The sequence below is a fragment of the Clostridium zeae genome, from assembly GCF_017312485.1.
GTDB lineage: Bacteria > Bacillota > Clostridia > Clostridiales > Clostridiaceae > Clostridium_AR > Clostridium_AR zeae.
On the sequence record NZ_BMBA01000002.1, the window covers coordinates 1 to 115,343 of the forward strand.

The 115,343-nt window shown below is 30.3% G+C and carries 107 protein-coding genes, 1 rRNA gene, 1 riboswitch and 1 other annotated feature (1 of these 110 running past the window's edge); of the genes, 8 read left to right on the top strand and 100 right to left on the bottom strand.

All coding sequences use genetic code 11. The features are described 5' to 3' along the window. From J3477_RS09395 to J3477_RS09410, 4 genes are all read right to left on the bottom strand, one after another. Window positions 1-276, bottom strand: a 16S ribosomal RNA gene (locus J3477_RS09395); the annotation flags it as partial. A gap of 497 nt (window positions 277-773) precedes the next feature. Continuing rightward, on the bottom strand, window positions 774-2,060 hold the full coding sequence (locus J3477_RS09400) for a VTT domain-containing protein (protein WP_206869713.1): 1,287 nt from the start codon (window positions 2,058-2,060) through the stop codon (window positions 774-776). A gap of 475 nt (window positions 2,061-2,535) precedes the next feature. Beyond that, complete coding sequence (locus tag J3477_RS09405) at window positions 2,536-3,657, bottom strand: NAD(P)/FAD-dependent oxidoreductase (protein ID WP_206869715.1); 1,122 nt, start codon at window positions 3,655-3,657, stop codon at window positions 2,536-2,538. Between the two features lie 209 nt (window positions 3,658-3,866). After that, window positions 3,867-4,454: a DUF1349 domain-containing protein gene (locus tag J3477_RS09410; RefSeq protein WP_206869717.1), complete on the bottom strand. Its 588-nt coding sequence runs from the start codon at window positions 4,452-4,454 to the stop codon at window positions 3,867-3,869. Between the two features lie 191 nt (window positions 4,455-4,645). Between J3477_RS09410 and J3477_RS09415 the strand changes: the two genes are divergently transcribed. Further along, entirely contained in the window at window positions 4,646-4,855 is a 210-nt protein-coding gene (locus tag J3477_RS09415) for a hypothetical protein (protein WP_206869718.1), read from the top strand. A gap of 181 nt (window positions 4,856-5,036) precedes the next feature. Here J3477_RS09415 and J3477_RS09420 read toward each other — a convergent pair whose 3' ends face one another. From J3477_RS09420 to spoIVA, 4 genes are all read right to left on the bottom strand, one after another. Beyond that, a complete protein-coding gene (locus J3477_RS09420; RefSeq protein WP_206869719.1) occupies window positions 5,037-5,315 on the bottom strand; it encodes a hypothetical protein in 279 nt (92 codons plus the stop codon). A gap of 806 nt (window positions 5,316-6,121) precedes the next feature. Then, on the bottom strand, window positions 6,122-6,517 hold the full coding sequence (locus J3477_RS09425) for a bacteriohemerythrin (RefSeq protein WP_206869720.1): 396 nt from the start codon (window positions 6,515-6,517) through the stop codon (window positions 6,122-6,124). Window positions 6,518-6,645: 128 nt separating this feature from the next. Then, the gene (locus tag J3477_RS09430; RefSeq protein WP_206869721.1) at window positions 6,646-7,539 is read right to left on the bottom strand and encodes an MBL fold metallo-hydrolase; all 894 of its coding nucleotides are present in this window, start codon (window positions 7,537-7,539) and stop codon (window positions 6,646-6,648) included. 223 nt (window positions 7,540-7,762) lie between these two features. After that, window positions 7,763-9,241: a stage IV sporulation protein A gene (gene spoIVA, locus J3477_RS09435; RefSeq protein ID WP_206869722.1), complete on the bottom strand. Its 1,479-nt coding sequence runs from the start codon at window positions 9,239-9,241 to the stop codon at window positions 7,763-7,765. Window positions 9,242-9,634: 393 nt separating this feature from the next. Here spoIVA and J3477_RS09440 point away from each other — a divergent pair, with 393 nt between their 5' ends. Beyond that, window positions 9,635-10,084, top strand: a complete 450-nt coding sequence (locus J3477_RS09440) for a GNAT family N-acetyltransferase (RefSeq protein WP_206869723.1) — start codon at window positions 9,635-9,637, stop codon at window positions 10,082-10,084. Window positions 10,085-10,108: 24 nt separating this feature from the next. Here the strand turns inward: J3477_RS09440 and J3477_RS09445 are convergent, their stop codons facing one another. Next, complete coding sequence (locus J3477_RS09445; RefSeq protein WP_206869724.1) at window positions 10,109-10,456, bottom strand: inorganic pyrophosphatase; 348 nt, start codon at window positions 10,454-10,456, stop codon at window positions 10,109-10,111. A gap of 580 nt (window positions 10,457-11,036) precedes the next feature. Between J3477_RS09445 and J3477_RS09450 the strand changes: the two genes are divergently transcribed. Continuing rightward, a complete protein-coding gene (locus tag J3477_RS09450) occupies window positions 11,037-11,906 on the top strand; it encodes a GNAT family N-acetyltransferase (protein WP_206869725.1) in 870 nt (289 codons plus the stop codon). A gap of 139 nt (window positions 11,907-12,045) precedes the next feature. On the opposite strand, the gene J3477_RS09455 is transcribed toward J3477_RS09450, so the two are convergent. From J3477_RS09455 to J3477_RS09490, 8 genes are all read right to left on the bottom strand, one after another. Further along, window positions 12,046-12,327 (bottom strand): hypothetical protein, encoded by a 282-nt coding sequence (locus J3477_RS09455; protein WP_206869726.1) that lies wholly within the window; start codon window positions 12,325-12,327, stop codon window positions 12,046-12,048. A 125-nt stretch (window positions 12,328-12,452) separates the two neighbouring features. Continuing rightward, window positions 12,453-13,868 carry a cysteine--tRNA ligase gene (cysS, locus tag J3477_RS09460; protein WP_206869727.1) on the bottom strand — a complete coding sequence of 472 codons (1,416 nt, stop codon included), beginning with the start codon at window positions 13,866-13,868 and terminating at the stop codon, window positions 12,453-12,455. A gap of 589 nt (window positions 13,869-14,457) precedes the next feature. Then, window positions 14,458-15,192: an aminoglycoside phosphotransferase family protein gene (locus J3477_RS09465; RefSeq protein ID WP_206869728.1), complete on the bottom strand. Its 735-nt coding sequence runs from the start codon at window positions 15,190-15,192 to the stop codon at window positions 14,458-14,460. A 165-nt stretch (window positions 15,193-15,357) separates the two neighbouring features. Continuing rightward, complete coding sequence (locus tag J3477_RS09470) at window positions 15,358-15,606, bottom strand: hypothetical protein (protein WP_206869729.1); 249 nt, start codon at window positions 15,604-15,606, stop codon at window positions 15,358-15,360. 211 nt (window positions 15,607-15,817) lie between these two features. After that, on the bottom strand, window positions 15,818-18,193 hold the full coding sequence (locus J3477_RS09475; RefSeq protein WP_206869730.1) for a preprotein translocase subunit SecA: 2,376 nt from the start codon (window positions 18,191-18,193) through the stop codon (window positions 15,818-15,820). Window positions 18,194-18,455: 262 nt separating this feature from the next. After that, the gene (locus tag J3477_RS09480; protein WP_206869731.1) at window positions 18,456-19,298 is read right to left on the bottom strand and encodes an alpha/beta fold hydrolase; all 843 of its coding nucleotides are present in this window, start codon (window positions 19,296-19,298) and stop codon (window positions 18,456-18,458) included. 122 nt (window positions 19,299-19,420) lie between these two features. Then, on the bottom strand, window positions 19,421-19,843 hold the full coding sequence (locus J3477_RS09485; protein ID WP_206869732.1) for a MarR family winged helix-turn-helix transcriptional regulator: 423 nt from the start codon (window positions 19,841-19,843) through the stop codon (window positions 19,421-19,423). A gap of 116 nt (window positions 19,844-19,959) precedes the next feature. Next, on the bottom strand, window positions 19,960-20,658 hold the full coding sequence (locus J3477_RS09490; protein WP_228731257.1) for an SAM-dependent methyltransferase: 699 nt from the start codon (window positions 20,656-20,658) through the stop codon (window positions 19,960-19,962). A 575-nt stretch (window positions 20,659-21,233) separates the two neighbouring features. Here J3477_RS09490 and J3477_RS09495 point away from each other — a divergent pair. Continuing rightward, a complete protein-coding gene (locus J3477_RS09495; RefSeq protein ID WP_206869733.1) occupies window positions 21,234-26,699 on the top strand; it encodes an AAA family ATPase in 5,466 nt (1,821 codons plus the stop codon). Window positions 26,700-26,861: 162 nt separating this feature from the next. On the opposite strand, the gene J3477_RS09500 is transcribed toward J3477_RS09495, so the two are convergent. From J3477_RS09500 to J3477_RS09515, 4 genes are all read right to left on the bottom strand, one after another. Next, entirely contained in the window at window positions 26,862-27,653 is a 792-nt protein-coding gene (locus J3477_RS09500; protein WP_206870711.1) for an ABC transporter permease, read from the bottom strand. A 1-nt stretch (window position 27,654) separates the two neighbouring features. Next, on the bottom strand, window positions 27,655-28,473 hold the full coding sequence (locus J3477_RS09505; protein ID WP_206869734.1) for an ABC transporter permease: 819 nt from the start codon (window positions 28,471-28,473) through the stop codon (window positions 27,655-27,657). Continuing rightward, window positions 28,473-29,480, bottom strand: coding sequence for an ABC transporter ATP-binding protein (locus J3477_RS09510; RefSeq protein ID WP_206869735.1), 1,008 nt, complete (start codon window positions 29,478-29,480; stop codon window positions 28,473-28,475). The genes J3477_RS09505 and J3477_RS09510 overlap by 1 nt, the downstream gene beginning before the upstream one ends. 595 nt (window positions 29,481-30,075) lie before the next feature. Continuing rightward, on the bottom strand, window positions 30,076-30,711 hold the full coding sequence (locus J3477_RS09515; protein ID WP_206869736.1) for a flavodoxin family protein: 636 nt from the start codon (window positions 30,709-30,711) through the stop codon (window positions 30,076-30,078). Between the two features lie 584 nt (window positions 30,712-31,295). On the opposite strand from J3477_RS09515, the gene J3477_RS09520 reads away from it, so the two are divergent. Next, window positions 31,296-31,655 carry a winged helix-turn-helix transcriptional regulator gene (locus J3477_RS09520; protein ID WP_206869737.1) on the top strand — a complete coding sequence of 120 codons (360 nt, stop codon included), beginning with the start codon at window positions 31,296-31,298 and terminating at the stop codon, window positions 31,653-31,655. A 136-nt stretch (window positions 31,656-31,791) separates the two neighbouring features. Here J3477_RS09520 and J3477_RS09525 read toward each other — a convergent pair whose 3' ends face one another. From J3477_RS09525 to J3477_RS09600, 16 genes are all read right to left on the bottom strand, one after another. Further along, a complete protein-coding gene (locus tag J3477_RS09525; protein ID WP_206869738.1) occupies window positions 31,792-32,643 on the bottom strand; it encodes a pentapeptide repeat-containing protein in 852 nt (283 codons plus the stop codon). A gap of 461 nt (window positions 32,644-33,104) precedes the next feature. Next, complete coding sequence (locus J3477_RS09530; RefSeq protein ID WP_206869739.1) at window positions 33,105-33,749, bottom strand: YidC/Oxa1 family membrane protein insertase; 645 nt, start codon at window positions 33,747-33,749, stop codon at window positions 33,105-33,107. Window positions 33,750-34,240: 491 nt separating this feature from the next. Continuing rightward, window positions 34,241-34,954: a histidine phosphatase family protein gene (locus J3477_RS09535; RefSeq protein ID WP_206869740.1), complete on the bottom strand. Its 714-nt coding sequence runs from the start codon at window positions 34,952-34,954 to the stop codon at window positions 34,241-34,243. 122 nt (window positions 34,955-35,076) lie between these two features. Further along, on the bottom strand, window positions 35,077-35,334 hold the full coding sequence (locus tag J3477_RS09540) for a hypothetical protein (RefSeq protein WP_206869741.1): 258 nt from the start codon (window positions 35,332-35,334) through the stop codon (window positions 35,077-35,079). Window positions 35,335-35,411: 77 nt separating this feature from the next. Continuing rightward, window positions 35,412-36,461, bottom strand: coding sequence for an ROK family protein (locus J3477_RS09545; RefSeq protein ID WP_206869742.1), 1,050 nt, complete (start codon window positions 36,459-36,461; stop codon window positions 35,412-35,414). Window positions 36,462-36,493: 32 nt separating this feature from the next. Then, window positions 36,494-37,678 (bottom strand): MFS transporter, encoded by a 1,185-nt coding sequence (locus J3477_RS09550; protein WP_206869743.1) that lies wholly within the window; start codon window positions 37,676-37,678, stop codon window positions 36,494-36,496. Window positions 37,679-37,986: 308 nt separating this feature from the next. Beyond that, window positions 37,987-38,535: a hypothetical protein gene (locus tag J3477_RS09555; protein WP_206869744.1), complete on the bottom strand. Its 549-nt coding sequence runs from the start codon at window positions 38,533-38,535 to the stop codon at window positions 37,987-37,989. A 91-nt stretch (window positions 38,536-38,626) separates the two neighbouring features. Further along, window positions 38,627-39,094 carry a GNAT family N-acetyltransferase gene (locus tag J3477_RS09560; protein ID WP_206869745.1) on the bottom strand — a complete coding sequence of 156 codons (468 nt, stop codon included), beginning with the start codon at window positions 39,092-39,094 and terminating at the stop codon, window positions 38,627-38,629. Window positions 39,095-39,552: 458 nt separating this feature from the next. Then, complete coding sequence (locus J3477_RS09565; RefSeq protein ID WP_206869746.1) at window positions 39,553-40,203, bottom strand: cyclase family protein; 651 nt, start codon at window positions 40,201-40,203, stop codon at window positions 39,553-39,555. A 25-nt stretch (window positions 40,204-40,228) separates the two neighbouring features. After that, window positions 40,229-40,882: a carbon-nitrogen hydrolase family protein gene (locus tag J3477_RS09570; RefSeq protein WP_206869747.1), complete on the bottom strand. Its 654-nt coding sequence runs from the start codon at window positions 40,880-40,882 to the stop codon at window positions 40,229-40,231. Between the two features lie 168 nt (window positions 40,883-41,050). Next, window positions 41,051-41,959: a metallophosphoesterase family protein gene (locus J3477_RS09575; RefSeq protein WP_206869748.1), complete on the bottom strand. Its 909-nt coding sequence runs from the start codon at window positions 41,957-41,959 to the stop codon at window positions 41,051-41,053. A 61-nt stretch (window positions 41,960-42,020) separates the two neighbouring features. Then, window positions 42,021-42,527 carry a GNAT family N-acetyltransferase gene (locus tag J3477_RS09580; protein ID WP_228731258.1) on the bottom strand — a complete coding sequence of 169 codons (507 nt, stop codon included), beginning with the start codon at window positions 42,525-42,527 and terminating at the stop codon, window positions 42,021-42,023. A 78-nt stretch (window positions 42,528-42,605) separates the two neighbouring features. Next, window positions 42,606-43,211 carry a DJ-1/PfpI family protein gene (locus J3477_RS09585; RefSeq protein ID WP_206869749.1) on the bottom strand — a complete coding sequence of 202 codons (606 nt, stop codon included), beginning with the start codon at window positions 43,209-43,211 and terminating at the stop codon, window positions 42,606-42,608. 33 nt (window positions 43,212-43,244) lie between these two features. Next, on the bottom strand, window positions 43,245-43,622 hold the full coding sequence (locus J3477_RS09590) for a VOC family protein (protein WP_206869750.1): 378 nt from the start codon (window positions 43,620-43,622) through the stop codon (window positions 43,245-43,247). Window positions 43,623-43,754: 132 nt separating this feature from the next. Then, the gene (locus tag J3477_RS09595) at window positions 43,755-44,144 is read right to left on the bottom strand and encodes an ACT domain-containing protein (RefSeq protein ID WP_206869751.1); all 390 of its coding nucleotides are present in this window, start codon (window positions 44,142-44,144) and stop codon (window positions 43,755-43,757) included. 94 nt (window positions 44,145-44,238) lie between these two features. After that, a riboswitch (guanidine-I (ykkC/yxkD leader) is annotated at window positions 44,239-44,333 on the bottom strand. Between the two features lie 169 nt (window positions 44,334-44,502). After that, window positions 44,503-44,934, bottom strand: a complete 432-nt coding sequence (locus tag J3477_RS09600) for a GNAT family N-acetyltransferase (protein ID WP_206869752.1) — start codon at window positions 44,932-44,934, stop codon at window positions 44,503-44,505. Between the two features lie 310 nt (window positions 44,935-45,244). Here J3477_RS09600 and J3477_RS09605 point away from each other — a divergent pair, with 310 nt between their 5' ends. Further along, entirely contained in the window at window positions 45,245-45,454 is a 210-nt protein-coding gene (locus J3477_RS09605; protein WP_206869753.1) for a hypothetical protein, read from the top strand. Between the two features lie 167 nt (window positions 45,455-45,621). Here J3477_RS09605 and J3477_RS09610 read toward each other — a convergent pair whose 3' ends face one another. Then, window positions 45,622-45,936, bottom strand: coding sequence for a hypothetical protein (locus J3477_RS09610; protein ID WP_206869754.1), 315 nt, complete (start codon window positions 45,934-45,936; stop codon window positions 45,622-45,624). Window positions 45,937-46,151: 215 nt separating this feature from the next. Here J3477_RS09610 and J3477_RS09615 point away from each other — a divergent pair, with 215 nt between their 5' ends. Further along, on the top strand, window positions 46,152-46,766 hold the full coding sequence (locus J3477_RS09615; RefSeq protein WP_206869755.1) for an MntP/YtaF family protein: 615 nt from the start codon (window positions 46,152-46,154) through the stop codon (window positions 46,764-46,766). A gap of 105 nt (window positions 46,767-46,871) precedes the next feature. Here the strand turns inward: J3477_RS09615 and J3477_RS09620 are convergent, their stop codons facing one another. The 47 genes from J3477_RS09620 to J3477_RS09850 all read right to left on the bottom strand — a co-directional run bounded on the left by J3477_RS09620 (window position 46,872) and on the right by J3477_RS09850 (window position 100,998). After that, complete coding sequence (locus tag J3477_RS09620; RefSeq protein WP_206869756.1) at window positions 46,872-47,867, bottom strand: NAD(P)H-dependent glycerol-3-phosphate dehydrogenase; 996 nt, start codon at window positions 47,865-47,867, stop codon at window positions 46,872-46,874. Window positions 47,868-47,871: 4 nt separating this feature from the next. Beyond that, on the bottom strand, window positions 47,872-49,188 hold the full coding sequence (gene der, locus J3477_RS09625; protein ID WP_206869757.1) for a ribosome biogenesis GTPase Der: 1,317 nt from the start codon (window positions 49,186-49,188) through the stop codon (window positions 47,872-47,874). A gap of 2 nt (window positions 49,189-49,190) precedes the next feature. Further along, window positions 49,191-50,525 (bottom strand): DUF512 domain-containing protein, encoded by a 1,335-nt coding sequence (locus J3477_RS09630; RefSeq protein ID WP_206869758.1) that lies wholly within the window; start codon window positions 50,523-50,525, stop codon window positions 49,191-49,193. A gap of 611 nt (window positions 50,526-51,136) precedes the next feature. Beyond that, window positions 51,137-51,793: a phosphate signaling complex protein PhoU gene (gene phoU / locus J3477_RS09635; RefSeq protein ID WP_206869759.1), complete on the bottom strand. Its 657-nt coding sequence runs from the start codon at window positions 51,791-51,793 to the stop codon at window positions 51,137-51,139. A gap of 23 nt (window positions 51,794-51,816) precedes the next feature. After that, window positions 51,817-52,566 (bottom strand): phosphate ABC transporter ATP-binding protein PstB, encoded by a 750-nt coding sequence (gene pstB / locus J3477_RS09640; protein WP_183276825.1) that lies wholly within the window; start codon window positions 52,564-52,566, stop codon window positions 51,817-51,819. 11 nt (window positions 52,567-52,577) lie between these two features. Next, window positions 52,578-53,477, bottom strand: coding sequence for a phosphate ABC transporter permease PstA (gene pstA, locus J3477_RS09645; RefSeq protein ID WP_206869760.1), 900 nt, complete (start codon window positions 53,475-53,477; stop codon window positions 52,578-52,580). Beyond that, window positions 53,477-54,367: a phosphate ABC transporter permease subunit PstC gene (gene pstC, locus J3477_RS09650; RefSeq protein WP_206869761.1), complete on the bottom strand. Its 891-nt coding sequence runs from the start codon at window positions 54,365-54,367 to the stop codon at window positions 53,477-53,479. Before pstC ends, pstA begins: the two co-directional genes overlap by 1 nt. Before the next feature lie 265 nt (window positions 54,368-54,632). Beyond that, entirely contained in the window at window positions 54,633-55,541 is a 909-nt protein-coding gene (locus J3477_RS09655) for a phosphate ABC transporter substrate-binding protein (protein WP_206869762.1), read from the bottom strand. Between the two features lie 160 nt (window positions 55,542-55,701). Continuing rightward, window positions 55,702-57,702: a methyl-accepting chemotaxis protein gene (locus J3477_RS09660; protein WP_206869763.1), complete on the bottom strand. Its 2,001-nt coding sequence runs from the start codon at window positions 57,700-57,702 to the stop codon at window positions 55,702-55,704. A gap of 273 nt (window positions 57,703-57,975) precedes the next feature. Then, window positions 57,976-59,679: a two-component system histidine kinase PnpS gene (gene pnpS / locus J3477_RS09665; protein ID WP_206869764.1), complete on the bottom strand. Its 1,704-nt coding sequence runs from the start codon at window positions 59,677-59,679 to the stop codon at window positions 57,976-57,978. A 3-nt stretch (window positions 59,680-59,682) separates the two neighbouring features. Then, entirely contained in the window at window positions 59,683-60,381 is a 699-nt protein-coding gene (locus J3477_RS09670) for a winged helix-turn-helix domain-containing protein (RefSeq protein ID WP_200274263.1), read from the bottom strand. Between the two features lie 12 nt (window positions 60,382-60,393). Continuing rightward, a complete protein-coding gene (pgeF, locus tag J3477_RS09675; RefSeq protein ID WP_206869765.1) occupies window positions 60,394-61,119 on the bottom strand; it encodes a peptidoglycan editing factor PgeF in 726 nt (241 codons plus the stop codon). A gap of 610 nt (window positions 61,120-61,729) precedes the next feature. Then, window positions 61,730-62,203 carry a transcriptional regulator NrdR gene (gene nrdR / locus J3477_RS09680; RefSeq protein WP_206869766.1) on the bottom strand — a complete coding sequence of 158 codons (474 nt, stop codon included), beginning with the start codon at window positions 62,201-62,203 and terminating at the stop codon, window positions 61,730-61,732. A gap of 143 nt (window positions 62,204-62,346) precedes the next feature. After that, the gene (locus J3477_RS09685; protein ID WP_206869767.1) at window positions 62,347-62,607 is read right to left on the bottom strand and encodes a YlmC/YmxH family sporulation protein; all 261 of its coding nucleotides are present in this window, start codon (window positions 62,605-62,607) and stop codon (window positions 62,347-62,349) included. A 145-nt stretch (window positions 62,608-62,752) separates the two neighbouring features. Next, the gene (gene sigG, locus J3477_RS09690) at window positions 62,753-63,526 is read right to left on the bottom strand and encodes an RNA polymerase sporulation sigma factor SigG (RefSeq protein ID WP_206869768.1); all 774 of its coding nucleotides are present in this window, start codon (window positions 63,524-63,526) and stop codon (window positions 62,753-62,755) included. 127 nt (window positions 63,527-63,653) lie between these two features. Further along, window positions 63,654-64,361, bottom strand: coding sequence for an RNA polymerase sporulation sigma factor SigE (sigE, locus tag J3477_RS09695; protein WP_183276815.1), 708 nt, complete (start codon window positions 64,359-64,361; stop codon window positions 63,654-63,656). Window positions 64,362-64,376: 15 nt separating this feature from the next. Continuing rightward, window positions 64,377-65,183 (bottom strand): sigma-E processing peptidase SpoIIGA, encoded by an 807-nt coding sequence (locus tag J3477_RS09700; protein ID WP_206869769.1) that lies wholly within the window; start codon window positions 65,181-65,183, stop codon window positions 64,377-64,379. Between the two features lie 376 nt (window positions 65,184-65,559). After that, the gene (ftsZ, locus tag J3477_RS09705) at window positions 65,560-66,657 is read right to left on the bottom strand and encodes a cell division protein FtsZ (RefSeq protein WP_206869770.1); all 1,098 of its coding nucleotides are present in this window, start codon (window positions 66,655-66,657) and stop codon (window positions 65,560-65,562) included. Window positions 66,658-66,670: 13 nt separating this feature from the next. Continuing rightward, on the bottom strand, window positions 66,671-67,903 hold the full coding sequence (gene ftsA, locus J3477_RS09710; RefSeq protein ID WP_206869771.1) for a cell division protein FtsA: 1,233 nt from the start codon (window positions 67,901-67,903) through the stop codon (window positions 66,671-66,673). A 208-nt stretch (window positions 67,904-68,111) separates the two neighbouring features. Beyond that, window positions 68,112-69,329 carry a glycosyltransferase family 2 protein gene (locus J3477_RS09715; protein ID WP_371876602.1) on the bottom strand — a complete coding sequence of 406 codons (1,218 nt, stop codon included), beginning with the start codon at window positions 69,327-69,329 and terminating at the stop codon, window positions 68,112-68,114. 1,049 nt (window positions 69,330-70,378) lie between these two features. Next, window positions 70,379-71,431 carry a type IV pilus twitching motility protein PilT gene (locus J3477_RS09720; RefSeq protein WP_284691993.1) on the bottom strand — a complete coding sequence of 351 codons (1,053 nt, stop codon included), beginning with the start codon at window positions 71,429-71,431 and terminating at the stop codon, window positions 70,379-70,381. A gap of 170 nt (window positions 71,432-71,601) precedes the next feature. Beyond that, window positions 71,602-72,300 (bottom strand): RNA polymerase sporulation sigma factor SigK, encoded by a 699-nt coding sequence (gene sigK / locus J3477_RS09725; RefSeq protein ID WP_206869773.1) that lies wholly within the window; start codon window positions 72,298-72,300, stop codon window positions 71,602-71,604. 293 nt (window positions 72,301-72,593) lie between these two features. Next, the gene (locus tag J3477_RS09730; protein WP_206870714.1) at window positions 72,594-73,985 is read right to left on the bottom strand and encodes an MATE family efflux transporter; all 1,392 of its coding nucleotides are present in this window, start codon (window positions 73,983-73,985) and stop codon (window positions 72,594-72,596) included. Between the two features lie 137 nt (window positions 73,986-74,122). Then, complete coding sequence (locus J3477_RS09735) at window positions 74,123-76,204, bottom strand: helix-turn-helix domain-containing protein (RefSeq protein ID WP_206869774.1); 2,082 nt, start codon at window positions 76,202-76,204, stop codon at window positions 74,123-74,125. Between the two features lie 177 nt (window positions 76,205-76,381). Then, window positions 76,382-78,010 (bottom strand): penicillin-binding transpeptidase domain-containing protein, encoded by a 1,629-nt coding sequence (locus tag J3477_RS09740; protein ID WP_206869775.1) that lies wholly within the window; start codon window positions 78,008-78,010, stop codon window positions 76,382-76,384. A gap of 68 nt (window positions 78,011-78,078) precedes the next feature. After that, window positions 78,079-78,699 (bottom strand): uridine kinase, encoded by a 621-nt coding sequence (gene udk, locus J3477_RS09745; RefSeq protein WP_206869776.1) that lies wholly within the window; start codon window positions 78,697-78,699, stop codon window positions 78,079-78,081. Next, window positions 78,699-79,925 carry a peptidase U32 family protein gene (locus J3477_RS09750; protein ID WP_206869777.1) on the bottom strand — a complete coding sequence of 409 codons (1,227 nt, stop codon included), beginning with the start codon at window positions 79,923-79,925 and terminating at the stop codon, window positions 78,699-78,701. The genes udk and J3477_RS09750 overlap by 1 nt, the downstream gene beginning before the upstream one ends. Window positions 79,926-79,931: 6 nt before the next feature. Next, the gene (locus J3477_RS09755; RefSeq protein ID WP_206869778.1) at window positions 79,932-80,576 is read right to left on the bottom strand and encodes an O-methyltransferase; all 645 of its coding nucleotides are present in this window, start codon (window positions 80,574-80,576) and stop codon (window positions 79,932-79,934) included. Window positions 80,577-80,603: 27 nt separating this feature from the next. After that, complete coding sequence (gene mltG / locus J3477_RS09760) at window positions 80,604-81,620, bottom strand: endolytic transglycosylase MltG (protein WP_206869779.1); 1,017 nt, start codon at window positions 81,618-81,620, stop codon at window positions 80,604-80,606. Window positions 81,621-81,789: 169 nt separating this feature from the next. Further along, window positions 81,790-83,607, bottom strand: coding sequence for a translational GTPase TypA (gene typA / locus J3477_RS09765; RefSeq protein ID WP_206869780.1), 1,818 nt, complete (start codon window positions 83,605-83,607; stop codon window positions 81,790-81,792). A gap of 105 nt (window positions 83,608-83,712) precedes the next feature. Beyond that, window positions 83,713-84,063: a YlbF family regulator gene (locus J3477_RS09770; RefSeq protein WP_206869781.1), complete on the bottom strand. Its 351-nt coding sequence runs from the start codon at window positions 84,061-84,063 to the stop codon at window positions 83,713-83,715. 16 nt (window positions 84,064-84,079) lie between these two features. Further along, the gene (locus J3477_RS09775) at window positions 84,080-85,747 is read right to left on the bottom strand and encodes a ribonuclease J (RefSeq protein WP_206869782.1); all 1,668 of its coding nucleotides are present in this window, start codon (window positions 85,745-85,747) and stop codon (window positions 84,080-84,082) included. Window positions 85,748-85,790: 43 nt separating this feature from the next. Then, window positions 85,791-86,249, bottom strand: a complete 459-nt coding sequence (locus tag J3477_RS09780) for a Fur family transcriptional regulator (RefSeq protein ID WP_200274227.1) — start codon at window positions 86,247-86,249, stop codon at window positions 85,791-85,793. A 17-nt stretch (window positions 86,250-86,266) separates the two neighbouring features. Next, the gene (locus J3477_RS09785; RefSeq protein WP_206869783.1) at window positions 86,267-86,527 is read right to left on the bottom strand and encodes a DUF1292 domain-containing protein; all 261 of its coding nucleotides are present in this window, start codon (window positions 86,525-86,527) and stop codon (window positions 86,267-86,269) included. A gap of 51 nt (window positions 86,528-86,578) precedes the next feature. Next, window positions 86,579-86,995 carry a Holliday junction resolvase RuvX gene (ruvX, locus tag J3477_RS09790; protein ID WP_183276797.1) on the bottom strand — a complete coding sequence of 139 codons (417 nt, stop codon included), beginning with the start codon at window positions 86,993-86,995 and terminating at the stop codon, window positions 86,579-86,581. 319 nt (window positions 86,996-87,314) lie between these two features. Next, window positions 87,315-87,572, bottom strand: a complete 258-nt coding sequence (locus tag J3477_RS09795) for an IreB family regulatory phosphoprotein (RefSeq protein ID WP_183276796.1) — start codon at window positions 87,570-87,572, stop codon at window positions 87,315-87,317. 152 nt (window positions 87,573-87,724) lie between these two features. Beyond that, window positions 87,725-90,364 carry an alanine--tRNA ligase gene (alaS, locus tag J3477_RS09800; protein ID WP_206869784.1) on the bottom strand — a complete coding sequence of 880 codons (2,640 nt, stop codon included), beginning with the start codon at window positions 90,362-90,364 and terminating at the stop codon, window positions 87,725-87,727. Between the two features lie 49 nt (window positions 90,365-90,413). Beyond that, window positions 90,414-90,589: a binding site (T-box leader), on the bottom strand. 142 nt (window positions 90,590-90,731) lie between these two features. Continuing rightward, window positions 90,732-91,757 (bottom strand): AI-2E family transporter, encoded by a 1,026-nt coding sequence (locus tag J3477_RS09805; protein WP_206869785.1) that lies wholly within the window; start codon window positions 91,755-91,757, stop codon window positions 90,732-90,734. Next, window positions 91,744-92,241: a PRC-barrel domain-containing protein gene (locus J3477_RS09810; RefSeq protein ID WP_206869786.1), complete on the bottom strand. Its 498-nt coding sequence runs from the start codon at window positions 92,239-92,241 to the stop codon at window positions 91,744-91,746. Before J3477_RS09810 ends, J3477_RS09805 begins: the two co-directional genes overlap by 14 nt. Before the next feature lie 165 nt (window positions 92,242-92,406). Further along, window positions 92,407-93,012, bottom strand: coding sequence for a GNAT family N-acetyltransferase (locus J3477_RS09815; RefSeq protein ID WP_206869787.1), 606 nt, complete (start codon window positions 93,010-93,012; stop codon window positions 92,407-92,409). Between the two features lie 376 nt (window positions 93,013-93,388). Then, complete coding sequence (locus tag J3477_RS09820) at window positions 93,389-95,215, bottom strand: ABC transporter ATP-binding protein (protein WP_206869788.1); 1,827 nt, start codon at window positions 95,213-95,215, stop codon at window positions 93,389-93,391. Further along, on the bottom strand, window positions 95,208-96,938 hold the full coding sequence (locus tag J3477_RS09825) for an ABC transporter ATP-binding protein (protein ID WP_206869789.1): 1,731 nt from the start codon (window positions 96,936-96,938) through the stop codon (window positions 95,208-95,210). Before J3477_RS09825 ends, J3477_RS09820 begins: the two co-directional genes overlap by 8 nt. After that, window positions 96,938-97,390: a MarR family winged helix-turn-helix transcriptional regulator gene (locus J3477_RS09830; RefSeq protein ID WP_206869790.1), complete on the bottom strand. Its 453-nt coding sequence runs from the start codon at window positions 97,388-97,390 to the stop codon at window positions 96,938-96,940. Before J3477_RS09830 ends, J3477_RS09825 begins: the two co-directional genes overlap by 1 nt. 358 nt (window positions 97,391-97,748) lie before the next feature. Further along, window positions 97,749-98,033: a DUF3846 domain-containing protein gene (locus J3477_RS09835; RefSeq protein ID WP_206869791.1), complete on the bottom strand. Its 285-nt coding sequence runs from the start codon at window positions 98,031-98,033 to the stop codon at window positions 97,749-97,751. A 251-nt stretch (window positions 98,034-98,284) separates the two neighbouring features. Beyond that, complete coding sequence (locus J3477_RS09840) at window positions 98,285-99,004, bottom strand: SGNH/GDSL hydrolase family protein (RefSeq protein WP_206869792.1); 720 nt, start codon at window positions 99,002-99,004, stop codon at window positions 98,285-98,287. A 128-nt stretch (window positions 99,005-99,132) separates the two neighbouring features. Beyond that, complete coding sequence (locus J3477_RS09845) at window positions 99,133-99,450, bottom strand: Imm53 family immunity protein (RefSeq protein WP_206869793.1); 318 nt, start codon at window positions 99,448-99,450, stop codon at window positions 99,133-99,135. A 204-nt stretch (window positions 99,451-99,654) separates the two neighbouring features. Beyond that, complete coding sequence (locus tag J3477_RS09850; protein WP_206869794.1) at window positions 99,655-100,998, bottom strand: aminotransferase-like domain-containing protein; 1,344 nt, start codon at window positions 100,996-100,998, stop codon at window positions 99,655-99,657. A gap of 139 nt (window positions 100,999-101,137) precedes the next feature. On the opposite strand from J3477_RS09850, the gene J3477_RS09855 reads away from it, so the two are divergent. Continuing rightward, on the top strand, window positions 101,138-101,965 hold the full coding sequence (locus J3477_RS09855) for a DMT family transporter (protein WP_206869795.1): 828 nt from the start codon (window positions 101,138-101,140) through the stop codon (window positions 101,963-101,965). A 140-nt stretch (window positions 101,966-102,105) separates the two neighbouring features. On the opposite strand, the gene J3477_RS09860 is transcribed toward J3477_RS09855, so the two are convergent. The 15 genes from J3477_RS09860 to J3477_RS09935 all read right to left on the bottom strand — a co-directional run. Then, complete coding sequence (locus tag J3477_RS09860; RefSeq protein ID WP_206869796.1) at window positions 102,106-103,272, bottom strand: anti sigma factor C-terminal domain-containing protein; 1,167 nt, start codon at window positions 103,270-103,272, stop codon at window positions 102,106-102,108. Beyond that, entirely contained in the window at window positions 103,262-103,774 is a 513-nt protein-coding gene (locus tag J3477_RS09865) for an RNA polymerase sigma factor (protein WP_206869797.1), read from the bottom strand. Before J3477_RS09865 ends, J3477_RS09860 begins: the two co-directional genes overlap by 11 nt. A 422-nt stretch (window positions 103,775-104,196) precedes the next feature. After that, on the bottom strand, window positions 104,197-104,712 hold the full coding sequence (locus J3477_RS09870) for a GNAT family N-acetyltransferase (RefSeq protein WP_206869798.1): 516 nt from the start codon (window positions 104,710-104,712) through the stop codon (window positions 104,197-104,199). A gap of 183 nt (window positions 104,713-104,895) precedes the next feature. Beyond that, a complete protein-coding gene (locus J3477_RS09875) occupies window positions 104,896-105,804 on the bottom strand; it encodes a helix-turn-helix transcriptional regulator (RefSeq protein ID WP_206869799.1) in 909 nt (302 codons plus the stop codon). Window positions 105,805-106,295: 491 nt separating this feature from the next. After that, window positions 106,296-106,886, bottom strand: a complete 591-nt coding sequence (locus J3477_RS09885) for a GNAT family N-acetyltransferase (protein WP_206869800.1) — start codon at window positions 106,884-106,886, stop codon at window positions 106,296-106,298. Window positions 106,887-107,082: 196 nt separating this feature from the next. Further along, on the bottom strand, window positions 107,083-107,931 hold the full coding sequence (locus J3477_RS09890) for an MBL fold metallo-hydrolase (protein ID WP_206869801.1): 849 nt from the start codon (window positions 107,929-107,931) through the stop codon (window positions 107,083-107,085). A 71-nt stretch (window positions 107,932-108,002) separates the two neighbouring features. After that, on the bottom strand, window positions 108,003-108,308 hold the full coding sequence (locus J3477_RS09895; protein WP_206869802.1) for a GNAT family N-acetyltransferase: 306 nt from the start codon (window positions 108,306-108,308) through the stop codon (window positions 108,003-108,005). A gap of 6 nt (window positions 108,309-108,314) precedes the next feature. Then, on the bottom strand, window positions 108,315-109,097 hold the full coding sequence (locus J3477_RS09900) for a class I SAM-dependent methyltransferase (RefSeq protein ID WP_206869803.1): 783 nt from the start codon (window positions 109,095-109,097) through the stop codon (window positions 108,315-108,317). A 310-nt stretch (window positions 109,098-109,407) separates the two neighbouring features. Continuing rightward, window positions 109,408-110,232: a MerR family transcriptional regulator gene (locus J3477_RS09905; protein ID WP_206869804.1), complete on the bottom strand. Its 825-nt coding sequence runs from the start codon at window positions 110,230-110,232 to the stop codon at window positions 109,408-109,410. 430 nt (window positions 110,233-110,662) lie between these two features. Then, window positions 110,663-111,268, bottom strand: coding sequence for a C39 family peptidase (locus J3477_RS09910; protein ID WP_206869805.1), 606 nt, complete (start codon window positions 111,266-111,268; stop codon window positions 110,663-110,665). A 172-nt stretch (window positions 111,269-111,440) separates the two neighbouring features. Next, on the bottom strand, window positions 111,441-111,632 hold the full coding sequence (locus J3477_RS09915) for an MBL fold metallo-hydrolase (protein WP_206869806.1): 192 nt from the start codon (window positions 111,630-111,632) through the stop codon (window positions 111,441-111,443). Between the two features lie 30 nt (window positions 111,633-111,662). Continuing rightward, window positions 111,663-112,223, bottom strand: coding sequence for a hypothetical protein (locus tag J3477_RS09920; protein WP_206869807.1), 561 nt, complete (start codon window positions 112,221-112,223; stop codon window positions 111,663-111,665). A gap of 260 nt (window positions 112,224-112,483) precedes the next feature. Further along, window positions 112,484-114,412 carry an ABC transporter permease gene (locus J3477_RS09925; protein WP_206869808.1) on the bottom strand — a complete coding sequence of 643 codons (1,929 nt, stop codon included), beginning with the start codon at window positions 114,410-114,412 and terminating at the stop codon, window positions 112,484-112,486. Beyond that, complete coding sequence (locus J3477_RS09930; protein ID WP_206869809.1) at window positions 114,402-115,166, bottom strand: ABC transporter ATP-binding protein; 765 nt, start codon at window positions 115,164-115,166, stop codon at window positions 114,402-114,404. The genes J3477_RS09925 and J3477_RS09930 overlap by 11 nt, the downstream gene beginning before the upstream one ends. Before the next feature lie 74 nt (window positions 115,167-115,240). Further along, a protein-coding gene (locus tag J3477_RS09935; protein ID WP_206869810.1) for a sensor histidine kinase crosses the window boundary here: on the bottom strand, window positions 115,241-115,343 show its 3' end. 914 nt of this gene lie beyond the right edge of the window; 103 of the gene's 1,017 nt are visible here — the last part of the coding sequence; the start codon falls outside the window, past its right edge; its stop codon occupies window positions 115,241-115,243.

Below are 115,343 nucleotides of genomic sequence, written 5' to 3' on the forward strand. Positions count from 1 at the left end.
TCGCCTTGGTGAGCCATTACCTCACCAACTAGCTAATGCGCCGCGGGTCCATCTTATAGCGGATTGCTCCTTTGATTTTCATTTCATGCGAAACGAAAATATTATGCGGTATTAATCTTCCTTTCGGAAGGCTATCCCCCTCTATAAGGCAGGTTACCCACGTGTTACTCACCCGTCCGCCGCTGAGAAAGTTCCGAAGAACTTTCTCCGCTCGACTTGCATGTGTTAGGCACGCCGCCAGCGTTCGTCCTGAGCCAGGATCAAACTCTCAATTTAAAGTTTAATCATAGCTTACTTACTTAGTAAGTCTTTTTTTCAAAAGAATTGCTGGTTTAGTTTAAGTCTAGTTTTAGACTTTGTTTATCTTCTCTGTTTAATTTTCAAAGACCAAGTTTGTTTCGCTGTTTTTCTGACAGCTTTTATATCTTACCATCGTAAGATTTCTTTGTCAACACATTTTTAAAACTTTTTTAAATTCAATTTAAATTTCGTTTTAAAACTTTGTGTTATTTTGTCGAATTGTGTTACAGCGACATAGACTATGATATCACATCAATTGATGCTCAATAATATGTAATATGTCCTGAGAGCAATTTACTTATACATTTTTTTAATATATCTCCATATTCCTAAATATTTCACTAATTGATACACTTGGAAGTGTTTTCGCCTAAATATTGTTACTAAACAAACTATAAAGCACTATGAACGTAATATTCATAGTACTTTTATACTGTTACCTCTGATATTTCATATAAGGATGTTTTTCTTTATTAAATTTTAGGCAATATACGATAGCATTCTAATAATATAATATTCAAGGTAAGCCATAGTACGCCAAAAACATACCCAGCATAAATATCACTGGGATATTGGACTTGATAAAATAGAACACTTATTCCACTAAAGAGACAAATTACTATAGTTATAACTACAGCTGATATCCTAAGCCAATTAATCTTCGTATGGCGTAATATAAGGAAACATACAAATCCATATGCAACTATAGCCATCAAAGATTGCTCACTAGGGAAAGTATATTTAATATTTTCTGTGAATGATACCCCAAATGGTCCCATACGTTTAAAAGCAAGTCTTAATAAAGTTTGCAAAGCCTCTCCACCTAAAATAGTGAAAAATGCAAACCTAATTTCAAGAAACTTATCTATACCTTTTATCATGATAAATACAATAGTACAAACAATAACTAATATTAATGCAATTAAAGAAGTTAGATAATAAAACACGCTCATCAAGAATCGCCAATTTTCAGTAAAGATTATTTTCATAAGATAGCTTGCAATTGTATCAAATTGATTGAATTCATTAGATAAAAAATCTTCAATGACACCTATTAGAAGAGCAAAAAAAGCAATGAAGACAACAGCAACACCTAACATTGCAGCTTTGATCTTGCCAAAGGAATTGAATGTCTTCATAGCCTTTCTAAGTATTCTCACAGTAGCTTCGATAATCTGTTGCTTATGACTCTTATACAAATAAATAATTACTATAACTATAGATATAATCAACCCACCTATGATTAGATATTGAGTAATTAGTCTATGATACCTTTCCCACTTTGTCCCTAAAAGTTTACCTAATGAAATAAATGTCGTAGACCATAATATAGCTCCTATGTAAGAATTCAAAGCAAACTTCTTATATGAAATTTCCGTTATACCTGAAAAATATCCTGTAATATGTCTAACACCTGGTATGAAATATGATATGATTAACAATCTATTTCCATACTTATTAAACCATACTGAAGTTTTTTCCAATCCCCTCGGTCCAAGATGTATAAAATGACCATATCGTTTAAAGAAACGAACACCTAATCTATTTCCGATAAAATACGAAATTGTTACCCCAATAATTGCTCCAATTGATGCAATTGTAATACTAAAGAACCAATTTAATTTTTGCTGATTTACAAGAAATCCGCAATATGTCATAAGAAGTTCACCAGGTAGTGGAAACGCAATTAATTCTAACACTAATGCAACTAACAAAACTATATATCCATAATGATCAAGTAGTCCAGTTATATACTGCATTTCTCATTCCTCCATGATTTAACTTTTATAAATTCATTCTAAGTACTAGTTATAATTTTTGTAACACTAAATCTTATCTATGCATTTGTAGACAGATTGTCCATCTAGTATATTAATTATTTTATTATTAATCATAATACTTGCTAAAGCTGATACATTATTGACTATTTAATATTTATATTATATACCTTTTCCTGCAGGGCTATCCTATTTAAAATTTTTATACATTTATCTTTTTAGAATGTGCCTAATGAAAATCCAACAGACAGCCATTTTTTATTCTATGACCTAAAGCCTATTCAAGTTTATTAACTTTACTAACTTTTATTAGCATAAAAATTATATACTTTCTCAAATTTGTAGCAAAAAAAATAAGGCCATTGGCTAAATTGAAAAAAATAATTAGCTATTGGCTTTATTCTAGGAATAAATACTATTCATATTTTTAAATTTATTGACGTCATTCATGGAACATTTATCTGTTATTACTATATTCTTTGTAATTGTTCCATAATCGTATAACAGGTGTTGATAGCTTCATTAAATCAATACCATTTTCATTGTCGCATATTTTATCAATTATAGAATCGAGAATTCTATTATCTAAATTTTTAATATTTGCATCCATTTGCTCATTAGTTTGACTCTCCAAAAATCTTCTCAGAGTCAGGGAGTGATTGTAATTTTCGAACAATGGTTTAGTTAATTCTTCATAAACTCCTATATTACAAATATCGTAGGCTGCATATACACCAGTTAAAACAGCCACAAATTGTCCAAACCCAAGTCCAGGTGATATGGTACCAAAACAATTCCCAACAAAATATGTATTGTCTAGCTTGGCTTTATTACATATCCCCATCATGTATCTAGTAATTTCAAATTTATCTGTAATTTTAAAATTTTGCTTTAGATCCTTACTTACTAAGTTATAAGCTTTTTCCCACATTACTTCTATATCTAATTTTATGTTATCTGGATAATCTGGATAAGCAATAACTATATTTCCTTCTTTTTCAGAGAATGGGATAACCCAAATATATCCTTTAGGTATTACGTCATAGTTAAACCATACGTGTGGATTACTGGTCACAAAGTTTCCTTCAACTGTAGCACCTTTTATGGTTACTGTTAAATCACACTTATAATTTCCTATACCTGCTGCATATTGCCCATCACCTGTTGCCAATACCACATTATCAAAATGCTTACATAAATATGGATAATCATATGTGGAATTAAAATTAATCTTAGATTTTACTTGTCTAGCTAATTGACTCTCATATGAATCATTATGTCGTCCTCTTATATTCGTATATCCAATCTTTCCTTCAATGTTCCCTATTTCATTTTTAGAATGAATAGTCAGTTTTTTAACGCGGTCTATAGGATCCATATTGATATGGTAATTTTCCGAAATATGTTCAATTGTATCTTTAACAGGTCTATTTAAAATATTAAACATAGCCTCAGAATTTATGAATCTATCTCCTACCCTACTGCGACTTTCAAAAATCATTGGTGTAATTCCATGTTTTTCTAAGGTTATAGCACAAGAAAGTCCTGCCATTCCAGCTCCCATAATAGCAACTTTCATCTACAACACCTCCTCAATATATAGAAAATTTTTTAACTTTTCATTTACACCTATAAAAGAACAAGTACATATAACTAAACTAATATACTTAAGTTTTTATATAAGATTTTTTCCTCTATAGTGTTTACTTTATTAATATTCCTATACATTGACATTTCAAACAACTTTTTTTGCGATTTAAAAACTTTCAGGAGTATAATTTTCTGCTATTACTTATGCTCTCCCCACTTACATTCGGTAATCTCCATTTCAGTAAAGGTAGCTTTAAAAGAAGACTTCTCTGGACTGCAAGCATATATCCCAAACCTAATATTCTCTGAACCTTCAAAAAGGTGACATATTCTCATTTGTTTATAATTTATCCCATCATTGGAACATTCGATACAAAAATCACTTTCACGACGGCTTAATCTGTAGTACATAGATTTTATATCTGCTGCAATGTCAGTAGTAGCCCAATCTGAATAACCATGGTTAGTTACTACACTGCCAAGTCTTTGATAATGATCATTTTCATATTCTATAGACGCCTTTAACCAGTTGTCACTATCTTGATAAAGCACTATTCCACACTGATCAAATCGGTGCTTACTTTCAAATTCTGTCTTAACACTAAAAGAGAAAAATTTCTCATTGGTTTCCATAACTAAAACAGGTGCATTGTCATTTCTAAAACCATAGTAAGTCCTCTGCCATAAATCTGTACCTGGTTCAGTGATCATAACTATTTTGTCTTGCTCCACTGATTTTTCTTCTAATTCTCTTATCCAAAATAATTCTTTAACATCAAATTTCATTATTTTCTCCCACCCTTTTAGCCAAATATTTTAATATTAACTTAAGCTTTTAACACAACTTATTATACCATAAACTAGCAATTCAATTTTTGTATACTATCACTCCAGAGTTAATCTTACTTAATACATATATAAATTAAAGAAGGAAAACATAAAAAGAAGTAGTTAGAATTATTCTGGAGGTTATCATAATGAAAAAAAGTCATATAGACATGGAAAAACTTAATAGAATAGCTGAAGGTGAGCATTTTGAATTCAGGAATGTTGTCTCTGCCACCTTACCGAAAAATGAACATGCACAAGATGGAGCTATTTTTAATAGAGAAGTCGAAGAAGGAGTCTATAGAAACATTGTTGTTATAAATGAAGATGTAGATCATGTAAGATATAAAAAGGTTTGATCTATGTATGGTGAGTGGAACTTCTAATTCTGCTCACTTTTTATAATTATCCTAAGCAATATTTATTGTAAAATATATCTTAAATGTTTTAACGTATCATATAAGTAATCACAAATAATACCCCAATACTTATCACTCCGATAAACATGCCTATTTTAACCTTTATAATATGAAACCTACTCTATCCCATACTACTAACAGTAAATATTATAAATCCCGCTGCTAGAAGTAATAGTACTACAATAATTGTTGTAATAAGCAATAATATATACAATACTTTAATCTCACTTCTTTTCAAAACAATAGACAATATTATAGAAATTATAATATCTCCTACCCACAAAATGTAACCTAATGTATTATCTAAGATTTTCCAGTTAAAAACCCAGAAATATGTTATCAGTAGATTTAAAACTATAAACAGTAATCCTACCAATTTTATTTTCTTATTAGTTACCATAATCATTCAACTCCTCTTTTAATGCAAATGTACAATAATAAAGTTATGCATTCAATTTATCCTATATAACCTCATACGATAGCAGTTTAAAAAAGTTACGGAATATGTAGAATAACTTTCAAACCTTCCAAGTATAAAATCAATAAACCTTATGCATAATAAAACAAAAGTCTATGGCACTATATTCCTGCAATAAAAATTTACGTAATGTTAAAGCACCTTGTTGAGATTTCACCATAAACGTTAAGAGAGGACGCCGATTAAATATGATAAGCATAACTAAACTATTATATGATTCTACCAATTATTGGAATAGCTTAAGATATGTAGAAGGAGATTGATAATCACTTAATTTCATCACGCTACTTTAAAATTATCACCTTGATTTTCCATGACATTAATTGTATAATAATAGTGTTTTAAAAATTTTTTCACAAAACCGAGCTAGATTGAATTTATTCAATCTAGCTCACTCCATTTATAAAGCACTTTTTGTACTTTCATTTCAACAAATCCTTTCACTCTTTTATAACTTCTTTTTTTAGTAAAGATGTTTCTCTTTAATCCTTAGATTCTAAACTAAAATTTCTATGAATCTACGAATTTTTATTTAACTAAATTTCAAATAAAATAAGAATAACCAATTACCATATCTTATTATCAGGTAATTGGTTATTTATTTTAACTAGAATAGTTATGGATGTACCGCTTCATAATAAAATTTATATTTTCAAATTCTCCTCTCAGAACCTAGAGGAGTTTTGAAAATACTTTTTGGATTGAAGTGGTACATCTTTACATATGTACTATTTTGCGTTTACGTATTCTCTGTCTTTTTCCATTATGTGCTCTTTAATCCATATAACTATAAAATCTAATAAATCTTGAACATATTTATCTTGATTTGAATCAACATCATTTAGGTTAACATTGCTTACCTTTTGAATAAAGGAATCATGTTCAATCTTATGAGTAAATAATTTCTTGTAGCCTATGCTTGCAAGATATTCTTCTTCAGCAGAAAAGTGAAACTGAGCATAGTCTTTCAACTCTACTATTATCTCCATTATTCTATCGTACTTGTCCACATAAAAATCATTCTTTAAAAGCTCATAGCCTTTATTAGCTATTTCAAATAACTTCTTGTGCTCATTGTCTATTTTTTCCATACCAAGTTCAAATTCAGGTTTCCAATTAAACATTATATACGCTCCTCTTTTAATAATTATTATTACTAATTAGTATAACACTTCCAGCTGAAAATTGCTGTAACAAAAAGCACACTTACATTAAATATTTTATCAAATTTAGGCTAACTATGATAAATTTGTTAATATTTTGAGTATTTGATTACTCCATCCTCTATTTGCAAACTTATACTTCCAATTTCGCTTAAATATTCAACATAGGGCCTTAAAAGTCTTTCAATTAATCCATATCTAGCCATAGTATTTATTCTTAAATTGAAGTTTTTAGTAACAGCTGATCTAATATGATCCATGGTCATACCATCTTCTATCACTTCATATACCTTTAAGGCTATAGCTTTGTAGAATTCTATATTAGCTCCTATAAGTTCTGTAATATCGTGGTAGATACCTTTATGAGCCACAATGTATTTGCTACATTTTAAATCATAAAGCTTGTGCTTGCTTTTTAAATCTTCACTGACTATATAAGCATAAGGCAGTTTTGCTCCACTCATAGTTTCATAACTTACTAAAGCATCGCCTAAATAACAAACCTCATCTGGAGTTGTAATGCATATATGAGCAGCACTATGTCCTGGAGTATGAAAAATATCAAACTTAATTCCACAGACTTCGACAAAACTTTGACTATGAGAAATCATAACATCAGTTTCACAAACCATATGCCCAAACTGCTCTCTAATCTCAGTTAAGGATAGCATACTATAATATCCTTTTAAATTCACAATAGAGCTACAAAGCATAGCTTCATAAGTTGGCATTGCAATAATACAGCTATATTTATTCTTAAAATATGTATTATTTCCTATATGGTCTACATGGGCATGAGTACATATTATAGCACGTATTTTCAGATTATTTTCTTCAAGAAGTTTTTCAATTCCTTGTCTTTCTCCTTTTTCTAAACCTGAATCTAGCATAATTATTTCATTGCTATTTATTTTATAAAAAGGCAGATACGTTCTTCCAGTATCAATACAAAAAGTATCTCCTTTTACTTCTATTATTTTCATATATTATTCCTAGTATAAAGAGTGTGCTGCATTTTTTTGAGCCACTAAATATATGTTCCCTTCTTATAAATATACTCTTTTAAGTATTATACTATCTCTCAATATATTTTCAACTCTTACATGCAAAGATTATGAAACCAAAGTATATTTACCTGAAGCTACAAATAAAATAACCAATTACACTAACAAATAATGTAATTGGTTATATCGTTTAATTAATTTACTATAAAATTATGCAGATAAGTCCACCATTACCTTCATTTATTATCTTTTGAAGGGTCTTTTGGATCTTAACTTGTACGTCCTCTGGCATCTTGTAGAGCTTGTTCTGTAGTCCTTCTTTTACAAGAACTTCAAGGGATTTACCGAACATATTACTCTGCCATAGTTTTGTTGGATCACTTTCGAACTGTTCTAGAAGAGACTTAAATAACTCTTCTGTTTCTTTTTCAGTACCCATTATTGGTGATATCTCTGTTTCGATATCAGCCTTTATAAAATGCAAGCTTGGAGCGCTAGCTTTTAGCTTAACCACATACTTTCCACCTTGCTTTACGAACTCTGGATCTTCAAATTTCATTTCTGTTAGCTGAGGGGCTACAAGTCCATAACCTGTTTCTTTAACTTCCTTCAAAGCATCTGAAACCTTATCATACTCAACCTTTGCTTCATTAAGGTCTTTCATTAAAGTCATAAGTTCACTTTCTGATGATATATCGTTGCCACACAATTCACTAAGTATTTTATAGAAAATGCCATGCTTTGGATTTAGCTTTATTCTTGCTGTACCATCGCCTAGGTTCATCTCATCAATATCAGTAAGTCCCATGAAATCTTCATCTCTATATCCATCCAAGCAAGTCTTTATATCTCTAACTTTAAATATGTTTTTACACATATCCTTAACTATGTTTAAGAAATTCTCTTTTAACCAGTGAGATGGATCCAATTTTTCTATCCATTCTGGCATATCTATGTTTACTTCCTTCACTGGGAATTCCTTAAGTACTTTTTTGAATAAATGGGTTATGTCTTCTTCCTTCATGGATAATACATCCATAACCTGCACTGGAACACTGTACTTTGCTTCAAGTTGAAGTTTAAGTTCCTTTGTTTCAGGTGCATTTACTTTAGTTGTATTAAGTACAATTATGAAAGGCTTATCTATTGTTTTTAATTCTTGAATTACTCTTTCCTCAGCATCAACATAATCTTCTCTAGCTATTCCTGTTATACTGCCATCTGTTGTTATAACTAAGCCGATAGTTGAATGATCTGTTATTACCTTTCTTGTACCGATTTCAGCAGCATCTTCAAAAGGAATTTCATAATCAAACCATGGAGTGGTAACCATCTTTGCTTGCTCACCCTCCATATAGCCTAAGGCTCCTTTTACAATATAACCAACACAATCAACCATTCTTACCTTGAATTTCAAGCCTTCATCTAAAGAGATTTCTATAGCTTCATTAGGTATGAATTTAGGTTCAGTAGTATGAATACTTTTGCCTGATCCTGATTGTGGCAGCTCATCCTTAGCCCTTTCTTTTTTATATGAATTTTCTATCTTTGGTATTACCATAAGATCCATGAATCTTTTAATAAATGTAGACTTACCAGTTCTTACAGGCCCAACAACACCAACGTAAATGTCACCTTGGGTTCTTTCAGCTATATCCTTATATATATTAAAGCTGTCCAAGATATACCCTCCTATATATATTATTAACACTACATATATATTAAAATAATTCGGAAAATATACATGATTTTTTCTGATTTTAGAATATATATTAGTATTTTTGAGAGTGAGAAAACCACACACATCTCATATTTCAAATATATTCACAGGAGTATATAAATACATCTTTTTATAATTAAATAATTAAAAATATTTTTGGAGCATTTAATTTACAACTATTTAAAAGTCTTTCGCTCATACCTTTTAGTATTAATAAACTAATAAACGAAGTTAGATCCATGTAATTCAACTATGTTATAATTTATAGAGATCATAATAAATACTGATATTAATAATGAATTCACTTATAATATATTAAGTTAATTATTTCTTTTATGAATTGAGGGATAGAAAATGAAGATTATCAAGAAGAACCCTACAGACCACGACGCTATTATCTTAATGGATGAGTTATCAAAAACTTTAGAATCAATAACAGGTAACAGTGGAAAAAATTCTTTTGATCCAAGAGATGTCTGTGTCCCACGTTCCTTGTTTGTAATTGCATATGGCGAAGGCGAAGAACCATTAGGCTGCGGTGCTATACGCCCTATTGATGATAATATAGCTGAAGTCAAAAGAATGTTTGCTAAAGCTAAAACCAAAGGTATTGGAACAAAGATTCTTCTACATTTAGAATCGGAAGCATTAGAGTTAGGTTATTCAACCCTATGGCTTGAGACTAGAGTAATAAACAGAGCTGCAGTAGCTTTCTACAAAAAGAACGGTTATATTCAAATTCCAAACTATGGTAAATATAAAGATAATTCTAAAGCAATTTGTTTTGAGAAAAAATTACTTTAAATGGATTTAAGATTTACACTTCTCCTACTTGTACAAACAATAATACTCTGAAGTGAAAAATTGTTCTTGGAAATTCACCGCTTTCTTTATATCTTCTTCTTTCAAAATAATATTCTCAGGAACTACAATCCACTTATCCTCCACATCATCTAACCTATGTACTACAGCTATTACCTTTCCAGTAAAACTTTTTACTGGAATATCAATTCCTAAGATATAAGCATCCTGTTCTGCTCCATCGCCAGCAATGATTCCTTCTACATACCCATAGTTTACATTATAAAAAATCGTTTTATGTCTTGGATGATATGTGCCTAGTGGTCTATCAACTGTAACTGTAACCATTTTTCCTAAAATATCATAGCTACTCATAAAAACTTTCATCTCCTTTAATTTAGGTGCTGTTAAAACTCCATGTTGAAATTAAATGATTAATCATTCAATGCTTTAATGAGCTTACGCAAAGAATTAATATGATCCTGTAATATTCCACCAATGCATCGCTTCATAATAGATTTTATATTTTCAAATTATCTGCTTAGAACCCAGTAGAGTTTTGAAAATAGTTTAACTCAAAGAGTAAAAATTATATCGCCTTCCAGAATTTCTTCACATACGTTCAGAAGAGTCAGATGCGTAAAAAATACTACATCTAAAAGTATACACATTTACGCTTTCCATTTCGAATACAACCCATAATATCCATATTATAGTTTAAAACACTTTTCGGTCTTCTTCTAAACTAAAACTCTATAGCTTTATAGAACCTTCAGTATATCCATAGAATTTTTATAAACATTTTTAAATAACATTTACAATTTTATAGTCATTTTTGCTTTTTGTTTATATAATATTATATATAACCAAAATATTCTCATATTGTTCTATAAAACATTTATTTCAGACCTAACTGTTTTAAAATCGTAACTTATCAAATTTAAGGGGGCATATTATGATTAAGAACTATTTACAATTATCTGAAGAAGATCAAAAAGAAGCATATAAATTCTTAACTAATGATAAATCAATTTATACTAATTTAGCATATATGGACAAAGATTTAAAATCTGATTTATTTGGATTTGGTGAAGGAGTATTATTTTGCGTGGAAGATTGCAATATAACAGGAGCAATTAAAATAATTCTAAAGGAATGTCCAATTAAAGCTATAACTTACGCAATATATCTATCCATTTCACCAACTTGCTCTAAAACTACAAATATTATACTAAAAGAACTTATTGAAGCTTCAAAAAAATTAGTATTAAAACATAATGCTAAGGAGTTTTATCTAGCCACCCTTGATGATAAATTAATTAATTCACTCAATACTTTAAATTATTTCGAACAATACTCTGCGCTTAAGATGACTTTAGATTCTAGGGAAATAACAATTCCAACCTTAGCTTTAATTCCATTGTCTGAAGAAAATAAGAAACAATATCTTGATATAAATAACGACGCCTTTAGCGAAGCACCAAATGGATCCACTTTATATGCAAATGAAGTAGATGAATATATAAAAAAAGCTGATGATAACAATTGCTACTTTATCGTAAAACAAAATGGACATGAAATAGGCTTTTTGCTATTTGAAATTAAGGATGGAAAGGCTCTTTTTGATCTTGGATTAAGGAAAGCTTTTAGAGGAAAAGGCTATGGAAAGATGCTTCTTGAAACAGCTATAGATTTTTTAGATAAGAAGCAGGTTGAAGAAATAGGGCTTATCGTTATAACTAAAAATACTTTAGCTTACAATATGTATATTAAGAGAGGTTTTAAAAAGCAAAGAGTTCTTTCTAAATGGTTCCAGATTATCTGACAAGCTTTAGCCTACTTTTATAATTTCATAGAGTTCTCCCTTTTCTTCAATCAAATAATTAAATTCTATAAAAAAGAAGCTAAGAAAGTATACTCATAACCCTTCTTAACTTCTTTTTGTTTTTGTTTTTGTAAATCATCTAATTTTTATTAACAAATACATGTTTTGAAAAAATGTTCTTTCCAGCATAGTACAAAATAATTAGAACTAGAAGCGCAAAGAATCCTATATAGTAAAATAACACACCAGCAATTATCCATAAACCGCCATCAAATATAGCCCATTGTCTTTCTGTCCCTTCAGGATACTTATACTTTACTACATTATAGGTACCATTTTTTCCTAAGTATTTTCCCTTAATGATAGCCATAATTCCGTTTATGATTAAAAATATAATAAATAGCTTCTCGTCTGTCTTCATATATTAGTTCCTCTTCCAATGAAATTTTCATTAGTTTGGATTTTCACCCTTTCTTGCTTCAATAATCTCTGATAAATAATCTTGTAGCATTTTTCTTGTAATTTACACATAAAAGTACTAATTACTTACAACTTTGGTTTCCATGTAGTCCCTTCTTTTGAATCAAAGAGTTCTACATTTCTTTCTAAAAGTATCTTTCTTATTTCATCTGCTCTAGCCCAATTTTTTTCCATTCTCGCTCTATTTCTTTCAAGGATAAGTAATTCAATATATTCTTCATCCATATCAACATTACTATCTACTTCTTCTATTGTTGTAAGATTTAATGATAATACTTTATCAAAATCTTCTATCAAATACATTTTCTCTGCATTATTTAACTCATCACTTTTAATAACCTCTGATAAAACTGTGAGAGCATTAGCTGTATTTAAATCATCGCTTATGTGAGCCGCAAAACTTGTCTGATACTTTTCTATTTTTCTCTCTCCTATAGTCTCCTCGATCTTTTTATTTTTAATAATATTTTTAATCTTACTCTTAAGTTTTTTAAGCGATTTTTGAGAGTCTATTAGACTCTCAAAACTAAAAACTAGCTGTTTCCTATATCTTGACTGCAAATTAAAAAACCTATAATCTAATGGATCATAACCTTTTTCTATAAGTTTCGAAATAGTCAAAAAATCCCCAGAAGATTTTGACATTTTTCCGTTATCCATAACCAAAAACTCTCCGTGCATCCAGTAGTTTACCCATTTATGACCTGTTGCACATTCTGATTGAGCTATCTCGTTTGTATGATGTACTGGAATATGATCTATCCCACCGCAATGTATATCAATCCTCTCACCTAGGTACTTCATTGACATAGCCGAGCACTCAATATGCCAGCCCGGAAATCCAGTTCCCCATGGTGATTCCCATTGCATTATTTGATTAGAAAATTTCGAATTTGTAAACCACAATACGAAATCAAGAGGATTCTTTTTAAACGGATCTACTTCTACTCTACCTCCAGCCTCAAGTTCTTCCATACTAAGGTTTGCAAGTTTAGAATATTCAGGATACTTTTCTATCGAAAAATAAACATTCCCATTAGCTATATAAGTAAATCCTCTTTCTTCAAGCTTTTTGATAAAATTAATCATATCACCAATATGCTCAGTGGCTCTGCAAATAACTGTAGGTTTCGTAATGTTTAACAACTGGCAGTCTTTCAAAAATTCATCTTCATAAAACCTGGCTATTTCCCACACTGTCTTCTTTTCTCTGCTGGCACCTAAAGCCATTTTATCTTCTCCAGTATCAGAATCTGACTCTAAATGACCTACATCAGTAATATTCATTACATGCTTAACCTTCAATCCTATATACTCCATAGACTTTTTTAAAACATCCTCAAATATATAAGTTCTTAAGTTTCCTATATGAGCAAAATTGTATACTGTTGGACCGCAAGTATAAAGTTTTATCTTACCTTCTTCTATTGGAATTACCTCTTCTTTTTTTCTGCTGAAACTATTATAAATCTTTATATTCATATGTTTTTCCTCCTAATTTTTAAAAATAAGGTTATATATTAAAAAGCTACGTTAATTATAGAATCTTGCAAATTAATCAAATAACGCCTAACTAAATATACACTGTTCAAGTATTTACTAAATATACTCTATTACCACAGAAGTAGCTCTCTAGAAAGCAATAATACTTTAAAATACCTTTAAAAACAAAAAACTGCAGGCAAGAAACCTGCAGTTGATAATCCTAAAGTTTATATTCAAGGATATCTCAAGAAATCACAGACTAGTTGCTTTGTTTTTTACCAATATAAAGTTAGTTAGTAAACAGCAACAACAATTCATCTTGAAACTCCTCCTTAGAACCATATAATTTTATTATACCCAAAATCAACCAAAAATCATATACCTTTAATTTTAGCAGCAATAATTTTTATATCAATTTCTAATAGATGCCTAAAAATCTATACCATAATATGTTTTACTACATTATAAGTAGCATTTTTCCCAAAGTAATTTCCTTTAACTATAGCCATAAGTCCGTTTATTATTAAAAATATTATATAAAGCTACTCGTCTGTCTTCATATTTAGTGCCTCCTATAATGAAATTTTCATTCATTTGGACATTCTCCTTTTCTTGCTTCAATAATCACTGATAAATAATCCTTAATCGTTTCTCTTGCAACTTCCATTTCACTTAAATATAAATCTGCTAAAGCTTTTTTGAATTCTAAAAGCTGTTCTCTATTCTCAGTATCAGTTGGAACAGGTGTATACTCCACTAAAAACACTGTTCTTGCTATATCATATAGAAAATCGCCCTGACAAACATTCATAAAGTCTATAACGATAGCGCGGTCACCTGATATTAAAATATTATCTGGATGGAAGTCTCCATGGCAGAATTTATTTCCTTCCGGAAGCATGTCTAATATTCTCAAAGCTTTTTGCTGCTCTATTGTTTTTGATGAAGATATATTTAATATATTTTCTCTTAAGAAATCTTTGTAATTAGGTACATGGCTAATATTATTCTGTCCCATTTTCTTATGCAACCTTGCCATAATTATTGCACACTGCCTCACATCTCCTGTCTTTAAAACCCAATGTAGAAGTGATTCTCCCTCTGCTTTATCATATACAATGCCACACTGATCTTCAAAATCTATGATTTCATAAGCCTTTGGTTTTTCAAAATCCATGTCTTCTATAGCCTTTGCATTATAAAACTCCCTTTTTATAGCCTCTTTAGAATATCCTTTATGAAAAAGTTTAAGTACCCTATCATCTTCCCACTCATATACGATAGCAGTGTTTCCTACGCCAATTATTTTTTTAAGCTCCACTTTAAGCCTCCAAATCATAAAATTACTAACTTCTTTAATTATAATTTCATTTTATTAATTTTAATCATACGGATGTACCACTTAGTATTAAAATTTATATTTTTACATTCTCTCACCAGAAGCTGTGAGAGTTTTAAAAATAGATTTTGGTACGGACTGATACAACTATTTTTCAATACTATTTTCTTTTGTTTTTTCATATCCATTAACAACTAATACTGAAGCTATTAAAGCTAAAAAATATGAAGTACTGCCTCCTTCAGTTGTAACAAAATTTCCTGCTAGTATATATAGAACCAAGGATACTCCAAAAACTTTAAGTATGTATTGATTTTCTTTTTTCTTTAAAAATCTGTTTAAATTAAAATACTCTTCCTCGTCTTTTATAATCTTATTTTTATCATCCACATCCACTTTAATCTACTCCTCAATTTTACTTTCACATAAATTGTATTATGATTCAATTAATGGTAATTATATCATAGAAGAGTATAATGGTATAATATATAGCTTAAATATTAAAACTCCAATAATTTTAATTCTACACATTAAAACTATTGGAGTTTTCTCATAGGCTCTTTTCTGGCAATAAGTGATTCAATATGTGAAAATTGAGCTCTTCTATTTATATATCTTTACTTAAAAACTTATAATAAACCGATTCTATGTCAAACATCAGTGCAGAAAAATGCTTCTTTAAACTTTTGTTACCTAATAGTTTTCCTGCTTCCACCACTGCAACAATTGCTAACATTCCTATACCCAGAATACCATCAAGTGAGTTATCATTTACAAAATATGTCCAGGTGGAAAGCGGTGGTTTATTCCTCTCATTAATTTCTTCAAAGGTAATTTCTGAATTTTGAAGTTTTATATAATCAGCTTTTATTGCCTCTTCTATTTCCTGCTGACGAACTTCAAACTCTTCCACTAAAGTTAAATTAAATACTGTTAGTGGATTCTTTCCACCTAAAATGTTAAGATGAATTCCTTCTTTAATGTTAGCGATTTTATCAAGATATTCTGCCCAGCCTTTATCAATATTAAATAATCTCAGATTCCTTTTAAATTGTTCGATCTCAGCATCAGTATATTTTAGTTTTAGCTTATCCTGTAAACTTGAAAATTCTTTATGCAAAATTTCATCATCAAATTCACCATTAATTATTTCTATACGATTATTGTACATACATTGTCTTTGATCATTTAATATAAAGGAGAACTTATATAGTTCTCGTCTTAAATCTGAATTTTTTCCCTGAACAATTCTCTGTACTTGATTTATTTTATAGTTGAATATAGGATTTGATAGTGATTCATTCATTTGTTTTGGCATTCTTCTTTCAGGGATAATATTTTGTATTCCATACTTTACAATAAGATCATCCTCTAAACTCACAAAGAACCTTGTTATCCCTGGATCACCTTGTCTCCCTGATCTTCCTTTTAACTGTTTATCAATGCGTAGACTCTCGTGAAGATTGGTTCCAATAACGTATAGCCCACCTAACTCTTTTATTTTATCTCTTTCTTCCCCTTCAGGGCCACCAAGCAATATATCAATTCCACGGCCAGCCATATTTGTAGAAACAGTCACAGCTCCCAAAACCCCTGCTCTTTCAATGATTTTCGCCTCTAACTCATCATTTTTAGCATTTAGTACTTGGCAGTTAACTCCACTACTCAACAATTGAGCTGCTAATTCCGAAGATTCTTTAACACTGCTAGTTCCTATAAGGATAGGCTGACCTGTAGAATGTACTTTTTCTATTTCCTTAACCAAAGCCTTATGTTTTGCATCCTTATGAGTAAACACGTAGTTTGGCATATCTTTTCTGAAGGATTTACGATTAGGTGGTATTACTGCAATCTCCATGCCATAAACATCATACAGCTCATATTCTGCATCAACAGCAGTTCCTGTCATGCCAGCTACACCCTCATATAATTCAATAAAATGTTGAAGGGTTATTTGCGTTATAATTCTTCCCCTTGACTGCACATCTAGGTTTTCTTTAGTTTCTAATGCTCCTTGAAGTCCATCCGGCCAATGTCTATTCTTTGCTACACGGCCTGTAAATTCATCTACCATTTCAATCTTGCTGTCTCTTACAATGTAATCTATATCTTTCTCTAAAAGCACATCAGCATAAAGCGCACTATTTACTTTTCTTAATAAATCAAAGTTTTCTTCAGCATATAGGTTTCCACAGCCAAGTGTCTCCTCAATATGATCTATACCGCTATCTGTTAAATATACATTTATTGAATATTCGTCAGTGGTGTAATCATACGATGAATTTAGTGTTGCTACAGTTTCTCTAACTTTTCTTAGATTTAGCTCTTTTTCATCTGAGCTAGAAGCTATTACAAGAGGCACTCTTGCTTCATCTATTAATATAGAATCAGCTTCATCTATAATTGCAAAGTAAAAAGGTCTATGTATTAAATCTTTTTTACTGTAACAAATGGAATCCCTAAGATAATCAAACCCAGCTTCCTTTGCAGTAACATAAGTTATATCACAAGCATAGGCTTGCTTCTTTTCATTAACACCCATATTTTCTTGAATAAATCCAACAGTTACTCCTAAAGCTTCATATATTGGTTTCATCCAAAGAGCATCTCTCTTTGCTAAATAATCATTAAAGGTAAGTATATGTACACCTTTTTTGAAAACACTCTGGAGGTACGCTGGAAATACAGCTGTAAGGGTTTTTCCTTCACCAGTCTGCATTTCAATTAACTTTCTTTCACTAAGTGCTACTGCAGCTAATAACTGTACATCATAAACATCAAAGCCTAAAGTTCTTTTTACAGCCTCTTTCACTAACGCAAAGCCATCTATAAGAAGTTCACTTGCTAACCCTCCCTCAGATGCTAGTTCCTTTAATCTATTTGACTTAGTTAATATCTCTTCATCACTGAAAGATCTCAAATCAACTTTTTTAATCTCTTCTACTATATTTTTGTAGCTATTCATAATAGTTTTTTTTAGCATTTATATTACCACCCTTTGATTATATTCACATAAAATAATTGAATAAAATACCTTTCTAAAATATATCTTAATTAAATTCCCGCAGCTTTCACTTACTTAAGCAATTACAAAAGATTTCTAATGGGATAAATAAAATAATCATAATAATCTTATGTTACCATATTGCATAAATGTTATGATATGGTTTTACAATAAAAAATAGCCATTTCAAAACTTAAGTTACTTATGTTCCGAAATGGCTCCATATAATAAATCTAAAGAACTAAAAAATTTTAAGTCCTTCTAGAAATTTATCAAAACATCTATAAAATTCTTCTTTATTAGCTAAATGTACATTATGATCTGGATGTGACACTTCATAAGAAATACAATTAGGTATTAAGTTTTGCATCTTTATAAATTCCTCATCAGGAACAGCTTCATGACTACTTGATCTAATCAAGATCGTTGGGCACTTTATACTTGACAAAAGATTAAACCACTCCTTTTTATTTTTACCAATAAGAGCCATCGCTTTACGGCTAAACAGCATTCCATATCCGTCTACGGTTTCTATCAAGCTATTCATAAAATACTGATATTCAAAATCTGATCCAGTAGCTTTTTTAATAAAGTTCATTGCTTCATTCAAAGTAGCAAATGGCAATGGCCAGTCTTTTGTAAAAAAATCAACAAGCTCCTCCCCTTCAGTTATAACTTTGTTAGAAGTTTTTGATCCAGCTGCAGACATATCCATAATTGCAGCTGCACTTACATGCTTTGGATATAACGCAGCTAAGTTTCCTGCAACTGCTCCCCCCATAGAATGACCTACTATAATTACAGAATCAATCTCCAGAAAATTTAATAGCTCTATAATATCTTCGGCCATTTCTTCATAGGTGTATTCAGCTAAAGGTTTACTGCTTAGTCCATGTCCTCTTTGATCTGGTGCTATAATCCTATATTTATCGCCATATTCTCTTATAAAATCATGCCAAGTCTCTGCTCTTCCATATTTCCCGTGAAGACAAACAATAACTTGAGCCTCTATTCTTGTGTCTAGATAGAACATTTCAACATTTTTAAGCTTAGCAACACTTCTGAAGATTTTTACATTTCCCATATTTATTATTCCCTCCTAAATTCATTTAATTTATTGAAAATTATTAATGTTTATAATCTAAAGCGTCATAAAAATTAAATTTTACACAAGTAGTTTTATATCAAACTATATGCATAAAAAAATTAAAAATTATTTTTTATTTTCTTTAAAATTTTAAATAAATCCTCCTCTTCATCTTTTGATATATTTTTATACACTACTGTCATTAAGTCCTTTGATATTAAGTCAAACATAGGTTTTAGCTCTCTCCCCACGCTAGTTAAAGATACAAACACAACCCGATTATCTTCAGTGTCTCTTGTTTTCTCAACATATCCCTGCTTTATTAATTTATCTACAAGCGCAGTTACAGTTGATTTATCCTTATCTATTTTTTCTGCTAACTCCTTCATCGTTAGTTTTTCATTTTTTAACAGTGCAAAAATTATGTCTCCGTGAGACGTTCCAAGTCCTATGACTCCATACTTCTCCATCTCTTTAATAATAAATCCATTTGCACTTTCTCTTATTTTTGAAATTAATGATATTATATCTTTTGAATTCATATTTTTATTATAGTTTGATATCAAACTATTGTCAAATAATTACTTAACTTTTTATTAATTAAAAAAAGCTAGCACACAATGAATTATTAACTCTAAGTGCACCAGCTCCTAATACTCTATTTTTTAATTGCAGTCATTGCTATGAGCGTTAGGTAATTTTCTATATCAGCATCATGAAGATCAAAATCAGCAGTGGTCCTCCATAGCTCTTTTCCATCTTCTATAGTGTCTGCATAAGTAACATCAACTATGCCAGTCTTACTCCACAATTCCTTCCACCAGCTAGCACTATGGAAACAATACATATCTGGTTCCCAAAAATCTTTCATTTTCTCAGGCAGACCATTTGTGAATTCTCTTGTAAGTCCAGGACTCACAATTCCAAATTGACCACCTTTCTTTACTAGTTTTGAATAATAGTTAGGAAGATAAATTTCATCAGTTCCAAAATAGTGGTATGCATCAATACTAATAGCAGCATCGAAATACCCTTCTGCATAAGGTAAGGAATGAGCCTCTGCACGAATTGGAAATACTTTATCTTCTACTTTCATTTCCACAAAGCGATGATAATTATCCGTTGGGTTTATCCATAAATCATTTGCAAATACTGTTACCCCGAACTCTTTAGCAAGATATATTGAAGTTAATCCCATTCCACAGCCCATATCTAATACACGCATACCAGGTTTTAAATCCATCTTTTCACAAAGAATCTCTATTAACCACATTGCATTTGGTCCAAGCATTTTGTTTTCTTCAAAAAACTTCCCATAATTTTTATAATAGCTTTCAGTTTTTTCAAAATTTCTCATTTATTAATACTCTCCTTTGATATGTTATTCTTATAATCCTCTAACAAATAAAGGTGATAAAAGAATAACACGCAAGGCGATAATATTTAAAAGTATCTCAGGCGTGTTATTCAAAAACCACCCTTAATACACTGCTCTTTTTACTAAACATAAAGACACTTCCTTTCTTAAATGTAATAAAAACATTTTAACATATAAATCCATTATTGCACAACTATTACAATAGCTAATTCTTTTTTCACTGGTCCTTAGACAATTTAATTAATTACGTTCAGATATAGATGTACCACTTCATATTTTAAGGATTTTATATTTTTTCACTAATTATGGAAACCATTGAAGTATATGGTCATTAATGTTAATATATTGTATATATATGTAAATATATAGATTATTTTACTGTTACTCATTTAGATATTTAAAATCCAAACCATCATACAAATATGAATTATGTATGATTTAAACTTGTATTTTCAAATTTTCAAATAAGAAGCCGTGAGAACTTTAAAATAGTTTTCTGACTGAAATAATTCAGCTTTAACAATAATACATAAAATAGCAGGGAGAGATAACTTGTGATAAAGATTAAGGGATACGAAATTGATGGAAATTTAAAAGATACCTCACTTAAAAATCTGATCAAAAATAAAGTAATCAAGTTAGAAGATTTTTTTCATATTGCTGCCCTACTGATTAATTCTCTAGATGAAATTCATAGAAATAAAGTGTTTCATCGAAATATTACGCCTTATAATATTTTAATAGACGATTATGAAAATATAGATATTGTTGAATCTAATAATTCAATATATAAAAAATCTAAGAACCAAAATCAAAAAAATATTGAACACTTACCATACTATTTAGAATATATGGCTCCAGAAAATACAGAAAGATTAGATAAAGCAGTTGATTATAGAGCAAATTTTTATTCACTAGGAATTATTTTTTATGAGATGTTAACAGGCATTTTGCCATTTGATAATCCAGACAAATTTGAACTCATTTATTCACATATGGCAAAAGAAGCTATACCTCCAATTAAAATTAATAGTAGCATTCCTCAAGTTCTATCAGATATAGTTATGAAGCTCATGTCAAAAATGCCTGATGACAGATATCAAAGTTTGATAGGTCTAGAGTGGGATTTAAAAAGATGTGAAGAAAGCTATAAAGCAAAAGGGCAAATAGAATATTTTAAAATAGGCAGTAAAGATTTTTGTAATCGCTTTCTAGTCTCCTCTAAATTATATGGTAAGGATAAAGAGCTTAAACAGCTATTTAACTCACTGGAGAAAGTAAAAGACGGCTCTAAGGAGTTATTATTTATTAAAGGAAGTTCAGGAGTAGGTAAATCCACATTTATTAACCAGCTTTATAATACAGGCATAAAAAACTCTTATAGTTTTGTAACTGGCAAGTTTGAACAAGCTCAAAGAGAACTGCCTTATCTCGCTTTAATTCATGCCTTTGAAGATTTTATAAGTCAGCTTCTCATGAAATCTTCCTCAGAACTGGCATTATGGCGTGAAAGAATACTAAATGCCGTTGGTAACAATGGCCAAATACTTACTAGTATTCTACCTTCTTTAAAGTTAATAATCGGACAGCAACCAGATGTTCCTAAGCTAGGAGCGACGGAAGCTCAAAATAGATTTAGACTTGCTTTTCTAAACTTCATGATGGCAATTGCACAAAAAGAACATCCTCTAGTAATACTTATTGATGATTTACAATGGATTGACCCTGCTAGTTTAGGTTTTATAGAAATGCTAATGACCAGTACTTCTATTAAGTATTTACTAATAATAGCATGTATTGGTGATGATGACGATAAATTGCTTAAACCAATTAAGTTAATGAGTGATGAACTAGTAATAGATAATTCACTGGTTAATACTATAGAATTGAAACCTTTGAAAAATGATGAAGTTGAGTTACTAGTTAAGGATACCTTAGATACAACAGAAGATCTGTCTAAAATTAAAGAACTTTCAAATTTGGCCTATTCAAAAGCTCAAGGAAATCCCTTTTTAATAAATCAGTTTTTACAGGTTTTATATCAAAAAGGTTATATTTGGTTTAATTATGATTTAATGCAGTGGTGTTTTGACCTTGCAAAAATCAAAAGATTAGATATCACAGAAAATATAATAGAAATGCTGTTATTAAAGTTTGAAACCTTATCAGCTTCAACTAAAGATTTATTAATTAATGCTGCTTGCATAGGTAATCAATTTGATCTGCAAACGCTCTCTTTAGTTACTAATAGAACCTTGGACTCAGCTTTATATGATTTACAGTTTGCTATTGAAGAAGGATTAATAACTAACATAAAAGATACAAATTCTGATCCTTCAGAGGATAATCCTAGATTTGAATTTCTACATGAGCGTATTCAGCAAGATATTTATTGTTTATTGAATGATAAAATCAAGCATAAAATTCATTTACATATCGGCCAGCTATTGCTTGAGAAATACTCTAATGATTTGGAAAGTGACTATATATTTGAGCCATTAAGGCATCTTAATGTAGGAAAACATATTATAGATGATCTTCAAGAATATTTAAACCTCATAAGTCTAAATTTTGAGGCAGGTATGATTGCAAAAGAGGCCTCTGCATATACTGCGGCATTTGTCCATTTTAAAACTGGTATTGAAATGCTATGTAGTAACTCCTGGGAAGAAAACTATGAACTTACTCTGCAGCTTCATGTAGAAATCACTGAAATGTGCTATCTAAATAGTAATTATATTGAGCTGGAAAAGTACGCAGAAATTGTTTTGAATAACTCAAAGCTACTTTCAGATAAAGTGAGAATTTATAATATAAAAATACAAGCTTATCAAGCTCAACTTAAATATCAAGAGGCATTAGAAACCGGCCTATTCGTTCTTAAATTAATTGGTATAGAAATACCTACGAGGCCTGACCAGATTGACGTAGAAAAAGCTTTTAGCACCATAAAGAATCTTATGTCAGGAATAGAGCCAGAAGATCTACTTAATTTGCCGACTATGAGCGATCCGATAAAACTTTCAGCAATGGAGATTATGTTAAATACAACTCCTGCAACTTACAAGACTGCCCCCATGCTGACCCCTATCTTAAGCTGCAAGATGGTAGAACTTTCACTAAAATACGGTAATTCTCCGCTCTCCCCAGGGGCCTATACTTTTTATGGATTATCGCTTTGTACAAAACATAATGATATTGAATTAGGCTGTAGAATTGGTAATGTAAGCATTGAATTAGTAGGTAGATCAAATCTCAATCAATATAAAGCAATAGTGTTAGATATGAATAGCTACAGCATTAAACATTGGAAGGATCATCTTAGATTGACACTTAATCAGTTTATTGAAGGTTTTAATGTGGGAGTTGAAAATGGTAATTTTGAAAATGCTGCTTGTTGTTTAGCAGGACATGCCAAAAATTCCTTTTATCTAGGACGACCACTTGATATTCTTGAAAAAGAAATCTGCAGTAACATCAGAGTAATAGAAAAAATAAAGATATGTTCTTCGCTAAATTACGAAAAAATTTTCGGACAAATTGTTTTGAACCTTCAGGGAAAATCAAAAGATTCTATTCTTTTATCAGGAAAATTGTGTAACGAAAATGAAATGCTTTCTCTTGTAAATAATACTCGAGATATGGTTGCACTATTTTTTATTTTTCTAAATAAAACCATACTATGTTATTTTTTTGGAGAATATTCTCTAGCACTGAAGTATGCCAAAAAAGCTGAGGAAAACTTATCTGGTGTGGCTGGAATGTTCGATATTGCCGTTTTATATTATTTTGATTCACTATCAAGGCTTGCTTTATATTCTTCCGCTTCAGCTGATGATAAAATAGAATTTTTAACTAAAGTAGAACAAAATCAAGAAAGCCTTAGACATTGGTCTAAATATGCTCCAATGAATTTTTCGCATAAATTCCATTTAGTTGAAGCAGAGCTCTTAAGAGTTAAAGATAGACCATATGAAGCTATTGAACATTATCATAAGGCTATTTCAATGGCAAAGGAATATGAATATCTGAATGATGAGGCTTTGGCAAATGAACTAGCTGGTCAGTTTTGGCTCATTAAAGATAATCATAACTATGCAAGACTACATCTGAAAGAATCATACTCATGTTATAAACGCTGGGGGGCAGTAGCTAAGATTAAAAATCTAAATGCTAAATACCCTAGAATTTTTAATGATGATTTTGAACAAGAAAAATATGATGATAATTCAACGGTTACCATGTCTGAACTTATTGATTTCAATACAATTATGAAAGCTAGTCAAGCTATTTCTCAAGAAATTGTCTTAGATGAACTTATAAAAAAATTAATCAAAAGCATAGTGGAAAATATAGGTGCAGAAAAAGCTGTATTTATCATGAAAAAATCTAATGATTTTATAATTAAAGGTATCAAGGAAAGTTATGAAGAAAAAATAACTATTTTTCAAGATATGAAACTTTCAGAATACGAAAGCCTTCCATTAAGCATCATTAATTATGTTAGCAGAACAAGTGAAAGTATTATTTTAGAAAATTCTATTACATCTACAAGTTTCAGCATAGATAAATACATCATAGAACAAAAGCCTAAATCAATCTTATGTTTTCCTTTAATAAATCAGAAGGACTTAAAGGGACTAATTTATCTTGAAAATAACCTGATAACTGGTGCTTTCACTAGCAAAAGATTAAAAGCGCTAGAACTACTCTCCTCTCAAATAATAATCTCATTAGAAAATGCGAGATTATATAATGATTTAGAGTATTCCAATGAGATATTAGATAATAAAGTTAAAGAAAGAACATCTCAGCTAAAAAAAGAGCGAGACAACTTAAAAAAATACCTTGATATTGCTGAAGTTTTATTCTTCGTTCTAGATAAAAATGGTCGAATAGTATTAATTAATCGAAAAGGTTGTGAGATCCTAGGCTGCAGTGAAGAAGAAATAATCGGAAAGATATGGCATGAAACCTTCATTCATGAAAAAGATAGAGAGAAAATAAAAACTGATTTTGAAAAGACTATAAACGGGGAACTAGTTGAATATTCAAGCGGAGTTATATTAACTAACTCTGGAGAGGAAAGAATAGCTTATAGCCGTAATGCACTTTTAAGAGATGAAAACGGCATCATTGAAGGAACCTTGAGCTGCGTAGTAGATGTTACCGAATATACAATGCTCAGGGAACAATTTGAATATAATCAACTAAAGTTAGAGCTTTTTGCTAACTTATCTCATGAATTGAAAACTCCACTTAATCTTTCTTTTTGTGCGCTGCAAATGTTAAATCTATATAGAAACAATAATGTAAGCTTTGTGATCAATGAAAAACTAGATAAATATGCTAATATCATCAAGCAAAATAATTATAGACTTTTGAAATTGGTAAACAATATAGTTGATATAACTAGAATAACTTCAAATTCCTTTGATTTAAATTTACAGAAGTATAATATTGTTGATATTATACGTATTATAACTTACTCCGTTTCAGATTATGTAGAAAACAAAAACCGCATATTAGAATTTAATTCAGATATAAAGAATAAGGTAATAATTTGTGATCCATTTAGTATTGAAAGGATAATATTAAACCTACTTTCTAATGCTGTTAAGTTTACTGATGAAGGCGATAAAATCACTGTAAATATCTACGATAGAGAAGATAGTATAATTATTGAAGTGGAAGATACCGGAATTGGTATACCAAAAAATAAACAAGAGATGATCTTTGAACGCTTTAGACAGGTAGATAAATCCTTTAGCAGGAATAGCGAAGGAAGTGGCATTGGTTTAACCATTGTTAAATTACTAGTAGAGTTGCACCAAGGTGAGATTTCAGTAGAAAGCCACGTAGGAAAATCCACTAGATTCACCATTAAACTACCTGTTAATCTATCTATAAATAACTCTGAGATACAAGATCAAAATATCTATTCATATAATTATGATAACTATTCCAATAGCTTAATCGATAGATTGGATGTTGAATTTTCTGACGTTTATGGATTATAAGCTATAACTTTATAAAGGCAAAAGAACCATGATAAGGAGGATGTATACCTTCTAAATTCATGGTTCTTTATAAAGATGCACCACTTCAATCTAAAAACTATTTTAAAATGAAGTGGTGCATCTTTATATTTATTATTTTTACTTTGCTCCGATATAGGAGACCTAGCTTCCTGAGCTTTCGTAACTCTTAATTCCTCTAGTCCAAAGTCCATATGCTAATATCCAAGCCACAGCTGCACAAAGTATAGTACCTCCTACCCCATAAACAAAACTAACCTTTCCTAAGATATATTCCGCAGGAATGAAGGCAGTAAACGCAAACGGGATAATGAACTGAACAATAACACTTATTGCTTTTGGATAAATACTCATTGGATATTTTGCAAAAGTACTGATATTATAAACCATAAAAATAAGATTTATAGAATTTTTAATCCAAAATGCAAAGGATGCAAAAAATAACTTTATTGAAGTATAGATTACCGCTCCAGCAAAGACAAGTATTATGAAAATTAGAATATTGAATATAGATATAGAAATACTTATCTTAGGCACTGAAATAGCCAAAATCACTATTCCTACAATAATTTCTCCGAATGCATCAGGTTGAAACCTCTCAGATATCATTTGAAAAAATGGATTTATCGGTCTTACTAAATATCTATCAAAAGTACCTTGTATTACCATATCTCTTGCAAAAATCCAAATGTTATCCATAATTAAATGATCAATACCTCTTGGTAACTGTGCAAATCCGTAGATGAATAGCATATCATAATAACTCCATCCATTTAGGGTTGGTATATTATTAAATACTAGGTTAATGAAAGCTATCCCAGAGGCTTGGATTAGAAAAAATCCAAATAACCCTAATAAAAAATCCGCTTTATATTCCATTAGGCTTTTCAAATATTGAATAAAAAACTTTTTATAAAGCTTAACATATCTCATAATATTAACCTCCAAGTATGGTTAGTTTCTTCATCGATCTATTCCACATGAAAGTACTTAATAAAGCAAGCAGCACTATCCACACCACTTGAACTAATAAACTATTTAGGATTTCATAACCTTTTATTTTTCCCAGATATATCATTATTGGTGTATAATTCATCGATGAAAAAGGTACAAATTTTAGTACATTCTGAAACCAGTGTGGAAAAAATACTAAAGGTATCAGTGAGCCTGAGCAAAATTCAATAACAGCTCCTTGAATTTGTGAAATTCCCCAAAGATTCGTAAACGAAAATGCCAGTAGCCCAACACAATAGTTAAAAAAGAAAAGAACGAAATATGCTAATATGCAGCTAATTAAATATAATGCTAAAGTCATTATATCTGGAGGAAGCTCTCCAATAGTCACATATCTTACAATCAACAATATTATCCATAAAGGCACGGCTGCAAATATTAGAAATGCTGCTGTTCCTCCAAAGCATTGAAAAAGCACCCTTCCCTTGAAATTTATTGGTTTTATAAGGGACATAGCTATAGAACCATCCCTAACTTCCCCTCCTACAAAATAAGTCGCATTATTATCCAGTATTCCAGCTGTTATCCTACTCATAAATACATATAAGGCCATCTCAGCAGCCGTAAAACCATACATAACTCCTTGAGGGGAATTAGCAAAAATAGCTTTCCAAAGATAATATACTACAAAAGTGGCGATTATATTTCCTAGTATGAACATATATACATTTGCTTTGTAGGCTACAAATCTCTGAATGGAACATTTTAAGAAAGGCATATAAACTTTTGCTAGCCTTTTCATTAAACATTCACCTCATTTCTATATATCTTCTTAACTATTTCCTCTATGCTTGTTTCTTTTATTGATACATCTAATACCGGACACTCTTTCATAATCACATAGATTATATCTGACACAGGAATTTTATTCTTATTAAATGTGACTATTACTGACCCAATTCCCTCTTCTATTAACAAATCATCTTTTGAGAAATTTAATGACTTATTAATATCAAATCTTTCAAGAACTTCAGTACTTTTTACTTTTATCTCTACTTGACTCATGTATCCAAAGGTATTTTTTATTGCCTCGATGCTACCATCATAAATTTTCTTACCGTTATCTATAATAATTATCCTGTTGCAAAGTTCTTCAATATCATTTAAATCATGAGTAGTTAATATAACTGTCGTACCAAATTCTTTATTTATTTCCTTAATAGCTTTTCTTACTTTTTCCTTAACCATAACATCAAGTCCAATAGTTGGTTCATCTAGATATAATATTTGAGGATTATGAAGAAGTGATGCTGCAAGATCAGCTCTCATTCTTTGCCCTAAGGAAAGGCTTCTTACAGGGGTTGCCATGAATTCACCAAGTCCTAATACGTCGTCTAAAAACTTCATCCTATACTGAAAATCCTCATTTGAGACTTCATATATTTCTTTCAATACAGTGAAGGTTTCTCTTAATGCTAAGTCCCACCAAAGTTGAGTTCTTTGTCCAAAAACTACCCCTATCTTTTTTGCATTTTCCGTTCTGTTTTCATATGGTACTATACCATCTACAGTAACTTTTCCACTAGTCGGCGTCAGTATTCCAGTCATCATCTTTATTGTTGTAGACTTTCCTGCACCGTTAGCCCCTATATAACCTACTATCTCACCTTTATTTATTGTAAAGGTCATGTTGTCAACTGCCTTTTTCAAAGTATAATCTCTTGAAAATAGCCCTTTAAAGGCTCCCTTAAGCCCCTCTTGTTTCTTTACTGTTTTAAATTCTTTACAAACATTCTCTAATACAATCACGTATTTCCCTCCTAGCCCCAATATACAATGGTAATTCTGCTAGCCTTAATTTTCTTTAACAAATTATATTTAAGGCTTATATTTTTATTAATTAATACTATTTTAAAAACTTTCTTAGTTTGCCATAGCTACCTCATGAACAATTGCATCTATAATTTACAGTAACTCGATGCAACCGATTGCATGAATTGATATAAAAATATAATCTATCCCGTGCTACTCTATTACCACTTTTCATTGTAGTTTGCTTTTATTTAGTTGTCAATATATGTAACTGCTTTTTGTAACAACCTATAAATCTCATTATCTTATGAAAAAATTGCTGATGTGCCTTTTTATATCTATATATATGGATGTACCACTTAGTAATAAAATTTATTATTTTTAAATTCTCTCACCAGAAGCCGTGAGAGCTTTAAAAATAGATTTCGGATTGAAGTGTTTCATCTTTAGCAACTTTTTTTACAGTAAAAAAATAAGAACCCCCATTTATATGAGAATTCTTATCTCTACTATAGAATTTAGCAACATAAACTATCAGCCAAAAATTTAGCCTTTATAGCAATTATTATTTCAAAAATCCGTATCTTCCAGCTTATCTTATAAAGTTAGTATATATTTTATCTTCTCTCTTACTTTCTTGAACGTTACCTTCTCCAGCCTTAACAAGCTTTAATAACCATGACATATTTTTACCTAATACTCTCATGATTTGCATTCCCTCTTCATCTTGTAATACTTCTCCTGGTGCTGTGCCATTTGCTACATTCCAATAATTAGATGTAGGCATTAACATTTCAGAGTAATTTAAATAGTTATTTAGCTGATTGAATACTGGAACCCCTCCAGCTCTTCTTACAGCCACCACACTTGCTCCAACCTTATGTCTAAGCATTCCTTTATTTATAGATGTAACATAGAAGGCTCTATCTAAAAATGACTTCATAGTACCTGGTATAGCAGCATAATGGACTGGTGATCCTAAAATAATTCCATCTGCTTCCTTCATTTTTTGAATCCAATCATTAACTTCATCATTTTGCATTACACATCTTTCATTCATATTTCTGCTACATCCACCACAATCCATACATCCACGAATTGTTTTGTTACCAACATGAATGATTTCTACCTCTATATTTTCTTTCTCTAATTCTGCAGCCACTGCCTTTATTGCCTCATAAGTATTTCCATTCTTTTTTGGGCTTCCATTAAAAGCTACAACTTTCATATTTAATACCTCCACACACTTTACTTTAAAACCATGTGCTTATTATATGATTCAACAAATTAAGCTACAAGTACGCACTTTTTAGTTAGATGACTTACTTTTTAGTAAGATTTATCATAATCACAGCCTTCTAAGGAGAAATAAAATTTATATTCTTATCAGGCTCCATTTATTTTCATCGTTAGATTTGCTATTATTAGTTTACTTGATATATACTGTAATTCTAATTAGTATTAAATCCGATTAGATTCTATTTAGTATTATTGAAATTAGGCTATGTTTAAGAATATTGTTGAAATTAATTGGTTATACAGGAGACGCTATATGAGCGAGCTAATAGAATTAAATGATTTTTTCAGATGGAATGGCGTTAAGAAACTGTACTGTTCGAACGTAGTGAGTTTACAGTTTTAGCCATGGAATATGACAAAATTATATTAATTCTTTGCGTAAGCTCATTAAAGCGTCGGATGATTAACCAATTAATTTCAACATGGTGCTTTAACAGCACCTAAAATTAATATATTTTTAAAGAATTGCATTTATCAATAAATTGAATTAAAAGGTTGAAAGTAGGTAATTGAATGATTAGTTATAATGGCAAAAAATATGTTTGCTTATTAGATTTTGCTATGGATTTTATTAGAGGTAAATGGAAAGCTGTTTTGCTTTGTCATTTATACAATGAGCCTAAAAGATTTTTAGAGCTACAACGTATGACAAAAGGAATAAGTCAGAAGGTGTTGAACGAGAAACTAAAGGAATTGGAAGTTGAAGATTTAGTTGATAAGAAGGTTTATGCAGAAATTCCTCCAAAGGTTGAGTATTTCCTTACTGACAAAGGAAAGGATTTAACTAAAATTATTAAAGAGATAGAGGCTTGGTCTGTTAAATATTATCCTCATTTAGATGGAGACTGCAAGCAAACTGACACTACAGAATAAAGTTAATATAATATATTACTAAAATAAAAACATCGTAAAATCCTACTTTTTGAATTTTACGATGTTTTAAGCTACCTTAAAATTATAAAAACAATGTATTCCTAGATAAAAAGTTCATTGTTAATCTTTACTTTAATTATTTAGTCCAATGACTAGGACGTACCAGCCTAATTGGAAGTCTTGTATTGGCATCTCCCTTTGCTGCATTTATCTGCGCTTGGTTTAGAAATATTGTACCTTCAAGATTAGAACCACAAAAATCAGCATCTCTTAGATCTGCTCCTATTAAATCTGCACCACTTAAGTCAGTGCCTTTTAGATTTGCGGCAATCATACATGCTCCTCTTAAATCTGCTCCTACAAGCTCCAAATTTCTCATATCCGCACCGAAATAATCATATCTTCTAGCACTTGCTCTTTTCTTTTTATTGCCGAAATGCCCTTTATTTTTAGCATTATTACGCACCATCTCACTGGTATTTCTAAGAAGCATATTAACCTTATTTCTATGAGCTTCTACATCTAATTTTAGAAGCGCGTCACCATCTAAAAGAGTAATCTCCTCTGTTTTATTAATCAATAATCCTATTTCTTGTTTTGCTTGGCTTTCATTATGAATATTAAAAGCTTCAGTAAGATACCACAGCATTTCATGAAGCTGTCTCATTATTAGAAAAACTTCAAACATTTGTTTAGAATCTTTGGGCACTTGCCGCCAGTCTTTTCCCTCATATGTTACTTGAGCTATCTTTTGACCGGCACCAAAACATTCATATGCAGTACAACCTTTAAGTCCTCTATCTCTAAGTTTAGTATGGACAGAACAGGTAAAATCCTCTTTTAAATTTATGCAAGGCTTACCTGCGTCTTTGTTGGTGGGAAAACCATCTGAAGCTGAAAAATACAAAGCTATACAGCATAAGCCGAAACAATTCTTACAGTCAGCTTTCAGCTCCTTATTAAATTTATTTTGATCTATATATAACATATTAATTTACCTCATATCATAAAAGTGTAATCTATTTTTTTACTTTAATATTAGCACTTTTAAAGCACTGTGTTGAAATTAAGCGGTTAGTCATCCGATGCTTTAATGAGCCTTCGCAAAGAATTAATATGATTTTATCATATTCCATGGCTAAAAATGTAAACTCACTATGTTCGAACAGTACATTTTCTTAACGCCATTCCATCTGAAAAAATCATTTAATTCTAATAGCTCGTTCATATAGCATCTCCTGCATAACCACTTAATTTCAACAATATTATTAAATATATCCTTAACATTATATCATACAAGATATGTTTTTCTGTTAAACATTTTACAAAATAATGAACCTATCTCTAATGGCAAAACGAACACTAATATTTTTTAAAGTAACCAAAAACATCGTACTGCTCAGTTTGAATAGTACGATGTTAAATATCTTATATTAATAATCAAATTTTTTAAGCAACAAGCTCTCTTCTTCTTACATATATTCTGAAGATTATTTCTTCTATAGCAGAAAATAAACTTGTAGTTATTAGATATAATCCAAGAGCTATAGGTGCTTTAAAAGTTATTATTGCACTGATCACACTTGAAAGTAATACATTAGTTTTACTAATTCTAGCCTGAGTAGTTATTCTTAAAAACGGTACATATGGTAGTAAGTTTGGAATTAACACTGATATTACATAGGCAGTAGGTATAATAAAAAAATTATCTGCCATCTTTAAACTTGCTACCCAAGGCACAAGCATTGTCGCTGTACTCATTGGCATTTTTAATATAACATTATACAACGAAAAAAATATAGGGAGTTGAAGAAAGCTTGTAAGACATCCAAGCATACTTTTAGAATTTTCCTTGTAATATTTTTGAGTTTCACTTTCTAATTTCACTTTATTATTTTTATACTTTTCTTTTAATTCCTCTATTCCTTTTGAAAGTTTTTGCTGTTCCTGCATGCTAATCTTTTGTTTGAATGATAATGGCATTAACACCACTCTTACCGCTAAAGTAAGAAGAATTATAGCTATACCAAAATCCCCTGTTATATTAAAAAAATATCCAAGTATTGAATTTAATAAATTTGAAATGATGTTCATAATTTTCCTCCTAATTATTAAAGTATATTAAGATACATCACTTCATCTAAAAAAGCTCACAAAATCGCCAAATATCATATTTTTCATAGGAAAAATAGTTTTCTTTTATCATAAATCTAGAAAAATCTAGAGATTTTGAATATGTCCTCTTTATGTAATTATATTTAAATCTTTTAATGCAATTTCTTGCTTCTCTAATAGTATAAGCAATAAAACCTATAAAGAATATTAGAATAAGGAATACTTGTATACTGTTCAGTAATTCCGCTCTCATAAAGTTACCTCGTTAATAAGTTATGTATAAATTATACCACCTTATAAGTTATTATCAACCACTTTAGTAATTTCTTTATGTATTCTTTAGCTTAAGTTCTTATTATTTCCTTAGTAAGAGCCAAGTTATTGTATCATAATAATTTGCATTATTAGTACAAATAAAGCATTCTTTTTATATCTTTCAATATAAAAGAATGCTTATAATATATTTGTGATTAGCTAATCATACCTTTCATAGCTTTACCTTTTTCACAATAGCTAGTATCATTTACAGATTCAACAGTAAAGTTCCCATCTTTATATACTATTTTTGATATACTTGAATTCTCCATATACCTTAGATCAAAGCTTTTGTCCAAATAGTTTATAACTAATCTAATTATCCCTCCATGAGATACTACAAGTACATTTTCATCGCTATCACTAGAATTTTGTAGACAGATCTCTCTTAGAGCCTCCATAATTCTTTTTAAGGCTTCGTCATGATCTTCTGCTTCCTTTGTTTCGTCCAAAGCAGCAACGGAATTTACATATTCCTTTTGGAAATCATATTTTTCTACTGCTTCTTCAAAAGAACTTACATTAAGATAGTTAAGTATAGCCTTGAACTTAACACGTTCAAGTTCTCCTTCAAACTTTCCAAAATATACTTCTCTTAACCCTTCTACCTCTCTTAATTCTAGAGTGTCACTGGCTCTATTTTCCTTGATTACAATCTTTGCAGTCTTTGCAGCCCTACCTAAATCGCTGCTATAAACAGCCTTAAACTTAATATCACTTATCCCTAATCCAACATTTACAGCAACTTCAATTCCTTCCTTTGTAAGAACACCATCACACCAACCTTGTACTCTCTCGGCTTTGTTTAAAATAGTTTGTCCATGTCTCATTAGATATATAGTAATATTTCCTATTTTCTTATCGCTCATTTTTTCCTCCATATAAAAATCTCACCTAATATCAAAGAGATTTCAGATTATATATCATGTAATTATACTTCCTACATATAGCACTTACTTGTTTAGATTCAATTCTTAATGCTTTTTCGTATCTATTTTTCATTATTTATTAATTCAGTAAATTTACTCTTTCTTTTATTATATAGTATCATTAATGACCTTAGTACCTCATCATCACTATAGCTTTGCTTAACTTCAAGCTTAGCTTCAACTATAGAAATCTTTTTTATTAGCATTTCTAATATAAACTGAGTATCCTGCAATAATTGAAGAATAATTAGATTTTTTTCATGATCTTTGTCATCATCCTCATAATTTTCTTCATCATTTTCATAATTAAATTCAATCATTCTATATCTCCTATATATTACTTACTTTGTTATATTAAAAAAACAACTATTAACCCCACAAATACATTGAAAGGAAATTATAATCTTTTTGTTTTTACTAGCCTAATTCCTGAATTCATTTCTTCAACGGTAAGATGCAATATTCCAGAAATATAATCCTCTCTATAGTCTTCCGCATGTATGATTTTAGGTCTAACATTCTCGGGAATATACTTAGAACAATATTCATTTATTAAATCTAGATTGCGTGCTTCAAATGCATCTCCACCTATTACAACATACTCTGGATTCACTATAAAGCTTAAATTTCCTATTGCTATTGCTATTGCATTTGCATACTCATCTCTTGTGTGTTCTTTCGTAACTGTAGCTGCAAAAGTATCTCCATTGCCAAGTTGAAGAAAAGATATTTCTCCAGCATAATTTGAAAAACCTCTAATGAGCATACCATTTGCTATAATACCTGATCCAATTCCATTGTTCGTAAAACTAATATAAATCATATTCAAAAAATCAGCTGAAGAAAGTTTATCTGATTTAATATGATTATTTGCAAAACCAACAGCAATTGCATTAAGATCATTTTCCATAATTACAGAAAGATTATATTTTTTTTCAAGATAATCCTGAACATTAAAGTTATGCCATTCTTCTAATTTTGTCCCTGTATAAAGTCGTCCATTAGCCACTGCAGCAGGTACTCCAATACCAATGCATTTTATTGAATCATACTTATCTATTAAGAAATTCAAAACCTCTTCTACTGAATTAATTTGTTTAGTCTGATTGATCTCAACTCGTCCTTCTCCTAATATTTCTCCAGCTGAATTACCTACTGCATAATCTATGTTTTTGTTATCCACACATAAAGCAGCTGCAAGAGAATAATTAAGATTAAGGGTATATCTCTCCGCTCTTCTACCTCCGCTTGACTCATCATAACCTTGATTTTTAACTTCACCATCTTCTACAAGCTTACTTAGTATAACTCCAACAGTAGTAAGACTTATTCCGGTTTCTTGTACTAATTCTGCTTTAGTTGCAGATTCTAAGTTTTTCAAAGCATTTTTGATTATGTCACTATTTAATCTCTTTAAAACATTAGGTCTCCCAGAAAGTTCACTCATTTTCTTCTCCTAAATATTAAAAACTAATAACTTTAAAATACATTTCCTTTTTTAACATCCATTTTATCAAAATGGTTTGTCCTAATTAACATAATTAAAGCAGCTACAAAAGCTAAAGTTCCAAGCATATAAATCATATAACTGTTACCATATTGATATACTATTCCAAATGCATATCCAAATATAGCTCTTCCAATGGACATTGCAGCATTGAACAAAGTAATTGCAGTACCTATAACTGCTGAATTAACTGAATTTCTAATATAAGTCAAGTTTCCGACTGTAACCATGGCCACGCCTAAACAGTGAACAACGCTTACTGCCAAGAATGCATATTGATTATTAGAAAACGAATAAACTCCAAATCTTACTATCATTGATATAACAACCAATATGTAATACTTTTTAAAACCTATCTTATTAATAACCCTAATAGCAACCATTAAAAATAAAACTTCTGGCAGCACTGTTATAAATGTCATCCAGCTAATTAATGATTTTGTACCATGTAAAGTAGATACAAGATGATTTCCTGCGTAACTCATTGCAGAGTCTACAACTACTGTTGTAAGAATAGCAATGCACAAAATAAATATGTAATTCTTATTAGTCAGTAATTCTTTAAAGCTGCTCTTTTGTAATTTATCTTCTTCTATTTCTTTTTGACTCTTGTTTTTTGGAAAAGTAAAACTAATTGGAATAGCTATAGCTAATAAAAAAGCATAGCTAGCAAAAATAGGTCCATCTAATCCAAATTTATCTGCTAAGAAACCAACTACCATACTAGCTAACATATATCCTAATGACCCCATAGCCCTAATAGCTCCATAATTGCCACCGCTTTCATGACAATACTTAGTAGTTACAGTATCTGTCATAGGTATAGTCCCTAATCGCATTGTTTCTAAACCAATTGCGCAGAGTACTATCATTGGATATGTTGCTGCTTTATGATATAAAGCCACCATCACTAAAGCCCCTGCAAGTGATACCCTTAATAAAGCATTATATTTTTTAGTTTTATCACCTACTACACCCCAAATAGGAATGACAGTAAATCCAACTATTGAACTCAATGCTGCAATTAAACCAATTTGAGAGCCATTTAATCCCACACTTTTCTCTAAATATACATTTACATAGGGCATGAAGGTTCCAACAGCTCCTAAATATATAAAATAGAATGCCTTAAAACTTAAACTGAAACGATTTTTCATCGGTTTTCCCCACTCTCCAACTTATTACGCAAACTTTTAAAAGTTTATGTAACAAGATTAGCATACCGCTTTATATTAATCAATTACCGTTTCAAAACTTGTATGCTCTTTTCAATTTCTGAAAAACATTATTTATTAAATAATTTTTTTGCACCTATAATTTCTGATTATAAATAAAACACAGTAACCATTCCTAGTACGATGTTTCATAAAACTATTAAGTTTATTTTAACTTGTTACATGTTGTACTGAATATAATATTTTCATCTAAAAAGTTCATAAAGTATTTAAGAGCATAACTCTAAATACTATTGTGGGAACTTGCCATCAAGCAGCATATTTGTTATTGATAGAATTTGTTTTGTGTCTGGAGTTATGTCATACTTCTTTAAAAAAACAGAACTTTCTTCAGCTGTTCGTTCTTTTAGCATTCCGACACTAAATCCAGGCTCTAATTTTTGTTTACTCCAGTCAATATAAGGACCTTTAATATTAAAACATGATAATTTATCTCTAAAAGAGTATATAGGATCGTTATATCCAACAAGTACAATAGGAAGCTTACTTTGAGCTTTTTCACTAAGCCAATCTGAGTCAACTAAATATACTGAATCTTTATCAATCCAAATTGCTGTAGTTTTAGTAACTAATGTTTTCAGTTCCGTTTGACTCGTTACACGAAGCACCTCAGGATAATTATCAAGATCTTTTTGGGTAAGCTGTCCCTCTTCTTTCGGTGCTAGATAAATTGCTTTTACAGTAACTTTTTCTTTATAATAGCATCCAGTGAAAGAAGATGCAAAAACTACCACAATTATAATTAAAAAGGCTAACTTATTTTTCTTTATAAGCTTCACACATGTATCTCCTTTTCTTCTTTAAAATAGTTTACTACAAGTATTTAAACAGCAATTAAGAACTTTAAAACAAATAGTTAGTCATATTACTTTATTTACAGAGTAGCTTCTTTTCAAACAACACTATCTTAACTAATCCACTCATATATTCATCAACAATGCTATATCCAAGCTTTTTATAGAAATAATGATTTTTCACTTTATCTGCTGGCGTTTCTAATGTCCATACAGTTGCATTAGAAAATTCCTTTTCAACAAACCGTATAGCTTCTTGTCCTATTCCTTTGTTTTCATAACTAGGTATTACACAAAGACAACCAATATAACAAGTATTATCATTAATGTGCCGTACGCTTATATTACCTACGACTTTATCGTCACAAAAGATTTTGTATATTTTTATTTTTGTATTTAGTAGAGTATCAGTCATTCTTTCTTTTGATATATTGTATCCTGGGCATTCACCATATTTTCTATAGTCTGAATAGAAACTTAGATTTCTAACTTCAATCAATTCTTCGGCATCTTCAATATTAGCTTTTTCAAACTTTATTTTCATACAATGTTCTCCTTAACATTCTATCTCGAGTTTATTATGCTTATAATAGTTCTTCTTAATTTCCATAACTTCTTCTATTACACTGTTAAACTTCACTTTACTTGTTCACATTGAATGCTTACACCTTTTTACATCTATCAATTCTTTTATTATACCCAATATATATATTATTTCCAATAATGTGGTATGTTAACAATTATTAATACTTTTTATTGATATTCTATTTCCATGCTTTAAAAATATACTAACAATGATTTTACCAATTAATGTTAAATATTTTGCTTTTATAATATTAAAGGGAAGCCATTTTCAGGCCTCCCTTTATCATATCTCGCAAATTATAAATACGGATAAAAAACTTCATATTTAAATCTATAAAATTAAAGATTCATGAGATCATCGAAATATTAATTTTGAGTCTAAGGTTTGAAATTTTCCACCTTTATATCTTACTTATCTTACTTATTTTCTAAAATCGCAATTGCCCTAATTGGTGCTCCATCTGCATTTTCATACTTTAGAGGAAGTGCACATAGAGTAAACAAGTCATTGCCAACTTTCTTTAAATTATTCAAGTTCTCAATAACAACTATTTCAGTTTCAGCAAAGAGCTTTTTGTGCAAGGTTAAGTTTTCATCTGCAATAGGATCTATACCTATTACATCTAAGCCCACACCTTTCTTTTTACTTTGTATCAAATAGTCTGCAACCTCTTCTGTGATATAAGGGTACTCTCCAAAATAAGCATCTGTATCCCAGAGTTCCTCCCAACCTGTTCTAAACAAGATAAACTCAGCTTCATCAGCCTTTTCTTTTACACCTTCGATATATTTTATAGTGATTTTTTCACCTGTCTTTAAATCACTGCAATCTATAACTAATGCTTTCCCTACAAATTGTTCAACAGGAAATGAATCTAAAGTAGTCTTTTTATCAAATATATGTGCTGGTGCATCCATGTGAGTTCCTGTATGGGAGAACATAGTTAATAAGGTTTCTTTAAACCCATTTTTATCATATGTATTTACCATTTCTAACTTAGGTTCTTCTGTGCCCGGATACACTGGCATTTTTTCTGAAATTGTATGTGTTAAATCAATTACTTTCATAGCTTAATCTCACTTTTCATAGATTCTATAGCTCAAGTTCTAATATTCCTTCTAATTCAGAAATAGATACAACTGTGCCTTCATTTATATAAGTACTAAAACCGTTATTTTTATCTGACACTAAACTGCTAGCTAACACTGGAATTTTTCTCTCACTTACAAATTCCTTTAGCTCTATGATTCTTTTTTCATAGTTCTCGTTAGTGAAATGATAAATAAATAATACAAAATCTAAATCGCTTGTTTCTATAGATCTCCAATGGTTAAAATCCTTACAAATAAAAACCTTAAATCTCTTATTAAACATTTGAAAAGTTTCATGCTCTTTTCCAGCTTTTATACCTTGCATTTCTTCTGTTGAATCTGGAAAAACCTTAATTTGTTTTTTATCTTCAGGTAAAAACTCACAACAGTTATAAACTTCTTCATTTATTCTTACTAAAGAATTAGTTAACAAAATCTTTCCTTCAGGTATTTTCAAGTTTTTCTTTGCTACATCCCCTTCTATTACCCACTTATCTATATCCACATTATTTTCCAAAACCAATGAACCTGTAAAAACATACTCTGGTAAAATCAATAACTCTCCTTTACTTTTATCAATTAACTCTTGTATATGTGCAATATTATTTCTAATGTTACCTCTCTCAATCTTAGGCTGTAACAACGATATTTTCATAGTATCTCTCCTTTTGAATCTATGATTTTATTTGAAACTAATCCATTTATATCCTATAATTATAGTGTAATTACTTGTTAAATGATGTCAAACAGATTATATTATAATAATATTTTGTTCATTCTCTTATTATAATATATGAAAGGTGGAATTTATATTTCCATACAACTATATATTCAACGAAGATATCTTAGCTACAATAGCCCGTCCATTCCAATAGCCTTCAACTCCAAGCTCTTTTGGTGACACTGTCTGATAATGTCCTTCCATACCGTCTATTTTAATATGTCCATCTGGTGAAAGAGTTACAATAGTATATAGACCTTCTTTATAAAGCACTAAATCTTTAAGAAAAGGATACTTTTGGTGTATACTCTCTGCATAAGAAAAATGCTCATATTGTGGTCCAAACCAAATATAAGACATTGCGTTTACTCCAAAATAATATGTATCCCCAATCTTTCTTATTGAGTCTGCATGGTCATGCCCATTTAAACACATTAATACCTTTTTTCCAGTTTTATTTACATCATTAATTAACTGTTGCACTTCCTTACGATTATGCACTCCCCTTTTCATGAATTCATTTTCAAAACTATGATGAGAAAGTATAACAAAGTAAGTGCATTCTTCTTCAAGTTCTTTCTTAAGCCAATCGAACTCTTTTTTAGGTAATACAGGATAAACTCCAGTGGCAGAATCATAATTCTTTTTACTATATGGTACATACTCTTTGCCATACTGCATAAAGCAAGTATCTAAAGCAATAAATTTCACATCACTATATTTAAAAGAATAATAACTATCTTTCATCCCCAAAAATCTAAGCACTTCTTCTCTAGTACACGAATCCGAATCATGATTTCCTATTAGATTATAATAAGGCTTTCCAGTACTATTAAGTATGTCTAGCAATTTATGATTTTCTTTTGTTACTCTACAAAAATCTCCTAGATTGATGATAAAATCTATATCTTTTTCTTGTATATCATCAACAAAAGTCTTCAATCTTCTTTGTCCATCGTGAATATGATCATAATGCAAATCAGTAAAGACTGCAAATCTCACTTCTTTCATAAACTTCTCCTAGTACCTTTTTTAATATTTACGTGATATATTAATCAATAATTTTAACTTTTTATAATTTCTTATAATAAAAAGTAGTTTCATGCAACTGTCCATTTGTAGACTCTGCATAGTTAGGGATTTTTCCAACTTCTATATATTCAAATGATTTGTATAATAGATTTGAGGCATCTCCACTTCTTGTATCCAATGTTATAAGACTTATCCCTTCAGCTATAGCTCTTTTTTCTGAAATCTCCATCAGTTTTTTTCCTACTCCACATCTCCTTACTGATGAATGCACCATTAATTTAGCTATCTCTCCACGATGTCTTCCATTTTGCTTCTGACATAGATGTAACTGAATTGTTCCAACTATAGCTCCTTCTATTTCTGCTATCCAAATCATAACTCCTTTTGACAAAACACTTATCCAATATTCTTTCGCCACCTTTAATGATATTGGAGATAGAAATCCTACTGATGCACCATCTTCAACCACATCCATTAAAAGCAACGCAAGTTTTGACAAATCATACTCCGACATTTGTTTTATTTCTCTTATTTGAATATTTCTCATAATTAGATTCCTCTTCTTTTTATCTATAAATCATCAGATAATACTTATACTCTAAATTCATAATATAACCTATTCCAATTACTCATATAACTTAGAGAATGGATCATAGGTGCTGTCTTCGTTCCAAATATACTCTATTCTTTGACTAGTTTCCAAAGCCTTTTCTTTTCCTAAAAGATTTTCTATAAATCCTAAGGTCATATCCATACCAGCAGAAACTCCAGAAGAAGTATATATATTTTCGTCCTTCACCCATCTTGCTTCTTTTATCCACTGTACTTGTTCTCCTTGTTCAATTACCCAACTATATGCTTTTTTATTTGTAGTGGCTCTCTTGTTGTCTAGTATTCCTGCTTTTGAAAGTAAAGCTGAACCAGTACAAACGCTAAGCGTATATTTAGCACGGGTATGTAACTCTTTAATAAAACTAATAAAACTTTCATCATCAACATTTTCTCTTGTTCCATTACCACCTGGTACAATTAAAATTCTTTCTACGTCTTTTTCTTCTTTATATAAATTAGTTTCAACTCTTACTTTTTGAGAGCTTTCAACTAAACCTCCATCTGTTGATATGAAATTCAGCTTAAAAGTATCAGGCAATTTCCCAAGTATCTCAACAGGTCCAAATACATCCAGTGTTTCAAAATCATCAAATAATAGTACATCAACTATATAAATCATTGTCTTTCCTCCCTGTGCTTTTTAATATAATATTCATTGATTATCATTTAATACTGTAACAAAATTAACAATATTTCCATCAGGGTCTCTAAACCACATTGATCTTGCACCCCATGGATGAGTTGTAGGAAGTTTTATAAATTCAATATCCATTGCTTTTAAACGCTCATATTCAAAATCTACATCATTTACCTCAATACTTATTATAAAATTTCCACTACCTGCATTCTTCATAGAATTAGGTACCATATTTTCCATACCTGCATTTGAGAATATAGTGAATTTAATATTTTCAAAATTTAATTGCATGAAGCTAGAATCACCTTTACACTCTACGTCTACTATCTTACAATAAAAATTAGCCAATGCCTCAACATCCTTGGAAATAGTACAAATTTCTATCAGCTTCATATTTATCGCTCCTTAATTTGGAATCTCATTAATTATATTAAACTCATTATACATTTTTTAACACAAAAAAGAAAATCCATACTAAGCTCTATATGGATTTTAATTCTTGTTAGTTAAACAAGTTAAAGAATTCTATTTTATGATTTCGTATCTTTCTTCGATTAATGAATTCACTGCTTTATCTATATCCTTATTCTTAATTAATATATAATCTGTATCGTAGGTGGAAACAGCAAAAATACTAATCCCTTTGTTTGCTAATATTAAACTGATCGATGAGAGTATACCTATCAGAGAAAAGTCTAAAGGTCCTTCAATCTTCAAAACATTCCAATCCTTTTCACACTTTATACTTTCAGGAATATTGTCTTCATAACACACAATAGAAAGTTCATCTTTTGTATGTGTGATAGAAAAGAATTCCCCCTTTTGTGCCCAAGCAGGTATAAGCTCATTTTTATCTAGTCTACAAACTCCATACTTATCCTTTAATAATCTCATGGTCAATATTTTTTCTACCATCTTCTTTGCACCCTTTCTTAAAAGCCTCCTATGTTTAATACATTATCTAAATAGAGTCTAAAATAAAAAAGCCTATGGAAATATTATAAAAAATATCTCCCAGGCTTTTATCCTTCCGTGTACACAATATCTGTGCGTTTTCTCTTGGACCTGCCAGAAAAATACTGCGGAACCCTAGAAAACTAAACTACTATTTATACATTTCTTCATTTTAATATACAGATAAATGTTATCATATCTTAAAAGATTCTTCAACTTCATAATATATTTAATTAATCAGTATATAGATAGTTAAAATTTTTCTGTTCCTACTATCCTTCAAACAAAATTTGTTGTCCTCTATATAAATCTGCTGATCTTAATTATTGTTGTGGTTAATGCTTAAGTTTCTATAAACTAAATCATCTCTTTTTTCGAAACCAATTGAATGCCAAAACTTATTTCCCAAGTCATTTGAAGCAAAAGCAACAAGTGCAACTTTATTTATTTCTTCTTTTCTTAGGGCTTCAAGCACAGCTTGAACTAAAGCTCTTCCAACTCCCTTACCTCGATATTCACTACTTACTGCGGTATGATAGATATATCCTCTTCTTCCATCATGACCACATAATATTACTCCTACAACTTCATCTTCTACCTTTACAATAAAATTAGTTGTAGGATTTCTCTTAATAAACTTATTAATTCCTTGCAAGGAATCATCTACACTTCTCATCCCCATACCTGAAGTGTTGGTCCATAGTTTATATACTTTATCATAATCCTCAATAGTCATTAAGCTTATTTCCATGTTTTCACCCCAAAATTAATAATTTAAATAAACTCATAAAAAACAAAAACTCTCTTATATACATAATACATCATAAGCTTAATTATTTATAAGCATTTTTATCATTATTTAGTTTTATGATATAGCTAATTTTTCTATATATTTATATGTTCATTTATTTATATGGAACTGTATTAGTGATAGCCTCGCAAAATATAATACAATCAATCTCAAAATATTATATAAAATGGAATATAGTCATTTCAGATTGAGTTAGTACATCTTTAATAATAAAATACCAAATGAACATACTAAGCTTGGAGGTGTTTTTATGAAAAGAAAAAAATCAAGTGAACATGATAAAATACTTACTTCATCATCAACATCTGGTTCTTTTGGCTTATCAACCTCTTCGAACTTAACTGTTGAATCTTCAGACATTGAAGGTGATGGAAGCGATTCATTAATACCAGAGTTTCACAAAGATAAAAACTGGTCTTCAAAACTACTGTACCCTTTGATGATACTGAGAAATAAGTAAATATCCTAAAAAACAACTTAAGAAAAGACCATGCATGTAAAGGAGTCTCGTCCATAATTTATGCATGGTCTTTACTTTATAAAAACTAATATATCTTTCTAAAAGTTTATGCCCTCTGGCTTTGTTTTATTATAGTGTTCTTATATAAAATTCATTTATGTCTTAACCTATTTATTCTTTCTAGGTGCAGCCATTCCAGTCTCAAAAATAACATCAGTCAAACTAATAAAAAAACCTATTATAATTCCAAGTCCTATATCACCTAATTTAAAGAAATCTTTTAATAAAACAGATAAGACTATTATTATTAAAAAACTAATATTTCTTATTAATGCTTTTCTTCTCAACTTATTTACTATTTTTTTAATTGGTTTAAACACCTGCAATATACTTTGATCTAACGCACCAAATATTACACAAAATACAACTTGTGATATTATCATTGCAATAACACAATATAAAAAATCATAAAAAAATTCCATTCGCCTATTCCTTTCTAGCAATTTATTACAAAGTATTCATTTACTTGATTATATAATTAATTACCATATAGTTCAAGCTACTTCAATCCTCAATTTAGTCGACCTAGAATATATATTCACAATATGTATTTGTATCCCATATATTAAGGTGTAAGACAATTAACAAAACATTATTTTAAACCTTAATTTACTCATAGTTAAAAAGGAGAGAATCCATGATATTTTTTCTATCTGCCTTACTTTTTAGCCTATCTTCAAATCTGGATAACCTAGTTATTGGGATGGCTTATGGCATAAAAAAAATCAAGATATATTTTTTAAATAATCTTTTAATAGCTGGTATTACTGCTACTGGAACTTTTTTATCCATGTTCTTGGGGTTATTCATTTCAAAATTTCTATCTAACTCCATAGCAAATAAATTGGGAGCTATAATAATAATAATTTTAGGCGTGTACTTCGTTATTCAAAGTATAAGAAAATTTTCAAGTAATGTTACTTCAAAAGATTTAGCTTTAAAAGATATTAAAGCTATGGTAGAATATGCAGAAAAATCCGATACTGATAAATCTGGTGATATAGGTACCAGAGAATCTATTTTTGTTGCTCTTGGATTAACCTTTAATAATTTAGGTACAGGCATAGCAGCTAGTATAACAGGTATAAGTGTACCTTTAACAACGGTCTTAACATTTATACTAAGTATTGCTACTATAATATTGGGTCAAGCATTAGGTAGCAATATAATAGGAAAACTTTTTGGAAAGTACGCTCCACTTGTATCTGGTATATTACTTATAGTACTAGGGATAATTGAATTTATAAATTAATACTTTCAAAAAAATAAAAAGACTTGCCTCCATCTCCATATCATCCCTACAGATGTACCTATCTGTAGGTTGGGTTAAAAGCAAGTCTTTAATCATCGATATTAATTATTGATATTTTTCTGATTTCTTATCTCTTTCCATAAGTCCACTAACTGCTTCATTTGGGCTCAATCCGTCAAAAAGTATCCTATGAAGAATATCAGTAATTGGCATATCAACATCTAATTTTTCTTTTAATTCGTAGAAAGCTCTGCAGGCTTTAACCCCTTCAACAACCATTCCTACTTCTTTTTCTGCTTCAGCAAGGCTCTTACCTTGACCAATTAATATTCCAGCTCTTCTATTTCTAGAGTGCATACTTGTACAAGTTACTATAAGATCCCCCATACCTGTCAGTCCAAAGAAAGTTTCCATCTTTCCACCAAGTTTAAATCCTATTTTACTTATCTCCATCATACCCCTAGTCATAAGCGCCGCTTTAGCATTATCTCCGTAACCTATGCCATCACAAACTCCAGCAGCTAAAGCTATGATATTTTTTACTGCTCCACCTATTTCTACACCAACTAAATCATCATTAGTATATATTCTAAGATGTGGAGCCATAAATAAGTCCTGCACTTTTTCAGCAGATGACATATCTTTAGAACTTGCAACTAAAGTAGTTGGGTATTCTAAGGCAACTTCTTCTGCGTGAGAAGGTCCAGATAAAACTACTATTGGATTATTAAGCTCCTGCTCTATTACTTCTGATAATCTTAAATCAGAACCTTCTTCAATTCCTTTAGCTATACTTACAACCACTATATCTTCTGGAAGCCTTCCTTTTAGTGATTTACAAGCATTTCTTATAACATGGGAAGGTACTGCTAGCACTAAGCATTCTGTATCCTTAAGCGCCTCTTCTAAATCGTAATAGGCAGTGACATTTTCAGGAATGTGTAACTCCTTGATGTATCTATCATTTGTTCTTTTGTTGTTTATCTCATCAACAACCTCTTTATCTCTGTCCCAGATAGACACCGTTACACCCTTTTTGGCTAATAATATTGATAAAGCTGTGCCAAAGCTTCCTCCTCCTAAAAAAGTCACCTTATTCATACTTTTATTCCTTCCTTTCTCTATACTCTATTTCTAATCCTGTTCCCTTAAAATCAAAGCTTTCTCTTAGCTGATTTTCAAGATATCTTCCGTAAGAAAAATGTAAAGCATTGCTGTCATTTACAAAGAATATAAATTTAGGTGGTTTGTTTGCAACTTGAGTTGCATAGTATATCTTAAGTCTTTTAAGTCCAACTACTGGTGGTTCTTTCATAAGTACAGCTCTATTTATAACCTCATTAAGTATACCTGTTGATATTCTCTTTGAGTAGTTATCATAACAGCCCTTAGCCATCTCTAGTACCTTATGCACCCTTTGACCAGTTAATGCTGATATAAATAAGAAAGGTGAGTAGGATAAGAATTTTAAGTTTGATTGAAGATCTTTTAGATAAGTATTCATTGTCTTATCATCTTTTTCAATCAAATCCCACTTATTTACTATAACCATTATAGCTTTATTCATTTCATGAGCAAAACCTATAATTTTTTCATCTTGATCAGTAACACCTTCTTGAGCATCAAGCATAAGTATAACAACATCTGCTCTTTCAATTGAAGCGTAAGTTCTTATTACACTGTACTTTTCAATTTCTTCCTTAACCTTGCTTTTTCTTCTAAGACCAGCAGTATCAATAAGTATAAACTTACCTTCATCTGTTTCAAGATAGCTATCTATAGAGTCTCTAGTAGTTCCAGGAACATCACTAACAATAACTCTATCTTCTCCTAGAAGTTTATTTATAAGTGATGACTTACCTACGTTTGGTTTACCAACCATAGCTATTCTTACAAATTCATCTTCTTCATCATCTGTTCCAAGCTCTTTAAAGTGTTCTACCACTCTGTCAAGCATATCTCCAAGTGCAAGACCTTGAGTTGCTGATATTGTTATAGGATCACCTATACCTAAATTATAGAACTCATAAGCATTAGCTTCATCTTTTAAATTATCGATCTTGTTTACAACAAGTACAACAGGTTTTTTACTCTTTCTAAGCATTTGAGAAACTTCTTTATCTGCTGCAGTAAGTCCTTCCTTACCGTCAACTATAAACACTATAACATCTGCAGTTTCAATAGCTATTTGTGCCTGTCTTCTCATTTGTTTTACTATTATATCTTCACTTTCAGGTTCAATACCACCTGTATCTATCATAGTAAACTTGTAAGTTAACCACTCAGCCTCTGCATAAACTCTATCTCTAGTAACTCCAGGTGTATCCTGAACTATAGATATTCTTTTTCCTGCTAATTTATTAAACAATGTAGATTTCCCTACATTTGGACGTCCAACTATAGCAACTATTGGTTTTCCCATGTTTATTCCTCCTCACAATATGTGTTTATAATTTGTATCAAGTCTTCTCCAGTGTAATCACATACAATGACTTTCACATCTAGCTGCTCTTCAACATCTTTTATCTTTAGATCATCAAGCATTATCTTATCCTGAGAATCGCCTAATTCATAACCTTTTCTGAACATATTATCTGCCATTATAAGGTATGGTGCTTCAAGGCTTTCTTTTAGCTGATTTATAATATCTTTACCAGTTAAAAGTCCATTTACTGTAATAGTTTCTCCAAAGAAATGATTTATAACTTTATAAACATCAATTTTTATATTATTGTTTTTATTCATAATGCTATCTGCTACTTTTTTTACTTCATCATAGGCAGAAACACCTGTAGCAATAGCGAAATGGCCATTTATATTGTCTTTTAGTTCTGATATATCTCTATCGATGGTATTTCTAAGCATTCTTATAACACCTACGCCATCTTCTATCTGATGATATCCATCGTAGAAATCTTCATTTGGTATGTCATAATTACTTAAAACATAAAACTCGTCAGATAATCTCACAAAAGGTGAACCTATTTCTTTTATGAACTTCTCTTGTAGTTTCTCTACCAGCTCAATTTCTTTTCTCGCACTGTCACCCTCAAAAATATCTAACTTTGCAAGTCCTTCTCTATGCTTGGTTATACCGATTGGAACTGCAGCTATATTTTGAATAGAAGGATATAGCTTATATAAATCTAAAACTGTCCTTTGAAGCTCTTCACCATTATTAACACCTGGTACAACTACTATTTGAGCATTCATCTCAATACCAGCCTCTGCTAGTCTCTTAAGCCTGTCATAAACATTACCAGCAAATCTGTTGTTTAACATCTTAACTCTAAGCTCTGGATTGGTTGTATGTACTGATACATTAATCGGACTTATTCTGTATCTTATTATTCTATCTATGTCACAGTCCTTCATATTTGTTAAGGTTACAAAGTTACCTTGAAGAAATGAAAGTCTTGAGTCATCGTCTTTAAAATATAAAGTATCTCTCATACCCGTAGGTAATTGATCTATAAAACAGAATATGCATTTATTAGAACAGCTTTTTGCCTTATCCATTATTGAAGCCTCAAATTCCACACCTAAGTCTTCATCATATTCTTTTTCTATTTCATAAACCCAAACTTCACCGTCTGGTTTTTCTACTTCTACATCCAAGTATTCCTCTGCCATTAAAAACTTATAGTCTATAACATCATTTACTTCTGTTTCATTTATTGAAATTAAATAATCTCCAACTTCAATTCCTAATTCTTCTGCTATTCCACCAGGAAGAATCTTCGCAATTTTGTTTTTCATTTTTTTCACTCCTGAAAAATACTTCAATATGTAATATACCCTATTAGCCCTTAGTAGTCAACAATTAACGCTTCATACACATTCTAATACAGCTCTAAATTTCCAATACTTATAGTATAAAAAACCAATTCATTATAAATTTTATCCATTTTCATAACAAGTTATATATTATCTTAACAATTATTATTAAAAATCATTTAATTTTAAATGCATACTCATATATAATTATATACTTTCCAATACAGTAAAAAAGTCGATGAAGCGACCTTCTTCAGAGAGCTTTTTTGCGCATCTGCCTTTCCGAATGAATATGAGGAAAATTTGGCAGACGAATAAATTTTATTTTTTTACTGTATAGCCATAAAAAGCTTCTGAAAGCATTGAAGTATCTAGGTTTAATCTGCATAAGATTTTTTTATTTTCCAGTACAGTAAAAAATAGCTCGAATATCCTTAAGGATTTCAAGCTATTTTTATATTTAATAAACATATATCTATTAAATACCCTAGTTGAATTGTTACGCATATAAATTAGACTCTTAATTTATATACGAAAAAAATTTACATACTATCTCAATGTTTTATTAATAAATTCTAAATTTTGTTCAATCATTATTCATTAAGATCAACAAAGTTACCAGTTACAAGATAGATAGTCCATTCACATATATTAGTAACATGATCAGCTATTCTTTCTAAGTATTTGCATACAAATAATAATTGACTTGCTTGAGTCACTGTTTCGTGATGAGAATTCATATATGCTAAAAGTTCAGTAAATACCTTTTTATATACGGCATCTACTTCATCATCCATCTTACAAATCTCATATGCTTTATCTGAATCCCCTTCTATATAAGCATCTATAGAAAGCTTAATCATTTCTTGTACAACTGTCGCTATTTTTGGTATATCTATTAACTTTTTAATATACTTTTCATCTTTAAGTCTTCTTGTTATCTTTGCTATATCAACTGCATGGTCAGCCATTCTTTCAAGATCTGTAACTATCTTTGTAGTTGTAAATATATTTCTCAAATCTTTTGCTAAAGGCTGCTCCCTACCAATTAACTTTATACACTTATCTTCAATTTCTCTTTGAAGATCATCAACTAAATCGTCGCCTTTTATTATTCTTTCAGCTAATTCCAGATCCTGATTAACTAAGGATTCAACTGAACCGTGTATTTGTTTTTCTACAATGCTTCCCATTTTAACTAGATCATCATGTAAAAGCTGTAAACCATAATCGAAAGATGTTCTTGTCATTTATATCACCTCATAAAGTAATTTTAACCGAATCTACCTGTTATATAATCTTCTGTTCTCTTATCTCTTGGCTTATAGAATATATCATCTGTTTTTCCGTATTCTACTACTTCTCCTGTAAGGAAAAAGGCTGTATTATCCGCAATTCTTCCTGCTTGCTGCATATTGTGAGTTACAATTATAACAGTATATGTCTTTTTTAGTGTATCCATTAGTTCTTCTATTTTATTCGTTGAGATAGGATCAAGTGCAGAAGTTGGTTCATCCATTAAAAGAACTTCTGGTTCTACTGCAAGAGTTCTTGCTATACAAAGTCTTTGCTGTTGACCACCGGAAAGACCTAAAGCGCTTTTCTTTAATCTATCCTTAACCTCATCCCATAGAGCTGCTCCTCTAAGACTTTTTTCGATTATTTCATCTAACTTAGCTTTATTCTTTATTCCATGAATTCTTGGTCCATAAGCTATATTATCATAGATAGACATAGGGAATGGATTTGGTCTTTGGAAAACCATTCCTACCCTCTTTCTAAGTTCAATTTCATCAAAATCATTGTAAATATTTCTGCCTTCGAAGAATACATCTCCTTCTATTCTAACGGAATCTATAAGATCATTCATTCTATTCAAAGTTCTTAAGAAAGTTGACTTACCACAACCAGAAGGTCCGATAAGTGCAGTTACTGTATTAGGTTCTATATCAAGGCTTATCCCCTTAAGTGCATGATTATTTCCATAATATAAATTTAAATTATTCGTTGAAATTATTGACATGTTATATCCTCCTACTTACCACTATAAGACTTATACAGTGCATTACCTACTAATCTTGAAATTATATTAAATAAAAGCACCATTATTATTAAAACTGCTGAAGCACCATTCGCAATTTGAGTAGCATCTGGTACTGAACCTTCTGATTTAAGTTTCCATATATGAACCGCTAAAGTTTCTGCAGGCCTGAATACATCATATGCAGACATCTTATCAGCAGCACTCATACCAAAAAGCGAAAATCTACCAAATCTAAATAAAGGTGCACTCATACCTGCTGTATATAAGAAAGCTGCTGCTTCACCAAAAATTCTTCCTGCAGCTAGAATAATTCCTGTTAATATTTGCGGCATAGCATAAGGAAGAGTTATCTTTCTTATAGTTTGAAATCTTGTTGCACCAAGACCAACACTTGCCTCTTTTACTTTTTTTGAAGCTTCTCTTATAGCATTTTCACTTACTCTTGTCATAGACGGAAGGTTTAATATACTAACTGATAAAGCACCCGCTAAAACAGAATACTTCCATCCCGCAAGAGTAACAAATACTAAAAGGCCAAAAAGCCCAACAACGATCGAAGGAAGTGAAGACATAGTTTCTATACATAGTCTTAAGAAATTAACGAATCTTCCTTGTCCTGCATATTCTGAAAGATAAATACCAGCACCTAGTCCAATAGGAACGGTAATTATAAGAGATACTATTAACATGTAAAAGGAGTTAAATAGCTGTGGGCCAATACCACCGCCTGCTGCTCCGTTTTTAGGCTGGCCGAATAAAAAATTAAAACTAATCATCCCAGCGCCCTTGTATATAATATAACCTAAGAAGGATATTAAAAGCAAAACAATTGATACAGAGATTATATAAAGTATTGAAGTAGCTATTTTATCTGCGGTTTTTGCCTTCATTATGCTTCACCTCTTCTTCCTATTTTTCTAACTATAACTATAAATATAAAGGATATTATTAAAAGCATTAACGCTAATGACCATAAAGCATTGTTCCACTCAGATCCAAAAGCAGTATTTGCCATATCCATTGTAAGTACGCTTGTAAGTGTAGTTGTTGATTGAAGAAGATTTGTTGGAAGCTTTAATGTATTTCCAATAACCATTTGAACTGCAAGAGCTTCACCAAAAGCTCTAGCAAGACCAAGTACTACCGCAGTAAGAACTCCACTCTTTGCAGCTGGAACAACTACTTTATATATAGTTTGCCATCTAGTTGACCCCAAGCCATAAGCTGCTTCAATGTAGTCGTTAGGTATAGTCCTTATTGCATCAGAAGATAATGATGCGATAGTTGGAAGAATCATTACACTTAGCACCAAAATACCTGCTAAAAGACTTGACCCATCACCATGAAAATTATTACGTATTATAGGTACAAGTACACTTAAGCCAATCCAGCCATATACAACAGAAGGTATCCCTACAAAAAGTTCTAAAGCTGGTTGGAGAATCTTTTTACCATATTTTGTAGATATCATATTCATAAAAATTGCAAGAGATATAGCAATTGGTGTACTCACTATTACTGATCCTATCGCAACTGCTGTTGATCCTAAAATCAATGTCAAAGCACCAAATTGAGGTGAATCTGCATTTGGTGTCCACTCTGTGCTAAATAAGAATTTAAATATAGAATATCTATCTTTTGTGAACAAACTTAAGCCTTTTGACGCTATAAAAAATATAATGGATAGAGTCAATACCACTATTAAAAGCCCACAAAACACTGCAAAACCTTTGCCAATATATTCAGATTTTAATTTTTGCCAAAAACTTCTTTTTTTCATAACTCTTCCCTCATAATATTTATTGTTGAGTATCATCATCTAATATTTATAGATTAACCACTTCGTAATTGAATTTGTATTTTCGGATTGAAGTGCTTTCTATTTATTAACAATTTTAAATATAGTATTACGCCTATTAGAACGATTTTTATCTACTAATTTCCTACTCTTATTTCATTATTTCATAAGAGTTTTAACACTTTTAATACATCTTGAAACACCTTAAGACTGGCGCAAGCCAGCCTTAAAAGCTAATTATGTTTAACTATTTAACCTTCATATCTCCAACTGAGATGAATCCTAAATTTTCAACAGTCTTCTTGTTGTCAGCACTTGTTATATATTCTATAAATGCTTTTGCAAGATCTTTAGCTTCACCCTTTGTATACATATGTTCCCATGACCAGAATATATATTTACCAGTAGTTATATTATCTTTTGTTGGTTGTACGCCTTCTATTGAAACTGGTACTAATGACTTCTTAGCTTCATCATCTAATAAATATGAAAGAGCTACATAGCTTATTGAACCTTTTGTGCTTTCTAATGCAGTCTTAACAGAACCATTAGCATCTTGAACTACACCGATCTTATCATTTTCAACATCTTTCTTACCATCTAAAACAGTTTTCATGAAAGTTGCTCTTGTTCCTGAAGAAGCTGGTCTATGAACAACAGTTATAGCTAAATCAGTTTTTCCATCTATAGCTTTCCAGTTTGTAACTTTTCCTGAGAATATATCAGCTATTTGTGCTTTAGTTAAATTAGTTACTGGAACATCCTTACTTACTGTTACTGCAAATCCTAATGCAACAACTTGATGATCTACTAATTGTGATGCTTCTTCTGGTTTTAACTTATCAGCAGCTGGAACATCTGAGTCTCCAATTTCAACTGCGCCTTGTAAAACTTGTGTAAGCCCTGTTCCACTTCCGCCACCTTGTGAATTTATTTGTGCATCTTTATTCTTAGCTTGGAAATTCTCTGCTGCTTTATCGATTAATGGCTTTAAAGCAGTTGAACCTGATATTGTTATTGATCCTGCAACGCTTTCTTGCTTAGTTGAATCTGCAGCTGGCTTATCTTCAGTCTTTGACGCACAGCCTGCGAAAATCCCAGTTGCCATAGTTAATGCTAATGCAATTACACCAAATTTTAAGCTTCTTTTATTCATATTTGATAACCTCCAAATTTTATTTACTAATTTATTATTTATTTACCTTACATAATAAATTATATTATCCTTAAGTTAAGTGAGTATTAGCTGTTTGTTAAGTAATCTTACAACCATGTAAATTTTATTTAACAAAGTATGTAGAATTTATGAATAAGCTTTACTCCACTTTAAAGCTTGAAATAGAGCTCTGAAGCTTGTAAACAGTTTGGTTCATGGAGTTTTTAACCTCATCCAGCATAGCTGAATCTTCCCACTGTTTGTTAACAGATACAGAAACCTCTTCAATACTTTTGTTAAATTCCTCAAATGTAGTGTTAACATCTGATAATCTTTTATTCATTTCATTTTTCTCACTATTTATACCAGTTATATTAGAATTAACATCTTGTATATAGCCAATAATCTTGTCAGTGCTCTTTATGATAGTGTTAAACTTATCTACACTTATATTTAATACATCTACCTGCATATTAAAGAAATTATTAAGCTCATCCATACTTTCTGAAGTCTCACTTATATTGCTGTTTATTACCTTAATTAAACTATTAATTGACTTCATTTCTCCTTCAATAGACTTTGAGAGTTTTCCAATTTCTTCGGCTACAACAGAAAAACTCTTTCCAAACTCACCTGCTCTTGCAGCTTCTATTGAAGCATTAAGCGATAATATATTTGTCTGTGTTGATATATTTGTTACTCCTTGAGCTATAGTATTTATACTATTCAAGTTTGTTATAAGTTTTTTTATACTTTGATTTATGGCATTAAAGTTTATACCTGCATTGTTTCCTATATCTCTTAATTCATATATAGAATTCATTCCTTCGCTATTCACTGTTCTAATAGAACTTGCATGCTTGTACATTTTTTCTGATTTCACATTAATTTCGTTTAACTTTTCTTCATATCTCTCAAAGCCTTCGATACACCATTTTATTGCTTCATCAATATTTCTAGTTTCCTCAACCATCACCTTGGATGACTCCTTTATAAAAGTCATACCTTCATGATTATCCTGTTGCACTGCTGAAAAACATTCATTTATATTAAGTAAATCATTTGCTGAACCTTTTATTTCATTTATTAGAACTCTTATGTTTCCGATCATCTGATCAAAGTTATTTGATAAATCCCCTAATTCATCTTTACTCTTAACACTGCTTAAAACCGTAAGATCCCCCTCAGATATTTTTCTTGTACTATTTGTCAGATTTTTAAGAGGTTTAAGTACTGAATTTATCATAATAATTATTAAAGGAATTAATATTATCTGTTCTATAATTCCAAATATAATCAATACTCTTCCTATATATGTAGAAGCTTCAAGAATCTCAGCCTTATTTGCAGCAAGTACAACCATCATTTTAAGTTCTGGTATAGTAAGTGTTTCAGCCACCATTGATTTTCCATTTTCTTTATATAATTCTATATTGCTATTAGCCTTAGTTAGATATTGAGGATTTTTGATTAAGCTAGCAATCTCTTTTATAGATATAGGTTTATTAATTTTGTGCATATCTGGGTGATATACAATTTTATTTGAACTATCCACCATAAAAACAAATCCAGTATTAAGGAATTTAAAAGAATTAAATCTTTCCGAGAAATAACTGCTATCAAGAACTTTTCCTACTGCTCCAACAATTGTTCCATACTGATCTTCTACTGGAACTAAGAAGTATACTATAAACTTTCCAGTTATAATTGAACTCTCCACAGATCCAACTGCTTCTTTTCCTTCTTGTGTAGCTTTAAAGTATTCTTTTGTTGAGATATCTAAACTCATATATTGATCATTTGAACTTGCTTTAATTACACCTTTTTTATCAGTAACGAAAATCGCTTCATCATAGCTTGTAGAAATCTTCTTTAGTCTCTCGTTTAAATTCTTTTGTTTTTCTTCGCTTAAGTTACTTCCATAGTATTCTGTTAAAACATTCTCCTTACCTATACTTTTCAAATTTTCTATTTGATATGCTATCGAGGATTTAAAACTGTTCCCTATTTCACTGGTTATAATATTCATGTTGTTATAGTTTGAGTTCATTATCTTATTATTTGCAACAGCATAAATAGAATAATTTGTAATAACCGTGAACACTATAAGGAAAAGACTAATTGTAGTTACAATTTTTATTGATATCTTCCTTTTTTTCATTCAAATAACTCCCCTTCAGGCATTTTTATAATGCTTATTTTCTCTTATTGTTCAAAATCTGTTTCTAATGTATATTTTACATAAAAACTGTTAAGCAAAGATTAACCAATATTAAGCCTGAGTGAACCATTGTTAACTATAGGTAAATTTCTATGTTTTATTAACACTTTATTAAACATAATTAAATGAATTATTAAAAACAAAATTCCTATAGAATAAAAAAAGACTAAAGAATTATGATTATCTCAAAATCCTTTAGTCTTTATCATTTTTTTATTTTTTTGCACCCTTGATCTTTATGATAAATTTAGTCCCTACTCCAAGTTGACTTTCAACATCAATATTACCATTAAAGGTCTTAACTATATGCTTAACGATAGCGAGTCCTAAGCCCGTTCCACCTTTAGCCCTTGATCTAGCTTTATCAACTCTATAGAATCTTTCAAATACTCTAGCTACATCCTTCTTAGGTATTCCAATTCCTGTATCTTCTACAGTATAAGTTATAATACCGTTTTTATTACTTGAAGTTATTAAAACCGAATCGCCTTCTTCAGAATACTTCACAGCATTATCAATAAGGTTTATCATCATCTGTTTAAACTTATCCGGATCTCCTACTAATGATAGAGTATTATTTAAATCCGCAGACAGCTTTATCTTCTTCTTTTCAGCTTCGATTTTCATTAATGTATAAACATCTTCTATTATTCTATCTCCACTAAAGTTTATTTTTGCGCATTCTATATTTTGTTCTATGTTTGATAAGGATAATATGTCATTTATAAGTCTTGTTAATCTCTCTGCTTCTTCATTTATAATGTTTAAAAACTTTTGTCTATTTTCTTCATCCTCTACATATTTTAAGGTTTCAGCGAATCCTTTTATAGATGTAAGCGGAGTTTTAAGCTCATGAGATACATTAGCAACAAATTGCGATCTCATATTTTCAAGTTTCTTTATATCAGTTATATCTTGAACAACTGCAACAGTACCAATATGATCTCCATCATTGATAATTTCTGCAGTTCTTACCCTTAATTCTCTTTCTTCTGGCCAGATTATTTTAATCTCTTTATATGCATCAGAAGTCTCAAAAACATTGTCTAATTCAAAATCTCTTATATGATCCATAAGAGTTTCTCCGATTATATCTTTGTCTATTCCAAATATTTTTTCAGCATAAGGGTTTATCATTATTACTTTATGACTTCTATCAACTGCAATAACTCCACTATCCATACTTTTTAAGATAGCTTCAAGTCTATTTTGTTTATCTATTAATTCATCCATAGTAACTTCAAGCTTATCCGCCATTTCGTTAAAGGTCATCCCAAGACTTCCAAGTTCATCAACAGAACTCACTCTAACTCTACCATCTAATTCTCCTCTTGCGATTCTTGCTGTAATAATCTCCAATTCTTTCACAGGATCAACTATAAATCTAGTTAATTTTAGAGAAAGAACTACTGATAAAACTAATACAAATACCAAAGTTATTAGATAGTATTTAATGTTAGTGTCTTGAAATATCTTTACATTATCTAATGGTATTGAAGTTCTAACAATACTGCCATCCTGGAGTTTAGTTGCATAGTAGACTAGATTTTTATTTAAGCTTTTGCTAAATCGCACGCTTGAGCCTTCACCACTTTTTATAGCCTGTGCTATTTCAACCCTTGTAAGATGATTATCAAGATCCTCAAGACGCTTATCGGTATCAAATTCTACAACTCCTGTTTTGCTTATATACGTAAATCTTATCTCTCTGTCAAGAGTTTTTACTTGATTTAGTTTAGCTATCTTATCAGGCTCATTTGCAAGTATTAAAGTTGCAAGCAAATCATTATAATGCTTCAAATTCGCCTTTGAGTTCTCTAGATACTGATAATTAGATATTGCTATAAAAGAAGATGTTACTACAACTAAAGAAAATATTATTGTAATAATTACCGAAAACATTATTTTTTTCTTCATAAACTATTCTCCGCTTGAAAATCTATATCCAATTCCTCTTATTGTTTCTATAAATCTAGGATTTTTATCATCATCCTCAATTTTTTTTCTTAAATGTCTTATATGAACATCTACTGTTCTTGTTTCTCCAATATACTCGTAACCCCAAATCTTGTCTAAAAGCATATCTCTTGTCAGAACCTTCCCTCTATTTTGAACCAAAGTTTCTAAAAGTTCAAATTCCTTTAAGGTTAACTCTACTTTTTCGCCATTTCTAAGCACATCATGCTTTAAGAAATCAATTGTAAGATTCCCAATATTCAAGGATTTTTCGAAGGATGGAGTACTTACAGTTCTTCTAAGTACAGCCTTTACTCTTGCCACAAGTTCTCTTATTGAGAAAGGTTTTGTTATATAATCATCTGCTCCTAACTCAAGTCCCAATATCTTATCAAGCTCTTCGCCTTTTGCAGTAGTCATGATAATTGGAATATTAGCAGTCATTGAATCTTTTCTTATTTCTTTGCAAACATCAAATCCATCTAGTCCTGGTAACATAAGGTCTAACAATACTAAACGAGGATGCTCTGATTTAGTAAGCTTTATAGCATCAATTCCATTGTAAGCTGTTATTATTTTGAATCCTGCATTTTCTAAATTAAATTTCATAAGTTCAACTATATGTTCTTCATCATCCACTATAAGAATTTTTTCATCAGCCATAATGTTCCTCCGTTATTTAAAATAGATATAGGTAAACATTCTTCCTGAACGCTCCCCATCTTTTCTATAAGAATGTAGTTTTTTATTTTTTTCACATAAAGTACAAAAATCGCTCTTAATTACATTATCTTTATTTATACCTAAATATTTTAGCTGAACCTCAATACATTTTTCAAGACTTAAAAATCGTCCATCATTGATATCCATTCCTGAATATAGGTCGTTTTTATTAAACTTATCTATAAGTTCTTCACTTACTTCATAACAACATTGTCTTATATGTGGACCTATAAAAACTTTAATAGAACTGCTTTCACAATTAAAATCTTTAATCATGACTTCTATTGTTTTTTTTACAATGCTATCAAAAGTACCTTTCCACCCACTGTGAACTGCTGCAATTACTTTTTTATTACTGTCCCATATTAAAACTGGAACACAATCTGCAGTAAATACACCAATCATAGTATCTACACTAGAAGTAATAAGTGAATCCCCTTCAACTTGACCGTTTAACATACCATCATCATTAACTATAATGATCTTATCACTGTGGATTTGCTTTAAATAACAAATTTTCTTAACTTGCAAATCATTTTTAAGTTTTAATAAATTATTTCTACCTTCTTCAGTATCAAACTTAAAGTTTGCATTGTTAAAAGCCGTTGTGACTCCCAATTCTACTATTGGATCTTCATAGGTCAAAATCTGAAAATCATTTAACATTTTCTCTTTCATAAATTAACTTCCTTTACATTTTAGGTAAATTAATAAACTTTTTCGCTCTTTACACTTATAATTTTAACATTATCATTACATAAAGCAAACAAAAGCGAATTTATTTTAACTAACTTTAACTAACATTTAACAAGTAATCTTATTTCCTAGGTAATGTTATATATTAAAGTAATACTATATTTAAGACTATTACTGAAATCAAATGGTTATACAAGAGATGCTCTATGAGCGAGCTATTAGAATTAAATGATTTTTTCAGATGGAATGGCGTTAAAAAACTGTACTGTTCGAACGTAGTGAGTTTACAGTTTTAGCCATGGAATATGACAAAATCATATTAATTCTTTGCGTAAGCTCATTAAAGCATCGGATGAATAACCATTTGATTTCAATACATTGCTTTAATATACCTATAAAAAAGTCGCTGAAACGATTTTTTTCAGTGAGCTTTTTTTGCGCATCTGCCTTTTCTGAACGTAGTGAAGAAATTCTGGCAGGCGAATAAATTTTATTTATTTCTGTATATCCATAAAAAACTTCCAAAGCCATTAAAATATATAGATTTTCCAGAATAAAAAATATTATATATTCATATACAGAAATAAAAGAACTACTTTTTATGTAGTTCTTCTGATAATCCCATCAAATTTTTTATTTCTTCCATAAAAGTATTTATGTCTTTAAATTGTCTATATACTGATGCAAATCTTACATAAGATACTTCATCAATATTCTTCAATCTATCCATTACCATTTCACCTATGTAATCAGTGCTAACCTCTGTAAGCATCTTATTACTTATAGTCTTCTCAATATCATCAGTAATATCCTCTATTTGCCTTCTAGATACTGGTCTCTTTTGACATGCTTTTATTAATCCATTGATTAATTTTTCTTTATTAAAATTCTCTCTAGTAGAATCTTTCTTTATAACCAAAGTTGGTATGTCTTCAACCTTCTCATAAGTAGTATATCTCTTACCACATTTTAAGCACTCTCTTCTTCGTCTTATGGCTGTGTAATCCTCAGTTGATCTAGAATCAACAACCTTACTTTCTTCGTATGAGCAGTATGGACATCTCAAGCTATTCACGCCCTTTCATTAATGCAACTTCCTTGACTTAATTTTATTAAATAAGCTAACCTAAAGCTAACTCCAAAATCCTTCATTTGCATATAAGTGATTATCTATAATATATTTATTATACACACTTATTACTATTTTTGCTACATATCTGATACAGTTTTTTCCTTACTATTAACCAATATGACATCTACACCAATTTTTACTACATCTTCCCAAGGTATTTCAAGCATGTCCATTTTTCCAAACCAGTTATTTTTCTGGACAGGTATCAATATCGATACTATTTTACTTTCATCACAATCAATCTTTAAATCTCTAATATAGCCAAGTTTTGCTCCTAGATTTATATCAACTACCTCCATGACCCTTAGATTATTTAATGAATGCATATTCAATTCCATCTAACATCCCTCCATATAAAAATATATGATAGATAATGTTATAAAATGATATGATCTTTCTTATAAAAATAATTAAATATCAAAGTCACACTTTTATAAAGTTTTATACCCTAATTTACAGTAAAAAATAGAGCTCAAACGAGCTCTAAACATACTTTCTCATGTGCTTTAATGCAGTCTTCTCCAGCCTTGATACCTGAGCTTGTGATATACCAATTTCGTCAGCTACCTCCATCTGGGTTCTGCCATTAAAGAATCTAAGGGTAAGTATAAGTTTTTCTCTATCATTTAGTTTTTTCATAGCTTCTTTTATAGAAATATTTTCGAGCCAATTATCATCCTGATTTTTACTATCTGATATTTGATCCATCACATAGATTGCATCTCCTCCATCATGATAGATAGGTTCAAATAACGATACTGGATCTTGTATAGCATCTAATGCAAACACAACTTCTTCTCTAGGTATTTTTAATTCTTTAGCTATTTGTGAAATAGTAGGTTCTTTATTATTATCATTTACCAATTTATCTCGAACAAGTAAAGCTCTATATGCAATATCTCTTAATGATCTGCTTACTCTTATGGCATTGTTATCTCTTAGATAACGTCTTATTTCTCCTATTATCATTGGAACTGCATAAGTAGAAAATTTAACATTCTGAGATAAATCAAAGTTATCTATAGCTTTCATTAAACCAATACAACCTACTTGAAATAGATCATCTACATTTTCGCCTCTATTATTAAATCTTTGAATAACACTTAACACTAATCGTAAATTACCATTAATAAATATCTCTCTAGCTCCCTGTTTTCCATCCTTCATTTGATGAAGTAATGCCTTCATTTCTTTTTCCCTCAAAACAGGAAGTTTAGAGGTATTGACTCCGCATATTTCTACTTTATTGATTATCATGTGTAATCAACCCCTTATAAGTAATAGATACTACTGCATTAAAAATTATTTCCTATGGGAGCCATTTTTATACGATTTTAAAAATTTATAATTATTTATAAAGTACTTGACAATTTGATTTTTATATTTAAACCATTCTATTAATTTCTTTTTTTAGTCTTTTAATTATTTTCTTTTCCAACCTTGAAATGTATGACTGTGATATTCCAAGCATATCAGCTACCTCTTTTTGAGTTTTTTCTCTTGCACCATACAAACCAAATCTTAATTTCACTATTTCCTTCTCTCTCTCACTTAAATTCTTCATGGCCATGAACAATAGTTGCTTATCTACCTCATCTTCAATTAAATTATAAACTATGTCGTTATCAGTTCCTAAAATATCTGACAACAATAGTTCATTTCCGTCCCAATCTATATTTAATGGTTCATAGAAGGATATTTCTGCCTTTACTTTACTGTTTCGTCTCAAATACATAAGTATTTCATTTTCAATGCATCTAGATGCATATGTAGCTAGCTTTATCTTTTTTTCCGGATTAAAGGTATTAACAGCCTTAATTAAGCCTATTGTCCCCACAGAAATCAAGTCTTCTACACCTACTCCAGTATTCTCAAACTTCCTTGCTATATATACTACCAATCTAAGATTTCTCTCAATTAGTATACTCCTTATTGTATCGTCACCACCAATAAGTTTAAGGACTAGGTTCTCTTCTTCTTCTTTTGTTAAAGGTGGCGGAAGTGCGTCATTACCTCCAACGTAATATATATTTTTTGCAAACAACTTCATTTTTGTTAATATTCTGTTGATTAAAACGCTAATACTTATCATGTAAATAACACCCCTCTATAATACTCCTCTAGATAATAGTGCACCATAATCATCATATGGGCTGAACTGATCCTTGCATAAACATATGACTGCATCTTTAGTGGATATCAATTTATCATCTTTATATAACTTTATTTGATTCATTCTAAATCCTTCCAAACTACCTTTTCCACCATTTATTACTTTGTACGGTACGATTAAAGCTCCTTTACCTTCCCCACTAAATCCTTCCAAATAATTTTTATTTATTAGTATAACTGGCAAAGTTGTAGCTGGTTCAGTTAACTCATTTCCTGAATCTAAAAATGCTTTAACCCTGAAGTTCTTAGAATTATCTGAGAATTCAATTTCATAAAAGAAATCTGTTAAAGATTTTCTATCTCTTATAAAAATTATGGTTCTATAAGCAAAAACATAAATAATCATTAATGCTAACAGCATATACTTTAAATAGATATTTTTAAGAGTAAACGCCGAAAACAAATCATATGGATTGTTCATCAATGAAAATGCAAAAATAAAACCACAAAGCAAGATGGACCATAACAAAAAGATTCCTGTGCTTTTAATTAAAACTAAAAAATTAAGCCTTCCTAAAGTTATAAAAATCATGATTAAAGGAATAAGTAGCTTAACCGGAAGAGAGACTGCCACACTTAGACTTGGGAAAAAATATAATAGTGTGTAGAAGGCGCCTAAGATACTTCCTAAGGAAGCTCTAACAAATGAAAACTTTATCCGTACAGTTTGTAATGTTATTGTTATTAGAAAGAGATTAATCACAAAATTTTCTAAAAGAATTACATCTACATATACCTTCATAAACTCACTCCTCAAAAACATTATAAAACTAAGTAGTCTAAAATTTTGTCATAATGTAATGACTATCAAACTTTTTTATACGGTCATATTTTACATTTATTACCATAATTCCTTTAACTTCTACCAATTGTCATAAATTCTTCTAAATATTGATATGCTTCTAGATAGAATTTTAGAATATATAGATAGCCTAGTTCTAAATAAGACCTAACTAAGTACTTTGGTTTCCATTAAGCGTTAATGGAATCATCAACTAAATTTTGTAGAGTAGAACTGAGGGATCATTCTTCTGAACAAAAAAATAAGACATGCTTTCGCATGTCTTATTTTAAATATCTACATTAATCATTTACATATAATTTAAATACTTATATTATTATCTTTTTGTTCTTCTCAAAAAAGCTGGTATGTCTAGTTCATCTCCAAAACTTTGAGTACTTGCAGTAGTAGCTGCAGCTTCTTCTTTAGCCGCTGTTGGTTCTGCCGCAACTTCTTCCTTAGGAGGTTCTACATCTCTAGCTATTTTTTCAAATCCTGTTGCTATAACAGTAATTCTTATTTCATCTTTTAAATTCTCATCGATTACAGCACCAAAGATGATGTTTGCATCTGGATCTGCAGCTTCTTGAACAATCTCAGCAGCTTCATTTATTTCTAAAAGACCTAAATCTGCTCCACCTGTTACATTCAATAATACACCTGTTGCTCCTACAATTGAAGTCTCTAATAATGGTGATGATATAGCTTGCTTAGCAGCTTCTTGAGCTCTATTATCTCCACTTCCATTACCAACACCCATATGTGCAAGACCTTTGTCCACCATTACAGCTCTAACGTCCGCAAAGTCAAGATTAACTAGACCTGGAATTGTAATTAAGTCAGATATACCTTGTACACCTTGTCTTAAAACATCGTCAGCTAACTTAAAAGAATCTAGTAATGTAGTTTTCTTATCTACCATCGTAAGCAATCTTTCATTAGGAATTGTAACAAGAGTATCAACTCTTTGCTTAAGGTTTTCAATCCCCATTTCAGCGTGCTTCATTCTTCTTCTTCCTTCAAAAGGAAATGGCTTTGTTACTACACCAACTGTAAGTATCCCCATTGATTTGGCAATTTCAGCTACTACTGGTGCAGCTCCTGTACCAGTTCCACCACCCATACCTGCAGTGATGAAAACCATGTCTGCTCCTTTTATAGCTTCTGATATTTCGTCTTTGCTTTCTTCAGCAGCTTTTTTCCCTATATCAGGATTAGCACCTGCACCTAATCCCTTAGTTAACTTTTCACCAATTTGTATCTTTTGATTAGCATGAGATAACATAAGTGCTTGTTTATCAGTATTTATTGTTATAAACTCAACATTCTTCAAACCTTCAACAATCATTCTATTAACAGCGTTGCTTCCGCCACCGCCACAGCCAACTACCTTTATATTTGCAAATTCCTGCATATCAACATCAAAGTCTAACAAAATAATTCCTCCTTTAGAAAAAATCGTCGATTAATCTTTTAAAATTACGAATAAGTCCACTTTTCTTTTTTTTGTTATTAATTTCATTATCATGGTTTATATTGCTTCCATTGTCATAAGAATCTTCATAGATTAATTTTAACCTATCATAGGCATCTTTAACAATACCAATTGAATTAATTATACAAGAATTTTGTAATTCAAGTTGATTTTTTGTCACAATAATCGTCTTTTTTCGCATTTTATCTTCAAAAAAGTATTTTACATCTTGAAACATAGCTAGGCCATTTCCAAAAATGTATATATTACTAATTTCGTTCAAATACCCTGATTCCTTTATATCTTTTTGAATTAATGTAACAATTTCCTCAATTCTAGATTCAACAACATCTTTAAATAACTTTATATCAATATCTAAGGACTCAGCTTTTAATGTACCAATGCTATGTTCTCTATATAAAGTTTTATAATTTTCACTGTAATTTTGTTTTACTTGTTCAGCCTGCTCTTCAGGTATTTCTAAGCAGATAGAAATGTCTTTTGTCACATTTTGTCCACCAACTGGTAAGCTAGATAGATATTCTAATTCATTATTTTTATATAATGCAATTTCTATTATCTCTGCACCAGCATCTACTATGAGGACGTTCTCTTTAATTGTTTTTTCATTTAAAATTATTTTTCTTAATTCTAAGTTATTAATATATATACCTTCAATGTTTATACCTGATAGTCTAAAGGCATTTCTATAACTATTTATTAGATCTCGCTTCCCAACTATAACTGAACAGTTTGCTTGAAGCTTCGAGGCTTTCATAGCCAAAGGATCTTCTACCATAGTACTGTCGTCTATACAAAAGGATTCTGTAAACGCATCAATTATTACTTCATCAGATGCAATTTCTATCTTTTCAGCATCTGAAATTGCCTCCTTAAGCTCTGAAGGTGTAATCAGATTCAACTTATTGCTTAAAGCTATCCCTTTACTTTTTACAAGCCTAGTATCGGAGGAGCTTATGCCTATAAATGCTGAAGTAAAATTAATATTTGATTGCTTCTTTATTTCATCAACACATTGTTTAAGACTTACGGTTAAATCATTTAGATTTGTAATTTTGCCTTTTGATAATCCTTTTGATGGAGTATAAACACTACATATAACTTCAAAATCATTTTCACTTACTTTAGCGACACTTGCGCTTATATTATCATTACCAATATCAATACCTACGATTGTCCTTTGCATTTATCTACCGTCTTCCCTCCTTAGTATAGGTTATATTTATTTATTCAACACAAATATATATTTTCCTTTTTATCTCACAAAAAAAATAATAGTAATTTATACCATAATCACACAATTCTAATTTTTTGCACAAATATTTAAATATCTAGTTTTAACTGGCATAAAAATTTTATGTTTTATAAACAGAAAAACTCTGCTTCCGCAGAGTTTAATTAGCTTTTTCTAAATCACTTATATTTATACTTCTTGTATGAACTGTATGTGACCATTCTTTGTTATTTTTATTTAATATTCCTTGGATGCATATAGGAAGCCAAGTTATGCTAAATATAGGATAAATGAAATAGTATAAAAATATCTTTGGAGAAAGCTTTCCATCAAGTATTAATAAAAATGGTGTATATATAAACTGAATTAATATAATTAGTAATGCTCCTACTGCTGTTAAAATAGATAGCAAACTTGCATTCACTGAATTAAAAGCATAAAATAATTTCACAGCACTATCAGAAAAACCTAATACATTTGGCACTATATTTACTATTGTTGCAACTGCTAATAATATAATTACAATTGGCTGTATGCTATATAATGCGCAATCAAATGCTACAAAACTACGTTCTCTTATAGCTCTTTTCATTAATTTCCAAAAGTATCTAGAAGAAACATCTGCAAACCCCTGCATCCATCTCTTTCTTTGTGCCCATGATTGAGCTAAAGTTAAAGGTTTCTCATCGTAAACTACAGCTTCATGTGCCCAACCAACTTTATGTCCATTTAAAACAAGCTTACAAGTAAATTCTAAATCTTCAGTTAAACAAGTTGCTCCCCAACCTAGAGTTTTTAAAGTGTCTGTTTCTATACAAAAACCAGTTCCACCCAATTGATTAGAAAGACCTAAGTTGCTTCTTGAAAGCTGAAACATTCTATTTGAAGTCCAAAAGGATATAGAATAACATCCTGTTATCCAGGTGTCTTTAGGATTTTTACTATCTAAAAAACCTTGAACAACTTTAAATCCCTTTAATAACATCTTATTCATCTCAGTTAAGAAATTTTTAGATATTAGGTTATCCGCATCAAATACTGCCACTGCATCATATCTTTTATTCATTTTGAATATATGATCAAACATCCATTCAAGTGCGTACCCTTTACCTCTTTTTTCTTTATCAAATCTTTCGTAGACCTTTGCCCCAAGTTTCTTTGCTTTTTCAGCAGTTTTATCAGTACAGTTATCCGCTATTACAAAAACATCATACATTTCCCTAGGATAATTAATTCCATTAAGACTTTGTATTATATCTTCGATTACAGTTTCTTCGTTATGTGCTGCAACAATTAATGCAAAAGTTTTTTGGGGTTTTATATTATCTTTCTTTTTTAATCTTATTATACCAAATAATGAGAGCACCATATAATACATTGTTAATATAAATACTACATTTGAAAAAATGCCTAAAAATACCTCAAACGAACTTTTTATTACATTCATTAATATTCCCCCCTAGTTCATAGTTATTTTAGCATAAAATAACTTTAAATACTATATGTACTTTTCAAATTTATTTCTTTTTAAGATTAACATAAGCTTTGCTATATTTTTTAGCTAACCTCACAAATCATCTACTTTGTCACTTACTGCTTATAACAAGCCACTTATATATTTATTTATGAATTTATTTAATCTATAAATATATTTCTTTGCTATTTGTAAATTTTTTGAAAACCTTTATTTTAATAATTTCCCAACATTATAAATAAACCTCATAAATATTAAGAACAATGAAGCAACTATCATTATATTGAATATTAACCTACGAAATTATACGTTATTTACTATATATTGGGATTAATTGCTTATATAGCTACTTTATCAGTGCTTACAACACTTTATATTTATACATTTTTATGATATAATATTATTAGAAAATTCGGCAAGGAGGTTTTAATATGTTATGAGCTTGTGAAAAGGGATTTAAAAACTCTCTATTTCACAGATATGATGAATCCTTTGGCTAAGTTGTATTAGTTAAAATATTAATACAATCTTAAAGGAGGATTTATCATGAAAAGAGATCTAATTATTAAACTTATAAAATCAATATCGTATAATTATGCAACAAACACGGATAATTATTGCATAAAATTTCTTGACTATATGTCTTACTAATCATCAACATATATAAGACCCTAAATTTATCATTTCCGAAAAGCTTTTTTTTATTTCCTTTTAATTTAATATTTAGGTAATTTAATGAAAAAATCGCTGAAGCGACTTTCTTCAGTGATTTTTTTGTGCAGCTGCGTTTCAGAATGCATATAAGAAAACTTACAGTCGATACTTTTTTCTTATTTTACGCTTTAACTTATATCATCCTTTAAGTCCGTTACGCATACTTATCCACAGTTCTAATTAAATCATGAATTTCTGAAAGAATAAAAATTTAAGGCAACTCCAAGGAGTTGCCTTTATTACATCATCATTAATCTGCTTACCATTTCTCTATCAACAGAAAAACTTAATGCTGTCTCTTCACTGATAACGCCTTTCCTATACAATTCGGCAAGATTCATATCCATTGTTTTCATTCCATACTTGCCACCAGTTTGCACAGAAGACTCAATTTGATGAGTTTTTCCTTCTCTTATAAGGTTTTGTATTGCAGGAGTAGTAACCATTGTCTCTAAAGCTGAAGTTCTTCCACCTTGATTAGTAGGAACAAGCTGTTGAGAAACAATTCCCTGAAGTACAGCAGACAGCTGTATTCTTATTTGTTGCTGTTGATGAGGAGGAAAAACATCTACTATTCTATCGATGGTTTTAGCAGCCCCAATAGTATGTAAAGTTGAAAGAACTAGATGACCTGTTTCAGCCGCAGTAATGGCAATAGCTATTGTTTCAAGATCTCTCATTTCGCCTACTAATATAACATCTGGATCTTCTCTAAGTATTGCTCTTAATGCATTGTCATATGATTTACTATCTTTACCTATTTCTCTTTGATTTATTATACATTTATTATGTTTATGTAAGAACTCAATTGGATCTTCCAAAGTTATTACATGTGCTTCTCTAGTTTGATTTATCTCATTTATCATAGCTGCTAGTGTTGTACTTTTACCACTACCAGTTGGTCCTGTAACTAAAACTAAGCCTCTTTTTCTTTGACATAGTTCTTTAAGTATAGCTGGATGACCCAATTCATTCAAAGTTGGTATCTTTAATGCTATTACTCTTATCGCAAGAGCATGACTATTTCTTTGCTTAAATACATTTACTCTAAAACGACCAAGTCCTGCAATAGAATATGAAGTATCAAACTCTCCTGCTTCATCATATTTTCCAAAGTTATCTTCTAATATTTCTTTTGCAAAAGCTTCTGTATCCGATGGCATTAGTTTATTTTGTCCTATCTTTACTAAATTACCATTAACTCTTATAGTTGGTGGAATCCCTACTGTAAGATGAAGATCAGAGGCGCCTTCCTCGATTGTTCTTGAAAGTAATTCCTTTAATGTTATCACTGGTTATCCTCCTCATGTCATTTCAAAGTATATCTATCTACAATTATACAAATTTAATTAAAATAAAGCAAAATATATAAATAAAAAAACATTAAAATTTTTTTATTTATATATTTATTCGATAAAATTGGCTAAACTCCTCTACTCTCAGGAAGAATTTAGCCAAATGTTTACCTTTTACTATTAAGTTCTTTAAATAGTTTTTTAAGAGCTTTCTTTTCAATTCTTGAAACATAAGACCTCGATATTCCTAACAATGCTGCAATTTCTCTTTGTGTTTTTGAGTGTCCATCAATGAGACCATACCTCATCTCAATTATTTCCTTCTCTCTTATTGAGAGAATAGAATTCATCTTATTATAAAGTGATCTAATTTGCAAATTGCTCTCTACAGTTTCTAAAACTGAATCATTTTCACTACTTAAGACATCTATTAGGCATATCTCATTACCTTCTTTGTCTACTCCAATTGGATCTTGTAGAAATACTTCTCCTTTTACTTTTTTGTTATTCCTAAAAAGCATTAAGATTTCATTTTCGATACATCTCGCTGCATAGGTAGCAAGTCTAGTTCCCTTAGAAGAATCGTAAGAATCAATTGCTTTTATGAGTCCTACTGTTCCAATAGAAATTAGATCATCTAAATCTTTATTTTGAAAAGAATATTTTTTTACAATGTGTGCAACAAGCCTTAAATTTCTTTCAACTAATATGTTTTTTGCATTAGAATCTCCACTCTTTAGCTTAGCGATATACATTTCCTCATCTTTTTCATCTAGTGGTTGTGGAAATGTACTATTACCGGTAATATAACCAGACAATAGAACTATGTTGCCAATCACATCAATGAAATAACTAAAAATAAACACAGATGCTCCTCCTATTAGTGCTTATTAATATAGTATGAGGGAAGTATGTACTTGTTTCCTATTAGATATAATATTTTGTTTTATGAATAATTAACGAATTAGTTCTAAATAAAAAATTACTGAAGCGACTTTCTTCAGTGATTTTTTACGCTTCTGGTGAGAAAACTTAAAAATATAAATTTTAATACAAAATGCTACATATATATCTTAAGTATAATTTCCTAAGGAATAAAAAAGAAACAAGCTAAAATAATCAACTTGTTTCTTTAAAGTTATCTATATAATTCTTAATACTACTTCTTTAAATTTATTACAACATTATTAGTTGCAAATACATGCTTATCACTTTCTACTGTTACTTGCTTAATAAAGTGTATAGATGTAATAGCAGAAATAATATCTGATATAGGATAAGCTATCCATGCTCCTACTATTCCAAACAATTGAACAAATAGTATTGATATAGGTATAAAAATAACTAGTTGTCTATATATTGAAAGTAAGAATGATGTTTTTGCTTCATCTATCGCTTGATAATAATATATACATATATAGTAAATTCCTATTACCGGTATTATTGATATACATATTCTAAAAGCTAGCACTGCATTCTTTAATATTTCTACATCTTTTAAAAAGAAACCAATAATTGAGTTGGAGAAAATCATTAATATAATCCAAAACGTCATTGAAGCTACTGACACCGCTATTATAGCTGTCTTTAAAGCCTCTTTCATTTTTGTATAATTTCCACGACCATAGTTATAAGCTACTATTGGCTGCATTGAAGAACTTATTCCTATTATAGTAATGAACATAAACATTGAAACCTTAGTTATAACTCCAACTATTATAATTGCACTGTCCCCTCCATGAGATACTAGGACATTGTTAAGAATGACTGAAACAACCGCATCAGATATCTCAATTATAAAAGTAGAAAATCCTATTGTAATTATATTAAATACAAATTCTTTTTCTATCACAGTTCTAATATATTTAAACGAAAAACTTATATTAAAATTCTTTTTTATTATTCTAAATCTACTTATAGCAAAGATAAAAGCAAGTATTTGCGAGACAACTGTTGCTATTGCTGCACCTCTTACTCCATAATTCATTAATACCACTAAAATATAGTTTATTGCAATATTAAAAATAGATCCTATAATATTGGAGTATAAAGTTACTCTTGTATTTCCAAGAGCATTCATCATATAGCAAATTACAGTTGAAAGACATTGAAAAATTCCACCAATTAATATTATAGTTATATACTGTTCTGCAAAGTTAAAGGTATTTACACTAGCTCCTAGTGCTGTTATTATACTCTTCTTAAACAAACATATTATGAGAACCACTACTGTAAGCGATACAATTGTTAGCATAATAGCATTGATAATAGTTTTCTTTAAATGCTCTATGTTTTTTTCACCAAGATATCTTGACACAGAAGTTGAAGCACCAATAGATATTAACATACCAATAGCTATCATAAGTCTTTGTATTGGAAAAGCTATTGTAAGACCTCCTATTGCGTCAGCTCCTACATATCTACCTACGAAGACAGTATCAACCATATTATATAATTCTAATACTAAAAGCGATATAATTGCTGGTATTGCAAATTTTAAAAGTACCTTGCTTACTTTCCCATCATTATAGATTTTATCATTTATCCCAATGGATTCACCTCTTTTTCTCTATATTAGAATTATAATCTAATTAAAGAAAATCTTTAACTCACTTAACTGCTTACTAAAAGGTACTTTTATGGTTTTATAAAAAAATCATATATTTCAATAAAAAGCAGAAAAACACCTTACTTAAGGTGTTTTTGTACTTCTTTTATTATAATTAACACTGCGCCATAGCCTTCTAACTTAGCTTGCAAGTTCAAAACAGCACTTTTTTTAGCAAACTTAAACTCTACCTTCGGAAAAGATGCCTTTAAAAGTATTTCTTTTTCTTCTTTATTTAATCGTACAGGTTTTCCCATATCAAGCCAATAATTATATGAAGATCCTACTTCTTCATCTATAAGATAAGATGTAACTCTAGCTGAAGTTGGTATCTTTACAATATTTAATGAAAATTTCTTTTCAGTAGAATTCTTTAAACCTCTAAGCTTTGAATATTTCTTCAATTGAATAAGATTAATTATTTCTTCATTATAGCTATATAGCAGTATTTGGTATTCTCCTTCTTTTTTAGTGACTATATACCCATTATCTTTCGCCACTATAGTATCACCTAGCTTATTCAAAAGATAATATGAGTAAAAAGAGGCTTTTCTTATACCTTTATCATTTACCATACCTGGATAACCAAAGAAAACTTCATTAGTCAAATAAGGTTGGTTGTCTAAAACATCGAAAGCTCTAAGAGCATTTTGTTTGCTGTCCTTATTTAATTGATTTTGGATTATAAAAGGCAGCATATATGAAGTATCATATATCGGGTCTACAATTAATTCATCGTTAAATCTATCTTCAATTATTTGAAGTTCAAATTCTTCTTCTATGATTATCCTAGCTTTCTTAATATTATCACCCAAAGTGTTTTGGGTAAATTGGAAGATAAAATCATTAATATTCAAGCCCTCAAGCTTAGAGAAGAAATCAAAAAACGATTTTAATACATCCATGAACTCTTCCTGAGTTACCTCTTTATCATCTAGTACTATTAAAGGTTTAACACCTATTGTATCTAGATATTCTAGTACTGTTTCTGTTCTGCTCCAATTATAAAACTTAACCTTTGGAAATATTCCCATATCTGAAGAAAATACATTTAGAAGCCTTGCATATTCAAATCCGATTTCATATTGAATTTCCTCCAAAATATCTTTATTATCTTCTAGCAGTAACTCAAAGGCATTTCCTACATTGATTATATCTTTAAAACTTTTTTCAAAAGGACCTAATTCCTCACTAACATCTATATTAACCTTGTTTATCTTGTCCTCAAAATTAAATCTATCATAATCTTCAAGATAATACATAACGAAGTCTATAGCTTCTCTTAAATCATAATATTTTATGTTTTTACTTTTTTCTAAGGTTTCCTCGTCCACCTTATATTTTTTTCTATAATTTAAAGGTGTGGTCTTATAATAGAACTTAAAGTTCTTGTTATAATATCTCGTGTGTGAAAATCCAACTTCTTCAGATATCTCAGAGATAGGCTTGTCAGTATCTAGCAAAAGCTTAACAGATTCCTCTACTCTCGTTAGATTAATAAGTTCAGTAAAGCTATATCCTGTTGAATACTTTATCTCATGAGACAGATAGTGAGTACTCAAAAACTCTTTGTCAGCAATATCCTGTAAGGTTATATTGTTATTATAATTGTTGTAGATATATTTAGATATTCTATGATATCTATCTAACTGCTCATCATTTTCTCTAAGCTCTTCCTGTTCATGCATAAGATAATGAAAATTATTTATAAGATGATATAAAAGTTCTACTAAAGTATTTTCTATTTCTTCGTCATAGTTATCACTTTTTTGAACTAACTCACAAAGAACTATACTTAAAAAGGTCCTAAGTTCATCATAATCTTCATTTTCCTGTGCGCCCTCTTCACTAGAATTTGTATAGAAAAACATGTTTTTTATATCATTATAATATTTTTCAAAAAAGTAAGGATCTATATGAAATATAAGTACTTTATTATCTTTATCCTTTGAAAAAATACGATGTGCTTCATCCACATTAATTATCTCTATCTCATTTTCTATTAGTTCATATGTTCCTGCATTTATGTTTACAAATACGCTTCCCTTAACTACATATAGTATTTCAATATAATTATGCCAATGAAGCGGATATTCTTCTACAGTTACAAAATCTACACTAACCGGTATTCCTGTAGAGAAATCAATATACTCTTTTCTCATAAAAATCTACTCCTTAAAAATTCCCTAAAAAAGTTATCCTTTGTTTTATGTATATAACAGTTATTAATAAAAATTCCTTCCATTAAATTTTACACCGTAAGCACCACATTCATCAATGTATAAAATTGTAAAAACACTAAGTGACTTACTTAGTGTTTTTGTACTTTTCCAATAAAATTAATTACTCTTCTGTTTGTCTTTCTGAGCTAGGCTTAAAACTATGTCTTTGAACACTGGAGCTGCAGATGCATTACCATTTTTACCTATACTACTATTTTGATTAATATACGGAACCATAACCACTAACGAATAGTAGTCTCCGTTTAGTTTAAAATAACCTGCAAACCATCCGTGGTTTTTAGAGTTTTCACCTTCAGCAGTACCAGTTTTACCACCAGTTTCAATACCCTCTATTCTTGCATTATATCCAGTACCTTTGGTTTCAGTTACTACACCTCTCATGTCATCTAAAACAGTTTTTGCTATCTCAGGTTTAATTACTTGTTGAGCATCTGGTGTAAATTTTTTAACAACTGTTCCATCATTTTGAACAAATTCATCTATGATATATGGTTTGTTGTAAGTTCCATTATTTGCTGCAGTTGCAACAACAGCAGCCATTTGAAGCGGAGTTACGTTCAAAGTTTGGCCCATTGAAACATTACCTATACCATTTTCTTCTTTTGGCTCAACACCTTTTCCTTCATATTGAAGATTGAGTACCTTGGAAAATAATCCTTGCTTTTTTGCCATATCTACTAGAGGTATAAAACCTACTTTAAAACCAATTTTTCTGAAAACAGTATTGCATGATTCTAGAAAAGCATCATGAGCAGAAAGTGTTCCATGCGCATAACTCTTACCATCCTTAAAACAATACCTTCCATCGCATAGAAAAGTACTATCTTTGCTTAAATCTCCGTAATTATAAGCCGCCTCTTCTGTTATGATTTTAAAGGTTGATCCTGGTTCAAAACTTTGATTCTGTATTCCAATAGTTATATTTGGTTGAGACTCATCCTTCTGAGCTAAAGCCTTCACCTTACCAGTTTTAGCCTCTATAAGGGCAATACCAATATTAGGTACATCCTTGTACTTATCGCTATTCAAAACAGTTCTTATACTGTCTTGCCAATTTTTATCTAATGTAAGCTTCACATTTACATTGGATGCAGGTGTAGTATAATTCTTTAAAGTATAAATTCCATTACTATTCAATTGATTATATACAGATGCAACTTTGTTATTTTTTGTATAGTCATATATTAAATGTTCTAAAGTACCATCATCTTTTAATTCTTTGCCATCAGTTTTGTTTACGTCTGAAAGTATATTCTCAATCTTCCAAGCTTCAGTTTTATTCACATTAGATGATGTATAACAATAAAGACCCTTCATTGTTTTAAGCTCTTTTATCTTGTTGTAACTATCTTCACTCACAGTGTAGTATATCTTTCCAGTAGTCTTTAGAATTTCTTTATACGAGAAATCTTTCACTTCATTTTTCATAATATAACTTAATGCCAATAGATTTCTAAGATTATTTTCAGTACTATTCAATTTAAAAACCATAGCATCTATAACAATAACATACTTTTTGTTATATGAAAGCAAGTCTTTATTGTTATCGTCAATCAATGCATATTTGTTATCGGCTGTAGTATCCACTTGTACATTATGACTATATTCAATTTCTATAGCACTAGGATTATATTCATTCCCTACATAGAACAATCTAAATATCAATACAATAAATGAAGCTATTACAAAATCTGCTATTATAATAAATCTTTTTTTAGTTAACATAAAAACACCCCTCTTGCTGAATTCTAGCCTTTAGAGGAGTGTTTTATTCAAATTGTTATTTTAAAGTTCTATTTAAGTAGAATTTGTTTAATTTTTGCTACTAATATATCTATTGCTACTTTATTATGTCCACCTTCTGGAATTATCAGGTCAGCATATCTTTTAGTAGGTTCAGTAAATTGCAAATGCATAGGTCTTACAACACTTAGATATTGGTTTATAACGGATTCCACTGTTCTCTTTCTTTCAGTTATATCCCTTTGCAATCTACGTATTATTCTTACATCTGAATCGGTATCTACATATATTTTAATGTCTAAAAGATCTCTTATTCTGCTATCTTCTAAAACTAATATTCCTTCGACAATTATTATATCCTTTGAATCCACGCTTACAGTTTCAGTTACTCTATTGTGAATTGAGAAATCATATTTAGGTTTCTCTATACTCTTTCCTTCTACTAAAGCTTTTAAATGTTCAACTAATAAAGCATTATCAAAAGCATCAGGATGATCATAGTTAGTTTTCTGTCTATCTTCCATTGATAGATAACTTTGATCTTTATAATATGAGTCTTGTTCTATCATTGCAATACAAGTTTGATCAAACTTGTTATATATCTCTTTAGCAATAGTGCTTTTTCCCGAACCGGTTCCTCCGGTAATTCCTATCAAAATTGGTTTTGACATTAGTTGTCCCCCTTACTCTTTATAAGCATATCATTTTCTCTAAGCTCTGTTTCTGAACTTATAGTAAATATCATTTGTGCCCTTGGAGCAACCTCAATCTTATTTCCTAAATGATCCTTCATATCTGTTAAACTTACTTCGAACGCATCTCCTACAGGTCTTAAAACTTCAACTACATCATTTTCAAAAACTCTATTTTTTTGTTCTATAGTTGCAATCTTAGTTTCTTTATCGTAACTCTTAACCACACCAACAATATCATAATCTCTTACATACGAAGAAGTTTCGTATACTTGTTTGTTCTTCTCACCAAAATAGAATCCTGTGTGGTAACTTCTATGACTAACCTTAACAACAGTATCAAGCCATTCTTTTTTAAATTCATAATTTTCTGGATCCGCCCAATATGCATCAAGAGCTTGCCTATAAGCTTTAACTACTGCTGCAACATAATATGAACTCTTCATTCTTCCTTCTATTTTAAAGGAGTAAATCCCACTCTTCACAAGCTCAGGTATATGTTCAATCATGCATAAATCCTTAGAATTTAAGATATATGTACCTTTTTCATCCTCAAATACAGGAAAATATTCTCCCGGTCTTTTTTCTTCAACTAGATAATATTTATATCTACATGGTTGAGCACAAGCACCTCTATTAGAATCTCTTCCAGTCATATAATTTGAAATTAAGCATCTTCCTGAATAAGACATACACATAGATCCATGAACAAAAGCCTCTATATCACAGTCTTCTGGTATCTTAGAAGTTATGTCTTCTATTTCCTTCATCGAAAGCTCTCTTGCAAGAACTACCCTTTTTGCTCCTTGATCGTACCAGAACTTTGCTGATCTCCAGTTTACATTGTTAGCTTGGGTACTTATATGAATTTCCATATCAGGAACTACTTCCCTTGCTGTAGCAAAGATTGCAAGGTCAGCAACGATTATAGCATCAATTTCTAAGTCTCTTAGATTTCTTAAATATTCTTCTAATCCTACTAAATCACCATTATGAGGGAAGACATTCATTGTTACATAAACCTTCTTCCCTCTTTCATGTGCATATTTTACACCTTCACTTATTTGTTCATTCGTAAAATTATCAGCAAAAGCTCTTAGATTCAGCTTACTTCCACCTATATATACAGCATCTGCCCCAAAATCAATAGCAGTTATTAACTTTTCAAGACTCCCTGCTGGAGCTAGTATTTCTGGTTTTCTCATTATTTTTTACCTCCTCTTTGTCACAGCTATTCCATCTCCCATAGGAATGATAGTTGTGATTAAATTCTTATCTTTGGATATCTCTTCAAGATACTTTCTCATTCTCTTAACTATCGTTATTTTTCTTCTTATAACTAAGTCATTAGAAGCAACCATTCCTCTAAAAAGAACATTATCTGATATTATAATTCCATCTTCTGTTAACAGTCTTAGACAATGAGGTAAAAAGTGATTATAGTGCCCTTTACCAGCATCCATAAAAATCAAATCAAACTTATCATCTAAGCCTTCTAATATTTCTAGACAATCACCTTTAACAACTTTAATTTTATCACTAAAATTATACTTTGAAATATTACTCTCTGCAATAGTTACCATATTTTCATCACGTTCTATTGATGTTATACTTGCATTTCCATTAGCAGCTTTACTCATAAGGATGGCAGAGTACCCAATAGCAGTTCCGAGTTCTAATATTTTTTTAGGTTTTTTCATAGAAACCATAAATTCTAAAAACTTACCTGCTTCTTTTTGTACTATGGGAACTGAATTTTCTTCTGCATACTTTTCTAACTCATATAGTTCATCTTCGCTGTCTCCAATTAGACCTCTAAGATATTCCTCCATATAGTCATGTGTAATTCCACTCATAATTTCCTCCAACAAATTTGGTTATAATTAATATCCTAATTCTTTTTTCATCTTTAAAAAGTCATTATAATCAGCAGTAAAATAGTGTTCATTATTTTTCTTAAGTATATAATATAAGAAGTTAGTCTCTTCAGGTTTAACTGCAGCTATTATTGACATTTTTCCTGGATTACAGATAGGCCCTACTGGTAATCCTTTACTTTTATATGTATTATAAGGAGATTTAACTTCTAAATCTTTCAGTGTCACTACCTCTTTATGTTGTCCAATGGCATATAATATTGTTGCATCTAATTGAAGTGGCATATTCTTTTTTAATCTATTATCAATAACTGAAGAAATTAAAGGTCTATCAGAATCCACTCTAGCTTCTTTTTCAATCATTGATGCCTTGTTTATTATATCCTCATAATCGGAATCCGATATTGGTTTATTAGTTTCCTTTTGAACTTCACTCATTACTTGTTGAAATCTAGCAATCATCGCTAATATTATGTCATCAGATTTATCACTCTTCTTGAAAAAATATGTATCCGGAAATAAATATCCTTCAAGCTCGTATCTTTTATCTTTATTTTGTTTTACATACTTAGGCAATGGATATTTTTTTACTGCAGCTAAAAATTCATCTTTAGTAACAAGGCCACTCTTTTCAACCTTTGCTGCAATTTCCTCTACATTCAACCCTTCAGGAATTGTTATTTTAATGTTGTGTCCACCTTCTTTTAGCAAACTAATAATTTTGTCAAGAGAAGTTCCTATTAAAATATCATATGTACCTGGTTGAATCTCTCCACCTAAGTTGTTTTTCTTTATATAGTACTTTGCTGCATATAAACTTTTTAGTGATTTATCACTATTTAAATGTTCAAGGACGTCGTATAGACTTTCCCCTTCTTTTACAACTACATTTACTGTACTTCCCTTTCCTTGGAGAGGGTCATTTATAGCTCTTAAATATTTTATGTAGAAAAATGTTATAGCTATAAGAACTATTAATATAAAGGAAGAAATAAAAATTAAAGGCTTTTTAAAGTTTCTCATAATATCCCCCTACTTTTAAACCGTATAACCTATTACAAAGGCTATACTAAAAATTAATATGTACAATAATTATATATCCATATAGGATAATTAAAACCCTTTATATACAAAAGTAAATAGCCTATTAGGCTATTTACTTAATTATACTATTTTTATGCCAGCAAGCAAATTACTTTCTTGCAGCTCTCTTTCTTTCATTAGAATCTAATAATCTCTTTCTCATTCTAATGTTCTTAGGGGTAACTTCTACAAGTTCGTCAGAATTTATAAATTCTAGACATTCTTCAAGCGAAAGGTTCTTTGCTGGAGTTAATCTTAATGAATCATCGGAACCAGAAGCTCTTGTATTAGATTGATGCTTTCTCTTACATACATTAACTTCTATATCTTCTGCTCTAGAACACTCACCACATACCATTCCTGAATAAACTTCAGTACCAGGTTGTATGAATAAAGTACCTCTTTCTTGAGCATTGAATAATCCATAAGCTATTGCATCACCAGCTTCAAAAGCAACTAATGATCCTCTGCTTCTTCCAGGAATATCACCTCTGTATTTATCATATCCTTCAAATACATGGTTCATGATACCATTACCCTTAGTATCTGTCATGAATTCACTTCTGAATCCTATAAGACCTCTAGCTGGTATTAAGAATTCTAATCTAGTATATCCATTTACAGCTGAAGTCATATTAACCATCTCAGCTTTTCTAGGTCCTAGTTTTTCCATAACAGGTCCCATGAACTCTTCTGGAACATCTATAGTTAAGTACTCAATAGGTTCTACTTTCTTTCCATGCTCTTCTTTAAATATAACATTTGGCTTTGAAACTTGGAATTCATATCCTTCTCTTCTCATTGTTTCTATAAGTATTGAAAGATGTAGTTCTCCTCTTCCACTAACTTCAAAACGGTCTGGAGAAAGTTCATTTACTCTTAAACTTACATTTGTCTCAAGTTCCTTCATAAGTCTATCTCTTAAATGTCTTGAAGTAACGAAATCACCTTCACGTCCTGCAAATGGTGAGTCATTTACCATGAAGTTCATGTTTAATGTAGGCTCGTCTATGTCCACAAATGGTAATGCTTCTGGATTTTGAGCGTCTGCTATAGTTTCTCCAATATTTACATCAACTATACCACTTATTGCTATTATATCTCCAAGTGCAGCTTCATTTGCTTCTTCTCTCTTTAGTCCATTATATGTATAAAGACTTGATACCTTGTAATTTGATGTTGATCCATCTTTTCTTACAACTGCAATATTTTGATTCTTTGATACTCTACCACGAACAACTTTACCGATTACTATTTTACCAACATATTCACTTGAGTCAATTGTAGTAACAAGCATTTGAAGTGGAGCATCCATGTATCCTTTTGGTGGTTCAACATGATCTATTATAGTGTTGAATAAAGGTTCCATGTTTGTACTTTCATCTTCCATTTCCAACTTTGCAAAACCTTCTCTAGCTGAAGCATAAACTATTGGGAAGTCTAATTGCTTATCAGTTGCTCCAAGTTCTAGGAACAATTCAAAAACTTCATCAATAACATCAGTAGGTCTAGCATCTTGTCTGTCTATTTTGTTGATTACAACTATAGGATCAAGTCCAAGCTCTAAAGCCTTCTTTAAAACGAATTTAGTCTGTGGCATAGGTCCTTCATAAGAGTCTACAACTAGAAGAACGCTATCAACCATCTTTAGAACTCTTTCAACTTCTCCACCGAAATCAGCATGTCCTGGCGTATCAATTATGTTAATTTTAATATCTTTATATGTTACAGCAGTATTTTTTGAAAGTATAGTTATTCCTCTTTCCTTTTCTAGGTCATTAGAATCCATTACTCTCTCTTCTACTTTTTCGTTAACTCTAAATACATTACTTTGTTTAAGTAATGCATCAACTAAAGTTGTCTTACCATGGTCAACGTGCGCAATTATTGCTATGTTTCTTATATCATTTCTTGTTATTAATTCCATATTCATCCTCCATTATGGTTAACCACAAAATAAAATTGGATACCGTTGTATCCAATTTCAACATTTTAATTCTAATATTACTTTCTACAAAAGTCAACTAAAATACTAGGAATTTGGTGTAATTATATCCACACCGATTGCATCGTTAAATATTTTTAACAAATCTTCCCATATAACTGCAAATTGAGCTTCACTTTGAAGATACGCAGCTACAGCTGGATTAATCATTGCAACGCTTCCAACTTTCTGCATTTTTTCTTTTGTTGCATCGCTTACAGTTCCAGTTTGAAATTGCTCATTATAAGCCTCTATTTGAATTCTTCTAAAATCCTCTACTATTTTCTTTAGCTCTGGACTTTCAGATATCTTTTTTGAAGCTTCTCTATATGCAACTACCTCAGGCAAATCCTTAAGTACATTTGCAAAATCATGAGCTTTATCATATATATTTGTCATATTACTTCCCCCAGTATTATATTTCCATTATTATTGGTAATATCATAGGTTTTCTCTTAGTTTTCTCATACAAGAAAACTCTTAATTCATTTTTCATGTTAGACTTCATAGTAGCCCAGTCAGAAACTTTATTTTCTTCACATTGTCTAAGTACTGTTTTTACAATCTCCTTAGCCTGATCCATTAAATCTTCTGACTCTCTTACGTAAACAAAACCTCTTGATATTATATCTGGTCCTGCAATTACATTGCCACTTTCTCTTTCGATAGTAACAACTACTGTAAGTATGCCATCTTGTGATAAGTGTTTTCTATCTCTAAGAACTATATTACCTACATCTCCAACACCCAATCCATCAACAAAAACGTTTCCTGAAATTACAGTTCCATTCTTTCTTAGATTATCTCTTGTAATTTCAATAACATCTCCATTTTCAGGAATTAAGAAATTCTTAGGCGGCAATCCTAGCTTTACAGCAAGTTCACCGTGCTGCTTTAGATGTCTATACTCTCCGTGAACAGGTATAAAGTACCTAGGTTTTGTTAATGTATGCATAAGTTTTAGTTCTTCTTGACATGCATGCCCAGAAACATGAACACCTGCAATAGATTCATATATTACCTCTGCACCTTTTTTGAATAATTGATTTACTATTCTTGATACAAATTTTTCATTACCAGGTATAGGAGTAGCTGATATTACAACCAAATCTCCTTCTACTATATTTATCTTTTTATGCTCAGATGAAGCCATTCTCGCTAAAGCTGACATTGGTTCACCTTGACTTCCAGTAGTTATTATTACAAGCTTATCATTTGGATACTTATTAATATTATCTAGAGTTATTAAAACCTCTTTATCAATTTGCAAATATCCAAGCTCAATAGCAACTTGAACAATATTTTCCATGCTTCTTCCTGAAACCGCTACTTTTCTCTCATTTGCTTGAGCCGCAGTTATTATTTGTTGAATTCTATGGATATTAGAAGCAAAAGTTGCAACTAATATTCTTCCCTTAGCCTTTGCGAACATTTTTAAAAAATTGTCACCTACAATGCTCTCAGACATAGTATATCCCGGCTTTTCAACATTTGTACTATCAGCCATCAGCGCAAGTACACCTTTTTTCCCAAGTTCTGCAAATCTAGCCAAATCAATTACTTCTCCATCAATTGGAGTATAATCGATTTTAAAATCACCAGTATGCAATATAACTCCCATTGGGGTATGAATTGCTATAGCTACCGAATCAGCTATACTGTGATTTGTCTTTATAAATTCAACCGAAACCGAATCAAGTTTGATAACATCCTTTGGCTTTACTACTATACGTTCTGTAGTACTTAGAAGACCGTGTTCCTTTAATTTGCTTTCAACTATACCTAATGTTAACTTTGTTCCGTATATAGGTATGTTAAGTTGCTTAAGCACATAAGGCAATGCACCGATGTGATCTTCATGTCCATGTGTTAGGAATATACCTTTAACTTTGTCTTTATTCTTTAGTAAATACGTTATGTCTGGAATTACGATATCTATTCCGAACATATCTTCTTCTGGAAATTTTAATCCGCTGTCTATGACGATTATATCATCTTTAAACTCAATGGCAGTCATGTTTTTTCCAATTTCATTTGTGCCACCTAAAGGAATGATTTTCGCCTTTAGTTTTTCACGCTTCATATGTCCCCTCCTTTAGATTTATTTAATTTTTTATTATAAAGCTTTATATGTCTTTATCAACACATTCGCTGCATAAGCCATAAAATTTCACGCTGTGATCCATTATTTTGAAGTCGCATTTTTTTTCAATTAGTTCTTCTAAATCATCAAGTAAATCCGCTTCAACTTCAATTACCTTACCACAGTTATTGCAAACTAAATGATGGTGTCTATGATGCTCATCATCATGAGCCATTTCATATCTTGCACTTCCATCATTTAAATCAAGTCTATATATTATCCCCATCTCTTCTAGAAGTAGGATAGTTCTATATACAGTAGCTAATCCTATCTCAGGACAACCTACTTTAACTTCATCATAAATTTCTTCAGCTGTAAGATGCTTGCCTTTATTTAATAGAATCGTATCTACAATTGCTCTTCTTTGCGGAGTCAATTTGTAGCCTTTCTTTTTCAAATCTTCTTTTAATTGATTATAGTCTTTTGATGATACCTGTGACATGCTAAAACCTCTCTTTATTAATTTAAGTCATCTGCAAAAAGAGTTTCATACGCTTCTGCAACCATTGCAAATTCTTCCTCATCTTCCACTGTTATCAAAGCATCATTTCCCTCTTCATCTGCAACGATTTTTAAAGCGATTGCGTCATCTTCTGATCCATCTACTGGAACTACGATTACGTATTCATTTTCTTCAATATCAAGTTTTGTAATAACCTCAAATTCAGTTTCAATTCCATCTTCATCTAGCAATACTATTGTATCAATATTATTTTCCATTAAAAAACACTCCTTTTATATTGTATTTTAATTTTATTGAATGAAAGTCAATTATTGCTTTGCCAATCTATCAAGATAACCTTGAAGGATAAATGTAGCTGCAATCTTATCAACTATCTTTTTTCTTTTATTTCTTGATAAATCCGCTTCTAGCATTGCACGATGAGCCGCAACAGTAGTAAGTCTCTCATCCCAAAATTCAATTTTAGGGTTGAATAATTCAACAAGTCGTTTTCCAAAATCTTGAGCCATTTCGCCTGAAGGACCAATTGTTCCATTCATGTTTTTAGGAAGTCCTATAACAATGAGCTCTGCATTGTACTCATCAAAGATTTTCTTCACTTCTTCGAGATCATATCTGAAGTTTTTTCTTCTAATCGTTGTGATTCCTTGAGCAGTAAATCCTAAAGGATCTGATACTGCCACCCCAATAGTTTTTTGTCCAAAATCTAATCCTATTATACGCATCGTCTTCTCCTATAGGGACTATTAACAATACTTATTTATAAGGTTTACTTAAATATATGAATTAAATTAATATCCATATATATATTGTGTAAATAAAATTTATTTTATTTAAGAGGTTAGATTGATTATTATATAGTTTTATAAGTTACAGGTATCTTAATATAATTTTAAAAAAGATTCTTAATTAAATATTAATTTCCCCTATAAGTTAAATAATAACCTTCTTAATGAAAAAAAATTCAATTATACCCAAAGTAAAAACTTAAAAATAAATTTTATTATATTTTATAACATTAAAGGGTACCCAAATGGGCACCCTCTATTTTATCTCTAGATAAGATTTTATTACCTCTTCAAGAATTTCATCTCTTTCAAGTTTTCTTACCAAAGCCCTTGCACCATTGTAATTTGTGATGTAAGTAGGGTCTCCTGAAATTAAATAACCTACAAGTTGATTTACAGGGTTGTAACCTTTTTCTTTTAAAGAATTATAAACCTCATTCAAGATAGCCTTCGTCAAGTCTTTTTTATTCTTTGTAAAGTCAAATTGCATTGTATGATCTAAATTATTTGCCATAAGTTCGCTGCTTAAAGTTGCAGCTTCACCCCCTTACTGGTTCACATGAAAAAATTATTTAAATATCATATAAATTAGTATTAACCTACTAACAATTGTTTATTCTGTTTTATGTTTAATATAATTATAAATGATATTTATGGAAATGTACACTATTTTACCAATAATTCTACTAACTCATTTACTTTCGCTAACGCCTCGTTTAGCTTTTCTGGGTTCTTACCTCCAGCTTGAGCCATATCTGGTCTTCCGCCACCGCCACCGCCAGCGATTGTTGCTACTTCTTTTATTATCTTACCACAATGTATTCCTTTTTCTATAGCATCTCTAGTTGCCATAGCTACAAGGTTAACTTTTCCGTCAGATGCACTTCCTAGAACAACTACTCCATTACCAACTTTGTTTCTTATCTTATCAGCTAAATCTCTAAGCGCATTTCCATCAAGGCCTTCAACAGTTGAAGCTACAACTTTTACACCTTTAATTTCTTTAGCACTATCTATAATATCATTTTCAGAACCTTGAACCATCTTAAGCTTAAGCTCTTGTATTTCTTTTTCTTTTTCTTTTAAATCAACAGTTTGTGAATGTAACTTTCTTAAAATATCTTTTTCATTACATTTAAGTGTTGAAGTAACTTCTCTTATGATTTCACTTTTGCTTTCAAAATGTTTTATTGCATTAAAGCCAGTTAACGCTTCTATTCTTCTTATTCCTGCTGCAACACCAGTTTCAGAGACTACTTTAAATAATCCAATTTGTCCTGAATTGCTTACATGAGTACCTCCACAAAGTTCTTTTGAGAAATCACCTATGGATACAACTCTAACTTCATCACTGTATTTATCATCAAATAAAGCCATAGCTCCACTGTTCTTTGCTTGATCTATAGTCATTACATCTGTGCAAACAGAGTATGCTTCCATTATTTTTTCATTTACCATAGTTTCAACTTTATCTAACTCTTCAGCTGATAATGCTGAGAAATGAGTAAAGTCAAATCTTAGTCTTTCACTATCTACATATGATCCAGATTGATTTACATGCTCACCAAGCACTTCTCTTAATGCTTCATGAAGCATATGAGTAGCTGTATGATTCTTGCATATACTGTTTCTTCTTATATTATCAACTTCAAGACTTACAGTATCATTAACTTTAACAGTACCATAAGTAACCTTTATAACATGATAAATCTTTCCACCAGGATTCTTCTTACAATCTAAAACTTCCGCTCTAAATCCTTCTCCAGTTATTACTCCAGTATCTCCTACTTGACCACCCATTTCAGCATAGAATGGTGTTTTATCAACAACTAAGAAACCTTCTTCACCTTCTGATAACTCTTCTTTGAATTCTGTAGTATCTGAAAGTAAAAGTACTATTCCTTGATGTTTTATTGTTCCATAACCATCGAAGTTTGTGCTTATAGTTGATTCTATTTTATTTACAGGAATCTCATCACTACCCATGTAGCTTGTAGTTCCTCTTGCAGCTCTTGCTCTCTCTCTTTGTTCCTTCATTTCTTTATTAAAGCCTTCAAGATCTACCTTCATGCCTTTTTCTTCAAGTATTTCTTCAGTTAACTCTAATGGAAATCCATAAGTATCATATAGTTTGAATACTTTTTCTCCTGAAAGAACTTCTCCTTTAGCAGCTTCAAGTTCTCCTATATAGCCTTTAAGTATATCCATTCCGCTGTCTATAGTTTCATTAAATCTTTCTTCTTCTAATAAGACTACTTTCTTTATATAATGTGCCTTTTCTAAAAGTTCAGGATAACCACTTGAATAATTTTCAACAACTGAATCAACTATTTTAGTTAAGAATAAATCTTTAATTCCTAGTAATCTTCCATGTCTAGCAGCTCTTCTAAGAAGTCTTCTTAAAACATAACCCCTTCCTTCATTTGAAGGTTGAACTCCATCACATATTAGCATAGTTACACCTTTTACGTGATCAGTTATTATTCTTAAAGAAATATCTTTATTGTCATCTGATTTATATTCTACATTTGCTATTTTACTTACAGTTCCTAATATATTTTTAACGGTGTCAATCTCAAAAATATTATCTACACCTTGCATAATAGTAGTAATTCTTTCAAGTCCCATACCTGTATCAATATTAGGCTTAGCTAATCTGTTGTAATTTCCATCTTCGTCTTTATCAAATTGAGTGAAAACTAGATTCCAGAATTCTACTACTCTATCTTCATCTGCTGCCTTTACAAACTCTTCTACAGAAGTAATCTTCCCATCACCTCTGTCAAAGTGTATTTCTGTACATGGTCCACATGGTCCAACTCCTATTTCCCAGAAGTTATCGTCTTTACCTAGTCTAAATATTCTACTTGGATCTACATCTGTTTTAGAAGTCCATATATCGAAAGCTTCATCATCTTCTAAGTATATAGTCACATATAATTTATCTTTAGGTATAGAAAGAGTTTCAGTTATAAATTCCCATGCCCATGGAATTATTTCGTTCTTAAAATAATCTCCAAATGAAAAGTTTCCGAGCATTTCAAAGAAAGTACCATGTCTTGAAGTCTTTCCTACATTTTCTATATCACCAGTTCTTATACACTTTTGACAAGTAGCCACTCTCTTTCTTGGTGGTTCTTCAACTCCCGTAAAATATGGTTTTAAAGGTGCCATACCAGCATTTATTAAAAGTAAGCTCTTATCATTCTTTGGTACTAATGAGAATGATGGCATTACTAAATGATCTTTACTTTCAAAAAACTTTAGATATGCATCTCTTAATTCGTTTGCTCCCATGTATTTCATATTATTTCCTCCATTCTTATATATGCAAATAAAAAAAGCCCTCATCCCAGCAAGGGACGAAAGCTATACTTCCGCGGTACCACCCTAATTATGTACTTAAATAAATACATCTCTTAAGAAAAGTGCTCTAAGATAGCTTTCAATAATTATGCTAAGAAGTTTTCACCAACCACTTCTTCTCTTTGTAGCCATAATTTATCTACTTATTCTTGTCATCACACCGTTATTAACTTTATAGGCAAATTATATGATAATGTTTTATCTCTGTCAATATTTACTTAAAAATATGCTCAATTTATGGTTTATATTGTAATAATGTTGATTATTCGGGAGTAGATATTTCTTTGTCAATGTCTATTTATTATATCTAGTACATATGATAATCAATATCTTCATAAATAACTTTGATTATTACTCCTATAGGTATTGCGAGAATCATTCCAAAAAAGCCACCAATTTTTTCACCTATTAGTAAGAGTATTATTATTAACAGCGGATGCATTTTTATACTTGAAGCTGTTATTTGAGGGGAAATCAAGTTTCCTTCAACCTGCTGTATTATAAAAAGCAATATAGTAGCGTATATAGCTTTGGTTGGTGACTGAATTAAAGCTACTAAAATTGCAGGTATTGCACCGATCAGTGGGCCAAAATAAGGTATTATGTTTACCACTGCATTAAAAATTGATAACAAAATAGGAAACTGTATTTTCAAGCATACGAGCACAAAGAAAGTAAGTATTCCAATTATTATGCATAATACAAACTGACTAAATATATATCTACCTAAAGCCTTATCAATATCACTTATTATTCTTTTAATAATAGATCTTTTTTTTATTGGAACTAATAGTAGAAGCTTATTTTCTATGATATTGCCTTCAGCCAAAAAATAGTAACTTACAACTGGAACAACTGCAAGAGAAAGCAAATTTTCACTAAAATCTACTAAGCTATCAAAAGCCTTCTCAGAAAAATTGCTTAACGCTACATTTAACCTTTCGTTAATTTGCACACTTAGAGTATCAAAAATTCCATATTGACTCATATGCACTTTCGAATTAACCCAGTTTACTAACCTCTCTACAGAGTTCATTATAGTTTCTATATTTGCACCTTCTTTAAAAAGTGAAGGAATTACTCCTACTACTATAATCATCACAAAGCTAAATAAAGCTAAAATAATTAAAGCTGCTCCAAGCTTCTTATTTATCTTGGTCTTTTCCATGCTGTACATTAAAAGTGGTTTTAATGTATATGAAACAATAAAGGAAAAAATGATAATAAAGATAACTTCTCTTATAATCCTTAATTTAATATATAGAACCACAACTATTAGGATTATTGCCGCTAATATCAAATTGATTATAACTTTTTTACTAGGTTTCTTCATAGCAATCTCCTTTTGTAAAGTTATGTGGTATTGACTTTAATATCACATTATAGCTTCCATAATACAAAATAAACTTTTCCCCTAGTATGATTTGATTTAGCAACACTATATTCTTTCCTTTTATCAACTTGTTTATAAAACCAGAAGATATTATTAGTCCCTTAATGGTATAATCCGATGGATCAATAACTATATCCTCAACTACCCCTACTATCTCACCACATTTGTCTACTACATCCATACTTTTAATCTTACAAAAAGGAAGACCTTGCACCTTACTGAATTTATCAAATATCAAACTTTTATTTAGCGTTATTATATCTTGTATATTTATAAAGTTTTCTTTTTTTAACCCTCTTCTATTTACTTCAAAGCCTTTAAGTTTTCCATTGAAAAAATCAATATATATTTCTTTTATGGAACCTAGCTTTCTACCTTGTATATTATATGCATTCACATATTCAAAGTCTTTAATTCTTTGCATCTTCATCACCCTTAAATATTTAAGAGTAGTATTCACCAAAACAATTAAAATAATACCATAATTATGAAATTACTATATACTTACCAATCATCATTAAAAATTTCTTATTTGAAATCATGAAAACTTTCTTAGTAATTTTTAAGTGAAGTAGCCTGTTTTTATAATTTATAAAAAGTCTTTAAGATTAAATTGATTATCAATATACTTTTGTCTAAATTCATCTTCTAAAATGCTCATAGTTACTAAATCATAATATCTATGATTGAAATACCAGCCATCTCTCTTTATTCCTTCTTTTTTAAAACCTACTTTTTCATATAATTGTATTGCCCTTTCATTAAAAATCAAAGCTTCAAGTTCAATTCTATGGAGATTAAGCATACCGAACCCATAATGCAATGCTAGAAATAACGCTTCAGTTCCATATCCTTTGCTAAAATCCTCCTTCTTAAACATACAAATCCTGAGACCGCTACTTCTATTATTTCTATAAATATCGTTTATAACAACTTCGCCTACTATCTTCTTTGTTATTTTTGAAAATATAATAAAATCTACTCTGCTACTATCTAAAGATATATTTTGCAGATAGCTTTCTACATCTGTTTTACTAAACACCTGTTGTGTTCCAGTAAAAATTGTTGTTTCTATATCTCCTTCATTAAATGTCCTACAATATTCATCTTCATATTCTTTTCCTAGCTTTTTTAGAAACACCTTTTCTCCACTAAGTTCCAATAATTCTTTAACATTAATACTCTTTTTAATCATATTCCATCTCCCTATCCATTTATAAAACTTTTATCTAACTTATTGAATCAAGTAATCTACTTGTTATCTTTTGTACAAATTTCTTTCCTAAATACTCTAAGTGTAGTCTTCCATGTAAGTAAATTTTATTTTCACTAAATTTATACAGATGTAAGTCATATTAACCTATTTTTTTATACTTTCTTGTAAAGAAAAAAGTATTATAAATAAAAACATATTATTTATAATACTTTCTAAGCATCTTAGTTAAATTGTATAATGTGAGCAAAACAAGCTCAACCTCATCTATAATTCTGTATAGATTTCGAGCATTTTTCTAACAACTTTAAATAATTCTTATTTATATTTCTAAACAAAATAGATTCTACAAAGAATTCTATATGCTCATCCCCGTATTAAACTGACTGTTGTAAAGATTATAATAAAAACCTTTATTATCTATTAACTCATCATGATGTCCATTTTCAATAATTTCTCCATCTTTTACAACAACTATTTTATCAGCATTTCTAATTGTACTTAATCTATGAGCGATTACAAAAGTTGTCTTTCCCTCCATAAGCTTTAGCATTGCCTCCTGAATATGAACTTCAGTACGTGTGTCAATGGATGAAGTTGCTTCATCTAAAATAAGAATAGATGATTTAGCAAGTACTGCTCTTGCAATGGCAAGCAGCTGTCTTTGTCCCTGAGATAAATTACTTCCATTATCAGATAACACTGTATCATAACCTTCAGGTAGTTGTTTTATGAACAAATCCGCATTTGCAAGCTTTGCAGCATTTTCAACTTCACTATCAGTTGCAGTTATTCTACCATATCGTATGTTTTCTCTTACTGTATCTGAGAAAAGAAAAGTATCCTGAAGTACTATTGATATTGTTTTCCTAAGACTTTTTCTTCTTATACCTTCAATATTCATTTTATCTATGGCTATCTCACCACTGTCTATATCATAAAATTTATTTAATAAATTTATAATAGTTGTTTTACCTGAACCAGTAGGTCCTACAATAGCTATTGTCTCTCCTTTTTTAGCTTTAATATTAATACCTTTTAGTATAGCTTTTTCTTTATTATATGAGAAATGAACATCTTTTAAATCTACTTCACCATCAATACTCTCTATTATCTTAGCATCCTTTAAGTCTTGTTCTGGCTTTTCATCTAATACTTCAAATATTCTCTCAGCTCCTGCTAGCGCAGATTGGATACTATTGAATATGTTTAAAATCTCATTGATAGGCCTTGTAAAATTCCTCATATACAGGATAAACGTAAGCACAATACCTACAGTAATATGCGCTCCATGAAGCATAAGGTATCCACCACTTACTGCCACAACTAAATACGTTAAGTTATTTACAAAATTATTTACCGGCCCCATAATTCCAGATAACCCCTGAGCGAATATAGCACTTTTAGTAAGTCTTTTATTTATTTTAGAAAATTCCTCTTTTACATGTTCTTCTTTAGAAAAAAGTAAAATTGCTTTCTGACCAGAAACCATTTCTTCAATATATCCATTTAAATTACCTAATTCCTTCTGTTGAGTTATAAAAAAGGGCTGAGTTTTACTTACTACTAGTTTTGTCATGACAAACATTATAGGGGTTGTTAAAAGTCCTACCAAGGTCAGTATTGGACTTAAAATTAGCATAGCTATTAGCATCCCTAATATATTAATCACACCAGAAAATAGCTGAGTTATATTTTGAGAAAGAGTAGTATTTATGTTGTCCACGTCGTTAGTAAGTCTACTCATCAAATCTCCACTAGAATGAGAATCAAAATACTTTAAAGGTAAGTTCTGCATGGTTTTAAATAAATCTTTTCGTATATCAGCGGAAGTCTTTTGAGCTATGTTTACCATTATTTTATTTTGAATATACGTTGAAGCTATACCAACGATATAGATGTAGCCTAGAATTATACAAATCTTTAAAAGTCCTTGCATATCACCTTTTTCTATAAAATTATCTACCGTGTATCCATTAAGCCTTGTACCAGTGATAGTTATTAAAGTAGTTATAATACAAAGTATAAAAACAACCACCATAATTTTTTTCTTATCCATTAGATATGATAAAATTCTTTTTACAGCCCCGAGTGGATCTCTAAGTTTTTCAGACTTTTTGTTAAACCAGTTCATGTGACCTGGTCCCCCTGGTCTAACTACTGATAATTCTTTATGACTAGGCATTTAATACAACCTCCTCTCCAAGCTGTGAGATAGCAATACTTCGATATATCTCACTGATATTTAGAAGTTCTTTATGAGTACCCATTGATGATATTTCCCCATTATCAAGAACAAGAATCTTATCTGAATCCATTACTGCCGAAATTCTTTGTGCTATGATTAGCACAGTACTTTTTTCCATTCTTACATTTAATGCTTTTTGTAGCTTTGCTTCAGTTGCCATGTCTAAGGCACTAGATGAATCATCCATTATTAATATATTAGGATTTTTTATCAACGTTCTTGCTATAGAAAGTCTTTGTTTCTGTCCACCAGATAAATTTTTACCTCTTTGCTCTACCACACTTTTATATCCGGTCTCTTTAGCCGTAATAAACTCATTTGCTTGTGCATCCTTAGAAGCACTCTCCATCATATTAAAATCACACTCTGCAGCACCAAACTTTAAATTATCTTCAATAGTTCCTGAGAAAAGTATGCTTTCTTGAAGCACAACTCCAATCTTTTCTCTTAAATCCTTCATTTTTAATTCCCGTACATTTACACCACCAATTAAAACCTCACCAGAAGTAGCGTCATATAATCTTGGTATAAGGCTTACAAGTGAGCTTTTACCTGCACCTGTGGCTCCTATTATACCTATCTTTTCTCCTTCTAAAACTTTAAAACTTATGTTTCTAAGAACATGCTCACTATTATCATTGTATTTAAACGATACATTTTTAAATTCTATATCGAAGTTTTTTATTTTCTTAGAATTGTTTTTCTCTTTTATAGAAGATTTAGTTTCTAATACTTCATTTATTCTTTCCGCAGATGCCGTAGCTCTCGAAAAGCTTAGAACTCCCATTATTACCATCATGAGAGAGTTCATAATTTGAATAAGGTAATTTATAAAAGCCATTATTTTTCCTATCTCAATTGATCTTTTAAAAACCATATTTCCGCCAAACCATAAAATGCAAATTATACTTACATTCATTACAAAGGTTACTATAGGCCATAATATAATATTCATATTCTGAGCTTTGACACTCTTGTCCATTAAATCATCATTAACCTCATCAAATCTTTGGCATTGTTTTTCCTCCATATTAAAGGCTTTAATTACACGAACTCCTAGTATATTTTCACGCATTACTACATTTATCTTATCAATCCTTTGTTGAACAGCTAAAAACAACGGAAAAGACTTCTTCACAATAACCATAACTGAGACCAACAAAACTGGCACAGCCCCTAAAAATATAAATGATAACTTTATGCTAAGAGCTACTGACATCACGATACCGCCAATACACATAAGAGGGGCACGAACCATCATTCTTAAGGCCATTAGCATCATATTTTGAATCTGAGTAACATCATTAGTTAACCTTGTAATTAGAGAAGAAGTCTTAAACTTATCGATTTCTAAAAAAGATAAGGTTTGTATTCTGTCAAAAAGCCCCTGTCTAACCTTCTCCCCCATGCTCATAGCTGCCATTGATGCAAAAATCGAACAAGCACTTCCACCAATTAGCCCAATTAGAGCTACTAATAACATCTTTGCTCCAACATTAAAAACATAAGAAAGATTCCCGTTAGCAACTCCAATGTCTATAATGTCTGCCATTAGTTTAGGTTGTGTAAGATCCATTGTTACTTCTAAAAGCATTGCAATTGGTGCTATCACTGCCCATAAAATCGCTTTGCCTTCTAAAAATTTTAAAAGCTTTCTCATCACTTCTTATCTCCTTTTAGCAAATTTTCATGTAATTGAATTAGTATCCTCTCCGCATCTAATATATCTTGTGTTGAAAAACCTGAAACGCATATTTTATCTAGACTTTCAAACACATTTCTTACTTCCTTTTGCTTCACCTTACCTTCCTCAGTTAAAAAAACATTTAATATTCTTTTATCATTAGCATTTTGCGTCCTATGAATAAGCCCAGCCTTCTCCATATTAGTTAAAAGACTAGTTACTGTTGCAGGCTCTATATTACAGCTACTTGCAATCTCTCTTTGAATGCAACCATCATTGAGGTAAAGATAATCTAATATCTTTGGTTGTCCTTCAGTCAATCCAATACTTTGAAAAGCCTCGTGAGCTTTTCTTCGGTGAAGCTTAGATAATTTTATAATCAATTTATGTAATTTCACAGCCTCTAAGTCTCTTTCCAAACTATTCATCTATAGCCCTCCAAACAAAAATATAATAGTTAGACATCTAATAATTAGATATCTAACTATTATATTTTATCATATTTGTTAATTTATGAAACTATTACTTTCATTCTAAAATTTTTTATTTTTAATAGATTAGTCTTAAATTCTTTTTCTATAAAAATCTACGGAACATACTCTTATCAGTACCTAGGTACTAAATCAACAAATTATTTCATGAATTAAAAGTTAATGGACTACCAATATTAGTTTTTTGAATTTTGAAAATATTATTCTTATACTAATACTTTCTCCCTATAGTCTCTTCATATTAACTCATTTATTTTAATTCACTGTAAAACCTCATGCTAGTAAATCGATCTCATTAAATCGTATCTTTTAAAAATGTATTGATGATATAATCAATTTGTTCATCATACAAGGATACTATTTTACCGTATTGAAGACCAACCAAAATAAAATCATTATTTATATTGAGTCTATTATTAGGTTCCAAATTAGAAATACTCTCTCTTTTACATATAGCAGCAAAAGAATCTTCATTGAAAAACATTTTCATGTACCCATCCATTAAGGTATTCAGTATCTCTATTTGCTCCATTTCATAAATATATGGCTCTTTATTAACCTCACATACAATAACTTTCATTACTCTCCCCCTCAGGTATAAATATTTATTTGTACTACAGGGACAGTAGTCCATCAACAGTGTTGGCTTATTTTTTCTATAAAACCAACATATGTAATATTATCAAAAGTCATGTAAAATTAAAAAGTCAATATATTCCAAGTTTTCGCTTTAGATACCATAAATTTTTATATTTTCCTTTATGGAAAAAACAGCTTAAATTTCCCTTAAGTAATCTAAGCTGTTTTTGTACTTTAACAAATCTATTCAATTTAATTACCTTGAAGTATGTAACCATACTTTTCTCTTACAAATTTTAGAATAGTTTGAGCTATTATACTATGACCTTCTTCATTTGGGTGTATTCCGTCAATACATAAAAATCTGCTATAATCTATATATTTAAGAAATTCAGATCTTACATCAATTATAGTAGTCATTGTCTTTTCTGCCACTTCTTTTATGGTATCATTATAAAGATTATGCCATTTATAGATTCTATCTTCATTTCCAAGCCACTTTAATATGTTACCTTCAAAATTTTTATCTTCTCTTGTAATCCATTTAAAATATTTCTCAGAATCTAGCGGTGGTAAAGTCATTAATATTGGAGTTGCCCCTGAATTCTTTACTGTTTCAATCATATTAAGTAATATATTCTTAAAGGTTGGTATATCTGTATTAGGCTCATGTTCTACATTAGGATTTTCGGCTACATCCTTCCAATTAAAGTCACAATCATTTCCACCAAATTCTATAAGAACTATATCTGGTGATTTTTTTATCACATCACTATAGATCTTACTTATTCCTCTTTTTATTGTATTTCCGAACTTTCCAGCATTATATACAGTTCCATTTATACTACTGCTTACTAAGTTTACAAAACAGTCTTTTATATTTGTATATCTTGACTTGTCACAATCGTATACTACTCCTCTAGTTATAGAATCTCCATATACAACCACACTATAGTTCTCTTTATATTCCATACAATTCACCTCTTAAAATTATAATTATCCTTTAGATATCCAACTTATAATAAACTTATATTTTCAAACTCTCTTATCAAAAATCAGGATAGTTTTGAAAATAGTTTTCAGTTTGAAGTGGTACATCTTTAATACTGTTCTGCAAGTTTTGATATTTGAGTTTCTCTATTACTAAGCCATCTATTAAATATTTCTAAGATCTCCTCTAAGTTCTCAGCTCCACCAAAACCTTTAAATATTTGGTTTTCTTTAAAACATCGTACCCAGTTATTTGAGCTTTTATGTATATCTACTGGATCAAAGATTTTACCTTCATATTCTGTATTAAACAAATCTATAAATACATTCCAATTTCCATCTTCAGCCGTAACTATTTGAATTCCAGTTCCAAGCCCACACTTTTTATTTTTTTTATATAAATCTTGAAGAATATCTATATTTATCATAAAGTTTCTCCTCTATTGAACAAATTTTATTTTATATAAATATTGTATCATGTAATCTAAAATAGTCAATACGTAGTTTGTAAAACTACGTAAAATTATATTTATGTTTAAATTTGTTGATTATCAAACCGTAATGATTATATAATAAGCAAAAAACATGTTGATTATCACTAACCAACATGCTTCTACTAACAGTCTATATTTTTATAGTAATCTCTGAATTACTTGTCCAATTATCTTTAGTCCAAGCTTTATTTCATATTCTTCAAGATTTGCTATACATAGCCTTATATGTTTTGCGTTATTCTCTTCTTTGATAAAAAACGTAACACCTTCATCTACATAAACATTATTCTTATTTAAGCACTCAATTAATATCTTCATATTTATGCCATCAGGTATTTTAATCCAAATAAAAAATCCGGTTTTAGGTATAAATATTTCACTTTGAATAACTTGCTCTAAATTTAAGGAAGTAATGCACTTTTTTACGAATTCCATCTTTTTCAAGTATCCTAACTTAACTTTTCTTACATGATTACTAAGCATTCCACTTTTAATAAAAATCTCTAAAGCTCCCTGAGAAAGCACAGAAGTATTTAAATCATAGCATGTTTTGTATTTAAGAAATTCTTTAGTCAAGTATTTAGGAAGTATAGCTGCCCCTATTCTTATTCCAGGCATGAAGGTTTTAGAAAAACTTCTCACATAAATGACTCTTTCGTATACATCATAATAGTACATTGATAAATTTTTATTATTCACATTTATATCTGCCAAGTAATCATCTTCTATTATATAAACATTATACTTTTCAGCTAAATCAACTATTTTTCTTTTTTCTTTTTCCGAATAACTGGTTCCTAATGGATTATGAAATCTAGGTATAGTATAAAAAAACTTAACATTTTCATTCTTAAAGATTTTCTCTAATTTCAATAAATCTATTCCATTTTTATCTCTTTCTATTCCTATTAAATCCACCCCTTCAAGCTCAATAAGTTTTTGTATAACCCCATAAGTTGGTTGCTCTACTAAAATAACTTTTTTATTATTAGAAAAATTCATTTTGCATAGTATACTTAAGGCCTGTTGAGCTCCAGTAGTAATAACTATATTTTCATAAGATGAAAATATCTGTTCCTTTTCTAGATATTCACAAAGATTAATTCTTAAAGATTTTAATCCCTGAGCTTCACCATAAGAAAACAAACTTTGTTTATAATTTTCCACTGCCTTGTTTATGCAGTGATTAAATTCTTTATATGGAAGAAGCTTATTGTGTGGAAATACCTTTGTAAAATCAATCTTTTCACCTTCTATACTCTCATGTTCTAATTGCTCCACTAAATAATATCCACTTTTAGGAATTGAGTATATCATATGCTCAGCCTCTAATTCGGAATAGGCCTTTATTATAGTTGATTTGTTGCAATTATGCTCTTTTGCTAGAACTCTTATAGCAGGCAATCTTTGTCCTTGCTTTAGCTTCTTTTCTTTTATCAAATCTTTTATGTACAATTTAATAGCTTCATACTTTTTTTCCATAAACCGCACTCCTTGTTACTTAAATCTTAATATAAAATATATCTTTGTACCAGTACAAAAGCATCTTTTATATAATTGTACCGCTTATTATTTAATATTATAATTTCAGCAAATGAAGTTTTTATATAAAGGAGTTCGCATGAATATTAAGAAAAAAGCCTTATTATATCTTATTCTAGCATCAATACTATGGAGTATTGGTGGACTTTTTATAAAATTGATACACTGGAACCCAATCGCCATTGCTGGTGCCCGAAGTGGAATTGCGTCGTTAGTAATGCTGCTTTATTTAAGAAAACCTATAAATATAAAAGATAAAACCAAATTATTCGGAGCATTAAATTATTCATGTTTATTTATTTTATTTGTTACTGCCAACAAATTGACTACTTCAGCTAATGCTATATTACTGCAATTCACAGCACCAATATGGGTTGTTCTATTTTCAAAAAAATTTTTAAAGGAAAGCATAAAAAATTATGATTTGTTAACAATCTTTTTTGTCTTTATAGGAATGATTCTTTTCTTTTTAGGCAATCTTAACACTGGAAATATGCTCGGAAACCTTTTAGCAATTTTAAGCGGTGTCGCTATGTCTGGAGTTGTTATTTTCTTAAAACTCCAAAAAGAAGGCTCCCCTACAGAAATGGCACTGTTAGGAAATATAATAACCTTTTTAATAGCTATACCATTTTTTCTTCCTTTTCTACCAACCCTACAAAATGTTCTAGCTTTATTAGTACTTGGAATATTTCAGGTAGGTATTTCCTATATACTTTACACAAATGCAGTTAAATATGTATCCCCTATAGAAGCTATACTAATTCCAGTACTTGAGCCTCTATTAAATCCAATTTGGGTATTTATTTTTACTAAAGAAGCTCCTGGATTCAATTCACTAATCGGTGGATTAATTGTAGTACTAAGTATTACGTTAAGAGAAGTCTATATTCATAAAAAATTATAAATAAAAGCTGTAACCTATGGGTTACAGCTTTTTTATATAATTCTATAAATTATCGCTTAAAAATCGCAGCTTTATTTCGTTATGAAATTCTCTTCCACCTTCATGACCATTAAAAGGAGATATTTTTTAGATTTATGGAATTAGTATTTATCTGCAATTACACCAAAGATACTTGCTTTTATATGTGGATTATTTTTCAATACTTTAAGTTGGTCCACTGACCCAGTAACCACTATTCCTCCAGTTTTTATGACCTTTGAATCATACTTTAGAGCACTATTTGAATCATTTTCCTGCACTATATTTAGTTCTTTTTTTAAATAGTTCACTTCATCACTCTTAATAGCATTTAATTCATTCTTACTATAATTATTTCTGTATAAACTTTCTACAAATTTATCTACAGGCTTATCAAGCTTATACCCATTTAGATCTATAGCTTTTATCCCAATAGCACTATCTTCAGAAACCACACGTCTAAACAATCCATCTTTTCTCGTACCATTATAACCTTCTCTTATATTTTTTGTATCACTTTCATCACTTTTCACTATATTTTTCTTCTGCTCATCAGAAAGAGTATCCACCCAATACCAGGTTATATCTACGCCTTTTGGAATCATCCCATTTACTTCTTCTATTGAATAGTACTTATCAAAAGATAAAGCTACCTCAGCTATTTTTTTATTATCTACTTCGTCTAACTTTTGCAGATCATTTCTATACAAATCCTTGTAATCACTAAAAGGATAGAAAAACATCATCTTTCTTTGACCAAGAGAGTTAAAAAAATCTACCTCCTTAAGCTGATCATGAAGACTTTCTGGGGTTATTGTACTTACTCCTTTTCCTAAAATATTAACATGCGCTTCTTGTTCTCTCTCTGTTATAAGATTTTCTTTTAAGTTGAATTCTCTTTCAATAGGCTCAGTTGCAACTACATTTTGCCCTATAACTTTATAGGTGTCATATTTTAGATTTGCAGAAAGAAATCCTTTGTTATAAGCTAACTGACCTAAATATCTATTAGGATGCATTATTTCGTATTCTTTTTCTATATCCTCTGCTACACTACTCTTTTTGTCTAATAGCTTCAAATCAATTCCATTGATTGTGGTCTGAACTTTTGCATCTATATTTTTTATTACTACTTTAGTTGCTACCATATACAATATAGATGAAATAATTGCAATGATAATAGCAAAGATTCCTATTGATTTTAGTTTTGCCTTCAATATAACCTTTCTAGTGTTCTTATTTTTAACATCAAACAAATCATCAATTTTGTTTTCAAAATCATCTTTCATAATTCAATTCCTCCCAAACTTTTATAAATTGCTTACGGGCTCTAAACAAATAATTTTTCACAAGATTCTCATTTATATCTAGCAGAGCCCCGATTTCCTTATAACTTAAATCCATATCATATTTAAGCAAAAGTAAATTTTTGAACACAGGTTTTAAGTTATCCATTACAACTGAGATTTGTCCGCTAATCAAACTATTAATAATTATAGCTTCGCAATCCTCTTCACTAGCTAAATTGTTAAGAAAAGTACCATCATCCACATTTGCAGAAGGATATCTTGCACCTTTCCTACACAAATCATAAAATTCATTTAGTGCCACTCTAAATAACCAAGCATCAACTTTTTTAATGTCAATCCCAGCTAAATTATTTATTAGCTTTATAAAGCAATTTTGAACAATATCTTCAGCATCATGATGATTGCATCCATTCTTAATTAAATATTTATATACTATAAGAAATTTTTCTTTTAAGACTTTGTTAAGTTCTTCATTGTACATCACTTTCTCCTAGCTAAATTTGAAAATACTTCACACTAAACTGCATGCATATTAGTTTTTTGAGTCTACATATAAATAACGCTCAATAGTCTAAAATGTTAGCAGTTAATGGCAAAAAAATTATAACATTATTTTATTTTATAGGACAGGCTAGATTTTTATTTAGTAGCCATTAAAGCAATGTGTTGAAATTAAGCTATTAGTCATCCGACGCTTTAATGAGTTTACGCATAATTATTCACAGCTTTCATTGAATTATATTTTTCTAAAAAACAAAAATACACCGTATTACTCTTATAAGAATAATACGGCGTTGAAATATTCTAAACATTACACTTTATATATTTTTTTACTTCTAAAAACTTATTATCTAGTTTGCTTCTTTAACACAACTTGCTAAACAGGTGGGCTAAGCCTTGCTATTAATTATTTGATAAAATTTTATATTCATATAGCTCTTCATTTTCTTCTTCATCAATAACAATCCCAAGTAATAATCCATTATTCTTCTCTATAATCTTTTTCGATCCTAAATTGTTTGTATTACAAGTGACTACTGGCTCTTCTATTCCAATTTCTCTTGCCTTTTCAATGGCTTGTCTTAATATTTCTGAACCATACCCTTTATTTCTAAAGCTAGGTGATATATCATATCCTATATGCCCAGCTCCCTTTATTTCCTCATGCCTCACCCTAACTACTCCAACAACATTATTATTATCTAGTAGCCAATAATTTGTGGTTCTTACTGAATCCTCAGGTACATCAATACCCTCAGAAAGCTTATATAATTCTTCCAAGTACTCATCAAAATTTTCTATTGCTTTCTTATATTTTTCAAAGTAGTAATTATCCTCTGTATTTTTATAAGAAAACGCATACTCTTGAAAGCTCTTTTCATAATCCTTGCTAGGCAATACTAAAGTTGTTTCTTTCATACATAACCTCCATTTTATTTAAATTAACTACTTATCGTTTTATCGTAATTATATCATGATTATACAGATTTTTATGTAATTCAAGCTTAAGATTAAATTGCTTTTTATATCAATTTTATATTTATTAATCTTACTAAGACAAAAAGCCCTATATTCACGAAATATAGAGCTTCAAACTTATTATTATAGATTTAATTGTCTAACTGGCCGCGCTTCTATATAACCTCTATAGCCCATTGGTGCAAGCTGAAATCTTGGTGCTTCTTCGTCAGCCCATTGAAAGCCATAAACCTTAGGATCATATTTTTTCATTGTATCCCATAGCTTACCTATTTCCTCACCAAAGTTTTCATCATCATAAGGAGTTCCTTGAAAAACCATCATTTTACATGGTGGTAGTTCTATCAAATCGAATCCTTCTGGTATTTCACCAGAGTACGTAACTGGCACCTCAACTCCTTGGCAATATTCTGAAGTACCAGCCTTACGTAACCCCATAGGTAGCCACATCCCAATAGGCTCATACAAAGCTTCTTTTATTCCACAAAGTACATCCCACACTTCACAACCTACTTCTTCACAATACTCAAAATAGTGAGTAGCTTTGATACCTCTCTTTAGTATTACCTTTCTCTCTGGACGGTCAACTACTTGAACAAAAACAGTATTTGAGCTTTGATTTTCAGCCATAATATTCACTCCTCTTTCAAATGTAAGGTAATTCCCACGGATATTTTCTGGTATAAAGAACTTAATTAGCGGTTGCTTATTACAGTAATTGCTTGGAGTAATTCCAAACTGTTTTGAAAAGGCTCTTGTAAAACCTTCATGAGAATCAAATACAAAATCAAATGCTACATCAGTAATTTTATTTTCTTTGTTTCTTAACATTAATGCAGCCTTTGACAATCTAGCAACTCTGATATAATCAAAAGGTGTCTTACCAGTGATTTCTTTAAATATTCGAGCAGCATACCAAACTGAATATTGAGCTTCTTTTGCCAACATATTTAATGTAATTGGTTCGTTAATATGGTCTTCAATATAATTTACCATACGAGCAACAGCACTTTTCTTCTCCAAATTCTCCATGCTCTCACCTCCTAAAATAAGGATATCATGGAATAAGTCCCTCTTACTTGACCTGTGTTGTCAATCTTACACTCTAACACTAACCTTTTTGTTTCTCTGATAACTCTTTGAAAAGTTCTATTAGTTTTGGGTGAAAATCATCAAAAGTAGGGTATTTTTCTCTGTTATTTTCATATTCTTTTAGTTTCTCAGTAATTGCATTTATATAAATAAACTTATTTGAACATACAACATAACACTTAGCGATGTACTGAATGAAAATCCATTCATCATCATTTCTTTATATAGATTTACAACCTGTTCTTTATCATATTAAGAGAAATATCCTTTGATATCCCTTTCGATATCTCGTGTACCCGCTTGTACAACAAGTTTATAACTTTGTTGATAATTCGTCATATTTGAAAATTGCGAGACAATTTAGGCTGACTCCAGAAAGCATCCTATAAATTGGAACTGTTCACTTTGCATACTGCATATTTTTAACAGTGCTACTTTAACTGCTTCCTCATGACAAGACCTTGTTCAGTCTCAAAAAACAAATGAAATTCATTTTTTTTATACATATCAAAATGACCGCCAAAATCTGATGATTGATAAGTAGATTCTTTGTATGGGTATGCCTCCACAAAGTCAAAATCATCCTGAACCGCATCCTTACACACACGCTCCAAAAGCAGCGTGGCAATGCCTTTTCTTTTCATCTCCGGTGCAATAACGAAACAAAATATGGATTTCACCTTGATGCCTGTGTTAGATTCCTCCAAAGGTACATAATCCATAAATCTTCGCCAACTAGCACATTTCAAACAATCTGATTTCGTATTGGCGTTGCACCATCCAACGACCTTATCACAACTATAAGCAAGATAACCTTGAATATTATTCTCTTTAACATATTGTAAGGCACATTTTCTTCTTTTCTCTGCTGTTGAAAAATCTTTGCCATCATAATCATCATTACACCAACACACACAATAGCATTTATTCTCATCTACATTGTCATCGTGTGGCGTAGTGTCAAAAAAACGTATGTAATCTTCTGCAAGCTCTGGTATCAACTTACGTATCTCAATATCCATTCATTTACCTCCGTTAATATAAATAATATACAACTCAAATTTCTATTTATCAGAAAAATTTTATGATAACCACTAATTCGCAGTTTTCTACTGAAATACATTAAATTTCTGAGGTTAGCTACAATTCAGCAAATTAATATCTAGTATCAAAGATTCCTCAAATTGAGGTCTTTATAAGCGTTTCATTTTTACCTTATCATATTTCTATATTCAATCCATCATATGCAAATTCTATATTGTCATAATTCTTTGCTTTTTCCAAATAATCATCATATGACAATCCCCAGTCCTCCTCTAAATGAGTCATAATAACCTTATTAGCGTTATACTGTTTTTTTAGTTCAACAATTTCATCCATAACAAACATATATTTTCTCATTTCATTATTGCTATCAATAATAAAATTATTTTTTGCTACATCTGAAGTTATTGTATCTCCAATTATCAGCAAATCAGCATTATTAAATAAATCTTCATCTGGAAAAGGTTTTACATTACATGGTGCATAAATAACCTTTTTATCCTTCTGCTCAAATACAAATACTGAGCTAATCTTATTACTAACTGGTATGATTGTAATTTTTATATCATTTATAATTAGTTCTCTATCAACAACATTTATTTTTATTAAATTATATTTTTTTTCGTAATTCTCAACATAGGGCCCGAATTTATTTTTTATTGATCTTATATCTTCAATTACATAATCTAAGCCAAACACATTTATAGTTTTTTTATTTTTAATTCCAACTGATAATTCACACCAATTTCCTTTTATCTGTTCAAAAACTCTCATCCCTAGAGTATGGTCTGGATGCCAATGGCTATAAAGCACATTATCAATACTCTTTATATCAAATTTATTTAGTGAACTATTGATATCTTCCGGAGTATCAATCAACAAATTTATATCCTCTATAAATAACGAACATCCAAAACGAGAATATGGCGTTCCCTTCTCCCTAGCTTCCTTACATACTCTACAGCTACATGTTGCTCTAGGTATTGACGTACATCCTCCAGAACCTAATACTTTAAATTTCATTTAACTTACCTCCAATAATTCTTTTAATCAAGCATAAGCTTTTTCTATATGTTCTCAATCTTTCTAACTGCTTATTTTCCACTACTAAAATACTTCATTTCATAATGAGTATCTGTTATTGATTCAACTTTAAATCCAATTCTTTCATAAAGTTGCCTTGCACGAATATTATCAATAAAACATCCAATAGTAAAGCTTTTACTTTCTTTAATTGCCTGTTCAATAATATTGCTTATTATATCAAATCCAATACCGTTACCTTGATATTCATGAATAATATGAACTTCTACAATATTAACATTTGATATATTATCATTTATCTGTATAAATCCAATCAGAGGAGTTTTAAAAATAGATTCCGGATTGAAGTGGCTCATCTTTAATTATGGTTTTCTCGCAAGCTGTAAATCAATGGTATCATATATTGTGATTTGATCCCCTAGATTATCAATAGCTTCTTCAATTTCTGAAAAGAATCTTTTTCTAGTATTTTGTTCAATCGCAATATGGTCGGAATAAGTACCGAGAAGTGATATGTATTCTTTTGCACTAAAAGACCTTGTTCTATGATATAATTTGTAGCTTATATCAACAAATCCATATTTCTGTGCTATATCTGCACGTTTTTTTGCATCATCCTCACTGTACTCATTAGGACCAAGCGAACCAGGCATATATACAGAATATATTTTTTGTAATGCCTCATGAATTTCTTCTCTGCCTTTATCCTTATATGGATGGTTAGCGAAACGAGCAAAGACTCCGCCACTTTTTAGTATTTCATAAACCTTTTTGTATCCGATTTCTTCTGGTATCCAGTGAAACGCAGATGCAGAATAAATTAGATCATATAAATTATTGTCACACACGAAATCTTCAAATTTTCCTGTTACAGCTGAGAATTCAGGAAACTCCTTGAATTTTTGACGACATAATTCAGCCAAATTTTCACCATATTCTACAGCAGTTAATTTACACCCAGTTTTTAAAATTGGTAGTGTTGCCTGTCCTCCACCAATACCAATTTCGATAACATTACTGGATTCATTAATTGGGATATACTTAAAAATATCTTCGTACAGCTCTGAAACATATCCTGGTCTCATTTTTTCATACTTTTCGGCTTCTGTGTTAAACGTCCATTCCAATCCTTTGATTATTGACATAATTCCACCTCCATAATAAATAGTCTTTTATTCGCAATCAAATACCATTCTGTGTCAATTACAATAATCATACCATATAATACCAATTGCTTCTAGGAATACCGTTTACCGAAGGCTGTTTCAAAATAATTTTTCCACTTCATTATTCAGTTGCCAAAGAATATCATTCGTATTTTTAGTTTCCTCAGTTATGTCGCATTTTTCTTGAATTACGACGTAAAAACACTGCAAAACTCAATTGTGAATAATGCAGTGTTTTTTTATTAAGTATTCGTTTTTTATTTATGTGACGTTAAATAAAAAATGCGTATTAGATTAAGGGAAATTGAAGTTCAGTTATATACTCATCTGGATTACTTGTTGCCCACTCACCCTTATGGTATATTTCACGAACTGGTCCGCTTATCTTATAATTATTTTCCTCAATCCATTGGTTTATAGCTTTGTAAGTTTCACCTATTGTATTAAATGAACCATGGTGAACAACGCAAGCCATTTTATCTACTGCAGGCAATTCATAAACTTTGACAAAGTCACTTTCGGCAGCGAATTTTGTAACAGGTTCAACAACTTCTATCTCCCAAGTTTCTGTCATGTCCCAATTCCAGGTTGAATTATAGTACAATATCATGCAGGGAATGGTACGCTTAATTTCTGACCTGGCTATAAAGCTATTAACCGCTGACCACATCTTTCCGGCTTCCTCGAAGTCACCTTTATTAATCTTCTTTCTCATTGAGGCAACTAGTATAGGTTCAACTCTTTTTATTGTTATATCATTCATAATCGGCACACCTCCGTTTTTAATTAGAAAAATATTGGTTCTAAGACGGTTGAGCCTTTCAGATTCATTTTTCAGTGCTTCTTCAAGTAATTCTGCTTTACCTTCAAGCATTAAAATTATCGAATCAACTGAAGGAAGACTATGTAAAATTCGAGCTATTTCACCAAGTGAAAATCCAGCATCTTTCAAAGCCATAATTTTATTTACGGTAACAAGTTGAAGAGCACTATAATATCGGTAGCCTGTAAATTTGTCAACTTGTTCAGGTTTTAGAATTCCTATTTCATTATAATGATGTAGAGTATTGATAGATAATCCACTTAGATTCGAAAATTCACCTATCTTAAACATATAGCAACCTCCATCTTAAGGCTTACAGGTGTGCACCCCTGTCGTCTATCTTGATTATAAAGTAATGGGTAACCATAGAGTCAATACACAAACTAAAAGAATTTTAATTTTTTATTCTTTTGAGACACAATATTCTACCATTCTGTATTAATCACCATTAATTGTACCATATGATACCAATTAGCTCTATGAAAACCGTAGACCGAAGGGGGTTTTAAAATATTTTTTCACTGCATTATTCAATTTTCAAAGAGCATTGTTCGTATCGTAAATTTCACAAGTTACGTCGTCTTTTTTCCATAGCAAGACGTAAAAACACTGCAAAATCCTAACTAGAATGGTGCAGTGTTTTAATTAATTATTCGTTTTTATTTATGTGACGTTAAATAATAATATTGTGTACTAATTAAGCAATATCGACCTTTGTTTTTTACTTATTTTTCTCGCACTTATCTACCACTATATATGTGTTTTTATAAAATGGAACCCATGTTCTCCAAATCGTTTCAAAATCATTTATTGATATTTTGCGGTTATAGTTTCTTTCGTTACAATTAATTGTGAACTTCAAAGAATCTGCTAAATATATATATTCTTCATCATAGCCTACAACAGGAACGTAATGTAAATACCTTTTATCCGGAAACACCTTTACAAGAGTAATTATTGGTGTCCCATTACTTATTTGTTTTTTCAATGTATTTATATTTCCTTTGAAAAATGACGCATTATAGTTATTTCTTTTAAAATATTTAATTATTCCTTTAGGGCTTATAGTCCCATCAACTAATTTTTTAGGATAATTTTTATAAAGTTCATTTCCATCTGCTTCTATTCCAAAATGTCTTAAAACAAATGCACTAGAAAATGCTGCACATTCATTATTATTTTGAATACATATCCTGTTTAATGATTCAATAAAAAACGATTTTGGAATCTTACTTATATCAATTAAATCTTCTTGTGGAAATAAATAATAATATGAAATTATCACAATCAAAATAATAACTATATCAAATAAAAAAAATTGCAACATATGCTGTATCTCCTCTCATAAAAAGTATAATCAATTTTTAATTCGTATAAAGAAGATAACTATTTCCATTATTGATACCTCCGTTTGATACTACATAATATATTCTTTGGTTATTCATTAGTTACACAATATATTACTGAGATGCATTAGATTTCTCAGGTGGGCTAATATTTCACAAATTAATCCCAAGTATCAAAATATCCTCCGGAGTATCAATCAACAAATTTATATCCTCTATAAATAATGAACATCCAAAACGGGAATATGGGGTTCCCTTCTCCCTAGCTTCCTTACATACTCTACAACTACATGTTGCTCTAGGTATTGACATACATCCTCCAGAACCTAATACTTTAAATTTCATGTAACTTACCTCCAATAATTTTTCATAAGATTATTTTATAAGAATTCCTGCTCCTGTATACAGGTATGGAGTATCCCTCTCTAAGGTAAGCTTACCATTAAATTCGATAATAAAGTTCTCCCAAGTAACATTATCAGTACCATTACCATAGTAAGCTGATGAATTTAACATTTTCAATGTATTATCTTCATATTTGATAAGTATATAATGTAATGCTCTAGCAGACTTTTCCGAACCGCACATAATAATTGCATATTTATTAGCACCTGATTTAACTTTATCAATAACATTTATATTTTCAACAGATATGTTAAAGTCATTTGCAAGTTGTATAAACGGACTATTAGGTAATACACATAGATAAGAATCTGTATACCATATATCCCTTAATTGCTTGGACATCTTTTCTGGATCTGAACAAGCTTCATGAATTCCCATATTATTGGAACCTACTTGTATTTCCTTATAAATATTATCAACAAAAGTTCTATCATTTATATGTTGAGCTTTGTTGGTTTCCCATAAATAGTAAGCAATTGAATATGCACCGCAACACATACTACCTTTGGGTTGAGAAATGTATGGCTTCATAAAATCATCGACTTCCTCTCATTATATTACTTACATTGATAATCTTTCTAATTATATTGTAAGTATATATTATTTTTGTTCGTCATACCTTAAAAATCCATCTCTATTATGACCAATTATACCATATAAATCCAACTTATTTGATAAAAACTTAGCCGAAGGGTGTCTTAAAATAACTTTTTCACCTCAATATTCATTTTCCAAAGAACATTCTTATATCTTAATTCCGTCTCATTTTCTAATCAATTTGCATAAAATGATTAAATCCATGTAGATATCTTTCTTATATAATTTCTCTTGCAAAGGTTGTAATATATCACTTCTAGTAATATGAAGGAAAAACTTATTACTATATCACATCCAATAATCTGAAGATTGCTCAAATAATTTGCACCCTCAAAAGCAAGTGAATAGGTTATAGCTACAGGAATAGCTATGGTTGGAGCTGTAGCGAATATAACCTTTAATTCACCACATTTTAGTTTAACAAATTCATTTTCCATCATTCCTATCCTATATAGCTTTCTATATTGTTCTTTATCACTATCAAAATCAGAAAAAAGCTTTAATGATAGTATCACACAAATGCTTATAAGAAAGAATATTCCTAAAAAACTTAATAGACAGAAGAGTGTCTTTGCACCTTGATTATTTTCATTATAGCTGCTTACTCTTGAGGCAACTTGTAGATAGTATTTATCTTCATACTTAAGTTCAAAGTTGTTATTCTTTTCTTTAAATTTCTCTTGTAGAGTATTAACAAGTGGTTGAGTATTTTTCCAATCTTTAAAGTTATAAAGTTCTACCACACCAATATTTACATCTATAGAACTTTTTAACCTTAAGTAGTCGTTATTATTTAATATAATGCAACTGCTTAATATATATCCTGGTGCATTAAAATATGTTTTAAATATAACGTCTTGAATTTTAAAACTTTTATCAAAATCTCTAATTACTCTATCATGATTTATTTTATGTTCATCATTAATCCTCTCGCTCTTTTCTTTTTCACTCAGGTTATTTATTTGAAAAAGCCTTAAATATTTCCCTTCATCTACCGTAAACTTACTATCTAAAATTTTTTTCAATTCTTCATCAGCTATAATTATTGCTTTATCGTCTTTAGTTTCTATGAATTCTAATTCTTTGTGCTCAGTTACAACGTTGTTAGTATCTCTAATCAGTGTTTCTATTTCCTTTTCCGATATGCTATTTTTTCCGTTTTCTCTTATAAATGCTATATGAAAAGGATTATTTTCCTTTGCAGATTTATCTGCTGTCAGTATAAGATTTAAATAGAACCCATTAATAAATATAATAACTATTACTATTAGAGTTATTATGAATATTATTTTTTTAGTTTGTCCATATTTGTATCTTAGATTGCTTATAAGCAAAATATTTTTATGATAGTTAGCTCTCCTCCTACTTAATATATAGGAAATAAAGTTACCAAATTGATATATAAAAATATATACTCCTACAATAAGTGATATTGTACATGCAAGTAAAACATCTCCTCTACCATCGAACTTGATTAAAAGAGTAGTAAGTGATACCATAATTATTATAAGACCTATCATTCCTATATAAGGACTGTTTATTAGATTTTCATCACCAATCTGTGGAGTTTTTAATAAATTTATTATATTAAGCCTAGCCGTTGATATAATGGTTACGATAACTGATAAGGAGTATATCAATAAAAATATTCCTACGATGAAAATATAAGATATTACGTGAATATGAAAATGCAAATCTTTTACCCCAAGAATTTCACTAATTATCATAAAAAATAATCTAGAAAATAATGTTCCCGATATTACCCCCGCTATCACCGATCCGGCTGCAATAACACCATTTTCTAGTAATATCAACTTTCTTATATCTTTGACATCCATACCTAAATTCATAAATAAACCAAATTCTCTTTTCCGACCTTTTATAAATATTAAATAAGAATAATTTATAAATACTACTGAAAATATTATTAAAACCACACTTGGAATAATCATGATTTTTGATATTCCGTCTATTAGTTTAGTAGAGGTACTTATATCTTCATTAAATACTACAGTTGAATACATAAACATTAATACTATAGAAAAAGCATTGCACAGAAAAAAAGACAAGTAACCTTTTATGCTTCCTTTAAAATTTTTTATAACTATATCTTTAAAAGTCATTGCTGTCACCTCCCAAAACAGCAACATAATTCATAATTTCATTAAAAAACTCTCTTCTACTACCCTTTTTTATTGCTTCATAGATTACCTTTCCATCCTTTAAAAATATAATCCTATCACAATAGCTAGCAGCATATACATCATGAGTAACAAGTAGAATGGTATTTTTAAGTTCTTTGTTCATCTTTTGAAAACATTCCATTATAATCTTAGAAGATTTTGAGTCTAGGTTACCTGTGGGCTCGTCTCCAAATATCATTGTTGGTGAATTAATTATAGCTCTTGCTATTGCAACTCTTTGTTGCTGACCGCCCGAAATATTATACGGATATTTATTTGCTAGACTATCAACATTAAGTAATTTCATAATCTCTTCAGCCTTTTGCTCCACATTATCTCCTATACATTTATCTATAATCATCGGAAGAATTATATTTTCTTTTACTGTTAAACTATCTAAAAGATTAAAATTTTGAAAAATAAAACCTAGTTTCCTCCTTCTGAAAACAGCTAACTCATCTCTCTTCATGTCACTTATTTTTTTATCGCTTATTTTTACATATCCGCTGTTAGCTTTATCTACACCACTTAAAATATTCAGTAAAGTTGTTTTCCCACTACCAGAAGGCCCCATAATACCAACAAATTCACCATCACATATTTGTATATTCACATTACTTAAAGCTTCAGTAGAACTGTATCCTTTTTCTCCTCCATATATCTTACATATATCCTTTGATTCTAATATATACAAAAAAATCACTCCTTCCTTAACAAAATAATAAGTTATTAAAGACTTTAAACCTATTGATAAAACTTAAAATAACCTTACATTTTTGAAAGGTAAGAGATTCTTACTTCCGTTCCCTCTCCTGGCTTTGATTCAAGCTTAATATCATGTCCAAGTTTTTCTGCTATTGACTTGCATATA

What these genes read in the sequence shown, in the direction of transcription:
- J3477_RS09400 (WP_206869713.1), bottom strand. Translation starts at nt 2,060, where the DNA reads ATGCAGTATATAACTGGACTACTTGATCATTATGGATATATAGTTTTG.
- J3477_RS09405 (WP_206869715.1), bottom strand. Translation starts at nt 3,657, where the DNA reads ATGAAAGTTGCTATTATGGGAGCTGGAATGGCAGGACTTTCTTGTGCT.
- J3477_RS09410 (WP_206869717.1), bottom strand. Translation starts at nt 4,454, where the DNA reads ATGAAATTTGATGTTAAAGAATTATTTTGGATAAGAGAATTAGAAGAA.
- J3477_RS09415 (WP_206869718.1), top strand. Translation starts at nt 4,646, where the DNA reads ATGAAAAAAAGTCATATAGACATGGAAAAACTTAATAGAATAGCTGAA.
- J3477_RS09420 (WP_206869719.1), bottom strand. Translation starts at nt 5,315, where the DNA reads ATGGTAACTAATAAGAAAATAAAATTGGTAGGATTACTGTTTATAGTT.
- J3477_RS09425 (WP_206869720.1), bottom strand. Translation starts at nt 6,517, where the DNA reads ATGTTTAATTGGAAACCTGAATTTGAACTTGGTATGGAAAAAATAGAC.
- J3477_RS09430 (WP_206869721.1), bottom strand. Translation starts at nt 7,539, where the DNA reads ATGAAAATAATAGAAGTAAAAGGAGATACTTTTTGTATTGATACTGGA.
- J3477_RS09440 (WP_206869723.1), top strand. Translation starts at nt 9,635, where the DNA reads ATGAAGATTATCAAGAAGAACCCTACAGACCACGACGCTATTATCTTA.
- J3477_RS09445 (WP_206869724.1), bottom strand. Translation starts at nt 10,456, where the DNA reads ATGAGTAGCTATGATATTTTAGGAAAAATGGTTACAGTTACAGTTGAT.
- J3477_RS09450 (WP_206869725.1), top strand. Translation starts at nt 11,037, where the DNA reads ATGATTAAGAACTATTTACAATTATCTGAAGAAGATCAAAAAGAAGCA.
- J3477_RS09455 (WP_206869726.1), bottom strand. Translation starts at nt 12,327, where the DNA reads ATGAAGACAGACGAGAAGCTATTTATTATATTTTTAATCATAAACGGA.
- cysS (WP_206869727.1), bottom strand. Translation starts at nt 13,868, where the DNA reads ATGAATATAAAGATTTATAATAGTTTCAGCAGAAAAAAAGAAGAGGTA.
- J3477_RS09475 (WP_206869730.1), bottom strand. Translation starts at nt 18,193, where the DNA reads ATGCTAAAAAAAACTATTATGAATAGCTACAAAAATATAGTAGAAGAG.
- J3477_RS09480 (WP_206869731.1), bottom strand. Translation starts at nt 19,298, where the DNA reads ATGGGAAATGTAAAAATCTTCAGAAGTGTTGCTAAGCTTAAAAATGTT.
- J3477_RS09485 (WP_206869732.1), bottom strand. Translation starts at nt 19,843, where the DNA reads ATGAATTCAAAAGATATAATATCATTAATTTCAAAAATAAGAGAAAGT.
- J3477_RS09490 (WP_228731257.1), bottom strand. Translation starts at nt 20,658, where the DNA reads ATGAGAAATTTTGAAAAAACTGAAAGCTATTATAAAAATTATGGGAAG.
- J3477_RS09505 (WP_206869734.1), bottom strand. Translation starts at nt 28,473, where the DNA reads ATGAAAAGGCTAGCAAAAGTTTATATGCCTTTCTTAAAATGTTCCATT.
- J3477_RS09515 (WP_206869736.1), bottom strand. Translation starts at nt 30,711, where the DNA reads ATGAAAGTTGTAGCTTTTAATGGAAGCCCAAAAAAGAATGGAAATACT.
- J3477_RS09520 (WP_206869737.1), top strand. Translation starts at nt 31,296, where the DNA reads ATGATTAGTTATAATGGCAAAAAATATGTTTGCTTATTAGATTTTGCT.
- J3477_RS09525 (WP_206869738.1), bottom strand. Translation starts at nt 32,643, where the DNA reads ATGTTATATATAGATCAAAATAAATTTAATAAGGAGCTGAAAGCTGAC.
- J3477_RS09530 (WP_206869739.1), bottom strand. Translation starts at nt 33,749, where the DNA reads ATGAACATCATTTCAAATTTATTAAATTCAATACTTGGATATTTTTTT.
- J3477_RS09535 (WP_206869740.1), bottom strand. Translation starts at nt 34,954, where the DNA reads ATGAGCGATAAGAAAATAGGAAATATTACTATATATCTAATGAGACAT.
- J3477_RS09540 (WP_206869741.1), bottom strand. Translation starts at nt 35,334, where the DNA reads ATGATTGAATTTAATTATGAAAATGATGAAGAAAATTATGAGGATGAT.
- J3477_RS09545 (WP_206869742.1), bottom strand. Translation starts at nt 36,461, where the DNA reads ATGAGTGAACTTTCTGGGAGACCTAATGTTTTAAAGAGATTAAATAGT.
- J3477_RS09550 (WP_206869743.1), bottom strand. Translation starts at nt 37,678, where the DNA reads ATGAAAAATCGTTTCAGTTTAAGTTTTAAGGCATTCTATTTTATATAT.
- J3477_RS09560 (WP_206869745.1), bottom strand. Translation starts at nt 39,094, where the DNA reads ATGAAAATAAAGTTTGAAAAAGCTAATATTGAAGATGCCGAAGAATTG.
- J3477_RS09565 (WP_206869746.1), bottom strand. Translation starts at nt 40,203, where the DNA reads ATGAAAGTAATTGATTTAACACATACAATTTCAGAAAAAATGCCAGTG.
- J3477_RS09570 (WP_206869747.1), bottom strand. Translation starts at nt 40,882, where the DNA reads ATGAAAATATCGTTGTTACAGCCTAAGATTGAGAGAGGTAACATTAGA.
- J3477_RS09575 (WP_206869748.1), bottom strand. Translation starts at nt 41,959, where the DNA reads ATGAAAGAAGTGAGATTTGCAGTCTTTACTGATTTGCATTATGATCAT.
- J3477_RS09580 (WP_228731258.1), bottom strand. Translation starts at nt 42,527, where the DNA reads ATGAGAAATATTCAAATAAGAGAAATAAAACAAATGTCGGAGTATGAT.
- J3477_RS09585 (WP_206869749.1), bottom strand. Translation starts at nt 43,211, where the DNA reads ATGATTTATATAGTTGATGTACTATTATTTGATGATTTTGAAACACTG.
- J3477_RS09590 (WP_206869750.1), bottom strand. Translation starts at nt 43,622, where the DNA reads ATGAAGCTGATAGAAATTTGTACTATTTCCAAGGATGTTGAGGCATTG.
- J3477_RS09595 (WP_206869751.1), bottom strand. Translation starts at nt 44,144, where the DNA reads ATGGTAGAAAAAATATTGACCATGAGATTATTAAAGGATAAGTATGGA.
- J3477_RS09600 (WP_206869752.1), bottom strand. Translation starts at nt 44,934, where the DNA reads ATGGAAATAAGCTTAATGACTATTGAGGATTATGATAAAGTATATAAA.
- J3477_RS09605 (WP_206869753.1), top strand. Translation starts at nt 45,245, where the DNA reads ATGAAAAGAAAAAAATCAAGTGAACATGATAAAATACTTACTTCATCA.
- J3477_RS09610 (WP_206869754.1), bottom strand. Translation starts at nt 45,936, where the DNA reads ATGGAATTTTTTTATGATTTTTTATATTGTGTTATTGCAATGATAATA.
- J3477_RS09615 (WP_206869755.1), top strand. Translation starts at nt 46,152, where the DNA reads ATGATATTTTTTCTATCTGCCTTACTTTTTAGCCTATCTTCAAATCTG.
- J3477_RS09620 (WP_206869756.1), bottom strand. Translation starts at nt 47,867, where the DNA reads ATGAATAAGGTGACTTTTTTAGGAGGAGGAAGCTTTGGCACAGCTTTA.
- der (WP_206869757.1), bottom strand. Translation starts at nt 49,188, where the DNA reads ATGGGAAAACCAATAGTTGCTATAGTTGGACGTCCAAATGTAGGGAAA.
- J3477_RS09630 (WP_206869758.1), bottom strand. Translation starts at nt 50,525, where the DNA reads ATGAAAAACAAAATTGCGAAGATTCTTCCTGGTGGAATAGCAGAAGAA.
- phoU (WP_206869759.1), bottom strand. Translation starts at nt 51,793, where the DNA reads ATGACAAGAACATCTTTCGATTATGGTTTACAGCTTTTACATGATGAT.
- pstB (WP_183276825.1), bottom strand. Translation starts at nt 52,566, where the DNA reads ATGTCAATAATTTCAACGAATAATTTAAATTTATATTATGGAAATAAT.
- pstA (WP_206869760.1), bottom strand. Translation starts at nt 53,477, where the DNA reads ATGAAGGCAAAAACCGCAGATAAAATAGCTACTTCAATACTTTATATA.
- pstC (WP_206869761.1), bottom strand. Translation starts at nt 54,367, where the DNA reads ATGAAAAAAAGAAGTTTTTGGCAAAAATTAAAATCTGAATATATTGGC.
- J3477_RS09655 (WP_206869762.1), bottom strand. Translation starts at nt 55,541, where the DNA reads ATGAATAAAAGAAGCTTAAAATTTGGTGTAATTGCATTAGCATTAACT.
- J3477_RS09660 (WP_206869763.1), bottom strand. Translation starts at nt 57,702, where the DNA reads ATGAAAAAAAGGAAGATATCAATAAAAATTGTAACTACAATTAGTCTT.
- pnpS (WP_206869764.1), bottom strand. Translation starts at nt 59,679, where the DNA reads ATGAAGAAAAAAATAATGTTTTCGGTAATTATTACAATAATATTTTCT.
- J3477_RS09670 (WP_200274263.1), bottom strand. Translation starts at nt 60,381, where the DNA reads ATGGCTGATGAAAAAATTCTTATAGTGGATGATGAAGAACATATAGTT.
- pgeF (WP_206869765.1), bottom strand. Translation starts at nt 61,119, where the DNA reads ATGAAAGAGAAAATGTTAAATGATTTTCAGATTTTGACCTATGAAGAT.
- J3477_RS09685 (WP_206869767.1), bottom strand. Translation starts at nt 62,607, where the DNA reads ATGGAATTGAATATGCATTCATTAAATAATCTAAGGGTCATGGAGGTA.
- sigG (WP_206869768.1), bottom strand. Translation starts at nt 63,526, where the DNA reads ATGATAATCAATAAAGTAGAAATATGCGGAGTCAATACCTCTAAACTT.
- sigE (WP_183276815.1), bottom strand. Translation starts at nt 64,361, where the DNA reads ATGATAAGTATTAGCGTTTTAATCAACAGAATATTAACAAAAATGAAG.
- J3477_RS09700 (WP_206869769.1), bottom strand. Translation starts at nt 65,183, where the DNA reads ATGAAGGTATATGTAGATGTAATTCTTTTAGAAAATTTTGTGATTAAT.
- ftsA (WP_206869771.1), bottom strand. Translation starts at nt 67,903, where the DNA reads ATGCAAAGGACAATCGTAGGTATTGATATTGGTAATGATAATATAAGC.
- J3477_RS09715 (WP_371876602.1), bottom strand. Translation starts at nt 69,329, where the DNA reads ATGTATTATATGGTGCTCTCATTATTTGGTATAATAAGATTAAAAAAG.
- J3477_RS09735 (WP_206869774.1), bottom strand. Translation starts at nt 76,204, where the DNA reads ATGAGAAAAGAGTATATTGATTTCTCTACAGGAATACCGGTTAGTGTA.
- J3477_RS09740 (WP_206869775.1), bottom strand. Translation starts at nt 78,010, where the DNA reads ATGTTAACTAAAAAAAGATTTATTATAATAGCAGATTTTGTAATAGCT.
- udk (WP_206869776.1), bottom strand. Translation starts at nt 78,699, where the DNA reads ATGTCAAAACCAATTTTGATAGGAATTACCGGAGGAACCGGTTCGGGA.
- J3477_RS09750 (WP_206869777.1), bottom strand. Translation starts at nt 79,925, where the DNA reads ATGAGAAAACCAGAAATACTAGCTCCAGCAGGGAGTCTTGAAAAGTTA.
- J3477_RS09755 (WP_206869778.1), bottom strand. Translation starts at nt 80,576, where the DNA reads ATGAGTGGAATTACACATGACTATATGGAGGAATATCTTAGAGGTCTA.
- mltG (WP_206869779.1), bottom strand. Translation starts at nt 81,620, where the DNA reads ATGAGAAACTTTAAAAAGCCTTTAATTTTTATTTCTTCCTTTATATTA.
- typA (WP_206869780.1), bottom strand. Translation starts at nt 83,607, where the DNA reads ATGGAATTAATAACAAGAAATGATATAAGAAACATAGCAATAATTGCG.
- J3477_RS09770 (WP_206869781.1), bottom strand. Translation starts at nt 84,063, where the DNA reads ATGACAAATATATATGATAAAGCTCATGATTTTGCAAATGTACTTAAG.
- J3477_RS09775 (WP_206869782.1), bottom strand. Translation starts at nt 85,747, where the DNA reads ATGAAGCGTGAAAAACTAAAGGCGAAAATCATTCCTTTAGGTGGCACA.
- J3477_RS09780 (WP_200274227.1), bottom strand. Translation starts at nt 86,249, where the DNA reads ATGTCACAGGTATCATCAAAAGACTATAATCAATTAAAAGAAGATTTG.
- J3477_RS09785 (WP_206869783.1), bottom strand. Translation starts at nt 86,527, where the DNA reads ATGGAAAATAATATTGATACAATAGTATTGCTAGATGAAGATGGAATT.
- ruvX (WP_183276797.1), bottom strand. Translation starts at nt 86,995, where the DNA reads ATGCGTATAATAGGATTAGATTTTGGACAAAAAACTATTGGGGTGGCA.
- J3477_RS09795 (WP_183276796.1), bottom strand. Translation starts at nt 87,572, where the DNA reads ATGGCAAATAATTTAGATCATACAATGCAATTTGACTTTACAAAGAAT.
- alaS (WP_206869784.1), bottom strand. Translation starts at nt 90,364, where the DNA reads ATGAAATACATGGGAGCAAACGAATTAAGAGATGCATATCTAAAGTTT.
- J3477_RS09805 (WP_206869785.1), bottom strand. Translation starts at nt 91,757, where the DNA reads ATGAAGAAACCTAGTAAAAAAGTTATAATCAATTTGATATTAGCGGCA.
- J3477_RS09810 (WP_206869786.1), bottom strand. Translation starts at nt 92,241, where the DNA reads ATGCAAAGAATTAAAGACTTTGAATATGTGAATGCATATAATATACAA.
- J3477_RS09815 (WP_206869787.1), bottom strand. Translation starts at nt 93,012, where the DNA reads ATGATTAAAAAGAGTATTAATGTTAAAGAATTATTGGAACTTAGTGGA.
- J3477_RS09820 (WP_206869788.1), bottom strand. Translation starts at nt 95,215, where the DNA reads ATGCCTAGTCATAAAGAATTATCAGTAGTTAGACCAGGGGGACCAGGT.
- J3477_RS09825 (WP_206869789.1), bottom strand. Translation starts at nt 96,938, where the DNA reads ATGAGAAAGCTTTTAAAATTTTTAGAAGGCAAAGCGATTTTATGGGCA.
- J3477_RS09830 (WP_206869790.1), bottom strand. Translation starts at nt 97,390, where the DNA reads ATGAATAGTTTGGAAAGAGACTTAGAGGCTGTGAAATTACATAAATTG.
- J3477_RS09835 (WP_206869791.1), bottom strand. Translation starts at nt 98,033, where the DNA reads ATGAAAGTTATTGTATGTGAGGTTAATAAAGAGCCATATATTTATGAA.
- J3477_RS09840 (WP_206869792.1), bottom strand. Translation starts at nt 99,004, where the DNA reads ATGGAATATAAAGAGAACTATAGTGTGGTTGTATATGGAGATTCTATA.
- J3477_RS09845 (WP_206869793.1), bottom strand. Translation starts at nt 99,450, where the DNA reads ATGATAAATATAGATATTCTTCAAGATTTATATAAAAAAAATAAAAAG.
- J3477_RS09850 (WP_206869794.1), bottom strand. Translation starts at nt 100,998, where the DNA reads ATGGAAAAAAAGTATGAAGCTATTAAATTGTACATAAAAGATTTGATA.
- J3477_RS09855 (WP_206869795.1), top strand. Translation starts at nt 101,138, where the DNA reads ATGAATATTAAGAAAAAAGCCTTATTATATCTTATTCTAGCATCAATA.
- J3477_RS09860 (WP_206869796.1), bottom strand. Translation starts at nt 103,272, where the DNA reads ATGAAAGATGATTTTGAAAACAAAATTGATGATTTGTTTGATGTTAAA.
- J3477_RS09865 (WP_206869797.1), bottom strand. Translation starts at nt 103,774, where the DNA reads ATGTACAATGAAGAACTTAACAAAGTCTTAAAAGAAAAATTTCTTATA.
- J3477_RS09870 (WP_206869798.1), bottom strand. Translation starts at nt 104,712, where the DNA reads ATGAAAGAAACAACTTTAGTATTGCCTAGCAAGGATTATGAAAAGAGC.
- J3477_RS09875 (WP_206869799.1), bottom strand. Translation starts at nt 105,804, where the DNA reads ATGGAGAATTTGGAGAAGAAAAGTGCTGTTGCTCGTATGGTAAATTAT.
- J3477_RS09885 (WP_206869800.1), bottom strand. Translation starts at nt 106,886, where the DNA reads ATGGATATTGAGATACGTAAGTTGATACCAGAGCTTGCAGAAGATTAC.
- J3477_RS09890 (WP_206869801.1), bottom strand. Translation starts at nt 107,931, where the DNA reads ATGAAATTTAAAGTATTAGGTTCTGGAGGATGTACGTCAATACCTAGA.
- J3477_RS09895 (WP_206869802.1), bottom strand. Translation starts at nt 108,308, where the DNA reads ATGAGCCACTTCAATCCGGAATCTATTTTTAAAACTCCTCTGATTGGA.
- J3477_RS09900 (WP_206869803.1), bottom strand. Translation starts at nt 109,097, where the DNA reads ATGTCAATAATCAAAGGATTGGAATGGACGTTTAACACAGAAGCCGAA.
- J3477_RS09905 (WP_206869804.1), bottom strand. Translation starts at nt 110,232, where the DNA reads ATGTTTAAGATAGGTGAATTTTCGAATCTAAGTGGATTATCTATCAAT.
- J3477_RS09910 (WP_206869805.1), bottom strand. Translation starts at nt 111,268, where the DNA reads ATGTTGCAATTTTTTTTATTTGATATAGTTATTATTTTGATTGTGATA.
- J3477_RS09915 (WP_206869806.1), bottom strand. Translation starts at nt 111,632, where the DNA reads ATGAAATTTAAAGTATTAGGTTCTGGAGGATGTATGTCAATACCTAGA.
- J3477_RS09920 (WP_206869807.1), bottom strand. Translation starts at nt 112,223, where the DNA reads ATGAAGCCATACATTTCTCAACCCAAAGGTAGTATGTGTTGCGGTGCA.
- J3477_RS09925 (WP_206869808.1), bottom strand. Translation starts at nt 114,412, where the DNA reads ATGACTTTTAAAGATATAGTTATAAAAAATTTTAAAGGAAGCATAAAA.